Source organism: Thermomonas sp. (genome assembly GCF_041905325.1).
GTDB lineage: Bacteria > Pseudomonadota > Gammaproteobacteria > Xanthomonadales > Xanthomonadaceae > Thermomonas.
Window position 1 is genome coordinate 55953 of the sequence record NZ_JAYRLK010000004.1, and the last position, 112271, is coordinate 168223.

Annotated in this window: 110 protein-coding genes, 2 tRNA genes and 1 riboswitch (2 of these 113 cut by a window edge); of the genes, 28 read left to right on the top strand and 84 right to left on the bottom strand. The window is 66.6% G+C overall.

Features of this window, described 5'->3' with window-relative positions; translation table 11 throughout:
* The 4 genes from obgE to ACE3OK_RS05675 form a co-directional block, all read right to left on the bottom strand.
* Positions 1 to 32, bottom strand: partial view of a GTPase ObgE gene (gene obgE / locus ACE3OK_RS05660; protein ID WP_374248579.1) — the 5' portion only. 1015 nt of this gene lie to the left of the window's left edge; 32 of the gene's 1047 nt are visible here — the first part of the coding sequence; the start codon lies at positions 30 to 32; its stop codon lies beyond the left edge, outside the window.
* Between the two features lie 104 nt (positions 33 to 136).
* Positions 137 to 397: a 50S ribosomal protein L27 gene (gene rpmA, locus ACE3OK_RS05665; RefSeq protein WP_028839735.1), complete on the bottom strand. Its 261-nt coding sequence runs from the start codon at positions 395 to 397 to the stop codon at positions 137 to 139.
* A gap of 23 nt (positions 398 to 420) precedes the next feature.
* Entirely contained in the window at positions 421 to 729 is a 309-nt protein-coding gene (gene rplU, locus ACE3OK_RS05670; protein ID WP_190280600.1) for a 50S ribosomal protein L21, read from the bottom strand.
* A gap of 129 nt (positions 730 to 858) precedes the next feature.
* Complete coding sequence (locus ACE3OK_RS05675; RefSeq protein WP_374248580.1) at positions 859 to 1200, bottom strand: HesB/IscA family protein; 342 nt, start codon at positions 1198 to 1200, stop codon at positions 859 to 861.
* A 62-nt stretch (positions 1201 to 1262) separates the two neighbouring features.
* Here ACE3OK_RS05675 and asnS point away from each other — a divergent pair, with 62 nt between their 5' ends.
* The 3 genes from asnS to ACE3OK_RS05690 are packed head-to-tail and all read left to right on the top strand — an operon-like array spanning position 1263 to position 3289.
* Entirely contained in the window at positions 1263 to 2663 is a 1401-nt protein-coding gene (gene asnS, locus ACE3OK_RS05680) for an asparagine--tRNA ligase (protein ID WP_374248581.1), read from the top strand.
* Between the two features lie 15 nt (positions 2664 to 2678).
* Positions 2679 to 2984, top strand: a complete 306-nt coding sequence (locus ACE3OK_RS05685; protein ID WP_374248801.1) for a hypothetical protein — start codon at positions 2679 to 2681, stop codon at positions 2982 to 2984.
* Positions 2981 to 3289, top strand: a complete 309-nt coding sequence (locus ACE3OK_RS05690; protein WP_374248582.1) for a hypothetical protein — start codon at positions 2981 to 2983, stop codon at positions 3287 to 3289. The genes ACE3OK_RS05685 and ACE3OK_RS05690 overlap by 4 nt, the downstream gene beginning before the upstream one ends.
* A gap of 2 nt (positions 3290 to 3291) precedes the next feature.
* Here the strand turns inward: ACE3OK_RS05690 and ACE3OK_RS05695 are convergent, their stop codons facing one another.
* Both ACE3OK_RS05695 and ACE3OK_RS05700 read right to left on the bottom strand, forming a co-directional pair.
* Positions 3292 to 5046: a hypothetical protein gene (locus ACE3OK_RS05695; RefSeq protein WP_374248583.1), complete on the bottom strand. Its 1755-nt coding sequence runs from the start codon at positions 5044 to 5046 to the stop codon at positions 3292 to 3294.
* A gap of 15 nt (positions 5047 to 5061) precedes the next feature.
* Positions 5062 to 5655, bottom strand: coding sequence for an NfuA family Fe-S biogenesis protein (locus ACE3OK_RS05700; protein ID WP_374248584.1), 594 nt, complete (start codon positions 5653 to 5655; stop codon positions 5062 to 5064).
* A gap of 75 nt (positions 5656 to 5730) precedes the next feature.
* Here ACE3OK_RS05700 and ACE3OK_RS05705 point away from each other — a divergent pair, with 75 nt between their 5' ends.
* On the top strand, positions 5731 to 6069 hold the full coding sequence (locus ACE3OK_RS05705; RefSeq protein ID WP_374248585.1) for a 4a-hydroxytetrahydrobiopterin dehydratase: 339 nt from the start codon (positions 5731 to 5733) through the stop codon (positions 6067 to 6069).
* A 5-nt stretch (positions 6070 to 6074) separates the two neighbouring features.
* Here ACE3OK_RS05705 and ACE3OK_RS05710 read toward each other — a convergent pair whose 3' ends face one another.
* Positions 6075 to 6572 (bottom strand): SRPBCC family protein, encoded by a 498-nt coding sequence (locus ACE3OK_RS05710; protein WP_374248586.1) that lies wholly within the window; start codon positions 6570 to 6572, stop codon positions 6075 to 6077.
* A gap of 69 nt (positions 6573 to 6641) precedes the next feature.
* Positions 6642 to 7613: an RluA family pseudouridine synthase gene (locus tag ACE3OK_RS05715; protein WP_374248587.1), complete on the bottom strand. Its 972-nt coding sequence runs from the start codon at positions 7611 to 7613 to the stop codon at positions 6642 to 6644.
* A gap of 448 nt (positions 7614 to 8061) precedes the next feature.
* Between ACE3OK_RS05715 and ACE3OK_RS05720 the strand changes: the two genes are divergently transcribed.
* Positions 8062 to 10938 carry an Rne/Rng family ribonuclease gene (locus ACE3OK_RS05720; RefSeq protein WP_374248588.1) on the top strand — a complete coding sequence of 959 codons (2877 nt, stop codon included), beginning with the start codon at positions 8062 to 8064 and terminating at the stop codon, positions 10936 to 10938.
* A 54-nt stretch (positions 10939 to 10992) separates the two neighbouring features.
* Here ACE3OK_RS05720 and ACE3OK_RS05725 read toward each other — a convergent pair whose 3' ends face one another.
* The 3 genes from ACE3OK_RS05725 to ACE3OK_RS05735 form a co-directional block, all read right to left on the bottom strand.
* Positions 10993 to 11646 carry a response regulator gene (locus tag ACE3OK_RS05725; protein WP_374248589.1) on the bottom strand — a complete coding sequence of 218 codons (654 nt, stop codon included), beginning with the start codon at positions 11644 to 11646 and terminating at the stop codon, positions 10993 to 10995.
* 102 nt (positions 11647 to 11748) lie between these two features.
* Positions 11749 to 11838, bottom strand: a tRNA-Ser gene (locus tag ACE3OK_RS05730).
* Positions 11839 to 11957: 119 nt separating this feature from the next.
* Positions 11958 to 14645: a tryptophanase gene (locus tag ACE3OK_RS05735; RefSeq protein WP_374248590.1), complete on the bottom strand. Its 2688-nt coding sequence runs from the start codon at positions 14643 to 14645 to the stop codon at positions 11958 to 11960.
* Positions 14646 to 14784: 139 nt separating this feature from the next.
* Between ACE3OK_RS05735 and ACE3OK_RS05740 the strand changes: the two genes are divergently transcribed.
* The gene (locus ACE3OK_RS05740) at positions 14785 to 15291 is read left to right on the top strand and encodes an Lrp/AsnC family transcriptional regulator (RefSeq protein WP_374248591.1); all 507 of its coding nucleotides are present in this window, start codon (positions 14785 to 14787) and stop codon (positions 15289 to 15291) included.
* 6 nt (positions 15292 to 15297) lie between these two features.
* On the opposite strand, the gene ACE3OK_RS05745 is transcribed toward ACE3OK_RS05740, so the two are convergent.
* The gene (locus ACE3OK_RS05745; protein ID WP_374248592.1) at positions 15298 to 16275 is read right to left on the bottom strand and encodes a LysR family transcriptional regulator; all 978 of its coding nucleotides are present in this window, start codon (positions 16273 to 16275) and stop codon (positions 15298 to 15300) included.
* 67 nt (positions 16276 to 16342) lie between these two features.
* Positions 16343 to 17623: a serine--tRNA ligase gene (serS, locus tag ACE3OK_RS05750; RefSeq protein WP_374248593.1), complete on the bottom strand. Its 1281-nt coding sequence runs from the start codon at positions 17621 to 17623 to the stop codon at positions 16343 to 16345.
* A gap of 90 nt (positions 17624 to 17713) precedes the next feature.
* On the opposite strand from serS, the gene ACE3OK_RS05755 reads away from it, so the two are divergent.
* On the top strand, positions 17714 to 18337 hold the full coding sequence (locus ACE3OK_RS05755; RefSeq protein WP_374248594.1) for an energy transducer TonB: 624 nt from the start codon (positions 17714 to 17716) through the stop codon (positions 18335 to 18337).
* On the opposite strand, the gene ACE3OK_RS05760 is transcribed toward ACE3OK_RS05755, so the two are convergent.
* A complete protein-coding gene (locus ACE3OK_RS05760) occupies positions 18321 to 18569 on the bottom strand; it encodes a hypothetical protein (RefSeq protein ID WP_374248595.1) in 249 nt (82 codons plus the stop codon). The genes ACE3OK_RS05755 and ACE3OK_RS05760 overlap by 17 nt on opposite strands.
* Positions 18570 to 18701: 132 nt before the next feature.
* Between ACE3OK_RS05760 and ACE3OK_RS05765 the strand changes: the two genes are divergently transcribed.
* Entirely contained in the window at positions 18702 to 19559 is an 858-nt protein-coding gene (locus tag ACE3OK_RS05765; RefSeq protein WP_374248596.1) for a hypothetical protein, read from the top strand.
* A gap of 81 nt (positions 19560 to 19640) precedes the next feature.
* On the opposite strand, the gene nuoN is transcribed toward ACE3OK_RS05765, so the two are convergent.
* From nuoN to ACE3OK_RS05835, 14 genes are read right to left on the bottom strand one after another with little or no spacing between them, the layout of a single operon-like run.
* Positions 19641 to 21104: an NADH-quinone oxidoreductase subunit NuoN gene (gene nuoN, locus ACE3OK_RS05770; protein ID WP_374248597.1), complete on the bottom strand. Its 1464-nt coding sequence runs from the start codon at positions 21102 to 21104 to the stop codon at positions 19641 to 19643.
* A 4-nt stretch (positions 21105 to 21108) separates the two neighbouring features.
* On the bottom strand, positions 21109 to 22620 hold the full coding sequence (locus ACE3OK_RS05775; RefSeq protein ID WP_374248598.1) for an NADH-quinone oxidoreductase subunit M: 1512 nt from the start codon (positions 22618 to 22620) through the stop codon (positions 21109 to 21111).
* A gap of 33 nt (positions 22621 to 22653) precedes the next feature.
* On the bottom strand, positions 22654 to 24720 hold the full coding sequence (gene nuoL, locus ACE3OK_RS05780; RefSeq protein ID WP_374248599.1) for an NADH-quinone oxidoreductase subunit L: 2067 nt from the start codon (positions 24718 to 24720) through the stop codon (positions 22654 to 22656).
* A gap of 4 nt (positions 24721 to 24724) precedes the next feature.
* On the bottom strand, positions 24725 to 25048 hold the full coding sequence (gene nuoK / locus ACE3OK_RS05785) for an NADH-quinone oxidoreductase subunit NuoK (protein WP_374248600.1): 324 nt from the start codon (positions 25046 to 25048) through the stop codon (positions 24725 to 24727).
* Positions 25045 to 25686, bottom strand: a complete 642-nt coding sequence (locus tag ACE3OK_RS05790; protein WP_374248601.1) for an NADH-quinone oxidoreductase subunit J — start codon at positions 25684 to 25686, stop codon at positions 25045 to 25047. The genes nuoK and ACE3OK_RS05790 overlap by 4 nt, the downstream gene beginning before the upstream one ends.
* Before the next feature lie 13 nt (positions 25687 to 25699).
* Positions 25700 to 26191: an NADH-quinone oxidoreductase subunit NuoI gene (gene nuoI, locus ACE3OK_RS05795; protein WP_374248602.1), complete on the bottom strand. Its 492-nt coding sequence runs from the start codon at positions 26189 to 26191 to the stop codon at positions 25700 to 25702.
* Positions 26188 to 27321, bottom strand: coding sequence for an NADH-quinone oxidoreductase subunit NuoH (nuoH, locus tag ACE3OK_RS05800; protein ID WP_374248603.1), 1134 nt, complete (start codon positions 27319 to 27321; stop codon positions 26188 to 26190). Before nuoH ends, nuoI begins: the two co-directional genes overlap by 4 nt.
* Positions 27318 to 29552: an NADH-quinone oxidoreductase subunit NuoG gene (nuoG, locus tag ACE3OK_RS05805; RefSeq protein ID WP_374248604.1), complete on the bottom strand. Its 2235-nt coding sequence runs from the start codon at positions 29550 to 29552 to the stop codon at positions 27318 to 27320. The genes nuoH and nuoG overlap by 4 nt, the downstream gene beginning before the upstream one ends.
* Positions 29549 to 30916 carry an NADH-quinone oxidoreductase subunit NuoF gene (nuoF, locus tag ACE3OK_RS05810; protein WP_374248605.1) on the bottom strand — a complete coding sequence of 456 codons (1368 nt, stop codon included), beginning with the start codon at positions 30914 to 30916 and terminating at the stop codon, positions 29549 to 29551. The genes nuoG and nuoF overlap by 4 nt, the downstream gene beginning before the upstream one ends.
* The gene (gene nuoE, locus ACE3OK_RS05815; RefSeq protein WP_374248606.1) at positions 30916 to 31443 is read right to left on the bottom strand and encodes an NADH-quinone oxidoreductase subunit NuoE; all 528 of its coding nucleotides are present in this window, start codon (positions 31441 to 31443) and stop codon (positions 30916 to 30918) included. The genes nuoF and nuoE overlap by 1 nt, the downstream gene beginning before the upstream one ends.
* Positions 31440 to 32753: an NADH-quinone oxidoreductase subunit D gene (locus tag ACE3OK_RS05820; RefSeq protein WP_374248607.1), complete on the bottom strand. Its 1314-nt coding sequence runs from the start codon at positions 32751 to 32753 to the stop codon at positions 31440 to 31442. The genes nuoE and ACE3OK_RS05820 overlap by 4 nt, the downstream gene beginning before the upstream one ends.
* Positions 32750 to 33511, bottom strand: coding sequence for an NADH-quinone oxidoreductase subunit C (locus ACE3OK_RS05825; RefSeq protein ID WP_374248608.1), 762 nt, complete (start codon positions 33509 to 33511; stop codon positions 32750 to 32752). The genes ACE3OK_RS05820 and ACE3OK_RS05825 overlap by 4 nt, the downstream gene beginning before the upstream one ends.
* Complete coding sequence (locus ACE3OK_RS05830; protein WP_374248609.1) at positions 33508 to 34098, bottom strand: NADH-quinone oxidoreductase subunit B family protein; 591 nt, start codon at positions 34096 to 34098, stop codon at positions 33508 to 33510. Before ACE3OK_RS05830 ends, ACE3OK_RS05825 begins: the two co-directional genes overlap by 4 nt.
* Positions 34095 to 34451: an NADH-quinone oxidoreductase subunit A gene (locus ACE3OK_RS05835; protein WP_374248610.1), complete on the bottom strand. Its 357-nt coding sequence runs from the start codon at positions 34449 to 34451 to the stop codon at positions 34095 to 34097. The genes ACE3OK_RS05830 and ACE3OK_RS05835 overlap by 4 nt, the downstream gene beginning before the upstream one ends.
* A 302-nt stretch (positions 34452 to 34753) precedes the next feature.
* Between ACE3OK_RS05835 and ACE3OK_RS05840 the strand changes: the two genes are divergently transcribed.
* The 3 genes from ACE3OK_RS05840 to ACE3OK_RS05850 all read left to right on the top strand — a co-directional run bounded on the left by ACE3OK_RS05840 (position 34754) and on the right by ACE3OK_RS05850 (position 38644).
* On the top strand, positions 34754 to 36586 hold the full coding sequence (locus tag ACE3OK_RS05840) for a DEAD/DEAH box helicase (RefSeq protein ID WP_374248611.1): 1833 nt from the start codon (positions 34754 to 34756) through the stop codon (positions 36584 to 36586).
* A gap of 115 nt (positions 36587 to 36701) precedes the next feature.
* Complete coding sequence (locus ACE3OK_RS05845) at positions 36702 to 37457, top strand: type 1 glutamine amidotransferase (RefSeq protein ID WP_374248612.1); 756 nt, start codon at positions 36702 to 36704, stop codon at positions 37455 to 37457.
* Positions 37454 to 38644, top strand: a complete 1191-nt coding sequence (locus tag ACE3OK_RS05850; protein WP_374248613.1) for an NAD(P)/FAD-dependent oxidoreductase — start codon at positions 37454 to 37456, stop codon at positions 38642 to 38644. The genes ACE3OK_RS05845 and ACE3OK_RS05850 overlap by 4 nt, the downstream gene beginning before the upstream one ends.
* A 6-nt stretch (positions 38645 to 38650) precedes the next feature.
* Here the strand turns inward: ACE3OK_RS05850 and ACE3OK_RS05855 are convergent, their stop codons facing one another.
* Positions 38651 to 38803, bottom strand: coding sequence for a hypothetical protein (locus ACE3OK_RS05855; RefSeq protein WP_374248614.1), 153 nt, complete (start codon positions 38801 to 38803; stop codon positions 38651 to 38653).
* A 30-nt stretch (positions 38804 to 38833) separates the two neighbouring features.
* Positions 38834 to 39586, bottom strand: a complete 753-nt coding sequence (locus tag ACE3OK_RS05860; protein WP_374248615.1) for a sulfurtransferase — start codon at positions 39584 to 39586, stop codon at positions 38834 to 38836.
* Between the two features lie 46 nt (positions 39587 to 39632).
* Here ACE3OK_RS05860 and ACE3OK_RS05865 point away from each other — a divergent pair, with 46 nt between their 5' ends.
* The gene (locus ACE3OK_RS05865; protein ID WP_374248616.1) at positions 39633 to 40880 is read left to right on the top strand and encodes a TIGR03862 family flavoprotein; all 1248 of its coding nucleotides are present in this window, start codon (positions 39633 to 39635) and stop codon (positions 40878 to 40880) included.
* On the opposite strand, the gene ACE3OK_RS05870 is transcribed toward ACE3OK_RS05865, so the two are convergent.
* A complete protein-coding gene (locus tag ACE3OK_RS05870) occupies positions 40826 to 42538 on the bottom strand; it encodes a M1 family metallopeptidase (RefSeq protein ID WP_374248617.1) in 1713 nt (570 codons plus the stop codon). The two genes, ACE3OK_RS05865 and ACE3OK_RS05870, sit on opposite strands and share 55 nt — an antisense overlap.
* Before the next feature lie 193 nt (positions 42539 to 42731).
* On the opposite strand from ACE3OK_RS05870, the gene ACE3OK_RS05875 reads away from it, so the two are divergent.
* Entirely contained in the window at positions 42732 to 44042 is a 1311-nt protein-coding gene (locus ACE3OK_RS05875) for a hypothetical protein (protein ID WP_374248618.1), read from the top strand.
* A gap of 48 nt (positions 44043 to 44090) precedes the next feature.
* Here ACE3OK_RS05875 and ACE3OK_RS05880 read toward each other — a convergent pair whose 3' ends face one another.
* Positions 44091 to 44357 (bottom strand): DksA/TraR family C4-type zinc finger protein, encoded by a 267-nt coding sequence (locus ACE3OK_RS05880; RefSeq protein WP_374248619.1) that lies wholly within the window; start codon positions 44355 to 44357, stop codon positions 44091 to 44093.
* An 86-nt stretch (positions 44358 to 44443) separates the two neighbouring features.
* On the opposite strand from ACE3OK_RS05880, the gene ACE3OK_RS05885 reads away from it, so the two are divergent.
* Positions 44444 to 45010 (top strand): peroxiredoxin, encoded by a 567-nt coding sequence (locus ACE3OK_RS05885; protein ID WP_374248620.1) that lies wholly within the window; start codon positions 44444 to 44446, stop codon positions 45008 to 45010.
* A gap of 18 nt (positions 45011 to 45028) precedes the next feature.
* Here the strand turns inward: ACE3OK_RS05885 and ACE3OK_RS05890 are convergent, their stop codons facing one another.
* A complete protein-coding gene (locus ACE3OK_RS05890; protein WP_374248621.1) occupies positions 45029 to 47089 on the bottom strand; it encodes a M13 family metallopeptidase in 2061 nt (686 codons plus the stop codon).
* 145 nt (positions 47090 to 47234) lie between these two features.
* On the opposite strand from ACE3OK_RS05890, the gene ACE3OK_RS05895 reads away from it, so the two are divergent.
* Positions 47235 to 49043 (top strand): DUF885 domain-containing protein, encoded by a 1809-nt coding sequence (locus ACE3OK_RS05895; protein WP_374248622.1) that lies wholly within the window; start codon positions 47235 to 47237, stop codon positions 49041 to 49043.
* Between the two features lie 37 nt (positions 49044 to 49080).
* Here the strand turns inward: ACE3OK_RS05895 and ACE3OK_RS05900 are convergent, their stop codons facing one another.
* From ACE3OK_RS05900 to ACE3OK_RS05920, 5 genes are all read right to left on the bottom strand, one after another.
* Positions 49081 to 49425, bottom strand: a complete 345-nt coding sequence (locus ACE3OK_RS05900) for a RidA family protein (protein WP_374248623.1) — start codon at positions 49423 to 49425, stop codon at positions 49081 to 49083.
* 96 nt (positions 49426 to 49521) lie between these two features.
* Positions 49522 to 50448, bottom strand: a complete 927-nt coding sequence (locus ACE3OK_RS05905; RefSeq protein ID WP_374248624.1) for a M14 family metallocarboxypeptidase — start codon at positions 50446 to 50448, stop codon at positions 49522 to 49524.
* An 81-nt stretch (positions 50449 to 50529) separates the two neighbouring features.
* A complete protein-coding gene (locus ACE3OK_RS05910; protein ID WP_374248625.1) occupies positions 50530 to 50844 on the bottom strand; it encodes a hypothetical protein in 315 nt (104 codons plus the stop codon).
* A 16-nt stretch (positions 50845 to 50860) separates the two neighbouring features.
* Positions 50861 to 51400, bottom strand: a complete 540-nt coding sequence (locus tag ACE3OK_RS05915) for a cytochrome b (RefSeq protein ID WP_374248626.1) — start codon at positions 51398 to 51400, stop codon at positions 50861 to 50863.
* A 63-nt stretch (positions 51401 to 51463) separates the two neighbouring features.
* Positions 51464 to 52351 (bottom strand): acyltransferase, encoded by an 888-nt coding sequence (locus ACE3OK_RS05920; RefSeq protein ID WP_374248627.1) that lies wholly within the window; start codon positions 52349 to 52351, stop codon positions 51464 to 51466.
* A gap of 77 nt (positions 52352 to 52428) precedes the next feature.
* Between ACE3OK_RS05920 and ACE3OK_RS05925 the strand changes: the two genes are divergently transcribed.
* Positions 52429 to 53265, top strand: coding sequence for an SAM-dependent methyltransferase (locus tag ACE3OK_RS05925; RefSeq protein WP_374248628.1), 837 nt, complete (start codon positions 52429 to 52431; stop codon positions 53263 to 53265).
* Between the two features lie 2 nt (positions 53266 to 53267).
* Here the strand turns inward: ACE3OK_RS05925 and ACE3OK_RS05930 are convergent, their stop codons facing one another.
* The 6 genes from ACE3OK_RS05930 to deoC all read right to left on the bottom strand — a co-directional run bounded on the left by ACE3OK_RS05930 (position 53268) and on the right by deoC (position 57203).
* Positions 53268 to 53879, bottom strand: coding sequence for an FmdE family protein (locus ACE3OK_RS05930; protein WP_374248629.1), 612 nt, complete (start codon positions 53877 to 53879; stop codon positions 53268 to 53270).
* Positions 53880 to 53882: 3 nt separating this feature from the next.
* A complete protein-coding gene (locus ACE3OK_RS05935) occupies positions 53883 to 54149 on the bottom strand; it encodes a DUF2249 domain-containing protein (protein WP_374248630.1) in 267 nt (88 codons plus the stop codon).
* A gap of 105 nt (positions 54150 to 54254) precedes the next feature.
* The gene (locus ACE3OK_RS05940) at positions 54255 to 54482 is read right to left on the bottom strand and encodes a hexameric tyrosine-coordinated heme protein (RefSeq protein ID WP_374248631.1); all 228 of its coding nucleotides are present in this window, start codon (positions 54480 to 54482) and stop codon (positions 54255 to 54257) included.
* 67 nt (positions 54483 to 54549) lie between these two features.
* Entirely contained in the window at positions 54550 to 55257 is a 708-nt protein-coding gene (gene deoD, locus ACE3OK_RS05945; protein WP_374248632.1) for a purine-nucleoside phosphorylase, read from the bottom strand.
* Between the two features lie 3 nt (positions 55258 to 55260).
* On the bottom strand, positions 55261 to 56466 hold the full coding sequence (locus tag ACE3OK_RS05950; RefSeq protein ID WP_374248633.1) for a phosphopentomutase: 1206 nt from the start codon (positions 56464 to 56466) through the stop codon (positions 55261 to 55263).
* Between the two features lie 2 nt (positions 56467 to 56468).
* Complete coding sequence (gene deoC, locus ACE3OK_RS05955) at positions 56469 to 57203, bottom strand: deoxyribose-phosphate aldolase (RefSeq protein WP_374248634.1); 735 nt, start codon at positions 57201 to 57203, stop codon at positions 56469 to 56471.
* 167 nt (positions 57204 to 57370) lie between these two features.
* Between deoC and ACE3OK_RS05960 the strand changes: the two genes are divergently transcribed.
* The 5 genes from ACE3OK_RS05960 (at position 57371) to ACE3OK_RS05980 (ending at position 63844) form a co-directional block, all read left to right on the top strand.
* Positions 57371 to 58531: a phosphotransferase enzyme family protein gene (locus ACE3OK_RS05960; protein ID WP_374248635.1), complete on the top strand. Its 1161-nt coding sequence runs from the start codon at positions 57371 to 57373 to the stop codon at positions 58529 to 58531.
* Positions 58525 to 58620: riboswitch (TPP riboswitch) on the top strand. Its footprint overlaps the gene before it by 7 nt.
* A gap of 61 nt (positions 58621 to 58681) precedes the next feature.
* Complete coding sequence (locus ACE3OK_RS05965) at positions 58682 to 60838, top strand: TonB-dependent siderophore receptor (RefSeq protein WP_374248636.1); 2157 nt, start codon at positions 58682 to 58684, stop codon at positions 60836 to 60838.
* Positions 60835 to 61410 carry a nicotinamide riboside transporter PnuC gene (gene pnuC, locus ACE3OK_RS05970; protein WP_374248637.1) on the top strand — a complete coding sequence of 192 codons (576 nt, stop codon included), beginning with the start codon at positions 60835 to 60837 and terminating at the stop codon, positions 61408 to 61410. The genes ACE3OK_RS05965 and pnuC overlap by 4 nt, the downstream gene beginning before the upstream one ends.
* An 84-nt stretch (positions 61411 to 61494) precedes the next feature.
* A complete protein-coding gene (locus tag ACE3OK_RS05975; RefSeq protein ID WP_374248638.1) occupies positions 61495 to 62166 on the top strand; it encodes a putative metalloprotease CJM1_0395 family protein in 672 nt (223 codons plus the stop codon).
* Between the two features lie 76 nt (positions 62167 to 62242).
* A complete protein-coding gene (locus tag ACE3OK_RS05980; RefSeq protein ID WP_374248639.1) occupies positions 62243 to 63844 on the top strand; it encodes an EAL domain-containing protein in 1602 nt (533 codons plus the stop codon).
* A gap of 21 nt (positions 63845 to 63865) precedes the next feature.
* Here ACE3OK_RS05980 and ACE3OK_RS05985 read toward each other — a convergent pair whose 3' ends face one another.
* The 3 genes from ACE3OK_RS05985 to ACE3OK_RS05995 are packed head-to-tail and all read right to left on the bottom strand — an operon-like array spanning position 63866 to position 68608.
* Positions 63866 to 64999: an MraY family glycosyltransferase gene (locus tag ACE3OK_RS05985; protein ID WP_374248640.1), complete on the bottom strand. Its 1134-nt coding sequence runs from the start codon at positions 64997 to 64999 to the stop codon at positions 63866 to 63868.
* A gap of 26 nt (positions 65000 to 65025) precedes the next feature.
* A complete protein-coding gene (locus ACE3OK_RS05990) occupies positions 65026 to 66780 on the bottom strand; it encodes an ABC transporter ATP-binding protein (RefSeq protein ID WP_374248641.1) in 1755 nt (584 codons plus the stop codon).
* Positions 66752 to 68608: an asparagine synthetase B gene (locus tag ACE3OK_RS05995; RefSeq protein ID WP_374248642.1), complete on the bottom strand. Its 1857-nt coding sequence runs from the start codon at positions 68606 to 68608 to the stop codon at positions 66752 to 66754. The genes ACE3OK_RS05990 and ACE3OK_RS05995 overlap by 29 nt, the downstream gene beginning before the upstream one ends.
* Before the next feature lie 209 nt (positions 68609 to 68817).
* Here ACE3OK_RS05995 and ACE3OK_RS06000 point away from each other — a divergent pair, with 209 nt between their 5' ends.
* Genes ACE3OK_RS06000 through ACE3OK_RS06025 form a run of 6 tightly spaced genes read left to right on the top strand, consistent with a single transcriptional unit; the run spans position 68818 to position 71840 of the window.
* Positions 68818 to 69381 carry a hypothetical protein gene (locus tag ACE3OK_RS06000; RefSeq protein ID WP_374248643.1) on the top strand — a complete coding sequence of 188 codons (564 nt, stop codon included), beginning with the start codon at positions 68818 to 68820 and terminating at the stop codon, positions 69379 to 69381.
* A 32-nt stretch (positions 69382 to 69413) separates the two neighbouring features.
* Entirely contained in the window at positions 69414 to 70010 is a 597-nt protein-coding gene (locus ACE3OK_RS06005; RefSeq protein ID WP_374248644.1) for a hypothetical protein, read from the top strand.
* Between the two features lie 46 nt (positions 70011 to 70056).
* Positions 70057 to 70206, top strand: coding sequence for a lasso RiPP family leader peptide-containing protein (locus ACE3OK_RS06010; protein WP_374248645.1), 150 nt, complete (start codon positions 70057 to 70059; stop codon positions 70204 to 70206).
* Positions 70207 to 70232: 26 nt separating this feature from the next.
* The gene (locus ACE3OK_RS06015) at positions 70233 to 70499 is read left to right on the top strand and encodes a PqqD family protein (protein ID WP_374248646.1); all 267 of its coding nucleotides are present in this window, start codon (positions 70233 to 70235) and stop codon (positions 70497 to 70499) included.
* Positions 70496 to 70975, top strand: a complete 480-nt coding sequence (locus ACE3OK_RS06020; RefSeq protein ID WP_374248647.1) for a lasso peptide biosynthesis B2 protein — start codon at positions 70496 to 70498, stop codon at positions 70973 to 70975. The genes ACE3OK_RS06015 and ACE3OK_RS06020 overlap by 4 nt, the downstream gene beginning before the upstream one ends.
* A 52-nt stretch (positions 70976 to 71027) precedes the next feature.
* Positions 71028 to 71840, top strand: coding sequence for a hypothetical protein (locus ACE3OK_RS06025; RefSeq protein ID WP_374248648.1), 813 nt, complete (start codon positions 71028 to 71030; stop codon positions 71838 to 71840).
* 63 nt (positions 71841 to 71903) lie between these two features.
* Here ACE3OK_RS06025 and ACE3OK_RS06030 read toward each other — a convergent pair whose 3' ends face one another.
* The 34 genes from ACE3OK_RS06030 to ACE3OK_RS06195 form a co-directional block, all read right to left on the bottom strand.
* Positions 71904 to 73175, bottom strand: a complete 1272-nt coding sequence (locus ACE3OK_RS06030; RefSeq protein WP_374248649.1) for a type II toxin-antitoxin system HipA family toxin — start codon at positions 73173 to 73175, stop codon at positions 71904 to 71906.
* Positions 73165 to 73503 (bottom strand): helix-turn-helix transcriptional regulator, encoded by a 339-nt coding sequence (locus ACE3OK_RS06035; RefSeq protein WP_374248650.1) that lies wholly within the window; start codon positions 73501 to 73503, stop codon positions 73165 to 73167. The genes ACE3OK_RS06030 and ACE3OK_RS06035 overlap by 11 nt, the downstream gene beginning before the upstream one ends.
* A 244-nt stretch (positions 73504 to 73747) precedes the next feature.
* Positions 73748 to 74878, bottom strand: coding sequence for a nucleotidyltransferase family protein (locus ACE3OK_RS06040; RefSeq protein ID WP_374248651.1), 1131 nt, complete (start codon positions 74876 to 74878; stop codon positions 73748 to 73750).
* On the bottom strand, positions 74878 to 76104 hold the full coding sequence (locus ACE3OK_RS06045) for a glycosyltransferase family 4 protein (RefSeq protein ID WP_374248652.1): 1227 nt from the start codon (positions 76102 to 76104) through the stop codon (positions 74878 to 74880). Before ACE3OK_RS06045 ends, ACE3OK_RS06040 begins: the two co-directional genes overlap by 1 nt.
* On the bottom strand, positions 76104 to 77519 hold the full coding sequence (locus ACE3OK_RS06050) for a heparinase II/III family protein (protein WP_374248653.1): 1416 nt from the start codon (positions 77517 to 77519) through the stop codon (positions 76104 to 76106). The genes ACE3OK_RS06045 and ACE3OK_RS06050 overlap by 1 nt, the downstream gene beginning before the upstream one ends.
* Positions 77520 to 77689: 170 nt before the next feature.
* Positions 77690 to 78262, bottom strand: a complete 573-nt coding sequence (locus tag ACE3OK_RS06055) for a PIN domain-containing protein (protein ID WP_374248654.1) — start codon at positions 78260 to 78262, stop codon at positions 77690 to 77692.
* A gap of 2 nt (positions 78263 to 78264) precedes the next feature.
* Positions 78265 to 78663 (bottom strand): helix-turn-helix domain-containing protein, encoded by a 399-nt coding sequence (locus tag ACE3OK_RS06060; RefSeq protein WP_374248655.1) that lies wholly within the window; start codon positions 78661 to 78663, stop codon positions 78265 to 78267.
* Positions 78664 to 78831: 168 nt separating this feature from the next.
* A complete protein-coding gene (gene wecB, locus ACE3OK_RS06065; protein WP_374248656.1) occupies positions 78832 to 79929 on the bottom strand; it encodes a non-hydrolyzing UDP-N-acetylglucosamine 2-epimerase in 1098 nt (365 codons plus the stop codon).
* On the bottom strand, positions 79926 to 82064 hold the full coding sequence (locus ACE3OK_RS06070; RefSeq protein ID WP_374248657.1) for a bi-domain-containing oxidoreductase: 2139 nt from the start codon (positions 82062 to 82064) through the stop codon (positions 79926 to 79928). The genes wecB and ACE3OK_RS06070 overlap by 4 nt, the downstream gene beginning before the upstream one ends.
* 17 nt (positions 82065 to 82081) lie before the next feature.
* Positions 82082 to 82981, bottom strand: coding sequence for a glycosyltransferase family 2 protein (locus tag ACE3OK_RS06075; protein ID WP_374248658.1), 900 nt, complete (start codon positions 82979 to 82981; stop codon positions 82082 to 82084).
* Entirely contained in the window at positions 82978 to 84105 is a 1128-nt protein-coding gene (locus tag ACE3OK_RS06080) for a glycosyltransferase (protein ID WP_374248659.1), read from the bottom strand. The genes ACE3OK_RS06075 and ACE3OK_RS06080 overlap by 4 nt, the downstream gene beginning before the upstream one ends.
* Positions 84102 to 85886 (bottom strand): asparagine synthase (glutamine-hydrolyzing), encoded by a 1785-nt coding sequence (gene asnB, locus ACE3OK_RS06085; protein WP_374248660.1) that lies wholly within the window; start codon positions 85884 to 85886, stop codon positions 84102 to 84104. The genes ACE3OK_RS06080 and asnB overlap by 4 nt, the downstream gene beginning before the upstream one ends.
* Positions 85874 to 87031 carry a glycosyltransferase family 4 protein gene (locus ACE3OK_RS06090; protein ID WP_374248661.1) on the bottom strand — a complete coding sequence of 386 codons (1158 nt, stop codon included), beginning with the start codon at positions 87029 to 87031 and terminating at the stop codon, positions 85874 to 85876. Before ACE3OK_RS06090 ends, asnB begins: the two co-directional genes overlap by 13 nt.
* Positions 87024 to 88289, bottom strand: coding sequence for a hypothetical protein (locus ACE3OK_RS06095; protein ID WP_374248662.1), 1266 nt, complete (start codon positions 88287 to 88289; stop codon positions 87024 to 87026). The genes ACE3OK_RS06090 and ACE3OK_RS06095 overlap by 8 nt, the downstream gene beginning before the upstream one ends.
* Before the next feature lie 137 nt (positions 88290 to 88426).
* Positions 88427 to 88987: a hypothetical protein gene (locus ACE3OK_RS06100; RefSeq protein ID WP_374248663.1), complete on the bottom strand. Its 561-nt coding sequence runs from the start codon at positions 88985 to 88987 to the stop codon at positions 88427 to 88429.
* Positions 88984 to 89886 (bottom strand): glycosyltransferase family 2 protein, encoded by a 903-nt coding sequence (locus tag ACE3OK_RS06105; RefSeq protein WP_374248664.1) that lies wholly within the window; start codon positions 89884 to 89886, stop codon positions 88984 to 88986. The genes ACE3OK_RS06100 and ACE3OK_RS06105 overlap by 4 nt, the downstream gene beginning before the upstream one ends.
* Positions 89879 to 91387 carry an O-antigen translocase gene (locus tag ACE3OK_RS06110; RefSeq protein ID WP_374248665.1) on the bottom strand — a complete coding sequence of 503 codons (1509 nt, stop codon included), beginning with the start codon at positions 91385 to 91387 and terminating at the stop codon, positions 89879 to 89881. Before ACE3OK_RS06110 ends, ACE3OK_RS06105 begins: the two co-directional genes overlap by 8 nt.
* Entirely contained in the window at positions 91388 to 91981 is a 594-nt protein-coding gene (locus tag ACE3OK_RS06115) for an acyltransferase (protein ID WP_374248666.1), read from the bottom strand. It abuts the gene before it with no gap.
* Entirely contained in the window at positions 91978 to 93066 is a 1089-nt protein-coding gene (locus ACE3OK_RS06120; RefSeq protein ID WP_374248667.1) for a DegT/DnrJ/EryC1/StrS family aminotransferase, read from the bottom strand. The genes ACE3OK_RS06115 and ACE3OK_RS06120 overlap by 4 nt, the downstream gene beginning before the upstream one ends.
* Positions 93063 to 93476: an FdtA/QdtA family cupin domain-containing protein gene (locus tag ACE3OK_RS06125; protein WP_374248802.1), complete on the bottom strand. Its 414-nt coding sequence runs from the start codon at positions 93474 to 93476 to the stop codon at positions 93063 to 93065. The genes ACE3OK_RS06120 and ACE3OK_RS06125 overlap by 4 nt, the downstream gene beginning before the upstream one ends.
* Positions 93466 to 94242 carry a hypothetical protein gene (locus ACE3OK_RS06130; protein ID WP_374248668.1) on the bottom strand — a complete coding sequence of 259 codons (777 nt, stop codon included), beginning with the start codon at positions 94240 to 94242 and terminating at the stop codon, positions 93466 to 93468. Before ACE3OK_RS06130 ends, ACE3OK_RS06125 begins: the two co-directional genes overlap by 11 nt.
* A 55-nt stretch (positions 94243 to 94297) precedes the next feature.
* Positions 94298 to 95197 (bottom strand): glucose-1-phosphate thymidylyltransferase RfbA, encoded by a 900-nt coding sequence (gene rfbA, locus ACE3OK_RS06135; protein WP_374248669.1) that lies wholly within the window; start codon positions 95195 to 95197, stop codon positions 94298 to 94300.
* Entirely contained in the window at positions 95194 to 96243 is a 1050-nt protein-coding gene (rfbB, locus tag ACE3OK_RS06140) for a dTDP-glucose 4,6-dehydratase (RefSeq protein WP_374248670.1), read from the bottom strand. The genes rfbA and rfbB overlap by 4 nt, the downstream gene beginning before the upstream one ends.
* Before the next feature lie 4 nt (positions 96244 to 96247).
* Entirely contained in the window at positions 96248 to 97258 is a 1011-nt protein-coding gene (locus ACE3OK_RS06145) for an NAD-dependent epimerase (RefSeq protein ID WP_374248671.1), read from the bottom strand.
* The gene (locus ACE3OK_RS06150) at positions 97255 to 98094 is read right to left on the bottom strand and encodes a nucleotidyl transferase AbiEii/AbiGii toxin family protein (protein ID WP_374248672.1); all 840 of its coding nucleotides are present in this window, start codon (positions 98092 to 98094) and stop codon (positions 97255 to 97257) included. The genes ACE3OK_RS06145 and ACE3OK_RS06150 overlap by 4 nt, the downstream gene beginning before the upstream one ends.
* The gene (locus ACE3OK_RS06155; RefSeq protein WP_374248673.1) at positions 98073 to 98705 is read right to left on the bottom strand and encodes a hypothetical protein; all 633 of its coding nucleotides are present in this window, start codon (positions 98703 to 98705) and stop codon (positions 98073 to 98075) included. The genes ACE3OK_RS06150 and ACE3OK_RS06155 overlap by 22 nt, the downstream gene beginning before the upstream one ends.
* A gap of 52 nt (positions 98706 to 98757) precedes the next feature.
* Complete coding sequence (tviB, locus tag ACE3OK_RS06160; RefSeq protein WP_374248674.1) at positions 98758 to 100059, bottom strand: Vi polysaccharide biosynthesis UDP-N-acetylglucosamine C-6 dehydrogenase TviB; 1302 nt, start codon at positions 100057 to 100059, stop codon at positions 98758 to 98760.
* A 42-nt stretch (positions 100060 to 100101) separates the two neighbouring features.
* On the bottom strand, positions 100102 to 100425 hold the full coding sequence (locus tag ACE3OK_RS06165) for a MarR family EPS-associated transcriptional regulator (protein ID WP_374248675.1): 324 nt from the start codon (positions 100423 to 100425) through the stop codon (positions 100102 to 100104).
* Between the two features lie 112 nt (positions 100426 to 100537).
* Complete coding sequence (locus ACE3OK_RS06170; RefSeq protein WP_374248676.1) at positions 100538 to 101917, bottom strand: O-antigen ligase family protein; 1380 nt, start codon at positions 101915 to 101917, stop codon at positions 100538 to 100540.
* 93 nt (positions 101918 to 102010) lie between these two features.
* The gene (locus tag ACE3OK_RS06175) at positions 102011 to 102433 is read right to left on the bottom strand and encodes a hypothetical protein (protein ID WP_374248677.1); all 423 of its coding nucleotides are present in this window, start codon (positions 102431 to 102433) and stop codon (positions 102011 to 102013) included.
* Between the two features lie 95 nt (positions 102434 to 102528).
* Positions 102529 to 103749 carry a tetratricopeptide repeat protein gene (locus ACE3OK_RS06180; RefSeq protein ID WP_374248678.1) on the bottom strand — a complete coding sequence of 407 codons (1221 nt, stop codon included), beginning with the start codon at positions 103747 to 103749 and terminating at the stop codon, positions 102529 to 102531.
* Positions 103749 to 105089 (bottom strand): J domain-containing protein, encoded by a 1341-nt coding sequence (locus ACE3OK_RS06185; protein WP_374248679.1) that lies wholly within the window; start codon positions 105087 to 105089, stop codon positions 103749 to 103751. Before ACE3OK_RS06185 ends, ACE3OK_RS06180 begins: the two co-directional genes overlap by 1 nt.
* Before the next feature lie 3 nt (positions 105090 to 105092).
* The gene (locus tag ACE3OK_RS06190) at positions 105093 to 107384 is read right to left on the bottom strand and encodes a GumC family protein (protein WP_374248680.1); all 2292 of its coding nucleotides are present in this window, start codon (positions 107382 to 107384) and stop codon (positions 105093 to 105095) included.
* 22 nt (positions 107385 to 107406) lie between these two features.
* A complete protein-coding gene (locus ACE3OK_RS06195; protein WP_374248681.1) occupies positions 107407 to 108126 on the bottom strand; it encodes a polysaccharide biosynthesis/export family protein in 720 nt (239 codons plus the stop codon).
* A 151-nt stretch (positions 108127 to 108277) separates the two neighbouring features.
* Between ACE3OK_RS06195 and ACE3OK_RS06200 the strand changes: the two genes are divergently transcribed.
* Positions 108278 to 108352: transfer RNA gene (locus ACE3OK_RS06200), tRNA-Val, on the top strand.
* Between the two features lie 91 nt (positions 108353 to 108443).
* Here the strand turns inward: ACE3OK_RS06200 and cysN are convergent.
* The 3 genes in view from cysN to ACE3OK_RS06215 are tightly spaced (at most 36 nt apart) and all read right to left on the bottom strand, a layout consistent with a single transcriptional unit that may run on beyond the window.
* Positions 108444 to 110348 carry a sulfate adenylyltransferase subunit CysN gene (gene cysN / locus ACE3OK_RS06205; RefSeq protein ID WP_374248682.1) on the bottom strand — a complete coding sequence of 635 codons (1905 nt, stop codon included), beginning with the start codon at positions 110346 to 110348 and terminating at the stop codon, positions 108444 to 108446.
* On the bottom strand, positions 110348 to 111253 hold the full coding sequence (gene cysD / locus ACE3OK_RS06210) for a sulfate adenylyltransferase subunit CysD (RefSeq protein WP_374248683.1): 906 nt from the start codon (positions 111251 to 111253) through the stop codon (positions 110348 to 110350). The genes cysN and cysD overlap by 1 nt, the downstream gene beginning before the upstream one ends.
* Positions 111254 to 111289: 36 nt before the next feature.
* On the bottom strand, positions 111290 to 112271 hold the 3' portion of the coding sequence (locus ACE3OK_RS06215) for an FMN-binding glutamate synthase family protein (RefSeq protein WP_374248684.1). The gene runs 644 nt beyond the window's last position; 982 of the gene's 1626 nt are visible here — the last part of the coding sequence; the start codon falls outside the window, past its right edge — the gene reads right to left on this strand; its stop codon occupies positions 111290 to 111292.

The window sequence follows — 112271 nt, forward strand, 5'->3', positions numbered from 1 at the left end:
ACGGTGATTTCAGCTTCGTCGACGAGTTTCATGGGCGTGATTGTGCAGTGTTGTGTGAAGTTTCGGCGAAGGGCCCCGCCTGCAAACGAAAAGCCCCGCCGAGGCGGGGCCCTTCGCATCGCATCGTCGCGGGCGCTTACTGCGCGGCGACGATATTGACGGTGCGGCGCTGCTTCGGGCCCTTGGTGGTGAACTCCACCTTGCCATCGATCAGCGCGAACAGGGTGTGGTCGCGGCCGAGGCCGACGCCGGTGCCCGGATGGAACTGGGTGCCGCGCTGGCGGACGATGATGTTGCCCGCTTCGATGGCCTGGCCACCGTAGATCTTGACGCCCAGGTACTTCGGGTTGGAATCGCGGCCGTTACGGGTACTGCCGCCTGCCTTTTTGTGTGCCATTGCTTAGTTCTCCAGGCTGACGATCAGGCGTTGATGCCGGTGATCTGGATTTCGGTGTAGTGCTGACGGTGGCCCATCTGCTTGCGGTGGTGCTTGCGGCGACGGAACTTGACGATGCGCACCTTGTCGGCGCGGCCGTGGCCGACGACCTTCGCGGTGACGGAAGCGCCCTTCAGCGCGTCGCCCAGCTTGATGCCGTCGGCATCGCCCAGCATCAGGACGTTGTCCAGCTTGATCTCGCTGCCGGCTTCGGCTTCGAGCAGTTCGACGCGGAGCGTTTCGCCCTGCATCACGCGGTATTGCTTACCGCCGGTGACCAGTACTGCGTACATGTTGATGTCTCTCGGTTCTGTAGTTCTTCTGGGTACCCGCCGCAGGATCTGCGCAGGGTCTGCCGCCATCGAGGGCGGACAGGAGCGGAATTGTAGGGGATTCAGCGGCTTAGGGTCAAGCAACCGCCATCAAGACGTGGCGTCGGCCAGCGTGGTGAAGCTGGAGCCGCAGCCGCAGCCGCCGGTGACGTTGGGGTTGTCGAACACGAACTGCGCATTCAGGCCTTGCTGCACATAGTCGATCCGGGTGCCATCGACCTGCGGCAGGCTGCGGGCCTCCACGAAAATGCGCACGCCACCGTCGTCGAACACCACGTCGCCATCCAGTGCGTTGCGCGCCACTTCCACGGTGTAGCCCCAGCCAGAACAGCCGCTGCGGGACACGCCGAAACGCAGGCCCAGCGCAGTGGGGTCCAGCTCCAGAAAGCCCTGCACGCGGGTGCGGGCGGCATCGGTCAAGGAAATGCTCATGCGGGCATTGTAGCTCTAGTAGACTTGCGCACTATTTCGTGTTTGCAACGCAGGATTTCAAGATGACGACGATCTCCATCGCCCATGCGCTGGCCGGGAAAGTCCCGGAAGGCGGCCAGGTGTCCGTGCGCGGCTGGGTACGCACCCGCCGCGACTCCAAGGCCGGGCTGAGTTTCGTCAACGTCAGCGACGGTTCCTGCTTCGCGCCGATCCAGGTGGTAGCGCCGGACACCCTGCCCAACTACGAGTCCGAGGTGAAGCACCTGACCACCGGCTGCGCGGTGATCTGCACCGGCACGCTGGTGAAGTCGCAGGGCCAGGGCCAGAGTTTCGAGGTGCAGGCCTCCGGCATCGAGGTCGTCGGCTGGGTGGAAGACCCGCTGACCTACCCGATGCAGCCCAAGCAGCACTCGCTGGAATACCTGCGCGAGTTCGCCCACCTGCGCCCGCGCACCAACCTGTTCGGCGCCGTCACCCGCATCCGCCACTGCCTGGCGCAGGCGGTGCACCGCTTCTTCCACGAACGCGAGTTCTACTGGATCAGCACGCCCATCATCACCACCAGCGACGCCGAGGGCGCCGGCCAGATGTTCCGGGTCTCCACCCTCGACATGGCCAACCTGCCGCGCGACGGCAAGGGCAACGTCGACTTCAGCCGCGACTTCTTCGGCAAGGAAACCTTCCTCACCGTGTCCGGCCAGCTCAACGTCGAGGCCTACTGCCTCAGCCTGAGCAAGGTCTACACCTTCGGCCCGACTTTCCGCGCCGAGAACAGCAACACCACGCGCCACCTGGCCGAGTTCTGGATGATCGAGCCGGAGATCGCCTTCGCCGACCTCAACGACGATGCCAACCTGGCCGAGGATTTCCTCAAGTACCTGTTCAGGGCGGTGCTGGACGAGCGCGCCGACGACATGGCCTTCATCGCCGAGCGCGTGCAGAAGGACGCGATCACGCGGCTGGAGAAGTTCATCAACGCGCCGTTCGAGCGGATCGACTACACCGACGCGATCACCCTGCTGCAGAAGTCCGGCAGGAAGTTCGAGTTCCCGGTCGAATGGGGCCTGGACCTGCAGACCGAGCACGAGCGCTGGCTGACCGAGGAACACGTCGGCCGCCCGGTGGTGGTGATGAACTATCCCGAGCAGATCAAGGCGTTCTACATGCGCATCAACGACGACGGCAGGACCGTGGCGGCGATGGACGTGCTGGCGCCGGGGATCGGCGAGATCATCGGCGGCAGCCAGCGCGAAGAGCGGCTGGACGTGCTGGACGCGCGCATGGCGCAGTTCGGCCTCGATCCCGCGCACTACGGCTGGTACCGCGACTTCCGCCGCTACGGCACGGTGCCGCACGCCGGCTTCGGGCTGGGCTTCGAGCGGCTGGTGGTCTATGTCTGCGGCTTGGCCAACATCCGCGACGCGATTGCCTATCCGCGTGCGCCCGGCAGCGCGGAGTTCTGATGCGTGGACGCTGATCTGGTGTTGTTTTTTGCGTTGACCTGCTTCGCGACGTCGATTGCCGGGGCCACCGCGTTCGTGATCTTCTGGCCATTGACGCTGGTGCATATCCGTGACCGGCACCCGCACATCACCCGCTTCCTGGGTGAAGGCGCCTTCCTCAAGCCACTCGCCCTGTGGTGGCTGCTGCGCGCCGGTTACCGCGACACGCCCGACCGCAGCCTGTCGGGCCTGGCCACGCCGGCACGGATTTCACTGCTGGTGATCCTGGGCGGCATCGTGATGGGCGGCATCCTGTGGCTGATCGGCAAGGCACTGGCATGAATGCTTCCGCACACGATCGCTGGTGGCTGGCCACGCTGGGCCGCACCCTGGTCTGGGCACGGCTGCGCGAACTGGACGCCGGCACCGCCGAGGTGTTCGACAGTGACGGGGCCACCCTGCCCTACGACAGCGTGGACACCGCGCGCGCGGCGTTGATGGATGCCGAATTCGTGGAATACGACGGGCTGGACGAAGACGATGCGCTGGCGCGCGGCTTCTCGCTGCACGAGATCGCCCCGCCGCAAGCGACCGACGACACCCAGTTGCGAGGCTTGATGCTGCAAACGCTGGGCGCGCGGGCCTGAACTTACCCGGCCGGTGGCGCCGGCTCCGCGGATGACGCCGGTGCCGGGCGCACGCTGCCGTTGTCTTCCTGCAACTGCGGCTTGAACGGGATGTCCGGCGCCTTGCGACCGGTCGAATTCTGCTCGTTGGCGTCCGGGTTCACCGGCAGGCAGCCGCCGCCCAACTGCAGCAGCGACACCACGCACTTCAGCTTGAGCTTGCTGCCGGGGATCGGAATCGACAGCTCCTTGACCCCGCGCCGCACCCATTCCTGCAACAAATTGCCTTCCGGAATCCAGTATTGGTCGAAGCGCGTGCCACGGTATTCCAGCCCGGGGCGCTTGAGCCAGGTTCCGGAACGGTCCAGATCCACCGTGGCGTTTTTCGACCATTGATCGGGCAGGCGCGGGCTGCCGTCGTCGTTGAACAGCCCCGCCTTGCCATCGCCATTGCGGCCTTGCCCGTTGCCATTGCCATGGCCGGACCCGGTGCCGGCCACGTTGCGGCTGGACGCCCCCCAATCATCGCTTTTTGCCTGCCCCGGCCACCCGCCGGGTGCCGCTTTCTGGCCCGGGCCGGCCCCTGCCCCACTGCTGGCCACGCCGCGCCCACCGGCCTGCGCTGCACGCGCCCCGGCACCGGTACCTGCGGCGGCCTGGCCATTGCCGGTCGCTTGCGAACGCTGCCCACCGGCCCCTTGTGCGGCGGCGTCACCCGCTGCCGCACTGCCACGACCTTGCTCCGCAGCCTGCCCGCCACCGGCCGCGGAGGGCAGCGGCAATTCCCGCACCTGCCCTTGCAGGGCGGGTACCTGCACCTGCGCCTGCTGCCGTGCACGGGCGGGCAAAGTGCGCTCGCGGGTCAACGCAGTGGCATCCGGGGTGAAGGTTTCCAGTGCCTGCACCTGCTGCTTGAGCACCGGCTGCCGCAATGGCACGTCCCGTTCGATGGGGCGCAGCACCTGCACCGGCTTGGCATCCAGCACCACCAACTGCTCGACCTGCTGGTTGGGTTGGATGTCGCGCAACTGCACCTGCGGTGCCTGCACGTTGCGCTCACGCGGGGGCGGCAGCTGGAACGCCTCCGGCCGGGGTTGCGGCACTTCGCTCACCTGCAACACCTGTGCGGCTGCGGCGGGCGGTACCGGCTCAAGCCTGGGAACTTCGCGGCGTGCGTCCAGCCTCTGCGGCGTCGGAATGGCCTGCTGTTCCAGCGTCGGGCTTGCCTCCGCACTTGCCGCCGTGCTGGCGGCGGGCGGCACAGGCGTTCGGCGTCCGGCAGCCGCTGCCGCCGGTGCCGATTCGGCCCCGGCATTGGCCAACGCACCGCCCCCCTCGACCGCATTGCCGCGGCCGATGAATTCCACCTGCACCACATCCCCGGCGGCATCATCCGGTTGCTGCGCCATCGCCAGGAAGCGCAGGTACATCAGCCACAGCAGCAAGGCCGCCAGCACCAGGTGCAGCAGCAGGTCGGCCACACCCGCACCGATGCGCAGCTTGCGCTCTTCCCGCGGATCGAAGGGCCGCTGCAATCGCAGCAACTGGAAGAAGGGCGTCCCCAGGCCGCCCTTCGGCCCCACCGTTGGCTGCGGACGCTGCACCAGCGCATCCACCAGCGCCTGCGGCGGGGCATGGCGGATCTCCACCGGCGTTTGTCGCAAGCCATCGAACCACCGCCGCCAACCTTCGGGATAGTCCCCCGCCGGCTCCAGCTGACCTTGCCGCAGCAAACGCCGCTGGTTGAAAGCGGCGATCACGTCGGCGGCGGTCGTCATGCGCGCGGGTGCCCTTCAGTCCTGCGACCGGGCCATGTACGGCGCACTGCCGCTGGCATGGTCGGTGGCATCGCGCACACCGCGCACGCCGGTCACTTTTTCCAGCAGGGTTTTTTCGACGCCTTGCTTGAGGGTGATGTCGACCATGCTGCAGCCGTGGCAGCCGCCGCCGAAGTTGAGCACCACGATGCCGTCGGCGGTGACTTCGGTGAGGGTGACGTGCCCCTTGTGCATGGCCAATTGGGGGTTGATGTCGTTGTCGATCACCCACTGCACGCGCACCGGCAGCGGCGCATCCTCGCCCGGCACCACGCCCTTGATCTTCGGCGCGCGGATCTGCAGTTGGCCCCCGGTGGCCATCGCCTCGTAATCGATCTTCGCCCCGTCCAGGAACGGCAGGCTGGGGGCATCCAGCCACAGGTTGAAGCCTTCGCAATCGATCACCCACTCGTCACCGGACAATTCGCCCGGCTCGGCGAATTCCAGGCGCACGTCGGCGCGCTGGGTGCCCCCATGCAGGGCCGACAGGCGTACGCCAAGGCCGGCAATGGACTCGCGTTCGATCAACTTGCGGAAATGCGCCTTGGCGGCTTCGGAAATCTGGATCATCCGGCTATTCTAGCCACGCGGCGCGGCCAGCGCGCAGTGGCCGCGCACCGGTTCAGCCCCCGCACGGAGAGCCCCATGCCCGACCTCATTCCCTTGGCGCAGGCACACTGCATCGCCCGCCACGGCCACGAACACCGGCTGACCGCAGCCAGCATCCGCGAACTGTTGCCGCAATTGCCCGGCTGGGCGCTGGCGGAAGACGGGCACGCGCTGTGCAAGACGTTCCGCTTCCCCGACTACTACCGCACGATGTCGTTCGTGAACGCGCTGGCGCACATCGCCAACGCCGAGAACCACCATCCCGACCTGTCGGTGCACTACGACCGCTGCGTGGTGCGGTTCTCCACCCACGACGTGGGGGGATTGAGCGAAAACGACTTCATCTGCGCAGCCAAGGCCGAACTGCTGGCGTAAGCACGTCAGCCGAGCTGCTGGCCGTAGGCCGCGCGCGCCTGCAGGAACAGATCGAACGGAAACTTGATCGACACCCCTTCCAGCGCGGCCGCCAACATCTCCAGGTGTCCCTCGAATCCGGCGCAGGCCTTGGCCGGGTCTTCCCCGGCCGGCAGGCGCACCCCGAGCTGCAGGCGGGTTCCCGCGGCATCCGGCAGCACCTCCCAGCGCAACGGGCGCTGCGGCTGCGTGCCGCTGCTCCACGAATACTCCAGCAGCCGGCCGGGGATGAACGCGGTGACGCGGCTGTCGATGACGATGCCGCTGTCGGCGAAATCAATCCGCACCGCCCCTCCCTCGCACGGCTCGATGCGGCCCGGTGCCAGCCACTGCGCCATCTGCGCCGGCTCGGTCAACATCGCCCAGACGGCGGCAGCCGGATGCGCAAACACGCGGCCAAGCTGCGCTTCGAAGCCGTTCTCGGTACGGGTGATGCGGCCAAGGGGCAATGCGGCGTCGGACATGGGGCACTTCCTGCGGGTGGCGAGGCTGCGCATCTTGCCGCCCGCACCCGCCAGCGTCCTTGATCGCGATCAGTTCGACTGCAACCGGTCCAGCACGTCCAGCAATTCCGGCACCAGCGGCGCGCTGAGCGAATACGGCGTCTTGCCGCCATCCAGCGCGAACTCCAGCGTGGAGGCATGCAGGAACAGCCGCTTCAGGCCCACCTGCTCGCGCAGCCGCTTGTTCGCGGCGGCATCGCCGTACTTGTCGTCGCCGGCCACCGGATGACCAATGTGCTGGGCATGCACGCGGATCTGGTGGGTGCGGCCGGTTTCGATGCGAACCTCGCAGTAACTCTGGCCACCGCGCCGCTCCAGCACCCGGAAATGGCTCATCGAGGGCTTGCCGGCCGGATTGACCTGCACATGGCGCTCGCCGCCCTGGCGCAGGCCGACGTGCAGCGGCGCGTCCACGCTCATGACGCCGTCGGGCATGCGGCCGATCAGCAGCGCCAGATAACGCTTTTCGATGCCGGATCCATGATCTTCGCGCAGCAATCGCTGAAGTTCCGTCAAGGCGGAGCGCTTTTTGGCCAGCACCATCAGGCCCGACGTGTCCCGGTCCAGCCGGTGCACCAACTCCAGATTGTCGCGCGGCCGCAGCGCGCGCAGGGTTTCGATGACCCCGAACGAGATGCCGCTGCCGCCGTGGCTGGCGATGCCCGACGGCTTGTTGATCGCCAGCAGGCGGGCATCCTCGAACACGATGGCCGCATCCAGTGCCGCCAACAGACCTTTCGGCGGCGAACGGTCGCCATCTTGCGGCGATTCGATGCGAACAGGCGGAATCCTGACCTCATCACCCGCCTCCAGCTTGCGCTCGGCCTTGGCCCGGCCGCCGTTGATCCGCACCTGGCCGCTGCGCACCAGCTTGTAGACCAACGACCGGGGCGCACCCTTCAGCTGTCCCAGCAGGAAATTGTCCAGCCGCTGGCCGGCGCGGTCCTCGGGAACACGGACCGTGCGCGCGCCGCCACTGGGAGGGGAATCAGGCTGTGTCATCGGGGGCTGTTCTGTTACACTCGGGGGGCGATGCAAAGGTTTGATTTCGCAGGAAGTGTCGGGCGATTGACTGCCCATCCGGCCGAAAGCCGGCCTGCCTGACGAGGCCCGCCGCAGTGACGTTGGCCACCACCCTCGGGGTGGACATGTTAACGGCTGCGCGGCAAACCCGCCCAGCGCCGGCGCAGTGCCGTGACACCACCCGTTGAACAACGCCCCGTGCGACGCGCCCGTGCCTCTGGTACGGACGGCGGTCGCCGGCCCAGCAACATACCAAAACAAGGAACAAGCGCTCCCGCGGTTCGCCGTGGTGTGGCAGCGCTGGAAAACGAGGGAGCGGCACGGCTTGCGCCACGCGCAGCCGCGCGCTTGCGGTATCCAGAGGCGAAAGCCCCATGGCGTTCCGTGCCATGCCCCACCGGGCAGGGAAGCGCACGAGGAGCCCACAATGAAGCGAATGCTCATCAACGCCACGCAGGCGGAAGAACTGCGCGTGGCCATCGTCGATGGCCAGAACCTGTACGACATCGATATCGAACAGCCGTCCCACGACAACAAGAAATCCAACATCTACAAGGGCCGGATCACCCGGCTGGAGCCCTCGCTGGAAGCCGCGTTCGTGGAATACGGCGCCGAGCGTCACGGCTTCCTGCCGTTGAAGGAAATCTCCAAGGACTACTTCCAGGCCGGCGTGGACACCCACAAGGCCGGCATCAAGGAACTCCTGCGCGAAGGCCAGGAAGTCGTGGTGCAGGTGGACAAGGAAGAGCGCGGCAACAAGGGCGCCGCCCTGACCACGTTCATCTCGCTGGCCGGCCGCTACATGGTGCTGATGCCGAATTCGCCCACCGCCGGCGGCGTGTCGCGCCGGATCGAAGGCGACGACCGCGCCGAACTCAAGCGCGCGATGGACGCGCTGAACATCCCCGACGACATGGGCGTGATCATCCGCACCGCCGGCGTCGGCCGCGATGCGGAAGAATTGCAGTGGGATCTGGACTATCTGCTGTCGATCTGGCGCGCGATCGCCGAGGCCGCGCTGTCCAAGCCCGCCCCGTTCCTGATCTACCAGGAATCGCGCCTGATCGTGCGCGCCCTGCGCGACTACATGCGCTCCGACGTCGGTGAAATCCTGGTGGATACACCGGAGATGTACGCCGAGGCGCTCGAGTTCGTCGAGCAGGTGATGCCGCACAACAAGCGCAAGCTCAAGCACTACACCGACGACACCCCGCTGTTCAATCGCTTCCAGATCGAATCGCAGATCGAGAACGCCTACGAACGCACCATCCGCCTGCCTTCCGGCGGCGCGCTGGTGATCGACCAGACCGAGGCGCTGACCGCGATCGACGTCAACTCGGCGCGTGCCACCAAGGGCGGCGACATCGAGGAAACCGCGTTCAACACCAACCTGGAGGCAGCCGAGGAAGTGGCCCGCCAGCTGCGCCTGCGCGACCTCGGCGGCCTGGTGGTGATCGACTTCATCGACATGACCTCCAACAAGCACCAGCGCGATGTCGAGAACAAGCTGCAGAACGCGCTGAAATACGATCGTGCGCGCGTGCAGATCGGCCGCATCAGCCGCTTCGGCCTGCTGGAAATGAGCCGCCAACGCCTGCGCAACAGCTTGGGCGAGGCCAGCCAGATCGTGTGCCCGCGCTGCGAGGGCCATGGCCGCATGCGCAGCATCGAGTCGCTGAGCCTGTCGATCATCCGCGTCGCCGAGGAGCACGCGATGAAGGACAACACCGGCCAGGTGCTGGTGCAGGCGCCGGTGGAAATCGCCAATTTCCTGCTCAACGAAAAACGCGCCGCGCTGCGTGAAATCGAAGCGCGCCATGACGCGCCCATCGTGATCGTGGCCGATGAGCAATTGCATACCCCGCATTACGAAGTCACCCGCATCCGCGACAACGAAATGGGCGAGGAAACCACCAAGCCCAGCTACCAGCGCGGTACCCCGCGCAAGCTCAACACCATCGCCCTGACCAAGGCCCAGCTGAACATCCCGCCGCCGGCCGTCACCAAGGTCAAGCCGGCCCAGCCGGCACCGCTGCGCGAGCCCAGGCCGATGCCGCAGGAAGAGGCGGTGCAGGAGGAAGCACCCGCCTTCGTGCATCCGGTACCGGCACCGGCCGCCCACGGCGGCGTGCTTGGCTGGCTGCGGACCCTGTTCGGTGCCGCACCGGCAACGGCTCCCGCCGTACCGGCAATCGCCCCTGCCCGCGAGGGCGGCCAGCAGCGCCGCGACGAGCGCGGCAACCGCGGCCGCGACGGTCGCAACCGCAACGAACAGCGCCGCGACGACAACCGCCAGCGCGACCAGCAGCGTCCGCAGCAACAGCCGCAGAAGCAAAAGCAGCAGCAGGCGCAGAAGCCGCAGCCCGCCCAGCCGCAAAAGCAGGAGCGCCAGGACCGGCAGCCGCAGGCACCGCGCCAGGACAAGCAGCAGGCGCAAGCTGCGCAGCAACCCCCGCAGCAAGCGCCCAAGCCGCCACGTCCGCCGCGCCCGGAACGCCCCGCCGAGACCACGTCGCCGGCGGCCAATCCCGCACTGGCCGAACCCGTCATCCCGGCCGCAGCCGTTGTTCTGGCCGCGCCACCCGCAGCCGTGGCCCCGCTGATGGGTACGCCAACCGACGTCATCGCCGATCCCGCGCAAGACACCCTGACCACGCCTGCGGCCAATGCCGAGGAGGCACTGGGTGAAGGCGGCAGCAAGCGTCGCCGTGGACGCCGTGGTGGTCGTCGTCGTCGTCGCGGCAATGGCGAAGCCAGCGGCACCGCCGATGAGGCGATGGATCACGACGACGCGCTGGATGAGGTGGTCGGTCCCGACGCATCACAGCCGGAATTCGACTTCGACGATCTGCCGTCGCCGGCCCCGCGCGCTGCAACCGTCGCTCCGGTCGAAGCCGCTCCGGTTGAAACCGCCCCGGTCGAGGCCGTCCCGACGGCCAGTTCGTTGCCGCCGGCAGCGGCGGCCAGCATCGTCGAGACCCCTGCCGACGCAGCCGCGTCGGTACGGATCGAGGTGGATGCCACGTTGCCCGCCACGGCATCCCAGGCCGAGCTGCTGCCACCGGTGGATGCCGCCACGGCCACGGCCGCGGTGGAAGCCGAGAGCGTGCCCGCCCCGGAGATGCTGCCCACGCCTGCCGCCCACGGCGAAGACGCCGACACCGCCCAGCGTGCGGAGCAATTGCGTGGGCTGTTCGACAGCGCCCGCCTGGCCGAGACCGAAACCACGCCCGAAGTGACCGCCACGCAGCCGCCGCTGGATGCCGCCAGCGAGACCCGCGAGCCGGCCCACCCAGGCGCTTGACCCGTACGCCCCGGCCCGGCACTCGCCGGTGCCGGGGCCAGGCCCCGCGCCACGTCAGTGCATGGCGTGGGCGGGATCGATCAGGCCGTATTGGCTGACCAGTCGCGCCAAAGCGATGTTGTCGTGGATGCCGAGCTTGTCGAACAGCCGGGTCTTGTGCGTATTCACCGTCTTCGCGCTCAGGCTGAGGCGCTTGGCGATGGCCTCCTGCCGCAACCCCTGGTTCAGCAGCAACGCCACTTCCAGTTCGCGTGGCGTGAGGGTGTCGAACGGCGACGCCGATTCCCCCTGCAAGCCCGCCAAGGCCAGCCCCTGTGCGATCGCGCTGGCCAGGTAACGCTTGCCGCGCGCCACGTCGCGCACCGCGCGCAGCAATTCATCGGCATCGCAGGCCTTGCCCACGTAGCCGAATGCGCCCGCCTCCAGCAAGCGCCGCGGCATCGGGCCGTCCTCCAGCACCGACACCGCGATCACCCGCGTGCCGCTGTCGCCGCGCACCACCCGCTCGGTCAATTCCAGGCCACTCAAGCCCGGCAGGTGCAGGTCGCACAGCAGCACATCGGGCTTGAGCTTGCGAATCTGCGGCAAGGCGTCTTCGGCGCTTTCGGCCTCGCCCACCACCTCGATGTCCGCCTGCCCCCCGAGGATCAAGCGAAAGCCGGTGCGCACCAGCGCATGATCGTCGACGATGAATACCCTGATGGCCATCCCCACTCCCCCTGATTCGATAGGCGCAGCTTACTGCCGGGCAGGAGGGCATCCAAGCAGGCGATGCCGCGATCCTGGCTAGGAAAAGTCCGAATACGGGGATGGCGGAAGCGGTGAGATTCGAACTCACGGATGGTTTGACCCATCGCCGGTTTTCAAGACCGGTGCCTTAAACCGCTCGGCCACGCTTCCGTTGCTTTCCCGATGGCACCGCATCCCGATCCTGGTCGGCACATCCGGCACGGAAAGGATTTTCGCATGCGCGGCCACCGGCTGCACGCGTCTGGCGCGCAACCGGCGGCCTGCATGCATCAGGCCGTGGCCGGCACCGCTTCCAGTGGTTCGAAGCGGCCCTGGAAGAAGCGCAGGTCCTTGGGTTCGTAGACGAAGCGCAGGCCGTGGATGGCGTCACGACGTTGCCACAGGCGAATGATGCCGTTGGCCACTTCACGCAGGTGGTCGTCGGTATACACGCGCCGCGACAGGGTCAGCCGCACCAGCTCCAGCTTCGGGCGGTAGTTCTGCCCGGCATGGTTGCGGCCGCTGGACACGTTGCCGCGCTCCATCGGGCGCACCCCGGTTTCCACGTAGATTTCGCTGGACAGGCGTTGCGCCGGGTATTCGTCCTGGTCCACATGCGGCAGGAAGCGCCGTGCATCCACGAACACCGCATGGCTGCCGGTTGGCTCCACCACCGGCACGCCGGCCTCCTTCAGCCAGCCCGCCAGGCGTTGCGCCTGGCTGACGCGGGCGTGGATGTAGCGGTCGTCGACCATTTCACGCACGCCCTGCGCCATCGCCGCCAGGTCGGCCGCCGGCAAGCCGCCGTCACGCACGCCGCCTTCGTAGATGCGCAGCTTGGCCTCCGACTTGCGCGCCCATTCGGCGTTGTCCTTGTAGGTCAGCAGGCCGCCGATGTTGATCAGGTAGTCCTTCTTGCCGGAGACGGTGGCACCGTCGCCGTACAACATCATCTCGTGCAGGATGTCCTTGACGCTGGAACCGGCATAGCGCGGGTCGTGGCGCTGGATCATGCAGGCGTTCTCCACCGCGCGGGTGGCATCGAACATCACCGGGATGCCGTGCTTGCGGGTGTAGGCATAGACCTCGCGCAGGTTGTCCATCGACACCGGCTGGCCACCGGCCAGGTTCACCGACAGCTCGAACGAGATGTAGGCGATCTGCGCGGCACCATGCTTCTGCACCAGCGCATCGACCTTGGCGATGTCGATGTTGCCCTTCCAGCGGAACGGCGAGGCGGGGTCGTGCGCCTCGTCGACGATCACGTCGGCGAAGATGCCGCCCGCGTATTCCTGGTGCACCTTGGTGGTGGTGAAGTACATGTTGCCGGGCACGTACTGGCCGGGCTTGATCATCACTTCCGAGAGGATCTGCTCGGCCGCGCGGCCCTGGTGGGTGGGCAGCACGTATTCGTAGCCGTAGGTGTCGCGGATCGCGGCGGCGAAGTCGAGGTAGGCGCTGCTGGTGGCCGGCGTGGGCAGCGCGGCATCGTAGGCGGCCCACTGCACGGTGGACATCGCGGTGGTGCCGGAGTCGGTCAGCAGGTCGATGGCCACGTCCGCCGAACGCAGCAGGAAGGTGTTCCAGCCGGCCTCGCGGATCGCGCGCTCGCGTTGCTCGCGGGTGGTGACGGCGATCGGCTCCAGGGTGTGGATCAGCCACGGCTCGCAATCGAACTCCACCACCTCCAGGTCGGCGAAGGCCGGGCCGAAGCGCAATTCATCGTGCCACTGGCCATCGCGTTCCAGCTCCAGCGCCAGCACGCGATCGCGCTGGCGATGCAGGGCGATGACCGCGTCGGCCACCTGGTCCAGTTGCCGGTTGGTCATCGCCAGCCGCGGGATCTGCAACGGCAGCAGGTGGTCGCGCCCCACCAGCCCCTGTGCCAGCGCGCGCACGCCTGCGCTCTGGTACAGCGCGCAGGCCAGCGCATGTTGCGGATACTTGTCCACCTGCGGCAGGAACGCATCCGCGCGCAGATAGGCGCCATCGCAGCCGCGCTCGATCGGCACGCCGGCCTCGCGCAGGCGCGCGGTGAAGCGTTCCACCTGGTGCATCGCCCATTGCACGGTGGGCTCGTCGCACATTTCATCCAGCCCGCGTGCGATCACCTCCATGGTGCGCCCGGCCATGCCGCCGTAGGTGTGCAGCCCTTCGAACACCACGATTTCATTGATGAAGTGCTCGTGGTCGGCCGGGTTGTCGGTGGCGAGGAAGCCACCGGTATTGGCGCGTGCGTCCTGCGCGCCATCCATCATCACCACGTGCGCGGTCTTGGCCAGCAGCTTGACCAATTCGGCGATGGTGCGGTCGCCCATGCCGGTTTCGAAACGCTGGATGTACCAGGCGTTTTCCACCACCCGCGACAGGTCCAGCACCAGCCGCAAGCCGTGGCGATCGGCCAGCTCGCGCGCCGCGCGCAGGTTGGCCAGGCTGACCGGATGCTGGCCGTCGGCAAACGCCTGCGCGCCGATGAACGGCGGGCGCTGGGCCTTGACCTCTTCTTCCAGCCGGGCCAGATCGAAATTGCCGGTGAACACCGCCTCGCCGTGGTCGCGCACGTCGCGCAGCTCGATCCCGCGCGGGGCGTGCAGGTCCACCCGGCCGCGCGCATTGCTGGGCAGGCGCTGGCCGCTTTCCGCGAACACGTGCAGCAGGATCTTCACCGACCCCAGCGTGTTGTGGGTCGGGCAGACATAGGTGTGCCCCAGCACGCGATTGATGACGGCGGTCAGGTTCTCGAAATTGCGCGCGCCGGCATAGGCCTCGTCGCCCACCAATTGCCCCGCCAGTTGCTCCTGCGTCATCGCCCCGCAGCCATAGGACACCATGTCGAAGGTGACCTGCCGCGGGGTCAGGTTGAACACGTTGGAATGCGCGGCGGCAAGGTTGCGCTTGCGCTCGTCGAGGGTCGGGAACGCGATCGGGCGAACGGTCTTGACCTTGTGCGGCTCGTGGACGGGAACGGGTGTTGCCATGGGTTGCTCCTGGACGGATGAAAGTCGGACGCGCGCGTGGCGGCCACGCGCTACAGGAGGAATTTTAGGAATGTAAAACCCGCCAATGAATGCAATTTGTTAAGCTTCAAGCAACAAATATCATTCTTTCATCAACAAAATGGTCAAAAAACCTTACGAACAACCAAGAACCGTCGATGCCACCGATTGGCGCATCCTGGAGGTGCTGCAGGAAGACGGCCGCACCAGTTTCACCGAGCTGGGCAGGCGCGTGGGCATGTCCACGCCGGCCGTGACCGAACGCGTGCGTCAACTGGAGGCGGCAGGCGTGATCCGCGGCTACCGCGCGGAATTGGATCTGGCGAAAATCGGCCGGCCGATCCTTGCCATCGTGCGCATGAGCGTGGTCGGCGACGTGCTGGCCAAAGTCACCGACTGCGTGCGCAAGATGCCGGAAGTACTGGAATGCCATCGCGGCACCGGTGCCGATTCCTTCACCGCCTCGGTGGCGGTGGCCACGGTGGAGGACCTGGAGCGACTGATCGACCGGCTCACGCCGTATGGCACCACCTCGACATCCATCGTGCTGTCCACGCCGGTGCCGCGCCGCGCGATCGTCCCGCCCGCCGCCGGCAGGCCCGTGCAGGCACGCCGCGGCAAGCCTTGAGCCGGCTCAACGCGCGCGCGGCTTGTGCCCCGCGCGGGCCCGGCGCTTGAGGCATTCCGGGTCGCTGCACTCCAACCGTGCCGCCTCCAGCATGGGGGGCAGGCGCTCGGCGAGGAAGTCGATGAACACCCGCACCGCCGGCAGCATGCCGCGCCGCGAGGCGAACACCGCATGCGCAATGCCTTGCGGCAGTCGCCATTGCGGCAACACCACTTCCAGGTCGCCACGCCGTACGGCAGCGGCGCAGATGGTTTCCGGCAGCAACGTGATGCCCACGCCTCCTTCCGCCATCGCCTGCATCATCGGGAAATCGAAGCCGGTGACGCGCGGCTGCAATTCGACCCGCCGCACTTCACCTTCCGGCCCATGCAATTCCCAACGCTGCCGCGCCTCGTCTTCACTGACGCTCAGGGTAATGTGCTCGGCCAGTTGCTCCGGCATTTGCGGGCGACCGGCGCGGTCCAGGTAGGCCGGGCTGGCCACCAGCAGTTCCTGGATCTGGCCGAAGCTGCGCATCACCAGGCTGCCGTCCTCGTCCAGCTTGCTGCGCACGCGGATGGCCACGTCCACGCCTTCGTTGATGACATCGACGCGCCGGTTGCTGACGATCAATTGCACCCGCACCTTCGGGTGCAGGGCCATGAACTCCGGCAGCAGCCTGGGCATCTGTTGCTGCGCCATCGATACCGGCACGCTGACCCGCACGCTGCCACGCGGCTCCACGCTGAGCCGGTCCACCGCCTCGCGCGCGGCCTGCGCCTCGGCCAGCATCGACTGCGCATGGCGGTGCACGCTGGTGCCGACGTCGGTGACCGCGAAGCGGCGCGTGGAGCGCTGCAGCAACCGCACGCCAAGCTCCGCCTCCAGCGCGCTGATGCGCCGGCTCAGGCGCGACTTGGGAATGCCCAGCGCGCGTTCGGCAGCGGCAAAGCCGCCGTGGTCGACCACGGCGGCGAAGTAGTAGAGATCATTGAGGTCTTGCATCGGGAAATTCCAATATCGGAACAATCCCGACTATTCGACCACCCTTGTCAATGAAAATGCAACGCACTCAATCGATTTTCACAGCCCCGCCCATGTACGGGCGCAGCACGTCGGGCACGTCGATGCTGCCGTCGGCGTTCTGGTAATTCTCCATCACCGCGATCAGCGCGCGACCTACGGCCACGCCGGAACCGTTCAAGGTGTGCACCAGTTCCGGCTTGCCGGTGGCCGGGTTGCGCCAGCGCGCCTGCATGCGGCGGGCCTGGAAGTCGCCGCAGTTGGAGCAGGAGGAGATCTCGCGGTAGGTGTCCTGCGAAGGCAGCCAGACTTCAAGGTCGAACGTCTTGGTGGCACCGAAGCCCATGTCGCCGGTGCACAGCAGCACCTTGCGGTACGGCAGGCCCAGCTTTTCCAGCACGGTTTCGGCACAGCGGGTCATGCGCAGGTGCTCGGCGTCGGACTCCTCCGGTTTCGCGACGCTGACCAGTTCGACCTTCTCGAACTGGTGCTGGCGGATCATCCCGCGCACGTCGCGGCCACCGCTGCCGGCTTCGGAGCGGAAGCACATCGAATGCGCGGTCATCCGCAGCGGCAGGCGCTCGGCATCCACAATTTCATCGCGGACGATATTGGTCAGCGGCACTTCGCTGGTCGGGATCAGGTAACGCTTGTGTTCGCCCAGCTGGGTGGAGAACAGGTCTTCCTCGAACTTCGGCAGCTGGCCGGTGCCGCGCATCGATTCGGCGTTGACGATCACCGGGACGTTGGTTTCCTCGTAGCCGTGCTCGCCGGTGTGCAGGTCCAGCATGAACTGCGCCAGCGCGCGGTGCAGGCGGGCCAGCTGGCCACGCAGCACGGTGAAGCGCGAGCCGGACAGCTTGGCCGCGGTCTCGCCGTCCAGCCAGCCATGGCGCGCGCCCAACTCCACGTGGTCCTTGACCGCAAAATCGAAGCTGCGCGGCGTGCCCCAGCAGTGCTGCTCGACGTTGTCGGCCTCGCCGCCGCCCAGCGGCACGCTGGCATCGGGCAGGTTGGGGATGCCGGCGGCAATCGCCTCGATCTCGCCGCGGATCCGCTCCAGCTCGACCTCGGACGCCTTCAGCTCCTCGCCAAAGCCGGCCACCTCCGCCATCACCGCGGCCACGTCCTCGCCCTTGGCCTTGAGCATGCCGATCTGCTTGCTGCGGGTATTGCGCAGGTTCTGCAGTTCCTGCGTGCGGACCTGGATCTGCTTGCGGCTGGCTTCCAGCGCTTCGAGGCGGGCGACGTCGAGTTCGAAGCCGCGCGCGGCGCGCAGGCGTTCGGCAAGATCGGCGGGGTTGGAGCGCAGCAGGGCGGGATCGAGCATGGGCGTGGGAGATCGCGGGAATGAACCGCCATTATCGCCGAGCGCGGGCGGGATCGCAGTGCATCGCGATGGCTGTGCCAGAATGCGGCCATGGCCGATACCACCCCGCCGCCCACCAAATTGTTCTCGCCCCACCTGCTGAAGCTGCTGGCCATCGCCTTCGGCGTGGGCTTGCTGTTGTTCCTGCTGGTCTGGCTGAACGCCCGCCACGACTACGACTTCTACAAGGCGGATGGCACCGGCACCGATACCGAACCGTCAAGCGCCCTGCCGGCCCCCTTGCCCCCCGATGTCGCCGGCACCGGCAATGCCAGCGGGCTGGATGTCTCGAAAGTACCGACCGTGCCCCGCGACACGCCGCCCCCCGTCCCCGACACGGCGCAATCTCCCGCACGCGCTACCCCCGCGCCGGCACCGAAGCCGGCGTCGCAAGCGGGCGACAGCGACACCCCCGTGCCACTGTCCTCGCCGGCGCCGCGCTACCCGCAGGACGCCATGCGCGCGGGGGCCGGAGGCACCGTGCGGGTCAAGGTCAGCGTCGCCGCCGATGGCAGCGTGGAGCAACTGGAACTGGTGGAATCCAGCGGCAACCGGCAGCTTGACCGGGCGGCACTGGAAGCCCTGCACCGCTGGACGTTCCGCCCGGCCATGCACAACGGCCAGCCGGCCAGTGCCGACGTCGTGGTGCCGATCGTGTTCAGCCCCGGCGGCTGATCCGCGCCGTCACCCGGCCACGCACGCCATCCAGGCGCGCTTCGGAACGCCGCGCGGCATAACGTGCATCGGCCAGGGCATGGTCGATGCGGATGCCGGTGCAATGCGCCGCCCGCACTGCCAGCCGATACGCGGCCTCCAGCAGTCCCAACGATGCCAGCCACAGGTGGCGCGGGGTCAGGTCAAGGGCGGGTTTGACCCGGCGAGCGAGGGCTTTGCGTTGCACGGCCATGGCGGCCTCCGATACGGGGGATCACGGGCGCAGATTGAGGCCGCGCGACCGAGCTTTCACACTACCTCCCCCCTTGCCAGACGCCCTGCGCGGCATGATGCTGGGCCACCGACACCGCAGGGAACATGCCGCATGGCCAGCAAGAAACCCGCCGCATGGGCGGCTTTTCCGCACGACGCCCACGCCTTCGCCTACACCGGCGATGCACTGAAGAAAGCATGGCCGAAACTGCACGCCGGCGATTGCGAGCCGTTCCCGGATGCCAAGCGTGCCGCCGCATTGCTGAAAGCCGCCGGCAAGGCCGCGCCCAAGCTCGAGGCCGACGCGCTGGCGAACGCCTTGCAGGACGCATGGCGCGCCTTCCATCGTGGCGACTTCCAGGCGGCCTGCGCATCCGGTGAGGCGCTCGGGCCGGTGGGGACTTCGGTGGCGGTCAAGGCGCTGGGCATCCACGCCACCTATCTGGTCGATGACGACGACGAGAAACTCAAGCGCTTCGAACGCGCCGCCGCGCTCGCCGAAGCCGCCGCCAAGGCGCTGCCGGACGAAGCCAACAGCCACTACCGGCTGGCCTTCGCGCTGGGCCGTTACAGCCAGGGCCTGTCGATCGCCAAGGCGTTGAAAATGGGCATCGCCGGCAAGGTACGCACCGCCCTGGATGCCACCCTAAAGCTGGCGCCGAAACACGCCGAGGCACACACCGCGCTGGCGGTCTACCACGCCGAGATCATCAACAAGATCGGCGCGATGATCGGCGGCCTGACCTACGGTGCCAAGGCCGGCGAGGCCGACAAGCACATCCGCGAGGCGCTCAAGCTCACCCCGGCCTCGCCGATCGCGCACGTCGAGCATGGCAACGTCCTGCTGCTGCTCGACGAGAACCGCAACGAGGATGCCGCCGCCGAGGCCTACGAGAAGGCATCGAAGTGCAAGCCGCTGGACGCGATGGAAACGCTGGATGCCGCTTTCGCGGCCGACCAACTGGCCTGACCGCGCACGCCGCCGTCCCCTTCAACGCAACGGGGCACGCCGTGGCGTGCCCCGCAATTCATGGAACGGGCAATGGCCTGCTCAGGCGAACGCGCTCTGGCACCAGGCCATCAACGGGTTCCAGAACACGCCCAGCACCAGCAAGCCCAGCGCGTTGATTCCGAACACCAACTTCAGCATGGCATCGTCGCGCGGCAGTACCGGCTCGCCCACGGGCTCATCGAAGTACATCACCTTGATGACGCGCAGGTAGTAGAACGCGCCGATCACCGCGAACACCACGCCCACCAGCGCCAACCACAGCATGCCGCCGTTGATTGCTGCGCGCAGCACCGCCAGCTTGGCCCAGAAGCCGAGGAACGGCGGGATGCCGCACAGCGAGGCCATCACGCACAGCACCATGCCGGCGCTCCACGGATCGCGCGCATTCAGGCCCTTGAAGTCGTCGATGGCATCCGCCTCGAAACCGCGCCGCGACAACAGCACGATCACGCCGAACGCCGCAGTGGCCATCAGCGCATAGCTGATCGCGTAGAACATCGCCGCCGAATAGCCTTCCACGCCACCACCGGCCAGGCCCAGGAACAGGAAGCCGACGTGGGAGATGGTGGAATAGGCCAGCATGCGCTTGAGGTTGGTCTGCATCAGCGCGATGACATTGCCCAATATCAGCGACAACGCCGCCAGCACCGCCAGCATCGGCTGCCACTGCGCCGCCAGCGGCGAGGCACCGAAGCCCAGCAGGCGCACCACCATCGCGAACGCGGCCAGCTTGGGAGCCGAACCAATGAACAAGGTGATGGGTGTGGGCGCACCGTGGTAGACGTCGGGCAGCCACATGTGGAACGGCGCGGCACCGAACTTGAACGAGATGCCGGCGATCATGAACACCACGCCGGTCAGCAACAGCATCGGCTGCGCCACGCCGGGCGCGGCGTCGCGAATGGCCGCCAGGTCCAGGCTGCCGGTGGCACCGTACACCAGCGACATGCCGTACAGCAGCAGGCCGGAGGCCAGCGCACCCAGCACGAAGTACTTCATCGCCGCTTCCGAGGCCAGCTTGCTGTCGCGATCCACCGCCACCAGCGCATACGAGCTCAGCGCCAGCAGTTCCAGCCCCAGGTAGACCATGATCAGGCTGCCAGCGGAGATCAGCAGCATCATGCCCAGCACCGCAAACAGCACCAGCACCGACACCTCGCCCTTGTACAGGCCGCGCTCGCGCAGGTAAGGCCACACGAACAACAGCGCCAGGGCCGACACCACGCAGGCACCGACCTTCAGCACGTCGGCCATGGTGTCGCGCACGAACATGCCGTGGAGCACGTGGCTGTCGCCACCCGCACCCACGCCGGCCACCAGCAAGCCGGCAACCACCAGCAGGACGAGCACCGCCAGCACGTTGGTCACGGCGCGCCGGGCGTCGGACAGGAACAGATCCAGCATCAGCAGGGCGAACGCAGCACCCACCAGCACCAGTTCGGGAATCAGCGGCAGCAGTTCGGTGGCTGCCGGCATGGCGAGAGTGGCCTGCATCGTCGTCATGTCCTCAGAGCTTGGTGGCGGCGAGCTGGCTCGCCAGTTGCGAGATGGACGGATCCATCAAATCGGTCAGCGGCTTGGGGTTGATGCCCAGCGCCAGCGTGAAGGCGGCGAACACGCCCAGCACGATCCACTCGCGGGCGTTGATGTCCTGCAATCCGGCCACGTGCGCGTTGCCGACGTCGCCCCAGATGATCCGCTTGGTCAGCCACAGCGAATAGCCGGCACCGATGATCAGGGTCAGCGCCGCACCGAAGGCGATCAGCGGGCTTTGCTGGAAGCTGGCCAGGATGACCACGAACTCGCCGACGAAGCCGCTGGTGCCCGGCAGGCCGCAATTGGCCATCGCGAAGAACACCCAGAACAGCGCGAACCACGGCATCACCTTCGCCACGCCGCCGTAGTCGCGGATCATGCGGGTGTGCATGCGGTCGTACAGCACGCCCACGCAGGAGAACATCGCGCCGGAGATGAACCCGTGCGAGATCATCTGCACCATCGCGCCCTGCAAGCCCAGCTGGGCACCATCCGCCAGTTGCTGGTCGCGCACCAGCGCGAAGGCGATGAATGTGCCAAGGATCACGAAGCCCATGTGCGCGACCGACGAATAGGCGATCAGCTTCTTCATGTCTTCCTGCACCAGCGCCACCAGGCCCACGTACACGATCGCGACCAGGCTGAAGGCGATCATCAGCCAGGCATACTCGTGGCCGGCGTCGGGCACGATCGGCAGGGTGAAGCGCAGGAAACCGTAGCCACCGATCTTCAACATGATCGCCGCCAGCACCACCGAGCCGCCGGTGGGTGCCTCGACGTGCGCATCCGGCAACCAGGTATGCACCGGGAACATCGGCACCTTGATCGCGAAGGCCGCGAAGAACGCGAAGAACAGCCAGGTTTGCTCCTGCATCGTCAGCGGCAGCGCCGCCATGTCGGCGATCTGCCAGCTGCCGCCCTTCAGGTACAGGTAGATCAACCCGACCAGCATGAACACCGAGCCGATGAAGGTGTACAGGAAGAACTTCAGCGACGCATAGATGCGGCGCGGCCCGCCCCACACGCCGATCACGATGAACATCGGGATCAGCATCGCCTCGAAGAACACGTAGAACAGCATCGAGTCCAGCGCGCAGAACGCACCGATCATCACGCCTTCCAGGAACATCAGGCAGGCGAAGTACTGCGCCACGCGCTTTTGCACCGACCCCCATGCACCCACCAGCACCAGCACGCCCACCAACGCGGTCAGGCCCACCAGCGGCACCGACAAGCCATCCACGCCAAGGTGGTACTGGATGTCGTAGGCCGGAATCCACGGGCGCAGCTCGACGAACTGCATCGCTGCGCTGCCCATCTGGAAGCCGGTGAACAACGGGATGCTCAGGGCCAGCGTCAGCAACGCGAACGCAAGCGCGATCCAGCGCGCAAGCTCCGGCCGCTTGTTGCCGGCCAACAGTGAGAACACGCCACCAAGGATCGGCAGCCAGATCAACAAACTAAGCAGGGGCCAGTGGGTCACGCTTGCGGTTTCCATCCAGTCATCGGTACCGGCTCAGAGCCAGTAGTACTTGGCCATCGCCAGCAGCGCGACCAAACCCAGAATCATTGCGAAGGCATAGTGGTAGAGGTAGCCGGTCTGCACCTTGCGGGCCAGCGCCGCCACCACGCCCACCAATTTGACGCTGCCATTCACGGCACCATCGATCAGACCGCTGTCGATCGAGCTTGAGGCCTTGCCGATCTTCAGGCTGCCGCCGGCAAAGCCACCGATCCACAGGTCATCCATGTAGTACTTGCGTTCCAGCAAGCGGATCGGTGCAGCCAGCACACGGGTGATGCCCGTGCGCAGCTCCGGCTTGACCAGGTACAACAGCGTGGCCAGCGCGAAGCCGGCGAATGCCAACCAGAACGCCGGCGCCATGAAGCCGTGCAGCGCAAATGCAATGGGGCCGTGGAACTCCTCGGCCAGCTTGGCCACCACGTCATTGCCCTCCAGCACCTGGATCGCGCCCTCGAAGAACGGCACCTGCCTGGCATGGCCCAGCACATCGGTGCCGAACAGCATCGGGCCGACGGTGAAGAAGCCCACCAGCACCGACGGGATCGCCAGCAGCACCAGCGGCAACGTCACCACCCACGGCGACTCGTGCGGAGCATGCGTGCCATGGCCATGGTCGTCGTGATGTGCATCGTGGTGCGCGTCATGGCCGTGGCCGTGCGCATCCTTGAAGCGTTCCTTGCCGAAGAACGTCAGGTACAGCAGGCGGAAGCTGTAGAAGCTGGTCACGAAGGCGCCCAGCAGCACCGCCCAGTTGGCGTACTGCGCGACCCAGCCACCGGTCTCGTGCGCGTGGTGCGCGGCGGCCTCGATGATGGTGTCCTTCGAGTAGAAGCCGCTGAAGAACGGCGTGCCGACCAGCGCCAGCGTGCCCACCCACATGGTGAGATGGGTCACCGGCATGTACTTGCGCAGGCCACCCATCTTGCGCATGTCCTGTTCGTGGTGCATGCCGATGATGACCGAGCCGGCACCCAGGAACAGCAGCGCCTTGAAGAAGGCATGGGTCATCAGGTGGTAGACCGCCGCCGAGTAGGCGGACACGCCCAGCGCCACCGTCATGTAGCCCAGCTGCGACAGCGTGGAGTACGCCACCACGCGCTTGATGTCGTTCTGCACCATGCCGATCAGGCCGGTCCAGAAGGCGGTGGTCGCGCCAATGAACAGGATGAAGTTGAGCGCGGTCTGCGACAACTCGAACAGCGGCGACATGCGCGCCACCATGAAGATGCCCGCGGTCACCATGGTCGCGGCGTGGATCAATGCCGAAATCGGGGTCGGGCCTTCCATCGAATCGGGCAGCCACACGTGCAGCGGCACCTGCGCCGACTTGCCCATGGCACCGATGAACAGGCAGATGCAGATGACCGTCGGCACCGCCCAGGCATGACCCGGCAGGATCTGCACGCTGGCATCCTTGATCACGCCGGCATTGGCGAATGCGGTGGCGTAGTCCAACGTGCCGATCCAGTACAGCACGCCGGAAATGCCCAGCAGGAAGCCGAAGTCGCCGACGCGGTTGACCAGGAACGCCTTGAGGTTAGCGAACACCGCGGTGGGCTTCTTGTACCAGAAGCCGATCAGCAGGTACGACACCAGGCCCACCGCTTCCCAGCCGAAGAACAGCTGCATGAAGTTGTTGCTCATCACCAGCATCAGCATGCTGAAGGTGAACAGCGAGATGTAGCTGAAGAAGCGCTGGTAGCCGTCATCCTCGGCCATGTAGCCGATGGTGTAGATGTGCACCAGCAGCGACACGAAGGTGACCACCACCATCATCATCGCGGTCAGCTTGTCCACCAGGAAGCCGACGTTGACCGAAATGCCGCCGGTTTGCAGCCAGGTGTAGAGGTTCTCGTTGAACGGTGCCGCACCCTGCAACAGCTGCCACAGCACGTGCACCGACAGCGCACAGCTGGCGGCCACGCCGAGGATGGTGACGGTGTGCGCGCCGGCGCGGCCGATCCGGCGGCCGAACAGGCCGGCCAGGATGCTGCCGAGCAGCGGCAGCAGCACCACCAGCACGAGTTGGGTCTTGGAGATCAGGATTGCCGAAGCCATCAGGTCAGCCCTTCAACGTATCGATATCCGCAACATCAATACTGCGGCGGTTGCGGAACAAGGTCACCAGGATGGCCAGGCCGATGGCGGCCTCGGCAGCGGCGACGGTGAGGATGAAGAACACGAACACCTGGCCGGCGGCATCGCCCAGCGAGCGCGAGAAGGCGACGAAGTTGATGTTCACCGACAGCAGCATCAGCTCCAGCGAGACCAGCAACATGATCACGTTCTTGCGGTTCAGGAACAGTCCGGCCACGCTGATGCAGAACAGCACTGCGCCCAGCGTGAGGTAGTGGCCCAAGGTCAGGGCGGACAGGATGTCGTTCATTGCGCGCCCTCTTCCGGCTTGGCCTGCGCGGCCGGTACCGCCGCCTGCATCTTCACCATCCGCACGCGGTCGGCGGCCTTCACCCGAACCTGTTCGGCCGGGTTCTGGTGCTTGGCGCCCGGACGACGGCGCAGGGTCAGCATGACCGCCGCCACCACCGCCACGGTCAGGATCACCGCCGCCACTTCGAACGGCAGCATGAAGTCGGTGAACAGCGCGCGTGCCAGCCAGGTGATGTTGGGAATGTCGGTGGCCACTGCGGCGTTGTCGGCCAGCGGGGCCTGCGCGGCGCTGCGGACACCGATCAGGGCCAGCATCTGCACCAGCATCAGCACTGCCACCACCAAGCCCACCGGCAGATAGCGCACGTAGCCCTGACGCAGCGGCGCCTTGTCCATGTCCAGCATCATCACCACGAACAGGAACAGCACCATCACCGCGCCGACGTAGACCAGCACCAGCGCGATGCCGAGGAATTCCACGCCGCCGGTGATCCAGGTGCAGGCCACCGAGAAGAACGTCAGCACCAGGTACAGCACGGCATGCACCGCATTGCGCGCGGTGATCGCCGCCAGTGCCGCGGCCGCGGCGATTGCCGCGAAGCCGAGGAAGGCAAGGGATTGGAAATCGAAGTCCATGCTCAGGTCTGCCTCAACGGTACGGTGCGTCGGCGGCGCGACGTTCGGCGATTTCCGCTTCGAGGCGGTCGCCGATGGCCAGCAGCTTCGGCTTGGTCAACACGCTCTGTTCGCGCTTGTCGAAGTGGTATTCGTGGATGTGGGTTTCGACGATGGAGTCGGTGGGGCAGGACTCCTCGCAGAACCCGCAGAAAATGCACTTGAACAGGTCGATCTCGTAGCGGGTGGTGCGGCGGGTGCCGTCGTCCGCACGCGGGCCGGCCTCGATGGTGATCGCCAGCGCCGGGCACACCGCTTCGCACAGCTTGCAGGCAATGCAGCGCTCCTCGCCGTTGGCATAGCGGCGCAACGCATGCACGCCACGGAAGCGCGGCGACTGCGGGGTCTTTTCCATCGGGTACATCAGCGTGTACTTCGGGCGGAACAGGTATTTCAAGGTCAGCCACAGGCCGCCCAGCAGCTCCAGCAGCAGCAGGCTCTTGAAGTAGGACACCACCTTGCTCATGCCACCGCTCCCATCGCGTTGCCGCCGATCACGCCGAAGTACACCAGCAGCGCGGTCACGAAGATCCAGGCGATGGTGATCGGGATGAACACCTTCCAGCCCAACCGCATGATCTGGTCGTAGCGGTAGCGCGGGAACGCGGCGCGGAACCAGATGAAGCAGGTGGCGAAGAAGAACACCTTGGCCAGCAGCCATGGCCAGCCGCCTTGCCAGATCCAGTTGACCAGCCAGTGCACGTCACCGAAGTCCAGCCAGCCACCGATCGGGCTGAGCCAGCCGCCGAGGAAGAAGATCGAGGTCAGGAAGCTGACCAGGATCATGTTGGCGTATTCGGCGAGGAAGAACAGCGCGAACTGCGAACCGGAATATTCCACCATGTGGCCGGCGACGATTTCCGATTCGCCTTCCACCACGTCGAACGGCGCGCGGTTGGTCTCGGCCACGCCGGAGATGAAATACACCACGAACAGCGGTGCCAGCGGGATGAAGAACCACCCGAGGAAGCCCTTGCCGCCCTGCACCATCACGATCTCGGTCAGGTTCAGACTGCCGGCGGCGATCAGCACGCCCACCAGCGAGAACCCCATCGCGATTTCGTAGCTGATCATCTGTGCCGAGGCGCGCATGGCACCGAGGAACGCGTACTTCGAGTTCGAAGCCCAACCGGCGATGATCACGCCGTAGATGCCCAACGAGGTCATCGCCAGCAGGTACAGCAGACCCGCGTTGGCATTGGAAACCGCCATCTTCGCGCCGAACGGCACCACCGCCCATGCCGCGAAGGCCGGCACCAGCGCCAGCATCGGCGCCAGGCGATACAGCACCGGATGCGCCACGGTGGGCTGCACCACTTCCTTGAACAGCAGCTTGAACACGTCGGCAAAGGCTTGCAGGATGCCCCAGCCCACGTACATCGGGCCGTGACGCACGTGCATCCAGCCGATCAGCTTGCGCTCCCACACCACGTAGAAGGCCACCGCCACGATCACCGGCACGGCCACCACGAGGATTTTCAGCACGATCCAGGCCAGCAGGCCGAGCGTACCGAACGACAGCACCAACTCGCGCAGCGGGTCGATGGCGTATTGCATCAGCGGATTCCCCAGCAGGGTGTCGATGGCGAGGCTCATGCGCGCGCAACCTCCAGCTTGGCCGCCGCCAGCAACGGCGCGGTGGCGGCGTAACCGGACTCGATCCACACGCTGCCCGGGGCCACGCGGCCATCGATCAGCACTTGCAAGGTGGCGGCACCGGCGGCCGTGGCGAACTTCGCCATCGCGCCGTCAGCAACCCCGGCGGCGGCCGCATCCGTCGGATGCAGCGAGGCGTGCGGACCGGCATTGAGGGGATGGGCTTGCAAGGCATGGCAGCGGCGCACCACGGCATCCACGCGGTAGATCGCCTGCGAGACGGCCACTTCCAGGCCATTGCCGGCCACGGCGACTGCCGCGCCCTTGGCCACCTGCACCGCCTTGGGTGCAAGGCCGGCGCGCAGCCCGGCAAGATCGGTGAATTCGAAACCGGTCAGCTGCATGTCCCCGCCCAGTGCGCGCAACAGACGCCAACCCGCATGCGCCGACCCCGGCAGCTTGCTGGCGGCCTGTGCCTGCTGGGCGATGCCGTCGAGGTTGGTCAGGGTGGCGTCGACTTCCGGCAGCGCGCCGATCGGCAGGATCACATCGGCAACGGCACGGGTGGATTGGCAGGCGAACTGGCTGAACGCCACCACCTGCGCGCCGCCCAGTGCCTTGAGCGCAAGCGGCTGGTCGGCGAAATCAAGGCCCGGCTCGATGCCGTAGATCACGTAGGCCTTGCGCGGCTGACGCAGCATCGACTGCGCGTCACGCGCGGTCGGCAGCACGCCGTGGCGGGCCAACCCCAGCGCGTTGGCACCCTGCGGAATGCGGCACAGCTTGGCGTTCTTCGCGCTGGCGAAGTCGGCAGCCGCCTTGCGGATGGCAGCGGCATGCGGGCCGTTCTCCGCCACGCCACCGACGATCACGGCGACGTTGCCGGTGTCGCCGACATCGACGCTGGCCAGGGCAGCGGCCAGCTGCGAAGGTGGCACGATGGCCTTGGAAGCAAGGCTGAAGGTGAAATCGAAATCCACCGGATTGACCACGTGGATCTTCGCGCCACGCTTGAACGCCTTGCGGATGCGCTGGTGCAGCAGCGGCACCTCATGGCGCACATTGGAGCCAACGATGACGATGGCATCGGCCTGTTCGATCTCCGCCACCGGCATGCCGAACGCATCCGCAGCGGCACCGTCGGACAGGTCGAGCTGGCCGATGCGGTGGTCGAGGTTGCCGCAGCCGAGGCCGCTGGCAAGGCGCTGCAGCAATGCGCCCTCCTCGTTCGAGGTGGCCGGATGCACCAGCACGCCCAGGTCGTCCCCGGCGTTGTCCTTCAGGATCCGCGCGGCCGTGGCCAGCGCTTCTTCCCAGGAAACCTCACGGAAGCCTTCACCATCGCGCACCAGCGGCACGCCGGCGCGATCATCGGCCACCAGGCCCTCGTGGGCGTAGCGGTCGCGGTCGGACAGCCAGCATTCGTTCACCGCGTCGTTGTCGCGCGGCACGCTGCGCATCAACTCGCCACGGCGGACGTGGTGGAACAGGTTGCTGCCCAGCGCATCGTGGTAGCCCAGCGACGGCCTCGCGGTCAGTTCCCACGGGCGCGCCTTGAAGCGGAACACCTTGTTGGTCAGCGCGCCCACCGGGCAGACGTCGATGACGTTGCCGGACAATTCGGTGGTCAGCGGCTTGCCGTCGAAGGTGCCGATCTGCAGGTTCTCGCCGCGATACATGCCGCCCAGCTCGTAGGTGCCGGCGATTTCCGCGGTCACGCGCACGCAGCGGGTGCAGTGGATGCAGCGCGTCATCTCGCTGGCCACCAACGGGCCCATGTCCTCGTCGGCCACGGTGCGCTTGCGCTCGACGAAGCGGTTGACCGAACGGCCATAACCCAGCGCCAGATCCTGCAATTCGCACTCGCCACCCTGGTCACAGACGGGGCAGTCCAGCGGGTGGTTGATGAGCAGGAATTCCATCACGTTGCGCTGCGCCTTCAGCGCCTTGTCGTTGCGCGTGAAGATCTTCATGCCGTCCATCACCGGCGTGGCGCAGGCCGGCGACGGCTTCGGCGCCGCACGGCCGCCGACCTCGGTATCGACCATGCACATGCGGCAATTGGCGGCGATCGGCAGCTTCTCGTGATAGCAGAAGCGCGGGATCGGGATGCCGGCCTTGTCGGCAGCCTGGATGATCATCGAGCCCTTGGGCGCGGCCAGTTCGACGCCGTCGATGAAGACGGTGACGTGATCCGGCGGCAGGTTCGGATTGACGGGTTGTGCGCTCACGCAACCACCTTTTCAGCCTGGACCAGCGTGCCGGCGCGTTCGTCGTCGACGTAGAAGCGCTTGTTCACGATGGCGTATTCGAATTCATGCCAGAAATGGCGCAGGAAGCCCTGCACCGGCCACGCCGCGGCTTCGCCGAAGGCGCAGATGGTGTGGCCTTCGATCTGCCCGGCGGTGGCGCGCAGCATGTGCAGGTCGTCCATGCTGGCTTCCAGATCCGCGATGCGGGTCAGCATGCGGTGCATCCAGCCGGTGCCTTCGCGGCACGGGGTGCACTGGCCGCAGCTTTCGGCCTTGTAGAACTGGCTGATGCGCTGGCAGGCGCGCACCATGCAGGTGGTCTCGTCCATCACGATGACCGCGCCGGAGCCGAGGCCGGAACCGGCCTTCTGGATCGCGTCGTAGTCCATCGTCAGGCCCATCATCACCTCGCCCGGCAGCACCGGCATCGACGAACCACCGGGAATCACCGCCTTGATGTTGTGGCCCTTGCGGATCCCTCCGCACATGTCCAGCAGCTCGGCGAACGGGGTACCCAGGCGGATTTCGTGGTTGCCCGGATTGGCCACGTGGCCGGACACCGAGAAAATCTTGCAGCCGCCGTTGTTGGGTTTGCCCAGCGCCATGAACCACTCGGGGCCGTTGCGCACGATCGCCGGCACCGAGGCATAGGTCTCGGTGTTGTTGATCGTGGTCGGCTTGCCGTACAGGCCGAAGTTGGCCGGGAACGGCGGCTTGTAGCGCGGCTGGCCCTTCTTGCCTTCCAGCGACTCCATCAGCGCGGTTTCTTCGCCGCAGATGTAGGCGCCCGCGCCGAGCGCGTTGTGGATGTCGATGTCGATGCCGCTGCCGAGGATGTCCTTGCCCAGCCAGCCGTGCTTGTAGGCTTCCGCCAGCGCCTCTTCGATGTGCTCGAAGGGCTCGTGGTGGAACTCGCCGCGCATGTAGTTGTAGGCCACCCTGGTGTTGGTGGCGTAGCAGGCGATGGCCAGGCCCTCGATCACCGCGTGCGGGTTGTAGCGCAGGATGTCGCGGTCCTTGCAGGTGCCCGGCTCGGACTCATCCGAGTTGCACAGGATGTACTTCTCGCCGTCGTGCTTCGGCATGAAGCTCCACTTCAGGCCGGTCGGGAAGCCCGCGCCGCCGCGTCCGCGCAGGCCCGAGGCCTTGACCAGCTCGATGATGTCGGCCGGCGGGATCTTCTCGGTCAGCACCTTGCGCAGCGCCTGGTAGCCGCCGGTCTTCAGGTAGTTCTCGTACGACCACGGCTTGTCGAAATGCAGCGTGGTGTAGACGGCCTGATGTTCCTTCGGCGCGGGGCCGACGGGACCGTAACCTTCCGAATAGTGCGTGTGCCCGCCCATCACTTCAGCCCGTCCAGCAGCTCGTCCACCTTCGCGGGGGTGAGCTTTTCGTGGTAATGGCCGTTGATCACGACCACCGGCGCGCCGCAGCAGGCGGCCACGCATTCTTCTTCCTTCTTCAGGTACACGCGGCCGTCGGCGGAGGACTCGCCCAGCTTGCAACCCAGCTTCTGCTCGGCGTGCGCCACCAGTTCCTGTGCGCCGTTGAGCCAGCAGCTGATGTTGGTGCAGAACGCCACGTTGTTGCGGCCCACTTTCCTGGTCTCGAACATCGAGTAGAAGCTGGCCACCTCGTAGGCCCACACGGGGGGCAGGTCCAGGTACTTGGCCACCGCCGCGATCAGCTCGTCGGTCAGCCAGCCGCCGTTCTGTTCCTGCGCCGCGTACAGGCCCTGCAGCACGGCGGAACGCTTGCGCTCCGGCGGGAACTTGGTCAGCCAGTGGTCGATTTGCGCGCGCGTCGCATCCGACAGTGCCGCCATCGGATCGACGTTGCGGCAGGCTTCGAAATTGCCAGTTGCTTTCATCGGTCAACCTCGCCGAACACGATGTCGTAAGTGCCGATCATGGCCACGACGTCGGACAGCATGTGTCCCTTGGTGATTTCATCCATCGACGACAGATGCGCGAAGCCCGGTGCGCGCAGGTGCACGCGGAACGGCTTGTTGGCGCCGTCACTGACCAGGTAGCAGCCGAATTCGCCCTTCGGCGCTTCCACCGCCGCGTAGGTCTCGCCGGCCGGTACGCAATAGCCTTCGGAGAACAGCTTGAAGTGGTGGATCAGCGCTTCCATGCTGTGCTTCATTTCCCCGCGCGACGGCGGTGCCACCTTGTAATTGTTCAGCATCACCGGGCCGGGATTGTCACGCAGCCACTTCACGCACTGGGCGATGATGCGGTTGGACTGGCGCATTTCCGCCATGCGCACCAGGTAGCGGTCGTAGCAGTCGCCGTTGACGCCGACCGGGATGTCGAAATCCACTTCGGCGTACTTGGCGTACGGCTGCTTCTTGCGCAGGTCCCACTCGATGCCGGAACCGCGCAGCATCGCGCCGCTCATGCCCCAGGCCTTGGCCTGTTCCGGCGTGACCACGCCAATGCCGACGGTACGCTGCTTCCAGATGCGGTTGTCGGTCAGCAGGGTTTCGTATTCGTCCACGCGCCCCGGGAAGTCCTTGGTGAACTGTTCCAGGTAATCCAGCAGCGAGCCTTCGCGGGCGTCGTTGAAACGCTTGAGCTTGCCGCCCTTGCGCCACGGCGATTCCTTGTACTTCGGCATCACCGCCGGCAGGTCGCGGTAGACGCCACCGGGACGGTAGTAGGCCGCGTGCATGCGCGCGCCGGACACCGCTTCGTAGCAGTCCATCAGCTCTTCGCGCTCGCGGAAGGCGTACAGGAACACCGCCATCGCACCGAGGTCGAGCCCGTTGCTGCCCACCCACATCAGGTGATTGAGGATGCGGGTGATTTCGTCGAACAGCGTGCGGATCCACTGCGCGCGTTCCGGTGCCTGCACGCCCAGCAGGTTCTCGATGGCCAGCACGTAGGCGTGCTCGTTGCACATCATCGAGCAGTAGTCCAGCCGATCCATGTACGGAATCGACTGGTTGAACGGCTTGGATTCGGCAAGTTTCTCGGTGCCGCGATGCAGCAGGCCGACGTGCGGGTCGGCGCGGCGCACCACTTCGCCATCCATTTCCAGGATCAGACGCAGCACGCCGTGCGCGGCCGGGTGCTGCGGGCCGAAGTTCAGCGTGTAGTTGCGGATTTCCTGTTGCGCTTCCGCCGGGTTGCTGGCGAACGCGTCGCTGCCCGGATTGCCATGCAGGGCACTCATCGACGCACCTCGCGGCTGAGGATGCGATTGGCGCGCTCCGCCTCGGCGGTGGCCAGGCGGGCGTCGTCGCGGATCACGCGGGCCACGCCCACGCGCGGCTCGACGCTGGTGACGGGCTCATACACCACGCGCTTCTTCTCCTCGTCGTAGCGCACTTCCACATTGCCGATCAGCGGGAAGTCCTTGCGGAACGGATGCCCCACGAAACCGTAGTCGGTCAGGATCCGGCGCAGGTCCGGATGGCCTTCGAAAATGATGCCGTACAGGTCGAACGCCTCGCGCTCGAACCAGTTCGCGCCGGGCCACAGGCCGGTGACGGACGCCACCACCGGCAAGCCGTCGTCGGGGGCGTAGCAACGCACGCGCAGGCGCAGGTTGCGACCGATGGACAGCAGGTGCAGGGCCACCGCGAAACGACGGCTGGCGCGCACGTCCTGCTCCGGCAGGTTGGTGGCGGTCACTTCATGGCTGGGAGTCTCGCCCCAGGCGAAGCGGCCCATGCCCTGCCCTTCGACGCCGCGCGAGAACCCTTGCGACGACACGCCGACGGTATCCCACTCATCGCTGCCGTGGCCGAGGTAATCCACCCCGCACAGGTCGATGAAGGTATCGAAACCGAGGCTGTCGCGCAGCACCTTGCAGGCGGACAGCCATTCACCGGCGGCGACTTCCAGCGTGACTTCGCCACGCGGTTGCGCCACCTGCACGGCCGCCTCGCCGAAGCGGGCCACCAGTTGTTCGACCAGCTGCGTGCTCATGCGCGCGCGCCCTCCGGCTTCGGCGTCTTCGAGAACGGGTTCTGCTCAAGCCTGCGGATTTTCTTCTGCAGCTGCAGGATGCCGTACACCAGCGCCTCGGCGGTGGGCGGGCAACCCGGCACGTACACGTCCACCGGCACCACGCGGTCGCAGCCGCGCACCACCGAATACGAATAGTGGTAGTAGCCGCCGCCGTTGGCGCAGCTGCCCATCGAGATCACCCACTTCGGGTCGGGCATCTGGTCGTAGACCTTGCGCAGCGCCGGGGCCATCTTGTTGACCAGCGTGCCGGCCACGATCATCACGTCGGACTGGCGCGGCGACGGGCGGAACACCACGCCATAGCGGTCGAGGTCCAGGCGCGCCGCACCGGCGTGCATCATTTCCACCGCGCAGCAGGCCAGGCCGAAGGTCATCGGCCACATCGAGCCGGTGCGCGCCCAGTTCCACAACGCATCCATGCTGGTGGTGACGTAGCCGTTCTGCAGCAGCGGGTTGTCACCCTCGGGGCGCAGGATGTCGTCCAGCCGCCCTTCCGGCAGCGGGTTGCTGGCGGCTTCCAGTACTGATTGGACGATATTGCTCATTCCCACTCCAGCGCGCCGCGCTTCCACACGTACACGAAGCCGATCACCAGCAGCGTGAGGAACACGCCCATTTCGATCAGGCCGAACACCCTCAGCTCGCGGAACACCACGGCCCAGGGGAAGACGAAGGCGATTTCCAGGTCGAACACGATGAACAGGATCGCGACCAGGTAGTAGCGCACGTCGAACGGCATGCGCGCGTTCTCGAACGCACCGAAGCCGCATTCGTACGGCGAGAGCTTTTCAGCGGACGGCCGCTTGGGGCCGATCACGTTGCCAATGACGATCAGCGCGATGCCGATCCCGGTGGCGACGATCAGAAACAGCAGAGTGGGCAGGTATTCGGCCAGCACGCGTGCCTCGGTCTTCTGTGGGGGCGAGTACGCACAAGGCCGCTCGCTACAGCCGCGCATTCTAACCGGCGATGCATGGCAACGGCCAGACCTTGTGATGCACGAATGACGTGAAAATCACGGGGAATTCCACGATTCGGGCGTTGCCAAGAATCGTTCGCATCCGAAGTGGCCACTTTAACCCGCCCCCGACTGCCAAATACCCGGGCAAATCCTGGCATCTCCCGTGGTCGAGCGCCGACTCAGCGGCAGGCGCGTACACTATGTCTCCATTTCTTCCGGCGATCCCGCCCAGAGGCACCATGAGCGGCGATACCGCACCCCTTTCGTTTTCCGATCTCGGCCTGCCGCAGACACTGCTGACCGCCTTGCGCGAAGTGGGCTACGAGACCCCCAGCCCCATCCAGGCCGCCACCATCCCGCCGCTGCTGCAAGGCCGCGATCTGCTGGGCCAGGCCCAGACCGGCACCGGCAAGACCGCCGCCTTCGCCCTGCCCGCGCTGGCACGGCTGGACGCCAGCCCCGGCAAACCGCAGGTCCTGGTACTGGCCCCCACCCGCGAACTGGCCATCCAGGTGGCCGAGGCGTTCCAGAAATACGCCCACCACATCCCCGGCTTCCAGGTGCTGCCGATCTACGGTGGCCAGAGCTACATGCCGCAACTGTCCGCGCTCAAGCGCGGCGTGCACGTGGTGGTGGGCACCCCGGGCCGGGTGATCGACCATCTGGAACGCGGCTCGCTGGACCTCTCGCAGCTGCGCATGCTGGTGCTGGACGAAGCCGACGAAATGCTGCGGATGGGCTTCATCGACGATGTCGAGGCGGTGCTGAAGAAGACCCCCGAGACCCGCCAGGTGGCGCTGTTTTCGGCCACCATGCCGGTGCAGATCAAGCGCATCGCCCAGACTTACCTGAAAGATCCGGTGGAGATCGCGATCAAATCGCAGACCTCCACCGCCGAGAACATCCGCCAGCGGTTCTGGATGGTCAGCGGCATCAACAAGCTGGACGCGCTGACCCGGATCATGGAGGCCGAGCCGTTCGACGCCATGATCATCTTCGCCCGCACCAAGCTGGGCACCGACGAGCTGGCCGAAAAGCTGGCAGCGCGCGGCTTCAGCGCGGCGGCGATCAACGGCGACGTGGAGCAGAAGACCCGCGAGCGCACCATCCAGCGCCTGAAGGACGGCCAGATCGACGTGCTGGTGGCCACCGACGTGGCCGCCCGCGGGCTGGACGTGGATCGCATCAGCCACGTGCTGAACTACGACATCCCCTACGACACCGAAAGCTACGTGCACCGCATCGGCCGCACCGGCCGCGCCGGGCGCAAGGGCGAAGCCATCCTGTTCGTGGCTCCGCGCGAGCGCGGCATGCTGGGGGCGATCGAACGCGCCACCCGGCAGAAGATCGAGCAGATGAACCTGCCCAGCGTGGATGCGGTGAACGAGCGCCGGGTGGCCAAATTCCTCGACAAGATCGATGGCGCATTGGGCAGCGATGGCCTGTCGGTGTTCCGCGACCTGGTGGAACGTTTCGAGCAGGAACGCAACGTGCCGGCGGTGGAAATCGCGGCGGCACTGGCCAAGCTGGTGCAAGGCAAGACACCGCTGCTGCTGCCGAAGCCGGTGGTGCCGGAACGCGCGTTCGAGCCCGCCCAGGCACGCCCCGTGCGCGAGCGCAGCGAACGTCCGCAGCGCGAACCGCGCGAACGCACCCCGCGCGAACACGGCACACCGGAAGTGGGCATGCAGACCTACCGGATCGAAGTGGGCCACCAGCACGGCGCACAGCCGGGGCATATCGTCGGCGCGATCGCCAACGAGGCCGACCTGGAAAGCCGCTACATCGGCCGCATCGACATCCGCGACGACTACACCCTGGTGGACCTGCCCGACGGCATGCCGCCGGAATTGCTGGAACACCTGCAGCAGGTACGGGTGGCCAGCAAGCCGTTGCGGATGAAGGTGGCCAGCGCCGCCGACATCGACGCACCCAAGCGCAAGCGCAGCTTCGGCCCGCCGCGCGACGGCGAGCGCCCGGGTGGGCCGCGCAAACCGGGCGGGTTCAAGCCCGGCGGGTTCAAGCCGGGTGGCCACAAGCCCGGCGGATTCAAGCCGCGCGGCCCGCGCTGAGGCAGTGGGAATCCCCCCTCCCAACCCTCCCCTTGATGGGGAGGGCTTGCTATCGGCATGACCGGCAAAACAACCCGCATATCGCAACCGGCTGCACGTTTGGCATAGTTCCCCCATGTCTCGCCTCCTCGTCTTCCAGCACGTTGCCGCCGAGCCTTTGGGCACGCTTGATCCCTTGATTCGCCGGCGCGGCCACCGCATCCGTTTCAAAAATTTCGAACGCCACCCGGACGCGCAGCTCAACGTCGACCGCTACCGCGGCCTGATTGTGTTGGGCGGGCCGATGAACGTGGACGAAGCGCCGCAGCGCGCGCACTTGCGCAACGAAGCCCGCGCCATCGAGGCGATGCTGGCGCAGGGCAAGCCGGTGCTGGGCATCTGTCTGGGCGCACAGTTGCTGGCACACGTGCTGGGCGCGTCGGTACCGCGCAACAAGGTGCCGGAGATCGGCTGGTACCCGCTGCACAAGACCGAGGCCGGCCAGGCCGATCCGGTGCTGGCGCCGCTGGCCGCCACCACGCCGGTGTTCCAGTGGCACGGCTGCCGCTTCGACATCCCGCACGGCGCGATGCACCTGGCACGCAGCGCCGACTGCGAACAGCAGGCGTTCCGCTACGGCGACAACGCCTACGGTTTCCAGTTCCACCTGGAAATGGACGAGCGTCTGGTCGAACGCTGGCTGGCCACGCCCGCCTACCGCGAGGAGTTGGCCGATGCCGGCCTGCCGCACGACGCCGATGCCATCCGCAGGCAGACGCGGCAGCACATCGCCGCCATGCAGGCGCAGGCCGACGGCGTGTTCAACAATTTCCTGGATCTGGTCGGCCGCCCGCAGCGCCGCCACACCCTGCCCTCGCGCGAGTGGGTGTGAACACGTCCTTCGACGCCATCATCATCGGTGCCGGTGCCGCCGGGCTGATGTGCGCGCAGACCGCCGGTGCGCGCGGCCTGCGCGTGCTGGTGCTGGACCACGCCAATAAAGTGGGCAAAAAAATCTTGATGTCGGGCGGTGGCCGCTGCAATTTCACCAATACCGGCACCACGCCCGCCAACTACCTTTCAGCCAACCCGCATTTCTGCAAATCGGCGCTGGCACGCTACACGCCCTGGCATTTCATCGAGCTGGTGGAACGCCACGGCATCGCGTACCACGAGAAGGAACTCGGGCAGTTGTTCTGCGACGATTCCAGCAAGCAGATCGTGGCGATGCTGCTGGCCGAATGCGCGGCCGCCGGGGTCGAGATCCGCACCCATTGCAGCATCGAACAGGTCGAACACACCGATGCCGGCCAGTTCCGCCTGCGCACCGTGCAAGGCACGTTCAGCGCACCGGCATTGGTGGTAGCCAGCGGCGGGCTGTCGATCCCCAGCATGGGCGCATCGGGCTTCGGCTACCAATTGGCGCAGCAATTCGGCCATGCCGTGCTGCCCACCCGTGCCGGGCTGGTGCCGCTGACGCTGACCGGCAAGCACGCCGAGCGGCTGCACGACCTGGCCGGCGTGGCGCTGCCGGTGGAGGCGCGCTGCAACGAGATGGCCTTCCGCAACTTCCTGCTGGTGACCCACCGCGGCATCAGCGGCCCGGCGATCCTGCAGATCTCCAACTACTGGCAACCGGGCGACGACCTGCGGCTGGACCTGCTGCCCGGGCAGGACGCCGGTGCGCTGCTGCGCGACTGGCAGCACTCGCGGCGCGATGCCGAGTTGAAAACGCTGCTGGCGGAGGTGCTGCCCAAGCGCTTCGCCCAGCGGCTGTGCGAGCACTGGCTGACCAGCAAGCCACTGCGCCAGTACACCACGCCGGAATTGCAGGCGATCGCCGCGCTGCTGCGCGACTGGCCGCTGGTGGCCAGTGGCACCGAAGGCTATCGCACCGCGGAGGTGACGCTGGGCGGCGTGGACACCGATGGCCTGTCCTCCACCACGATGATGTCCAAGACCCTGCCGGGGCTGTATTTCGTGGGTGAAGTGGTGGATGTCAGCGGCTGGCTGGGGGGCTACAACTTCCAGTGGGCCTGGGCCAGCGGCCACGCGGCAGGTGCCGCGCTCGCCGCCTGACACACCTCAGAACAGAAACGGGATGCCGAGGCGCGGCCCGAAATACCACCACGCGAACAGCAGGATGCCCACCCACAGCGCGGCCTTGAACAACGCGCCCACGACCTTGATGGCGGCGTAGATCGCCACCGCCAGCACCAGAATTCCGACCCAACTCATGCAGGTTCGCCCACGGAAACAGCCGGCAGCTTAGGCGATGCCGCCACCATCGACCAGTGGACGCAGAGCCGGGCTCAGCGCCACCCGTTCGTCGAACACGAAGCAGCCGCCTTCATAGCCCGCGCCGCCGGCCTGCTCGAAATAGCCCAGGATGCCGTCGTCCAGTTGCAGCAGGTTGTCCCAGCCGTCCTGGCGCAACCACAGCGCGGCCTTTTCGCAACGCACCCCACCGGTGCAGAAGCTGACCACGGTGGCGTCACGCAGGGCCTCGCGGTGCTCCTCCAGCGCCGCCGGCAGTTCGGTGAACTTGTCGATCGGCAAGGTCAGCGCACCGGCGAACGTGCCGTAGGCCACTTCCTGCCGGTTGCGCGTATCCAGCAACACCAGCCGCTTGCCGGCATCGTCATGGCCCTGCCCGATCCAGCGTGCCAAGGTCTCCGGCGTCACCACCGGCGCGCGCGCGCCCACTTCCAGCGGCGAGGACCGGCTGCGCCGGAAGGTGATGATCTCGGCCTTGCGCTTCACCCGCAGGCGCTTGAACGGCACCGCCTCGCTCCAGCTTTCCTTGGCATGCAGGGTGGCGAACCGCGGGTCTTCGCGCAGCCAGTCCAGGAAGCCGCGCAGGGTTGCCTGTTCCGCGGCAAGAAACAGGTTCAGCCCTTCCGGCGTCACCAGCATGCTGCCGCGCAGGCCATCGGCAGCGGCACGCGCGCGCAGGCGCCCGGCCAGGGCATCGGCATCATCGATGGGAACGAACAGGTAGGCGGCGATGTTCAAAATCATCGCTGCATTCTAATCGTCGCACGCACGGGCATGGGATCATGCGCGGATGTCCGCACCCCACCGCCCCACGCTTGCCATCATCGGCGGCGGCCCTGCCGGCCTGATGGCCGCCGAAACCGCGCGCGCGGCCGGCATCGATGTTCACGTGTTCGAAGCGCAAAGCTCGATGGGGCGCAAGTTCCTGATCGCCGGCAAGGGCGGTTTGAACCTGACCCATGGCGAGGCCCGCCCGGGTTTCGATGCGCGCTACCGCGAACGTGCCGGCGAGGTCGGGCGCTGGCTGGACGCCTTCGACGCCGACGCGCTGCGCGACTGGGCGCGCGGGCTGGGCGTGGACACCTACGTCGGCAGCTCCGGACGGGTGTTCCCGCTCGACCGCAAGGCCGCGCCGCTGCTGCGCGCGTGGGTACGGCGACTGAAGGAATCCGGGGTGCAGTGCCATGTGCAGCATCGCTGGCTGGGTTGGGACGCCAGCGGTGCGCTGCGCTTCGCCACGCCGATGGGCGAGGCCACCGTGGCCGCCGATGCAGTGGTGCTGGCGCTGGGCGGCGGCAGTTGGCCGCAGCTCGGCACCGATGGGGCCTGGGTGCGGCTGCTGGCCACCCACGGCATCGACATCGCCCCGCTGCAACCGGCCAATTGCGGCTTCGACATCGGCTGGAGCACGCATCTGGCCACCAGGCATGCCGGCGCGCCACTCAAGCCGGTCATCGCCCATTGGCACACTGCCGCGGGCCATGAACAGGCGCTGCAAGGCGAGTGCGTGCTCACCGAAACCGGCATCGAAGGCAGCCTGATCTATGCCATCGCCGCCGACCTGCGCGAGGCCATCACCCGCGATGGCGCGGTGGTGCTGCACCTGGATCTGGTGCCCGGCCGCGACCTTGCGCGTCTGCAGGCCGACCTGTCGAAACCGCGCAAGGGCCGCAGCCTCGGCGAACACCTGCGCCGGCAAGCCGGCCTCGACGCGGCCAAGGCGGCGCTGCTGTTCGAGGTGTTGCCCAAGGATGCGCAGCAGGACCCGGCCCGCATCGCCACCGTGCTCAAGCGCCTGCCATTGCGCCTGCTGCGCCCGCGCCCGCTGGCCGAATGCATTTCCAGCGCCGGCGGCGTGCGCCTGCAAGCGCTGGACGACGGCTTGATGCTGCGCCAGCATCCCGGCGTGTTCTGCGCCGGCGAGATGCTGGACTGGGAAGCACCGACCGGCGGCTATCTGCTCACCGCCTGTTTTGCCAGCGGCTACCGCGCCGGCCGTGCCGCCGCCGCTTTCGCCCGCTCCGCGGCATCGCGCTGATAGTCCACCACCCACGGCAGCGCACGCAGCACCTTCGAATGCGGATCCAGGGTGAAACTCTCGCCCGCCGCCAGGGCCACCTGCCCACTTCCGCCCACCATCGGCACCTCCACCACGCGCTGCCCCACGCGCACCTGCACCGGCATCGGGAACGGTTTGTCGCCTTCGGTTTTCCAGCGCAGTTCCAGCGTGTCGCCGTTGCGATGGGCCAGCAGATCCGGCAATTGCACCGAACGCAGGTAGACATCGAAGAACCAGCCGTAGTCCTTGCCGGTTTCGCGGTTGATCAGTTCGATGAAGTCGTTGGTGGAGGCATAACGCGGCTTGAAGTTGCCCGGCCTGGGCGCGTCGGTGCCGTACACCAGTTCGCGGGTGGCCTTGAAGAACGCAGCATCACCGACCAGCCCGCGCAGGGTGTGCAGCATCAACGCGCCTTTGTAATACACGTCGTTGCCGGGGCCGCGGCTGGCGTCGGAAACGTCCTTTTCGGTCATGCCGTGGCCGGTCACGATGGGGTGCTTCAACATCAGCGTGGTGCGCATCTTCATCAGCGCCGCCATGTATTCCATGTCACCGCGCAGCCATTGCAGATACAGCGGCTGCATGTAGGTGCCGTAGCCTTCGTGCAGCCAGAAATCGTCCCAGTCGACGTTGGTCAGCTGGTTGCCGAACCACTCGTGGGCGAACTCGTGCTGCAGCAGCCAGTCGTAGCCGGTCTCCGCTTTCTTGTAGTCGTTGCCGTAGGCATTGATGGTCTGGTGCTCCATGCCCAGATGCGGGGTTTCGACCACGCCCATCTTCTCGTCGGCAAACGGGTACGGGCCGATCACTTCCTCGAAGAAGTCCAGCATCGGCGCGAACTCGGCGAACAGGCCCTCGGCCTTGGCCTTGTTGCCCTTCAGATACCAGAAGCGCAGCGGAATGGTGTTGCCGTAGCGGCTTTTGTACTCCGCCTTCAGCACTTCATACGGGCCGATGTTGAGCGCGATGGCATAGGTGTCCGGCAGCTTCGCCCGCCAGTTGTAGGTGCGCCATCCATCGTGCTCGCTCATGCCGGTTTCCACGCCATTGCTGGCGGCCACCAACGGCGCGGGCACGGTGATGTGCTGGATGACCTGCAACGGCTTGCCCATCGGGTGATCGATGCAGGGCCACAGCAGGTCGCAGCCCTCGCCCTGCACCGCGGTGGCCACCCACGGCTCGCCGGTGGGGGCTTTGGCCCAGACGATGCCTCCATTCCACGGTGCCTTCTCCGCCACGTGTGGATGGCCGGCATAGCGGATGCGCACCACCGCCTGCCGGCCTGCCGGCAGCGGGGTGTCCAGCGCGATGGTCATCCGCCCTTCCGGGTTCTGCCAACGCGCCGGCTTGCCGTCCACGCTGACCTGCCGCACCGCATAGTTGCGATCCAGGTCCAGCACCAGTTGCGAAACCGGCGCGGACAGGCGCAGGTGCAAAGTGGCATCGCCCTCCAGCGATTGCCGTGCGGGATCGACCTTGAAGGCAAGATCGGCCAGTTCCAGGGTGGTGGCCCGTTGCTCCGGCGTGCGCGGCAGGCCGGTGGCCTGGGTGGTGGCGGTGAGCTCGGGCTGTTGGGCGTGGGCCATGCTGGCCGCGCCAGCCAAGGCCAGCACCAGCAGGCTGCGGAAAGGACGCATGGCAATCTCCTCGATGGCTGGCCGCTACCATCGCACGGTCGCGCCCTGCGGGTGACTGTCGTTGGTCATGCCCGGGAACCTGAATGCATGCCAGCCGCCATGCCAGAAACGTGGAAATATCAGCATCGATTCATGCCGCAAGCCGCTAACTGCACGTGAGGGCGCGAATGGCTCGCGCCCGGGGAGACGAGAGATGAACCGCATGCCTGCCACCCCCCCGCTGTCCCGCACCCTGCTGGGTGCGTTGCTGGCCCTGGGCACCCTGCTGCCCACCCTTGCCATCGCCCAGGACGGCAACCCACGCCACGAACGCTGGCAACGCCAGCCTGCGGCCGAGCGCCGCCAGGACGAAGATGCCGGCAACCGTGGCAACCGTCCGCGCGAAGAGGCCGTGGTCGCGCCACGCCGCGAATCCCCGCCGCCGGCACGGGTGGAACCGCCTGAACGCTTCCAGCGCCCGCAACGCGGCAATGACGATGGCCGCCGCGAAAACTGGGGCGAACAGGCACGCCAACAAATGGAACAGCAGCGCATGGCCGACCAGCAACGCCAGCAGGACCAGCGCGAGCAGGCACGCCAGCAGATGGAGCGCCAACGCATGGCCGACCAGCAGCGCCAGCAGGACCAGCGCGAGCAGGCACGCCAGCAGATGGAACAGCAACGCATGGCCGACCAGCAGCGCCAGCAAGACCAGCGCGAGCAGGCACGCCAGCAGATGGAGCGCCAGCGCATGGCCGACCAGCAGCGCGACATGCCGCGCGGGCAAGACCGCCAGGACACTGGCCATCGCAGCCCCCAGCAGGTGGTGATGCAACAGGCGCTGGACCGCGATGCCGCGCGCAACCGTGGCAATGACGACCGCGACTGGCGCGGCAACCGTGACGACAACCGTGACCGCCACGACCGCATCCCGCGCGGCGAGCAGGACCACCGCATCGAGCAGCAACGCCGCCAGCAGGCCCAGTGGCAACGCGATGAATACCGCCGCCGTGGCGACTGGGACCGCCACAGCCGCGACCTGGAACACGACCGCCGCAATGCGCAGTACCGCTACCAACGCGACTACTGGCGCCGTTGGCAGGCCGAGCAGGCACGCTGGCGCACGCACCGCTTCGACTATGACAACGACCCGTTCTTCTACACGCCGTACAACTACCGTTACAGCTACGGCGGCCGCTGGTACAGCACCAACAGCTACGGCGCGCAGATCCTGCAACAGGCGATCCGCGACGGCTATCGCGAGGGCTGGTCCGCCGGCCAGGCCGACCGCTACGACCGCTGGCGCTTCGACTACCGCAACAACTACGGCTACATCGACGGCAGTTTCGGGTACCCGGGCTACTACGTGAGCTTCGACGACTACCGCTACTACTTCCGCCAAGGCTTCGAACGCGGCTATCGCGACGGCTACTACGGCCGCTATCAGTACGGATATTCACAAAGCGGCGGCGCGATGATCCTGCCGGCGATCCTCGGCATGATCCTCGCCTTCAGCATCCACTGACCCGGATGCCACGACGCCCGGCCGCACGCCGGGCGTTGTTTTTTGAATTCAGCGCAGCTGGCTGTCCTTGCTGCCGCGCCGGTTGTGGCCGCCCCCCCGGCCCGCCTGCGCATCCTGCATCTGCTGGCACGTCACGCACAGCCGCACCCCCGGCACCGCCTTGCGCCGTGCCGCCGGAATCACCGCATCGCATTCCTCGCACCGCTCCCGGCCCGGCCCCACGGGCAGCCGGCTGCGTGCACGCGCAATGGCATCGTTCACCGTTGCATCGATCTGGTCCTGCACCGCGCCGTCACCGGCCCACCCGGTTGCCATGGCTGGCTCCAAACTGCCCGTCTTCACGTATCGGCAACACGATACGGCATCCAATCCCCGCTTGCGCGACCCTTCCCCGGAGCCCCATGCGCCCTTCGTCCACCCTCGTTGCTTCCTGCCTGCTGGCGCTTGCCGGCAGCCTGCCGCACGTCGCCCACGCCGCCCTGAAACCCGGTGCCACGGCACCGGCCTTCACCGCGCCCGCCTTCCTTGCCGGCACCCCCTTCACCTTCGACCTCCAGGCCGCATTGGCGAAAGGTCCGGTGGTGCTGTACTTCTTCCCGGCCGCCTTCACGCCGGGCTGCAATGCCGAGGCCGCCGCGTTCTCGCAGGCCACCGACAAGTTCAAGGCACAGGGTGTCAGCGTGATCGGCGTGACCGCCGGCAATACCGACCGGCTGGCGGAGTTCTCGAAAGACACCGGGAAATGCGCCGGCAAATTCCCGGTGGCCGCCGATCCCGGGGCCAGGATCGCGCGCAGCTACGACGCCACCCTGGCCCTCAAGCCGGACTGGGCCAGCCGCACGTCCTACCTCATCGGCAAGGACGGGCGCATCGCCGCCGAGTTCGATGCCATGAACCCCAACCAGCACGTCAGGCACATGCTGGATGCGGTACAGGCCATGACGCACCCGGCAGCCCCGGCCAAGTGAGCGCCGGACGGTGCCGCGTCACCAGATGTGGACGCGCTGCGCCGGCGGCAGATACATGGCATCGCCCGGCTTCACGTCGAAGGCCCTGTACCACGCATCGATATTGCGCAGCGGGCCATTGGCGCGATACATCGCCGGCGAGTGCGGGTCGGTCTTCATCAACCGCAACAGCGACTCATCACGGTACTTGCCCTTCCATACCTGCGCCCACGACAAATAAAAACGCTGGTCGCCGCTGTAGCCGTCGATCACCGGGGCCGGCGTGCCTTTCAGGCTGAGCTGGTAAGCGGTGTAGGCCATCGACAGACCGCCCAGGTCGCCCAGGTTTTCGCCCATCGTCAGGTTGCCGTTCACGCACTGCCCGTCCAGCGGGCAATAGGCGTCGTACTGTGCGCCCAGCGCCTTGGTGCGGGCCTCGAAGCGGGCGCGATCCTCGCCCGTCCACCAGTTGCGCTGGATGCCATCGGCGTCGGACTTGCTGCCCTGGTCGTCGAAACCATGGCCCATTTCATGGCCGATCACCGCCCCGATGCCGCCGTAATTCACCGCCGCATCGGCATGCACGTCGAAGAACGGCGGTTGCAGGATGGCGGCGGGAAACACGATTTCATTGAAGGCGGAGTTGTAGTACGCATTCACGGTCTGCGGGGTCATGCCCCATTCTTCGCGGTCGGTTTTCTGGCCGACGCGGCGGTTCTGGTCGGCACGATTGAACAGGCGCATCGCCATCACGTTGCCCAGCAGGTCCGTGGGTGATATCGCCACGCTGGAGTAGTCCTTCCACTTCGCGGGATAGCCGATCTTCGGGCGGAAGGTGGACAGCTTGCGATAGGCCTCGGCCTTGGTGGCCTCGCCCATCCAGTCCAGCTGCGCGATGTTCTGCCGCAAGGCGGCGCGCAGGTTCTCCACCAGCCGGTCCATCGCGGCCTTGGCTTCGGGCTTGAAATAGCGCGCCACGTACAGCTCGCCCAAGGCTTCGCCCAGCCCCGCACGCCCGCCGACGAGCGCCAGCGCACGCTTCCAGTCCTCCCGTTGCGCCTTCTGCCCGGCCAGCACCTTGCCGTTGAACTCGAATGCCGCCTGGTCGATCTCGCTGCTCAGCAGATCGGCATTGCCGTCGATGGCGTGGAAGCTGAGGTAATCGCGCCACACCGACAGCGGCGTGGCATTGATGACGTCGATCACCGGCTGCAGCACGTCCGGCGTGGCAATGTTGAGCTGCGCGGGCTGCGCCAAGCCTTGCGCACGCAACTGGCCGGCCCAGTCATACCCCGGCCACTGCTTCTGCAGGTCGGTGAATTGCGTGACGTTCAGGGTCTTGTCGCGGTCGCGCAATCTGGCGCGATCCCATTGCGGCTTGGCCAGCCGGGTTTCAAGCAAGAGGATGTCCTGTGCACGCAGGGCGGCATCAGTACCCGTCACCCCGGCGAAGCCCAGCATGCGCTGGATGTGCGCCACGTAGGCCTCGCGGATCTTGACGAAACGCGGGTCCGGATTGAGGTAGTAATCGCGATCCGGCAAACCCAGCCCGCCCACACCCAGCCCCACCTGGTACTGGTTGGGGTCTTTGCGATCGATGCCCAGGAACAGGCCGAACGGCGCGCTACTGCCATCGATGCCGGCATTGCCGAACGCGGCGGTCAGCTTGTCCTTGCTGTCGATGCCGGCAATCCGCGCCAGCACCGGCTGCAGCGGCTTGATGCCGGCGGCATCACGGGTGGCACGATCCATGTAGCTGGCATAAAAATCGCGCAGCTTGCGGCCATTGCTGCCGGCGGCAAGGTCCTGGCGTGCCAGCAAGCCCTCCATCAATGCACGGGTTTGCTCCTCGGCGCGGTCGCGCAGGGCGTTGAACGAACCGTAATTGGTTTCGTAATCCTTCAGCTGATAGGTATCGATCCAATGCCCGCTGGCGTAGCGATTGAAGTCGTCGCCCGGTTTCACCGAGGTGTCGCGCGCACCCAGGTCCACGCCGAAGCTGCCAAGCTGCGGCTTGCCGGCCGGCCCGGCGGCTTGCGCCATTGCCGTGGCGAGGGTCAACACGGCCGTGATGCCGAGACTCAATCCGGATACGTTCATTGCAAGCGCCCGCAGCAGAGGAAAGCGCGAGCCTAGCCACCCGGAATGGCGCGCGCCTGTGCCGTTGGTTGCCCCGCCCGTCTTCCGGCACTGTTGCCTGCCGCCGCGCGCACGTATCTTGGGGGTTTCCACGCCGGATACCCGCATGCGCCAGTCCCTGCTTGTCCTCACCATCACCGCCCTGCTGGCAGCATGCAGCGGCCAGCAATCCACGCCGGCCGGCACGACGACGCCGGCCAAGCCGGCCGCATCGGACGCGGCGATGGACGCGAAATTCGCGGCGCTTTCCAAGCAAGCCGTCGATGCGTGGATGGCGTTGTCGCCGGTCAGCGCCACCCAGACCGGCGATCACCGCTTCGACAACCAGCTCGACGATCTCAGCGCCGCCGGGCGGCAAAAGCGCCTGGACACCAGCAAGCGGCTGCTGGCCGAACTCGACGCCATCGATACCGCCAAACTTGCGCGCGAGAACCAGGTGGACGCGGCAATCCTGCGCAACCAGTTGCAAGCGGACATCTGGGACATCGAGGTGATGCAAAGCTGGGCCTGGGACCCGCAGATCTATGGCGGACTGGCCGGCAGCGCCATCTACGGCTTGATGGCGCGCGAATTCGCCCCGCTGCCGCAGCGGATTGCCGCCGCCACCGAACGCATGGAAAAACTGCCGGCGCTGTTCGCACAGGCACGCGCCAACCTCGACCCGGCGCGGGTGCCGAAGATCCACGCCCAGACTGTTGCCAAGCAGAACGCCGGCATTCTTTCCATCGTCGATACCTTCATCACCCCGCACCTGGGCGAATTGCCGCAGGCCCAGGCCGAGCGCACCCGCGCCGCCATCGACGGCCTGAAGAAAGCGGTGGCCGAACAACAGGCCTGGCTGGATACCGCGCTGGTGCCGAACGCCAAGGGCGACTTCCGCATCGGTGCGGAAAAATACGACGCCAAATTGAAGTTCGCACTGTCTTCATCGCTGTCGCGCGCCGACATCAAGCAGCGTGCGGAAAGTGAAATGCAGCGCGTGCGCGGGGTGATGTACGGCATCGCGCAGCAGGTACTGAAAGGCAAGCCGAATGCGCCGGACATGCCCGACAAACCCAGCGACGCGCAACAGCAAGCCGCCATCGAAGCCGCACTGGCACTGGCCTACGCCGACCACCCGGCACGCGACAAGGTGGTGGACGATGCCAAGGCCTCGCTGAAATCCGCCACCGATTTCGTGCGTGAAAAAGACCTGGTCACCCTGCCGGATGCGCCGGTGGACGTGATCCTGATGCCGGAGTTCCAGCGCGGCGTGGCGGTGGCCTACTGCGACTCGCCGGGCCCGCTCGACAAGGGCCTGAAGACGTTCTACGCCATCTCGCCCATTCCCGACGACTGGACGCAGGCGCAAAGCGACTCGTTCCTGCGTGAATACAACGGCCGCATGATCCACCTGCTGTCGATCCACGAAGGCATCCCCGGCCACTACCTGGAAGGCGGCCACTCGGCGACGTACCCGTCGGTGCTGCGCGGCGTGCTGCGCTCCGGCCTGTTCGCCGAAGGCTGGGCGGTGTACACCGAGCGGATGATGCAGGAGCAGGGTTATTTGAATGGCGACCCGCTGTTCCATCTGGTGCAGCTCAAGTTCTACCTGCGCACGATTGCCAACGCGCTGCTGGACCAAGGCGTGCACGTCGACGGCTGGAGCCGCGAGCAGGCCATGCGCCTGATGACCCACGACGCCTTCCAGCAGGAGAGCGAGGCCGCCGGCAAGTGGGTGCGCGCCCAGCTCACGTCCGCGCAACTGCCCACCTACTTCGTCGGCGCGCAGGAACAGTTCGACCTGCGCGACGCGGTGAAGCAGCGGCAAGGTGCGAAGTTCAACCTCAAGGCCTACCACGACCAGGTGCTGTCCTACGGTGCCCCGCCGGTGCGCTACGTGCGCGAACTGATGCTGGACGAGCCGATCCGCTGAGGCACACCGGCAACGGGCGCTGGAACCGCGGCCGGCATCAGGCCGCCGCGGTCACCACGATCTCCACCTTCCAGCCCGGGTTCGCCAACCGGGCTTCCACGGTGGCGCGGGCCGGTGCCTGGCCGGGCACCACCCACGCGTCCCACGCCCGGTTCATGCCGGAAAAATCGGCGATGTCGGCGAGGAAAATCTGCGCGCGCAGGATCCGGGTCTTGTCGCTGCCGGCCTGCGCCAACAGCGTGTCGATGGCGGCCAGCACCTCCTCGGTCTGGGTCTGGATGTCGGCATCCAGCGTTTCCGGAACCTGCCCGGCCAGATGAACAAGACCGCCGTGGATGCAGGCCTCGGACATGCGCGGGCCGGCGTCGATGCGTTGGATCATGGAGGTGCTTCCGATGTGGGGAGCGCCCACGTTACGGCAAACGCAGCCGCAGGCCAGACACCCGACGGCATGCCGTGATGCCGCACACGTTTGCGCTCAGCCGGCGTGCGCCAGCGCGAACTCCAGTGCCGCACGCGCCGCGGTGGCCTGCGCCAGGTTGCATTGCGCGGGGGAGGCGCGCGGGCTGTCGGGATAGACCTCGGTGGTGGTGGTGTAGCGGGCACCGGTGATGCCCGCGCACAGGCCCAGTGCCACCAGCGGGTAGCGGATCACCCCTTCGGCCACCACCGGCGAGCCGATGATGGTGCCGTCCATGTCCGACATCGCGATGTGGGTGACCTTGGCTACCGCCAGGTTGATCGCATCCTGGAACGCCGGTTGCGGGTTTGCGCTGTCGTCCACCAGGTAGAACCCGTCGGGAATGGTGTCCGGCTCGAATGGTTGGCCATCGCGCGCGGCCAGCGCGGGGCGGAATTCGGCTTCATCCGAATCGGTGGTTTCGTGCAGGTCAATATGCACCGCCACCTTGCCGCGCAACGGTTGCAGGAAATCCCACAAGGCGCGGGATTCCGCGCAAGGGCTGCCGGCCACGAAGTTGCGATTGGGATCCAGCGCTTGCGGGTTCCAGCGCTGGATGTGCTCGTAGGCCCACGGCGAAACACACGGGACGATCAGCAGATTCAACTTGCCTTCAAACGCCGCTGCGTACTGCTGCGCGAACAGCAGTGCACCGTGCACGCCGCTGGTCTCGTAGCCGTGCACGCCACCGGTGACCAGCGCCGTCGGCAAGCCGTCGTCCCAGTATTTGCCGCGCAACGCAAGCAGCGGGTAACGGCCATCCTCGCCGCAGTCCAATTCGCCGTATTGCAGCACCCGGAAGGCCTCCAGCAGCGCGTGGATCTTCGCCACCACCTCATCGGCGTGGCTGCGCTGCTTGCGCTGACGCGCGCGCCACTGCGCTTTCTCGGCAGCGCCCCACGGCTGGCCGGGGGTTCCAAGGGGCTGGAAGGTCTGGGCGGGCATGCGGGAAGTCCTGATGGGGGGGGCACGATTGTAGGGCGGCAGCGACCGGGCAGCGTGGCCTTGCGACAGCACCAGCGGCCGTCAACCGCTGCAATCGCCGCAGCACACCGACGCCAGTTGTTGCACCTCGCCGGGCGGGTAGCCGGCCTGCGTCAACACCGCGACCAACTCCTCGACACCCACCCACACCGTGGCACGCAACGCGCCATCGGCGGGATCGCGATCGACGATGGCCGCCGGATCCACCGCGCGCAGCGCATCGTCGATCACGGCCATGTCCGGCGCAGCCGTCGCCAGTCGAATCCGGAACTCCATGGTGCCCCCGTCGTCGCGCGCCGAAACCGGCGCGGGATCATCCTGCGCCGGTCGCGTGCATCCGGCCCTGACCGGGGTCAAGCGGGCATCGGGTGGCTCAGAGCATCCGCCGCAGGGTGTCGTCGCGGCGGAACAGGTGGTGCCAGATCGCCGCCACCACGTGCAGGCCAATCACCCAGTAGAACGCCTCGCCGATGGTGCCGTGCAGGTCTTCCAGCTGGTGCGCCAGCGCCTCGTTTTCCGGCAGCAATGCCGGCAAGGCCATCCCGGTGAACGGGATCATGATGGCCTTGCCATCACACCAGGCGGTGGCCATGCCCAGCAACGGCATCACGATGAAGAAGGCATACAGGGCCAGGTGGAGGGCCTTGGCAGCCAGCGCGCTGTAGCGGTCCAGCGGCGGGGTGATCAAAGGTGCCCCGTGCTTGCGCCGCGCCAGCACGCGCCACCAGACCAGCACGAACACGGCGATGCCGACCCAGAAGTGGCCCTGCATCATCGCCAGCCGGCCACCACTGCCGCGCGGAAAGATGCCGCGCTGCTCGATCAGCAGGTAGGCCGCGAGGATCAGCAGCGCCATCAGCCAGTGCAGGCGACGCAGGACGGGGGCGTAACGCGGCGAGGCGGTGGCGCTCATGGCAGGGCTCCGGTGAAGGTCATCCCACCTTAACGCGGCGACGGCCCCCTGGGTTGACCGGAATCAAACCTCGCCGGGCGCGAGCAGCGCGGCCAGGTCGTCGTCCTTCTCGCGCCACAGGCCGTTCATCCACTGCTGGAAACGCACCCGGAACGCGCGGTCGTTCTGGTAGTCGCCGCCGGCCAGTTCGGCCGGGATCGGTCGCTGGCGGATGCGCACCCGCACTTCCGGGATGCGGTTGCCCAACAGGTCCACCAGCGTGGGCTGGCCGCCGGGATAGGCGATGGTCACGTCGAGGATGCCGTGCAGGCCCTCCCCCATCGCGTCCAGCACGAACGCCACACCGCCGGATTTCGGCTTGAGCAGGTGCCGGTACGGCGAGCCCTGCTTGGCGTGCTTGGACGCGGAGTAGCGCGTGCCCTCGACGAAATTCATCACCGCCACCGGGATGTCGCGGAACTTGGCGCAGGCGCGGCGGGTGGCCGCGATGTCGCGCCCGGCCAGCGCCGGATTGCGGGCGATCTGTTTGGGCGTGTAGCGGCCCATGAACGGGAAATCCAGCGCCCACCACGCCATGCCCAGCAGCGGCACCCAGAACAGCTGGCGCTTGAGGAAGAAACGCAGCAGCGGGATGCGCCGGTTGAACACCTTCTGCAACACCAGGATATCCACCCAGCTCTGGTGGTTGGCCAGCACCAGGTAATGGCCATCCATCTGCAGGTCGGTATCGCCCAGCAGGGTCAGCCGGGTGCGCGTGAACGCATTCCACAGCCCGTTGTTGAAACCGATCCAGCTTGCCGCAATGCCGGTCAGCAACGGATTGCAGGCGGCACGCAGGCGTGGCAGCGGCAACAGCACCTTCAACAGGGCCAGCACCAGCAAGGGCACCACGTGCACGCAGGTGCTCAGGGCGATCAGCGGGAACAACAGGGCAAGGCGCAAGGCGAGCATGGGGCCGGAACGTTGCGGAACACGCGTCATTGTCGCGGAAAACCCGGCATGAATCCGGGCACCGCTATCATGCGCGGATGCCCCGATACCACGGCCCCCTGCTCACCCGCCCATTGGGCGACGCCCTGCACGCGGCCCGCGCCGGCGGGCACGCCACGTGGCAAGGCTCGTTGGACCTGGGCCGCCAGCAGGACACCGTGGCGCTGTCGACCGACCACTGGACCTGGCGCGGCGCGGGCTACCCCTACCCCGGCAAGCTCAAGGACCGCACCCTGTACTGGTGGGACCTTGATGCGTTCGCACCGGTGTCGCGCTATGCCGGCACGCTGATCAAGCTGGTGCCGACGGAATGGAACGTGCCCACCTTCGAAATCGACGGCATCAAGATGCTGCCCACTTCGAAGGAATCGCCGCTGGACGATGCGCGCCGCAAGGTGGCGCTGGTGCAGCCGGCCGGCAAGACCGTGCTGGATACCTGCGGCGGGCTGGGCTATTTCGCTGCCTGCTGCCTCGATGCCGGGGTGGCGCGCGTGCAGTCGTTCGAGAAGAACGAAGACGTGCTGTGGCTGCGCGCCATCAACCCGTGGTCGCCCGATCCCGATGCAAGCGGCGGACGCCTGCAGCTGGCGCATGCGGATGTCTCGCAGGCCATCACCACGCTGCCCGATGCGGCGTTCGACGCCATCCTGCACGACCCGCCGCGCTTCGGCATCGCCGGCGAACTCTACTCGCTGGCGTTCTACCAGCAGCTGGCACGGGTGCTGCGCAAGGGCGGCCGCCTGTTCCACTACACCGGCAGCCCGAACAAGCTGACCTCCGGCCGCGACGTGCCGCGCGAAGTGGCGAAACGGCTGGAAACCGCCGGTTTCAAGGCCGAACCCGCGCTGGACGGGGTGCTGGCCAGCCGCCGCTGAACTCAGTGGCGCGCCACCCGGATCACCCGTGCATCGTCGGCGTGTTCCAGCAGCAACCGGCGCACGCGGTCCTGCCAGACCGAGGCGAACGCGGCGCGTTCCTCGGCACTGGCGTCGTCGGCCAACGCACGGCCCATCAACTGCCGCATCTGCGGTGCCGGCGGCACGCTGGACAGATCCATCGAGACCTGCACCGCATCGCCATTGTCGGTGCGGCGGACATCGGCGATGCATTGCAGGTCGCCGCCGCCGTAGCGCAGCAGTCCGTGGCGGACGAAATGGCCGCCGATGCCGTGGAAGCCGTTGTTGCCTGCCGCACCGGTAAGCAGGGTGAATACCTGGGCGACCACGCCGGTGGTGCCCTCCACTTCCGCCGCACTCATCGTCACCACCACGCCGCCGCGCACCGGCACCGCGCCCGGAAACAACGCGCGCAACGCCGCACGCGCCATCAGGTAGGCACCGGCCACGGTGGGGCAGGAATGCCCGGCCAGCCGCACCGCGTCGGCATAACCGTATTCCAGCAGCCCGCCTTCCGCCGCCCCCAGCAATTCGGCCAGCGGGTCACGCAGCAGGATGCGGGGGGCTTGGGCGAAGAAGGCGGGCAACGACATGGCTCATTCCTCCGGGAGGCCGGTGATGCCGAAATCGATCACCACGCCAGCTTGATCGCGTTGGCGATAGTCCACCGTGACGTGCTGCCCATATCGCTGCTGGATCTGGCCCAGCAGCGGGATCGGGTCGTGGTCGTTGATGAAGCGCATGGTTTCGCCATTGCGCAGCGCGCCCAGCGCACCGAAGATCGCGGAATGGCGGAAGCGCCGGGCGATGCCACGGGCATCGAAGACGTGGACGTTGGGTTCTGGATCGAGTTGCAACGACATCGAAATGACTCCTGTTTGCGACAAGTGGAGTCATGCTACGCCGCACCCCGCACGTCGCCTTGACATGGGTCATGGCGATGGCAGGTGCCGCAGCCGGGTTGCCAATCAGCCGCGCCAGTAGTTGTTGGCGGCAGCCACGGTCTGGAAATTGATGGCCACCACCTGCGAGGAAGCGATCAGCGCGCCGGCATCTTCGGCGTACTGCGGACGCAGGCGGTCGCGTGCTTCGGCGGATGGCTGGGTGTACTTCACGCCCATCCGCGACAGCTTCAACGCGAGCTCGAATCCTTCCTGCGCGGTGGCGGTCTGCAGGCTGCTCAACCAAGGCTCCATGTCGAATACTCCATTGCTTGCGGGAGCCTCGATGGTCGCGCAACTCCCGTGCACCGGCAAATCAGCTTCAGGCCAGCAGCGCCGCAGCCAGCGCCAGCCGCCCCATCGCCAGCAGACCCTGCTCGCGCTGCTCGGCGGGCATGTGGGTGTCGTGTTCCAGATGGTCGCTGACAGCCAGGATGGCCAGCGCCGCGAACCCTTCGCGCATCGCCAGGCCATACAACCCGGCGGTTTCCATTTCGATGCCGTGGATGCGGTGGCGACGCAGGTGGCCCAGCAATTGCGGGTCGCCGTCGTAGAAGCAATCGGTGCTGAATACCGATGCCACCCGCGCCGGCAGGCCCTGCGTGGCGGCGGCGTCCACCGCAGCGCGCAGCAGCGGGAAATCCGCGCAGGTGGACAGGTCATGGCCGCCGAACTGCATGCGGTTGAAGCGCGAATCGGTGCTGCCGGACTGCGCCAGCAACACGTCGCCGATGGCCACCTCGCCCACCCCGCCGCAGGTGCCGACGCGGATGATGCGGCGCACGCCGTAGGTGCGCGCCAACTCGGTGACGTAGATGGCGGTGGACGGAATCCCCATGCCGCCCCCCATCACGGTGACGGCCTGCCCTTGATAGTGGCCGGTAAACCCCAGCATGTTGCGGCGGGCGGTGACCTGCACCGGCGCGTCGAGCAGTGCGTGCGCGAGGAAGCGCGCCCGCAGCGGGTCGCCGGGCAACAGCACGGTGTCGGCGATCGCGCCGACGTCAGCTTCGATATGCGGCGTGCTCATGGGTCAGTCCGTCAGGAAGCAGCGGCCTTCCGCCAGCGGCGGCAGGCCCAGATGGGTGGCGATGCCCTGCCCGAGATCGGCGAAGCTTGCGCGCCGGCCCAGTGCACGCGGCGCAAGACCGGGGCCGCAAGCCAGCAGCGGCACGCATTCGCGGGTGTGGTCGCTGCCGGGCCAACTGGGGTCGCAGCCGTGGTCGGCGCTGAGCACCAGCAGGTCGCCGGGACGCAGCGCCGCCCGCAACTGCGCCAGCCGCGCATCGAAATGCTCCAGTGCCGCGCCGTAGCCCAGCGCATCGCGGCGGTGGCCGTACACGCTGTCGAAATCGACGAAATTGGTGGCGATCAAATCGCCGTCGCCAGCCGCCGCCAGTGCCTCGAAGGTGGCATCGAACAGTGCATCGTGGCCGCTGGCCAACCGCACATGGGTCACGCCGCGTGCGGCGAAGATGTCACTGATCTTGCCAACTGCATGCACCGCCCCGCCAGCCTGGCACACGGCCTCCAGCAAGGTCGGGCGCGGCGGTGGCAACGCGTAGTCGTGGCGGTTGCCGGTGCGGCGGAAGTCGGCCGGCGAGGTGCCCGTGAAGGGCCGCGCGATCACCCGCCCGATGTTGTACGGCGCCAGCAGCGTGCGCGCCAACTTGCACAGTGCATACAGCCGCTCCAGGCCGAAGTGCGTCTCGTGCGCGGCGATCTGGAAGACCGAATCGGCCGAGGTGTAGACGATCGGCTTGCCGCTGGCGATGTGTTCCTGCCCCAGCTTCGCGATGATCTCGGTGCCGGAGGCGTGGCAATTGCCCAGCACGCCGGGCAATCCGGCCTGTTCGATCAAGACCGCCAGCAGCGCATCCGGAAAACTGTTCTCCGCCGCCTCGAACAGCCCGAACGGTTCGTGCAGCGTCACCCCCGCGCTTTCCCAATGCCCGGAAGGCGTGTCCTTGCCGCTGGCGCGCTCGACCATGCAACCCCACAGGCCGTCGGGGTCGGGCAGGTGTTCGAACCCGCGCGCCCATCCGCCGGTTGCCAGCGCATGGGCATGTGCCAGGCCCAGCGCGGCAAGGTTGGGGAGCCGCAACGGGCCGCGCGCAGCTTCCGCGCAGGCCTGCGCGACATGGCCGAAGGTGTCCGCACCCACATCGCCATAGGCCGCCGCATCCGGCGCGCCGCCCACGCCCAGCGAATCCAGCACCAGCCACAGGGCACGCGCCACGGTCAGCCGCCCAGGTCCGCCAGGATGGCGTCGAACAAGCTGCTGGCACCGATGCGGAAATGCCCCGGCGTCACCCACCCCTTGCCCAGGATGTCTTCGGCCAATGCGATGTAGGTTTGCGCTTCGTCCGGCGTGCGGATGCCGCCCGCCGCCTTGAAGCCGCAGCGCCCGCCGCGCTCGGCGATCGCCGTCAGCATGATTTCGGCCGCTTCCAGGGTGGCGTTCACCGGCACCTTGCCGGTGGAGGTCTTGAGGAAATCCACCCCGGCATCCAGGCCGATGTCGCTGGCCGCGCGAATCAGTGCCGGCGTCGCCAGTTCACCGGTTTCCAGGATCAGCTTCAACGCGATGCCCGGGCCGCAGGCGGCGCGACACGCCTCCACGCCCGCCCGCGCGCCGGCGGCGTTGCCGGCCTGCAGGGCGCGCCATGCCAGCACCATGTCGATCTCGTCGGCACCGGCCGCGATCGCGCGGCGGGTTTCACGCTCCACCCGCGCCGGGTCGCCGCCGCCGTCGGGGAAATTGACCACCGTGGCCACCTTCACCCCGCTGCCGGCCAATGCCTGCCGCGCCGTGACGACATGCTCGGGATACACGCACACCGCCGCCGGATGGCCGTACGGGCCCAATGCGGCAACGCACAGGGCATGGATGCGCGCGGGCGTGTCCGCTTCTCCCAGGCTGGTGAGGTCAAGCAGGCCCAGCACGCGGCGGGCGGCGGAATGATCGACGGTCATGGCAGCGGGCGATGGTTGGATGCGCGCAGTCTAGGATGCCCGCACCGGGCACGCCTTGATTTGAGGCAAGTCGCAATTCCCGCCGGCAACCGCATCGCCGCGCGCCCCGGCCTGCACCTGGATGCCGGGAAAACCCCCGCCCGCAGCGGATGCCGGACAATGCCGGCATGACCACCGATACGCATCGCATGCTGGGCTGGAACGACGACACCTGCGCGGCGGATTGGTCGGCGCTGACCCACGACGAAGTGCAGGCGATGCTGGCAGGCTTCCCCACCCTGCACGGGCCGTTGCAAGTGCGCTGGCACAGCCCGCGACCGTTCGCGGCGGCGGCGCGGGTGGACACCCCCGGCGGCACGGTGTTCGTCAAGCGCCACCATTGCCTGCTGCGCACGCCGGCGACCCTGGGCGAGGAACATGCCTTCATCGCCCACCTGCGGGCCGCCGGCCTGCCGGTGCCACAGGTGCTGGCGGATGCCACCGGCCGTAGCGCGCTGGCGCGGGGCGACTGGGTATACGAAGTGCAAGCCCCGGTACCGGGGACGGACCTGTACCGGCAGACGCCCTCGTGGACGCCACTGCAACGGCTGGACCACGCCCGCCACGCCGGACGCATGCTGGCGCACCTGCACCAGGCAGCGCAGGGGTTTTCGCTGCGCGAACGCGGCACGCGCATGCTGGTGGCCAGCGACGACCTGCTGCGCGCGCCGGACCTGCTAGCCGCCATCGAAATGCAATGCACGCAGCGCCCCGCACTGGCCGGCGCACTGGCCACGCGCGACTGGCGCCGGGCGCTGGCTCCATTGCTGCCCCGGCACCGCCGGCTGCAACCACGCATCGCCGGGCTGCCGACGCTGTGGACGCACGGCGACTGGCATGCCTCCAACCTGCTGTGGAACGCGCAGGGCGAGGTGGCGGGCATCATCGACTTCGGCCTGTGCGCGCCCACCTTCGCGCTGTACGACCTTGCCACCGCGATCGAACGCAACGCCGTCGCCTGGCTGCACCTGGGCCGGGGCACGCGGGAGGCATGGCCGCACACCGCCTGCGCACTGCTGCGCGGGTATGCCGAGGTGCGCCCGCTGGCCGCCGCCGACACCGCGCTGCTGGCCGACCTGTTGCCGCTGGTGCATCTGGATTTCGCGCTGTCGGAGCTGGCCTATTTCGATGCCGTGCTGCACGCCCCCGCGCAGGCCGAGCTGGCATGGTCCGGTTTCCTGCTGGGGCATGCGGCCTGGTTCGACGGCGCGCCCGGGCAGGCGCTGCTGGCCGCGATCCGTGATTGCACTGGCCCGGCCGGCGCCAACCATGCTTCAATGCGCGCCTGAAGCGGGGGTGCCCGGCATGGCCGGGCTGAGAGAGTCCCTTGGAACCTGATCCGGTTTGCACCGGCGTAGGGAGCTTGATTGGAACGGCAGTGCGCCCGCGGGCGTCAGCCGTTCGCCATCGCTTCGTCCCCTCCCCAGACGATGCCGATGATGAAACTCTCCCGCACCCCCCTGCTGCTTGCCCTGCTGCCGCTGCTGGCCACCGCCGCACCTGCCGACGATGCCGCCGACACCTCGAAAGTCACCCGGTTGGCACCGGTGCGCGCCATCGCCGATGCCGTCCCGCGCGCGGCCGGCCTGGATGGCTGGGGCAATGCCGCACTGCGCGACACCCCCGCCAGCATCCGGGTGATCGGCCGCCAGCAGCTCGACGACCGCCAGATCCGCAGCCTCAGCGAACTGGCACGCGAAGACGCGGCACTGGGCGACAACTACGCGCCGGTGGGCTATTACCAGGACATCGCCATCCGTGGTTACGCGCTGGACCTCGGCACCGGCTACCGCGGCAACAACCTCACCCTCACCGGCGAGCAGGCCATCGCCCTGGAAGACAAGCAACAGGTGGAAGTGCTCAAGGGGCTGGCCGGGGTCTCCGCCGGGGTGATGGAGCCGGGCGGGCTGGTGAATTTCGTCAGCAAGCGCCCTGCAGACGTGCGCACCCTCACGCTGGGCACCGACTCGCAGGGTTCGGCCTATACCGCGCTGGACGTGGGCACCTGGCTGTCACCCGGTTTCGGCCTGCGCGCCAACCTGGCCTGGGAAAACCTGCATTCCTACGTGCGCCATGCCAACGGCCAGCGCAATTTCCAGTCACTGGCGATCGATTGGAAGCCGGCCCCGGGCACCACGCTGGAACTGGACGGCAACCGCCAGGACAGCGCCCAACGCTCGGTGTCCGGCTACCAGTTGCTGGGTGGCACCACCCTGCCGGCGCACCCGGACCCCACCCGCATGCTGGGCTACCAGCCGTGGCAACGACCGGTGGGCATGGTGTCCACCAACGCCAGCGCACGCCTGCACCACGCCTTCAACGACGACTGGCAACTGCACCTGGCCATCGGCAGCAGCCGCAGCGTGATCGACGACAACGTGGCGTTCGCCTACGGCTGCTATGCGGCCACCGCCTGCGCCAGCGGCGCACCCGGCAACTACTTCGCCGCCAATGGCGATTACGACGTCTACGACTACCGCAATCCCGGCGATACCCGCGTCACCGACAACGCCAGCGCCCACCTGCAGGGGCATTTCGACACCGGCGCGGTGACGCACGCGCTGGACATCGGCCTGACCACCTTCCACCGCAGCATCACCCGCCCGCACAGCGTCAACGAATGGGTGGGCACCGCCAACATCGATGACCTCGACCCGCCGGTGTTCGCGCCGTCGCCCAAGCAACCGGGCCTGCGGGTGCAGCGCCTGAACAGCCGGCAGCACACCGCCGCGCTGCTGGACCGCATGTCCTTCGGCGCGCATTGGCAACTGCTGGCGGGCGTGCAGTCGGCGCGCCTGCATGACATCGCACGCGACAAGCACGGCGTGGTGGAGCGTGACGCCGTCCTGCACAGGACGCTGCCGCAAGCGGCACTGCTGTGGCAGCCGGACACCGCCATGACCGCGTGGGCCAGCTACGGCGAAGGCCTGTCGCTGGGCAAGGAAGCGCCATCGTGGACCAGCAACGACGGCGAATTCCTCGCACCGCGGCTGTCGCGGCAAGTGGAGGCCGGCATCAAGTACCGCTGGAACGACCGCCTCGACATCGACGCCAGCGTGTTCCGCATCCGCCAGCCCTACCAGTACGCACAGCCGGATGCCTCCAGCTACGGCTTCACTTTCGTCCAGCACGGCGAAGAGGTGCATGCCGGGCTGGACGTGGCGGCCACCGGCCGCCTCACCGATGCACTGGGGCTCACTGCCAGCGTGATGCTGGTGCGGGCCACGGCGCAGGACACCGGCACCCCCGCCTTCGACGGCCACCAGGTGGTGAACGTGCCGCGCCTGCGCAGCAGCGTGCACCTGGATTACCGCCTGCCGGTGCCGGCGCAACTGTGGCTGCTGGCCGGCTGGCGTCACGCCGCCGCCAATCCCGCCACGCCGGACGGCCGGGTGCGCGCGCCGGCCTACGACGTGTTCGACGCCGGCCTGCGTCGTGCCGGCCGCGTGGGCAGCCACGACGTCCAGCTCACCATCGGCGTGGACAACCTGTTCAACCGCCGTTACTGGCGCGATACCGGCAGTTCGCTGGGTGACAACTACCTGTTCCCCGGCGCGCCGCGGCTGGCCCGGCTGTCGTTGCGCGTGGCGCTGTGATCCCCCTGCACGAACTCGCCGCAGCCATCCTCAGCGCCAGCGCCGTGTGGCTGACCACGCGGCGCAGCCCGTGGTGCTTTCCGGTGGGGCTGGTCTCGGTGTCGGTGTACATCTGGGTGTACTTCGACGCCCGGCTGTATTCGGAAGTGCTGCTGCAATTGCTGTGGGTGGCGATGCTGCTGACCGGCTGGTGGCGCTGGCTGCGCCACCTCGACACCACCGGCCACGTGCGGGTGGCCCCGCTGGCCGGCCGGTTGGCGGGCCTGCACCTGCTGGGCGGCATCGCCACCGGCCTGCTGCTGGGCTACGCCATGCAGCGCTGGACCCATGCCGCCCTGCCCTGGCTGGATGCGATGCTCACCGCACTCAGCCTGGTCGGCCAGCTGTGGCAAAACCGCCGCCACATCGCCGCATGGTGGATGTGGATCGCGGTGGATCTGGTCTACATCGGCATGTTCATCAACAAGCACCTGTTCGTCACCGCGCTGCTGTACGCCGGCTTCGTGGGACTGGCCGCCAAGGGGCTGCGCGACTGGACGCGCGCGGCACGGCGTGCCGAACGCGGCGCCTGAGCGCCGGCATCGGAACGGGGGTATGCTGGGCCGGCACATCACTGGCGCGCACCGGGCCATCCGGGCAGGCAGGCAGTCGTGGTCGTGACATCGCTTTCCCCGCTCCCCTTGCACTGGGCATCGCCCGCGCAGCCACCGCCGCTGCCCGCACCCGACCCGGCGACGGTGGCCACGCGCCTGACCGCCGACAACGCCCCCAGCCCCGCCTCCAACCCCGGAGCGCACGCCGACCAGTCCGCCGATCACCCGCCCAACCCGCAGCGCGGGCCATCCACGACGCAGCAACACGCCCCCGCACCGGGGGGGCTGTCGGACGCGGAACTGGCCACGCTGCGGCAACTGAAAGCGCGCGATACCGAAGTCCACCAGCACGAAGCCGCCCACCAATCCGCCGGCGGCAGTTACGTGGGCGCGGCCAGCTTCACCTTCACCCGCGGTCCCGACGGCCAGCGTTACGCCGTTGGCGGGGAAGTGCCGGTGGACACGGCCCCCCTCCGTGGCAAGCCGGAGGAAACCCTGGAAAAAATGCGCGCCATCCTCGCCGCGGCCCTGGCCCCGGCCGACCCGTCCGCACAGGACCGCCGAGTGGCCGCCAAGGCCATGCAGGCGATCGCCCAGGCACAACTGGACCTGCACCAGCAAACCCCACCGGACGGCGCGCAGCCTGCGCAACAAGCCGCTGCCAGCCGCGCCTATGGCGAAACCTCCGGCACGGCATCCGCGCTTCCCGGCGCACGGCTTTCGGCACATGTCTGACATGGCCCGGCCTGTGCAACGCTGACCACCCCGCAGCGGGCAGAATCCACGGGACAACACCACGGCACCGGCACCCATGGCTCCTCTGCAAATCAACCACCGCATTCCGCGTTCGCTGCTGGCCACGGCCGCCGTGATGCTGTTGCTGCCTACCGCAGTTGCCCTGTACCTGGCGCGCCAGTCCATGCTGCGCAACCAGCTGGAGGGCATCACCCTCATGACCACCCAGGTCTACGAGCGCGTCACCCGCATCAGCACCCAGATGGAGCAGGCCCTGGCCACGCTGAAAGCCGCCCAACTGCCCGACCCATGTGCGCCGCAGGGGACCGCCCTGATGCGCAAGATGCTGCTCCAGAACGACCTGCTGGCCGACGTCGGCTACGTGCAGGCCAACCAGCTGCGCTGCTCTGCCTTCGGCCAGCAGGCGCTGCCGCTGGGCGCGCCGACTTACACCAGCCTCACCGGCTACTGGCTGCGCAACGCGGTCCACCTGCCCGGCGCGGAAAATGTCCCGCTGGTCACCGCCACCGACCCGGCCAGCGGCTACACCCTGTTCACCCACCCCACCACCGCACTCAACATCGTGCCCACCAACCAGCCCTGGCAAGTCGTGGTGGTGGGGCGCGGCCAGCAGGATGTCGTGCTGGCGCAACATGGCTCCTACAACCCGCAATGGCCGGCACATGTCGGCAAGGCCCTCCATGGCCGCTTCATCGACGCGGGCCACCTGGTGGTATGGCGGCAATCACCACGCAGCGCCTACCTGGTGTTTGTCGCCCTGCCACGCGCCAGCGTGGACATGGCGTGGCGGAAAACCGCCCCCCTCTGGGGTGGCCTGGGGTTTGGCACCGGCCTGGTATTGATGCTGCTGACCTTGCGGGTGGCCAGGGCCAATACCTCGATTCGCTCGCTGCTGCGCCGCGCCATCCGCAACAATGAACTGTCGCTGGAATACCAGCCGGTGGTGGAACTGGCCAGCGGCCGCTGGGTTGGCGCGGAAGCCCTGATGCGCTGGCGGCGTCCCACCGGCGAAACGATCAGCCCGGTCATCTTCATCCCCATCGCCGAAAAAGCCGGCCTGATGCCCGTGCTGCGCGAATGGCTGATCCGCCGTTTCGAACAGGACGCCGCGCTGCTGTTTTCCCTGCATCCCGACTTCCACGTGGCATTGAATTTCTGCGTCGAGGATTTCTGTTCTGCCAGCAACCTCGTGCCCCTGCTGCGCAAAGCGCTTGAACGCATGGGAGCAACGGCGGCCAACGTGCAGGTGGAGCTGACCGAAAGCGTCTTCATGCGCAAGGAAGACACCTGCGCGACGTTGACGGCGCTTCGCGAGGCCGGCATCGCGCTGGCGATCGACGATTTCGGCACCGGCTATTCCAGTCTGTCCAACCTGAGCCAGGTCCGGTTCGACTACCTGAAGATCGACAAGTCCTTCGTCGAGACCATCGGCACCGGCGCGGTCACCCGCCACATCGTCGCCCACATCATCGAAATGGCGAAGTCACTGCAAACGCCGATGATCGCCGAAGGCGTGGAAACCGAAGCACAGGCGCATTACCTGCGCCAGCATGGGGTGCAGTACGCGCAGGGGTGGCTGTATGCCAAGTCGATGGCCATCGGCAGCCTGCTCAATCACTTGTCCGAACAAACCGAACCCGCACGCAGGACCGGCTGACCAGGCCCCGTCACCGCAGGCTCACGCCTGCTCGGTCTCCGGCGTCCCCAGCACCGGCTGCGCATCGGCGTCAGGAGCCTTGGCACGGCGCAGGCGCCGGAAGAAGGCCACCGCACGGTCGCGGTTGCGGGTCAGCAGGTACCAGCCCACGCACAGGCCGATGTAGGCCACAAGAAAGGCAGGCTTGGGCAGCAACTTCATTTGCATCGACAGCGCCACCAACAGCCCGCACAACAGGCTGAACCAGGTCAGGTGCAACGCCGCGCGGGTGGGGCCGAAGCCGGCATCGCGCATGATGTGGTGGATGTGGTCGGGACTGGGCGCGAACGGCGAGCGCCCCGCCTGCAGGCGGCGCACGATCAGGGTCAGGCAGTCCACCACCGGCACCGGCAGCAGCCACAGCGCCAGGACCGGGCTGACCGGGTGCTTCGGGTTCTGGGTCAGGCGGAAGCTCACCCAGGCAATCACCAGCCCCACCAGCGCGCTGCCGGCATTGCCCAGGAACACCTTGGCGCGCGGCCGCCACGGCAGGCGCATGTTCCATGCCAGAAACCCCGCCATCGCCCCGCACAGGATCGACAGGCGTCCGGCGATCACGTCATTGCCGGAATACATCGCCGCCGCCGCCAGCATCAACAGCGCGGCAAGGCACAGCAAGCCGCACAGTCCGTCGGCGCCATCGATCATGTTCACCGCGTTGATGATGCCGATGGTGGCAAACACCGTGAAGGGCACCGACAACCAGCCCAGCGACAGCGCTCCCCGGCCGAACACCGGGCCGATCTGCTCCACCCGCACCCCGCCCCAGTAGATGATCAGCAGCGCCGCCGCCGCCTGGCACAGCACCCGCCAGTACCAGCGCATGTCGCGCAGGTCGTCGTAGGTGCCCATCGCCACCAGCAGCAAGGCCGCCGCCATGAACGAATGCGCGGCAGGGCTGGTGGAACGGCTCCACAGGAACAACCCCGCGCAGGCCACGAAGATCGCCAGCCCCCCCGTCACCGGGGTGGGGGCCGCGTGGTCCTTGCGCCCCACCGGATGGTCCAGCAGCCCGAACCGTTGCGCCACCGGTTGCAGGACCCACAACAGACCCGCCGTCAGCGCGAACGCCAACAGCGCCATGGTGAAGTCGAAACCCAGGAAAGTCTGAAACATGCGTGAGTGCGCCAGGGGGATTTACATCAATTGCGACATTCTATCGATTCGGAGCCGCCTTCCCCGCAAGGCGCTGCCGCGACAGCTTCCAGCATCCCATCCTGCAAACGCAAGACCCGGTCCGCCAGGGCCAGGCTGGCCGGGCGATGGGTAATCAGCAGCACGGTGCGTGCCCGCAGCGCTTCGTGGCACTCGGTGATGAATTCCGATTCCCCGACCGGGTCGAACATCGCGGTGGCCTCGTCAAGCACCAGGATCGCAGGATCCTTCAACAAGGCGCGCGCCAGCGCGATGCGCTGCTTCTGCCCACCCGACAGCTTCACCCCCTGGTCGCCGATGCGGGTGGCATACCCCTGCGGCAGCGCCTGGATGAAATCATGCGCACGCGCCGCGCGCGCCGCGCGCTCCACCTCGGCCATGCCGGCATCGGCACGCCCGTAGGCGATGTTGTCCAGCACGCTGGCGTTGAACAGCATCACCTGCTGCGCCACCAATCCCACCTGCCCGCGCAATGCCGCCAGCCGGAACTTGCGCAGATCCACGCCCCCCACGCGGATGCTGCCCTGCTGCGGCTCCAGCAGGCGCAGCAGCAAGTGCGCCAGCGTGCTCTTGCCCGCGCCATTGGCCCCCGTGATGGCCACCGTCTCGCCGGCACGGATGTGCAACTGCAAGTCCTTGAACAGCGGCGGCCGCCCGGGGTAGGCGAAGTCCACGCCGTCGAACAGCAGGTCGCCGTCGCGCGGCAAGGCGTGCAGCGTTCCCGCATCCTGCTCCACCGGCGCGGCCAGCGCGTCCAGCACGCGCCGCGCCGCGCCGCGTGCACCCTGGGTCTGCCCATAGACATTGGCCAACTGCCCCACCGGCCCCACCAGCACCAGCCCATACAGGAACAGGCTGACCAGCGCCCCGACCTGCAATTGCCCACCCACGATGCTGCGGCCAGCCACGCCCAGCAGCAGCAACACCAGGCCCGCACCCAGCACCTGCACCAACGGCTGCAACGCCCCCTGCCAGCGCACCTGGCGCAACTCCGCCAGATGCAGGCGCTGCGCACCCTCGCGATAGCGCTTCGCCTCCAGCGCATCGGTGGCGAACGCTTTCACCACCGGCAACAGCTCCAGGTTCTGCGCCGCCAACGCCGACTGGTCGGCCCAGGCCTGCATGGTGGCCTGCCCCAACGGCCGCAAACGCCGCCCGCTGAGCTTGAGCAACAACACCAGCAGCGGCACCAGCGCGGCCACTGCCAGGGCCAGCAGCGGAGCCAACTGCAACATCAACGCCAACGCCCCGATGAAGGTGAATGCCAGTGGCAGCAAGGGCACCAACGTGCCCGACAGGTAGCCCCCCAAACGGTGGATGTCGCCGGTCAGCAACGCCAGCACGTCGCCGCGCTGGCGCTCGTGGTGCCAGCCCAGCGGCAATGCCTGCAAATGCGCGTATACCCGGCTGCCCGCCTCGGCCACCAGCCGCCCGGTGACCTTCTGCAACTGCACCGTGGTGGCGTATCCCAGGCCCGCCTGCGCCGCCACCAGCGCGAACAGCCCCCACAGCAACATCCCGGTGGCCTGCGCATGCACCAGCCGCTCGGCCAGCACCCCGCCCAGCCACGGTTGCGCCAGCGTGGCCATGCTTTGCACCAGCAGCAACGCCAGCGCCAGCAGCAATGCCGGCACCTGCGGGCGCAACCACGGCAGCCAGACCCGCAGGCCGGCGGCACTGCCCGATTTCATCGCGGCCTGCCCCGCATCGACATCACCGTCCAAAGGCCACCTTGTCGGCATTGTGCTGCAGCCAATGTTCCAGCAACAGCAGCATCTTCAATTCCCACACCGCCTCGATCTGCCCCGCCTGCCAGCGCTGCGCGGCCGCAAGGAAGCGCCCGCGATCGATCCAGCGGCCAATCGCCGGCCCGCTGCCGTGGAAATCACGCACGACCTGCTCCAACACCGGCTGCAGCATGACCCGGTCGAAATGCGAACCCGGATGGAACTTGTCGCCGCGCCACGCCACCGCATGCGGCAGGTGCGGGGTCATGGCCTTGCGCAGGATCCATTTCAAGTGGCCATTGCGCAGCCGCAACTCCAGCGGAATCCAGGCGGCGAAGTCGATCAGCGCACGGTCCAGGAAAGGGCACCGCATCTCCACTCCGAAATGGCGGGATCGGGCATGGAAGCGGCCGATGCCATCCAGATTGACGGCACCGTGCAGGGTTTGCGTGGGAAGCCCGCCCGCTGGCGGCGGCGGGCGGCGCAACAATGCCAGGTGACGACGCGCGCGCGCGCGCAGCCCCAGGGCTTCGCACGCATCGGTTCGCAGCAGGGCGGCATGCAGGCGCGGCCACTCCGAAGCGCGGCCACGCCATCTGCGGACGCCATTGCGCACCACCGGAGGCAGGTGCGCGGTATAGCGCAGACGCCGCACCAGGGGGACCATCCATGCCTCTCCCGCCATGCGGTCCTGCTTGCGTGCGCAGCGCAGCGCGACGGCATATCCACCGGCCCGAATTTGCCGCTCCAGCAAGTCTTCGTAGAAAAACAGCGCATCGGCATCGATGCCGTTCATCATCACGTCCACGCCGGAGGCCGCCGCCATCCGGTCGAACAGCGGCAAGAAACCGTTGCGACCGGACACGAAACGCGGCGATGCCGCCAATGCATCCAGCGCTCCCGCGGCCTGCTCTTGCATGTCGGCCACGTCGATGCAGGTCGCGGGTACGCCGGTGGCCGCCAGCACGCGGTCGATCGCGCGGGTTTCGGGACACGCCGGGTTGCCGCGATCGAGCACCGAATACGCCTGCAACCGCCCTGCCGGCACGTATCCACATCCCAGCGCCAGCACGGCGGAAGAATCCAGCCCGCCACTGAACATCACCCCGGCCCGCACGCCATCGGCCAGCCGCTTGCGCACGGCCTCGCCCAAATGCCAGCGCAGCGCCTCCACCCAGCCATCCACATCGGTGGAGGCCAGTGCCGGCCGCGTCTGGCCCGGCGTCCAATACCGCTGGACCTGCACATCGCGGGCATCGGCGCGCAACCACTGCGCGGCCAGCAGGCGCTGGATCCCGGTGATCTCCGGCTCGAAGTGGGCCAGTTGCTCGGCATTGAACAACGGCTCCAGCAGGCGACTCTCCGGAATGCGCGCGTCCAGCCCGGTGCAGGCCGCCAAGGCTTCCGGCGCGGTGGCAAACGCAAACCCACCCCCGGGCAACAGGCGATGGAACAGCGGCCGCATGCCCATCGGGTCGCTGGCCGCGAACACGCAACGCTTGCGCAGATCGCACACCACGAAGGCGAAGTCACCGTCCAGCCGTTGCGGCAACCCTTCCCCCCAACGCTGGTAGCCGCGCAGCAAGAGGGTGGGCGCATCCAACACCGGCCCTGCCAACCCCAATGCGGATTGCAGGCCGTCCCGGTCATACAGGCTGGCATCGGCCACCAGTACCAGCCCCGCCTCGGCATCCACGCACCAGCCCGTGTACGTGCCGCGATGCTCCGCGCCCCACGCCGCCAGCCACAGCCCACCGTCCGGTGACCGCCACTGCCGCAGGGCGTCCGCTGCCGGGGCCGGTGCAAACCCGCCCGCCACCGGCCCGCCGTCCCATCGGAACACCCCCGCCAATCCCCGCATCCGCACCCTCCCTGGCCTGTGCAACCCGACGCTGCGGCGAATTCCGCTTGACTCCCGGGCGCGACGATTCTATACAGTTGTCCCAAAGCGGGCTGCGACCGACCGGTCGCGTGCGTGCGCGCTTGCCATCGCGCGGCGATGCCGTGCATTCATGCTCACTTTTTAGGCGTATCCAACCGGAGGGAACATCCATGAGCAGTTCGAACGGCTTGACAAGATTCGTGGTTATCGGCGCATTGACTTTTGCTTGCGGCACGCTGTACAGCACGCCGGCCGCCGCCGCCAACTATCGGTCGTTCTACCAGAATGCCGGGGCCAGCTGCCATGGTGTCGACGCACTCAGTGATGCCAAACTGACCCGCACCGAAGGACGCCTGATCAACAAAACCAATTCGTCCATCGATGTCATCTGCAATCTGATGACCGATGTTTACGCCCCGCAATCGACCAACAAAGGCGTGGTGACTTTCGTCGCACTCTGGGCACGTCGCTACGCAGGCACAGGCAGGACCATGTCGTGCACCCTGACCGATGGCTTCTACGGCCAAACGGGTAGCACCACCTATCAGCCGGACGTTGCCAACCCTCTTTCCCTGCCCAACTCCGGTGCTCAGGCCATTTTCACCTGGACTCCCGGCAATCTGGCCACCAGCCGCTTCCTGGCACCGGTCAATGTCCGCTGCACGCTTGCCGGCTACACCGAGCTCAACGACATGTTCGTTGAATACGAAGGTGACATCGGTACCGCGTACTGATCCCCGCCGCAAGATCGATCGCATCCTTGCGCATGTCGATATCGCGAACCCAACTGTTGGTGGCGTTTGCCTGCCTGCTGTCGGCAGGCAACGTCATTCTGTACCAGCAGATGTCCTCGCGGTTTGCCGCCGTGGATGCCGCCATCTCCACGCTTGCCAGTCATCCGGCAAGCGCGGCAGCAAGCCCGGCTGACACGGCAGCGCTTGCGCAAAGCCGTCCTGCCGGTCCTGCTGCAAGCCCCGGTGGCACCTATCGCCCGGGCATGCTGGCGGAACAGCTCCAGCAGCAAAAAGCACAATTCAATCCGGCAGCCCAAGCCACCGAGTTGGACAGGGTGATGGCCCGGGAACCTGCCCTTCCCGGCATCGAACAGACCCAAACCCGCCTGCTGCAACAAGCCATCGCCGCCATGCCCGCTGATGCGCCGCATGCGACGGGGCTGCAGACGCGTTGCCAAGGCAGGCGGTGCCTGATCAGTGCGGGCTTCACCGACGACTCCCAAGCCAACGACTGGGCCAGCCGCCTGCTGTTGACAGGTGGCAAGAATTTGCCCAGAAGCGCCCGTGTGATTGCCGTTCCGCTTGAAGGCGGCAACGGTGCCACCAGCCTCCAGCTTTACCTGTTCTAGATTTTCATCCGATCATACGCACCTCGCATCCACAGGGAGCCTCCTCATGTGCCAGACCATTGATACTCCACAAACCAGCCGCCTGCCCTATGAAACCCCGTGCCTGACCAGCTTCGGTACTCTGGCAGAGTTGACCCAAGGCGGGGGAGCCAGTCAGTCGGAAGGTGGCAAGCCGATTCCGGGCAAGAAGCCCTGATTGGTCGATAGCCAAAACCAGCCCGCATGTCTCGAAGCGTTCACCGCTCCAACCACGTCCTCTCGCAGGACGGCGACAACCAGGCCGTCCTGCTGGATCTTGCCGGCGAGCGCTACTTCGGGCTGAACCAGGTCGGTACCCGCATCTGGCAGTTGCTGGGGGAAACCCCGTCGCTGCCGGATGTGCACGCGCGCCTGTGCGCGGAGTTCGATGCCCCGCCCGAACGCATCCAGCAGGACCTGCTGGCACTGGTGGAGCAGTTGCAGGCCGCCGGCCTGATCACGGTGGAATGAACCCGGCGCGACGCCTGCGGCAATGGCGGCGATTGCCAAGCGATTCACGCCGCCTGTTGTGGCTGATCTTCCTTGCCTTGCCACTGGTCGCACTTGCCCTGCGGTTGCTGGGCTATCGGCGCACACTGGCGCTGGTGGAGCACCAGAGTCGGCCGAAAGCCACTCGCCGCCCTACATCTGACGACATTGCCGCTGGACAGCATCTGGCCCGGCTTGCCGCCATTGCGGGGCGGCATGGGCTTGTCACTGCCACCTGCCTGCGCCAGGCGCTGTTGGTGCATGGCCTGCTGCGCAGGCGCGGGCTGACCCCCGTCCTCAAGCTGGGGGTGCGCCGGCAAGGCGCGTTGCCGGACATGCACGCCTGGGTGGAGCTGGGTGGCGTGGCATTGGGGCAGCCGGTGCTGGCGCACACGCCCTTCCAATCGATTGCCGGACAGCCCACTTCACAGCGCACGAGCGCCCCTTCCGATGACTGACCAGGCCCCACATCTCCACCTGCATGCGGCAATCCCGCAGCTGGCGGAACCCATGCCCCCCTTGCACCAATGGACGCTGCCGGACGGCAGCCCGTGGTGCGTGGTGCACAAACTGGCAGGCCACTACCGGATGCGCTTTCCGGGGCTGGCGGATTACCACGTCCACGTCGATGGCCGGGTGGACTGCCACCCTGTTCCCGGTGTCGATGCGCCCACCCTGCAACACCTGTTCGCCAACCAGGTCGCTCCCGCCGCCCTCAGCCTGCAACAGCGCGCCGTCTTCCACGCCAGCGCATTGGCCATCCAGGGCGGGGCCGTCGCCTTTCTTGGCGAAAGCGGGCGCGGCAAATCCACGCTGGCCACCTTTCTGGCCCGCTGCGGCCACCCGCTGTTGACCGATGACGGGCTGGAATTGCAGCAGGCCGGCGATACCCTGCTGGCGCTGCCCAACCAACCCTCGATCCGCCTGTGGGAAGACAGCCGCACGGCCCTGCTGCCCGCCACCGCCGCGCCGTTGCCGGCCGTGAGTTACACCACCAAGGCGCGTTTCCATGCCGACCGCCTGCTGCCTTTCGCGAATGCGCCGGCCCCGCTGCGCGCAGCGTTCTTCCTTGGGGAAGGGCATGCCGACACCGTCCGCCTGGAACCCCTTTCGGCCCAGCAGGCGCACCTGGCCTGGGTCAAGCACGCTTTCCTGCTGGACGTGCACGACCAGGACACCTTGCGCCGCCATTTCCACCAGGTGGCCGCCCTTGCGCAACGCGGCATCAGCTACCGGCTGGACTACCCACGCCGATATGACGTGCTGCCGCAGGTGGAGGCCGCATTGCTGCAATGCCTTTCCCGGCATCATGCGTCGCAATGATCCCGATGCCCGCGCAGAAGCCCGCCACGCCCGCTTGCGCCGGCAGCAGCACGCACCCCACCCTCAGGCGTCCTCATAACCCAGCAGCGCAAATGGATTGAGGAACTGACGCCCCTGCAGCGCATTGCGTTCGGCTTCACCCAGCCCTGCTGCGTCGCACGCAGCACCCCAATGCGTCCGTATTGCCTGCAGCTGTCCATCGATGATTCCGCGCGCGTCCTCCACCGACAACTGAAAGCGGGCAGCAGCATCCAGGCAGACTGTCAGCCGGCTGAAGCGGTTGTTGCCCAGTATCTTCATGGCCTGCGTGGCTTCCTGCCCAGCGCGCGGCTGCGGGCAGATGTCATAGGCTGGCGTGAGCAATAGATGTTCGCCATCCCAGAATGCCGCATGGTTGCGCGCATGGTCATCGGTATTGCCGCACAAGATGTTGAATGTCAGTCGCGCGAACAATTCGCGCAGCGTGGCCCGCGGTTTCGTGAAGCGATGACGGATGATGTCCGCAAGCTCCTCGTAGCTTGCATAGGACGCCATCATTTCATCCAGGCCCAACAAGGTCAGCGCCGATACCAGCGCGCGCCGACGCCAGCGACCATCGCCGCCAGCGACGCGGTCGAAACGCTCCACCAGCAGCACATCCTTGCCTGCCGCCTGCACCCGTTCCACTGCAGCAACATCCAATCCCGCCAGCGCGGCCAGGCGCATGGCCAGAAACTCGGCCTTCACCACCGGCGTCACATCGGTGCTGCTGGAGAACTTGGCGATCCATTTGCGCCCGCCTCCCTCCAGCGTAGCCTTCGGACGCGCCCCGCCAATTTCGGTTCCATGCTGGATGGCGTGTGCCAACGCGGGAGACAGCGGCAGGCCCTGCTCTATCCGTGCAGCACTCTCCAGAAGTGCGTCAAGCGAGGCCCCGCCTCCCTCTCGCGCAATGTAGTGGCTTGCAGACTGCTGGAAATCCAGCGCACCAACACGATCCGAGCCGGATTGCAGCAGATAGCTCAATTCGTCGAGTACCGTGGTATCGGCATCCCGCCCCGCCTGGCCCAGAAGTTGGTTGATGATCACGCGCCGTCCCCACGCATCGGGGGCCGCATCGCGCAGACAGCCAGGCATCGACAGGCCCGTCAGCAACGGCAGCATGCCTGCCTGCAACGGCAGTTCCGGCAGGTATAACGGCACCTTGTCGGTCCGCGCCAGATAGCTGCGGCCATAGTTGAACTGCAACCCCTCGGGCGTGGGCGCCAAGCGTCCGGCCACGACCGGCTTGATTCGGCCGGGCAGCCAAATCCAGACATAGGCTTCGCGTGGCGGCGTACGTGGATCAGAAGTCATCTTTCACATCGCTGCCGGATGCGTGCACCGCCTTGGGCAGAAGCGCCAGCCGGGCCTCGACTTCACGACTGCGCTGCTGCAACGCACCCAGCTCGGGCTCGAACAGCGGCACACCGAGGATCGCAGCCAGCTCGAACACCACCCCGATCTCGCAGCGCGGATCCCCCCTCTCGATCCGATACAGCATGTCGCGCGATATCCCGGCACGCTCAGCCAAACTCTGGGTGCCGATCTTCCTTGCAATGCGGGCCGCGCGCAGCAAGCCACCCAGCAGACCCAATGCCTGCAGGCTGTAACGGGAATAGGTGCGGGCGGTGCGCTTGACCACCTGCACAGTATTGTCTTGTAAAAACGACAAATCAATGCTTACGTATTACATGAAAGACAATCAAATCCTGCAGTAGCCGCGATACCAGCCCCCCTCACCCCAACCCTCTCCCCCATTCGCATGGGGGAGAGGGAGCAATAGGCTCATTGAGCGCAGAGCGGATGATCTCTCATCCATTCACATGGGGGAGAGGGGGCTTTGCCGCTGAACCTTGAGGCCAATCAGCTCGCGAGATGGAGCCCGGCTATCGGCGTTCCCCGGCCCGTTGAAACAACAGTCCGAGGCCGCGTCGGAAGCGGCGCAGCAGCAGTGGCAAACGTCGACCTTTGCCATAGCGTCCCTGCACCCGGCTGGGGGTGGGAAACAGGCGCTCGTACAGCCAATGCAGGCGTTCGCCCCAGCGTGGCATGGCCAGGAAACTGCGCCACTGCATGTAGCGCCAATCCTGCAAGCGCTGCCAATCCAGGGGCTCGTCCAGGCTGCATGCCTGCAACTGGGCAAGCAGCGGCGCGGGGAAGCGGGTACCGAATGCCTGCACGGTTTCGTTGAACATGCGTGCGCAGGCACCGCAGACGCGGCGCTCGCGCGCCAGTGCCGCAAACCGCAGCCACGCGTCCGCATCCAGCCGTGCCGCCAGCAGGTGCACGTCGTAATGCAGCTTCAATGGATCCGGTTCGCCCACCGCCAAATCAAGGGCACGGTTCAGGCAGGCATGCGCCAGTGCGTGCACGGGCGACAGGCCTTGCACGCCGTGCGGCAAGCCCGGCAGCGGCATGGCGTCCCGCCACAGCTCGTCGAAGCCGAGCACATCGCCGAACAGGGGCGAGTTCAGCAGCTTGCAATGCAGGTCCAGTTCGCCGCGGCTGACCCCGTTCACCAGCAACTTGCACTTGCGTTCGAAGAAGAACTTCCCGGGATCCGGCTCCGGCTGGTAGCCATGCCGCGCAAGCAATGCAACGGCACGCTCGACGTCTTCACGGGAAGCGAACAGCAGGTCGATGTCGCGGGTCACGCGCAACTGCGGCCGGGCATACAGCCACAGGCCCAGTGCATTGCCCTTGAGCACCAACACCCGAAGGTTTGCATCGGCAAGCACGCCCCCCACGCGTCGCAGTTCGTGGCTGCGGTACATGTCCAGCATCAATGCCTCGCGTGCGGCCACGGTGAGAGCCTCGCGGAACCCGGCTGGCAAGGCATCGCCTGCCACTGCATGCCGCAGCCGGTCCTCCAACAACGGCACCACACCTTCGCGTCTCGCACAGTCCAGCCAATCCGCCATCGGCACGCCATGCAGATCCGCCGGCACGCTGCCCGCCAACAGGGCGCTCGCCAGCCACTGGCGCAAATCGCTCTTGTCGCGGGCGTGCGCCTGCATCACCGCAACAATCCTTCGAGGATGCCGGTCATGCTGCGCGCCAGATGCTCACGCGAGAACTGCGGTGCAGCTTCATGTGCTTGCCTGCGCAGCTGCTCCATTTCGGTTTCCGCATCAGCCAGCCGTGCAATCTCCATGGCCATGGCTTCCGCATTTTCCGGCGGCACACATACGCCACTGCGGGTATTTCGAACGATTGCGGTTGCCTCGCCCTCCGGCAAGCTCATCAGGATCGGCACACCCATCCCCATTGCCTCGAAAATCTTCGAAGGAATCACGGTGGCAAATACCGGGGTATCACGCAACGGCACGATCGCCAGGTCGCAAAGGCTCCACAATGCCGGCATGCGTTCCTTGGGCTGCCGTGGAATCAGCCGGACATTGTGCAGTCCGCGCTCCACCACCAGCCGTTCCACCGTGGCACGCTCGGCGCCGGCGCCGGCGAAAAAGAAGGCGATGTCATCACGCTCCCGCAGGAATTCCGCCGCTTCCAGCACTTTCGGAAGCGCATGTGCCATGCCATGCGTCCCCATGTAGCCCGCCACGAACTTGCCCTCCAGCCCGAACTCGCAGGCCAGTGAGGCATCGCGTGATCGTGGCTCGTAACGCTCCAGATCCACGCCGTTGATGACCACGTGGATCTTGTCGCGATGGATGCCGCGCGCCACCAGGTCCTCACGAAAGGACCGGGTGACGGACACGATGGCATCGGCGCGGCGGTACAGGAACAGTTCCACCTTCTCCAGCAGGCGGATGGTCAGGCTTTTGCGCATCGCCCCCACCGCCACGATCGATGCCGGCCACAAGTCCCGCAACTCGAAGACGAAAGGCCGCCGCTTGGCCACGCTTAAAGCCCAGCCGCCGATGGCACAGAAAAACTGCGGGGAGGTCGCCACCACGACATCGGGCCGACGCTCGAACAAGCCCATCACGAACCCCATCAGCATGAAGCTCATGTAGTCCAGCGTGCGCTTGAGAAACCCCTCATTGGCGGTGATGTAGGTTTTCACCCGCACCACGCGGATACCGTCCAGCATCTCGACATGGCGCCAGGCATTGCGGTATCCGGCAAACAACCTGCCCTCCGGGAAATTGGGGGCGCAGGTAATGACCGTGACCTTGTGCCCCTCCCGCACCCACCTCCTGGCGTGTTCATGCAGGCGCGTGGCCGGTGCATTGCCCTCGGGGGGGAAATTGTCGGATAGAAAAAGAATGCGCACTACCATCAATCCCAGTTGAATTCGACTCGGCAGACCGCCGCCGTGAATCGCACGACCAGCACCTGCGTCGGCACGGCTTCACCGAAGCGCGGATGCCAGTGTGCGAGCTGCAAGCAAGCCTCGCCACCTTGCACGTGCCAGCGCAAGCCTGTCGCACTCGGTGCCAGCAAATAGCGGGCTTCCGCCTGCTGGAAAAGGCCCTCAAGCGCATCCTCCACGATCAGCGCATGGCGGCCCAATTGCCAACTGCGTCGGTGTACCACCCGCCCCGGCAGGCGACGATACCCGTCATGCCAGCCGGACACATGCAAGGTGCCGGTATCCTGCCAGACGGCAACATCGTGCACGCGGGCGCGTCGCGCCACCCGGAATGCGGACCAAACTTCGGATGAGTCCTGCCCATCCACCCAAACCGTGTTGTGCGCGGCAGTCCCACGTTGGCGCAGGCGCTCGGCATCATTGCCATACGTGGACGTACCGCTGTTCACCAGCATGCGCCGGTCATGCAATGACAGCTCGAAGCTGAGTGTATCGGCATGCGCATGGCCGGGCAGGTAATCCGGGCCGATGGGGGCCAGATCGGCCAGCAGCACGGCCGGCCCCATTTGCAGGCGCATGTAGCCGGAACTTGGCAGTACCTCCATTGCCTGCATCGGGGAACCCTCCACAGGCACCCCCAGTGCAAGTGCATACGCCTCAAGCGGGGCAATCTCAGGGGCAATACCGAAAGCGGCATCGTTGAAGAAAGCAAACCCGCCATCTGGATGCGACATCACCCGCAGCCAGCGCAGCATGCGCCCCGCCGTGGCCTGCCAGGCTTGCACCTCGGCATCCGGCACCACACCGGGAAAATGCGCCGCAAGCTGGCACAGATCCAGCAGATCCTCGACGAGAATGGCGTGGTACATCGGGCTGCGCTCGAAATGCCCGCCATCGGCCAGGATCTGCTCGCGCAATTCGCGCCGCAGCAGCCGCAGCCCGGCGGCACGCCATGCCCGCGCTTCTTCGCCCTCGAAGAACAAACCGGCAAACACCAGCGCCTTGGCATTGGCCCACAGGTGATTACCCAGCAAATGGTGCTCCAGCCGCTTGCGCAACCAGCGCACCTGCACCGCCAGGCTGTCCAGCATGCCCGGCACCGGCGCATTGCCAGCCATCAACCACTTGAGCCAATTGACGATGCGCAGCGATGCCGGATACGGCTCCCAACCGTTACCCTGCGCCGGCGGATTCTCCGTGATCCAGCGTGCTATCAACGCGCGGTGCCAGTCCACACGCACCGCCGCATCGTCCGCGACGAGGTCATCGAAATAATGGGCGTTGTACAGCCACAATTTCGGCCAGTCGTGATGATTCCAGTCCAAGGCCGATGCGATGCGGCGCTCCACCGACAGAAACCGAAAACTGTCGGAACCGGTCATGGAGACTGCGCGCGCACAAGCTGTCCAGCCATCGCCCGCCGAGCACCTTGGCACCGGTGCCGGCCGCAGATCGACGCGCGGCCGATACAGGCGGAACCACAGCCGCGCATGGAACTGCACTGGTCGGAGCCAGCGCAGGGTGTGCCAATAGCGCAGCAGGCGGGCGCGCATCAGAGCGTATCGACATGCGGCCGCAGCGCCGCCACCGTCGTAGCCAGACCACGGGCCTGATAGATATCCAGCAACGCCTCGGCCTCCATCGGTGGGTGTCTGAGGGCCGCGCGCGCGCCCCGAACCGCCATGCAGACACTTACCATGTCAAGGTCGCACGCATGAACCAGGAATTCGTCCGGATGCTGGGCCGTCAAGCCATACGGGGCTAGCACCGCCTCCGGGAAATCCTTGAGGTTGTAGGTCACGATGGTGCCCGCGCCGCATTTGATGGCGGCGGCCAGCACATGCCTGTCATCCGGATCAGGCAGCACCAATCCAGCCTCGATGCCCGCAAAGTCCGTCACCAGACAATCCGGCACCGCCCTGTCCATCAGCGCTCGCGTGTGCTCCAGTTGGGCTCGATCCAGGTCCGGACGCTTGTGCAGCAGGGCCGCCATCCATTCTTCGTGGATGCGATTGGTCCAGCGCGCGCGAAACAATCCGGCAAGGGACAGCCGCAACAGCAGGTCGCGCAGCGGTGCCGGGTACAGGACACAGGCATCGAACACCGCCACGAAGCTCGATGCCACGCTCAGTACCCCATGCCGATTTTCTGCGCCTGCTCCGCCAATGCATCCAGCGCCGTGGCGCTCTGCGCCAGGCTCGCCTTGCGGTACTCCAACAGATCACGGAAATAGATGCGCCGGTGGGTTCCCACCTTGTGGTGAGGGATCTCGTTCCTGTCCACCAAACCCACCAGATGGGGGCGCGACACCCCCAGGAAATCGGCGGCCTGCTGGGTGGTCAACTCGGCATGGATCGGCACCACGCTGATGGCATTGCCCTGCGCCATGTTGGCCAGGATATCCACCAGCAAGCGCAGGGCCGCCACCGGCACTTCGATCTCGTCCTGGCCGTCGATCACCCGCAACCGCGCGGTATCGCCATGGCCGATGCAGGCCGCCAGCAACCGGCTGCTTGTTCGGGCCAACTCTGCCTCCTGCCGGGTGGGGAGCACGGGAGACGACAAGGAATGCGGGGCGCTCATGGGGGATGTACCGGTGACGATGCGGATGGGCAGGACTATAGCACTAGTCGAAATATTCGAAACAAACGAATTTATCGAAAACTCAACCCCTGACAGCTGGGCTACCAGGAATCACGCCAACAGCCGCTCCAGTATCGCCACGATGCGCTCGCCCGTCCGGCCATCCCATAGCGGCGGTACCTGCCCCTGCTTCCACTGGCCGTCGAACAACCGTGCCAGCGCCGGCCCCAGTTTGGCCGGATCGGTGCCAATCAGTTCATTCGTGCCCAATTCCACGGTTTCCGGGCGCTCGGTATTGTCACGCAGGGTCAGGCAGGGCACGCCCATCACCGTGGTCTCCTCGGTGATGCCGCCGGAGTCGGTGATCACGCCCTTGGCGTGCTTCACCAGCCAATTGAATTCCAGGTAAGGCTGCGGGTCGATCAGCAGCAGGTTGGCCGGGAAATCGGGCAGCTCGCGCAGGGTCTTGGCCGTGCGCGGATGCACCGGGAACACCACTGGCAAGCCGCGGCAGCCGTCGCCAATCGCACGCAACAGGCGGCCGAAGCCGTCGGCACTGTCCACGTTGGCCGGGCGGTGCAGCGTGGTGACGACATAGCCACCGGGCTGCAAGCCGTGCTGCTGCACGAAGTCGGGTGCGCGCAGGCGGCCCATGTTCGCCAGCAACGTATCGATCATGGTGTTGCCGACGAAGAAGATGCGTTCCTCGCCAACGCCGGAACGCTGCAGGTTCGTGTTGGCGTGGTCACTCGTGGTGAAGAACCAGTTGGTCACCGCATCGGTGGCCAGCCGGTTGATTTCCTCGGGCATGGTCCAGTCACCGGAACGGATGCCGGCTTCCACGTGCGCCACCGGCACGTGCAATTTCTGCGCGGTGATGGCACAGGCCATGGTGGACGTGACATCACCCACCACCAGGCAGCAGGCGCTGCGCTGCGCCAGCAGCAATTTCTCGTAACCAATCATGACCCCAGCGGTCTGCTCGGCCTGCGTGCCGGACCCCACCTCCAGGTTCACGTCCGGCGCGGGGATGCCCAGCTGCGCGAAGAACTCCCCCGACATGCGCGGGTCGTAATGCTGGCCGGTATGCACCAGTCGCCAGCGCAGCGGCCCACCGGCCTCGCGCCGCGCCTGCATGGCATGCAGGATCGGCGCGATCTTCATGAAATTGGGGCGCGCGCCCGCGATGACGTCAACCAGCACACTCATGCCCTGCCCTCCAGCGTCTGCTGCGCCTCGATGCTGGCGCGACTCACTTCCAGTACCTCATCCAGCGGAATGGGGGCTGGCGCACCGCTGCGCACCGCATCCGTGAATGCCTTGGCGCACATCGTCTGACCCTTGTCCTGACGCCACAGGTTCATCCTCGAAAACCCCTTCCAACCCCAGCCGCGCAATTTGCGGAAGTTGTCCAACTGCAGGACACGGCCGGCACAGAACACCTCCAGGCGCTCCTTGGGGAAGCCTTTGTCGCCATTGGCCAGATAGTGGAGGGTGCCTGTCGAACCATCGGCAAAGCGCAGCATCAGCGTGGCCTTGTCGTCGCGCACCGCCACCGCGGGATGCGCACCCACGGCCATCGCCTGCATGTCGCAAATGGGTGCGCCGGCCAGGTGCCGCAGCAGGTCGATGAAGTGGCAGCCCTCGCCGACGATGCGCCCGCCGCCCACGGCCTTGTCCTGCGTCCAGTGCTCGGCCGGAATGGCGCCGGCATTCACGGTCATGATGAAGTTCCTGGGTTCGGCCACCGTGGCCAGCAATTGCCTGATCTTCACCACCTGCGGCGCAAAGCGGCGGTTGAAGCCCAGCATCAGCAATTGCCGCGGGCGGGCCCGCGCTTCCTGCTCGATCTCGGCCAACTCCTCCAGCGTCAGGCACAGCGGCTTTTCGCAGAACACGTGCTTGCCGGCCCGCAGCGCCGCCAATACCTGCCGTGCATGGGCGTCGTGGCGGGTGGCAATCACCACGGTATCCACCACCGGGTCGGCCACGCAGGCAGCCCAATCCGTGGAAGCCTGGCGGAACCCGTACTTGCGCCCCGCATGCACCGCGCTGACACCGCCGCCACTGGCAACGGCATGCAACTGCGCACCCGCCGCCTTGAACGCCGGGATCAACACGCGCTCGGCATAATTGCCCGCGCCGATGAATGCCATCACGCCGCGCGCGCCCGTTGCAACGGCCGCAGGTTCGGCCAACACGACGCTGCGTTCGACAAGCCGCGCCGGGTCGTTGCGCGGATACTCCAGCACGATGCCCAGCGACGGCTCGCTGGAGGACAGCAGGGCGTAGGCCGCCTCGGCCTGCTCCAGCGGGAAGCGATGCGACACCAGCGGCGCGACATCCAGCGTGCCGCTGGCCAGCATGTCCAGCACCGCTTCGAAATTGCGCTGCTCGGTCCAGCGCACGAACCCCACCGGGTAATCCTGCCCGGCCTCCTCATACGCCGGGTCGTAACGGCCCGGGCCGTAGCTGCAGCTGACCTGGAAGCTCAGCTCCTTTTCGTAGAAATCCGCGCGCGACAGCTCCAGCCCGGTCACCCCCACCAGCACGATGCGGCCGCGCTTGCGGCACATCTGCGCCGCCTCGTGCACCGGCTGGCTGCTCCTGGTGGATGCCGTGATCAGCACCGCATCCACGCCGCGCCCGCGCGAGAACGCATGCGCCACGGCCAGCACGTCTTCGCCGTCCCCCGGGTTCACCACAACTTCCGCACCGAAGCGGTGCGCCAGCGCGCAGCGCGCCGGGTCGTAGTCGATGCCCATCACCCGGCAACCCTGCGCACGCAGCATCTGCACGGTGAGCAGGCCGATCAGGCCCAACCCGGTGACCACCACGCACTCGCCCAACGTGGGTTGCACCAGCCGGATGCCCTGCAACCCGATCGCCGCCAGCACCGTGAAGGCGGCCGCCTCATCGCTCACGCTGGCCGGCACTTTCGCGCACAACGTCTGCGGCACGCACACCACTTCGGCATGCTTGCCGTTGCTCACCACGCGGTCGCCCACGGCGAACCCGCTAACGCCACGCCCCAACTCCGCCACCGTGCCGACATGGCAATACCCCAGCGCCAACGGCTGGTCCAGCTTGCTGCGCACCGCCTCCAAGGTGACCGCCAGGCCGTCGGTACGCACCTTGTCCAGCACCATCCGCACCTTGTCCGGCTGGCTGCGGGCCTTGGCAATCCAGCCCGCCTTGCCGAATTCCACCAGCATGCGTTCGGTGCCGGCGGACACCAGCGTGGCATGGGTGTGGATGGCCAGCTGCCCGGACGCAGGCCGCGGGGCGGGTACGTCCAGCAACGAGGTCTGGCCGGTTTTCAGGCTTTGGAGGATTTGTTTCATTTATGAAGCAACCATGATCAGTCAAATTGAGGGACACGTGCATCCGGTCGGCCACACCCTGAAACAGTTGCCCCGGGGCGCCTGCCGGTCAGACGCATCTCTGTCACTTTGTATTCTCGATAGCGGTAAACATCAGAACGCAGGCGCGCCCAGATACACCCGACTTTGCCGGCACGCCAAACGCCTTTCAGAAAAAGGTAGTAGCAGAAGACACCGACATAACGAAACGGGATGCGGAAAAAGTGCCGCTTCACCCACATTCTTTTTTCGAAGGCATTCCCCAAGAGTTTCGGAATTGCAGCCAAGCCAGTACCAGCAACAAAAGCGATGGCTTCAGCGCTGGAATATTTGTTCTGCTTGTGCAACCAGTGCTCAAGGTCGGGGCTGTCGTGGTGTTCGATGTCCCCCGCCACGTGCGCGATGGCGCCATCCACCAGCGGATGCTCGTTGACCAGCACGTCGGAGAACCGGCAACGGCCGGTTTTCCACGCCCGCAGGATGTCGTGGCGCACTGGCAGCGGTCGGCCCATGAACCACAGCCGGCGCTGCATGGTGAAGCCCTCCGCCGCGCTGCGCTGCATGGCATCGGTCAGGTTGCGCTTCAGTGCATTGGACAAACGCTCGTCCGGGTCCAGCTTCATCGTCCACGGCGCGGTGATGGGCAACTCACGCAAGGCGAAATTCCACTGGTCGCCAAACCCGTGGAAGCGGCGTTGGACCACGTGCACGCCATGCCGTAGCGCGATGTCCACCGTCTCGTCCGCGCTGTGGCTGTCCACCAGGAAGACCTCCTGCGCCCAGCCCTTCAGGTTGGACAGCACGGCCTCCATGTTGTGGGCCTCGTTCAACGAGATCATCACCACCGCGACGGGAGCGACGCCCGGCATCCAGTGTTTGGCGTTGTCTTGCACGCTCATATGGTCTTCACCCAATCCGGGCACTCGCCGCCCTGCTTGATCCAGCGATAGCCGGCCGACATCCTGGCCGCAATCGAGGCCCAACCGAAATCCCGCTCCATCCACGCATGGCCGCGTACGCCCATGGCGCGACGCTCCGACTCGGGCAGGCGCATGGCGTGCGACAGCGCGGCCTGGAGGGTTGGCACATCATGATCGACCCACCAGCCACAACCTTCACGTTCCAGCCCACTCCACGGCGCGCCCCTGGACACGATGGCCGGGCAGCCGTGGGCCAGCGCCTCCGCCACCACCATGCCGAAATTCTCCGAATGGGTGGGCAGCACGAACAGGTCCGCCGCGCGGTATGCCGCGGCCTTGTCGTCCCCGTACAACGGCCCGGGAAACCGGATGCGTTGCAGGCCCAGCCTGTCCGCCTGTGCCTTGATCGCCGCTTCGTGCGCGGGCTCGCCCTTGCCCGCGATTACCAGTTGCCAATCCGGAAACGCGCCCTCGAGGGCCGCCCACGCGTCCAGCAACCGATCAAGCCCCTTCACGGGATGCAAGCGCCCCAGGAACAGCAGGGTGCGCATGCCTTCCTGCGGCCCGCGAGGCACCAAAGGCGGTACGTCGATCCCGTTGGGAATGACAGCAACCGGTGCCCGGAAACCTCGCGCCCGGATGTCGTGGTACTCCGCCTCGCTGGTGGCATGCAGCAGATCCGCACGCGCCAGCACGCGGCGCTGCAACGGCCACAGCAGGCGCTTGCGCCAGCGGCTGTGCCCCAGCGCCCAAGACGACAGTGTGCCGCGTGGGGATACCACCAGCTTGGTGCGCTTGCCCGGCACCACCCAACCGGCAGCGACATTCACCATCGACCACAGGCTGTGATTGTGGATGATGTCCACCTCGTCCGCCGCGTGCGCCAGGGCCCGCGCATGCGCCGGGGAAATGGCGAAACGTTGCGCCACGGGCCACTGCGGATGCACGTCCACCTGCACGCCCGGCACCGGGCGCGCGGCACCCAGGCAGCTCAACCGGACGTCATGGCCTTCCCCGGCCAGCGCCTGGCATAGCCGGGGCACGGAATAGGACGGGCCGGACGCTTCCGCACTGATGTGGGGAACAACGTGGAGCAGCTTCATGCGGCCCCCCCGTCCATCGCGCTCCAGGTGGCGGCGATGTGCCTGGCCCAGCTGCGGCTGCCATCGTCCACCGCGATGCCCGCCTCCGCCAACCAGCGCGAAACGGGAATGGCGAAGCCGGTTTTCCGGCGCTGGATGATGCTGTCCGGCAGCCGATTGGCCGGTGCGCACGCCAGCAACCGCTTGCCGGGAAAGCGCTTGAAACCGTGCAGCAGGGGCTGCAGGCACGACAACAGGTAGGCGTCGACCAGCGGCGTCCGCAGCTCCACGCCGTGGGCCATGCTGGCCCAATCGGAATCGCGCAGCAGTTGGTTGCGCAGATAGGTCATCGATTCGATCTGTCCCAACGCCAGACGCGGATCACCCGGCAAGGCACCGGTCATGGCCCATACCTGCCGCCGCGGATCAAACCCCTGCGTGGCCGCTTGCGCCAGTGCATCGCCCGGCATGGCATCCGGCGCGAACAAACCACGCCGCAGCCACCATGCCCCTTCCAGTGAACGCAACCAATCGGCGGCGTGGCGCCAGCGGGCATTGCCACTGCGACGTGCCCGCCAGCTCCCCGCCATCCGTGCCAGCGGCAGCACACCCGGCAACAACGCCAGCGCCCGCCAGCGCGCCGTCAGCGGCGGCAACTGGCGAAAAATGCCGTAGCCCTGGAACAACTCGTCCCCGCCCACGCCCGACACCACCACTTTCAGGCCCAATTCGGCCACCGCCTTGCTGGCGTACCAGGTGTTGATGCCATCGATGCTGGGTTGGTCCATCGACGCGAGAATCCGTGGCAGATCGGACAGGAACTCCTCGCGCCCCACCCGCCGCACATGGTGGGTGATGCCATAGTGCCGGGCGATCAGGGCCGCCGCCGGCGCTTCGTCCTGCTCGCTGCCGGCGAATTCATCATAGGCGATGGTGATGCCATGCAGGTCGCGCGCGCCGGCCTCCACCATCAACCCCGCCAATGCGCCCGAATCGATGCCGCCGGACAGGAACACCCCCACCGGCACATCGGCCACCAAGTGCCGGTCCACCGATTCGCGCAGCGCCGCGCGCACGCGCTCTTGCAGGATGTCGTCGGGCATGACCTGCGGTGGGGCCTCGCGCCAGGCGCTGCCGATGTCGTGCCAGCACGCCGTGTGCGTCACCGCGCCATTGTCGATCCACGCACAATGGCCGGCCGGCAGTGCCCGGATGGTGCGATACCAGGTGTGCGGCTCGGGCACACTGCCCAGCATCCAGAAGCCGGCCTGGCCCTCCGCGTCGGGCTCCGGCGCTACCAGCCCGGTAGCCAGCAATGCCTTCACCTGCGAAGCCAGTACAACCCCTTGCCGGGTGCGGGCAAGATACAGCGGCTTGATGCCATACGGGTCGCGGGCGGCGAAACCACGCTGCCGCTGGCGGTCCCAGACCACGAACGCGAACATGCCATGCAGCTTCGGCAGCATGTGTTCGCCATGCCGCGCAAACAATGCCAGCAGGACTTCGGTATCGCTTTCGGTACGGAAGACATGGCCATCGGCCACCAGGTCGCGGCGCAGTTCGCGGAAGTTGTATATCTCGCCATTGAAGACGATCACGTAGCGGCCATCGGCCGCATGCATCGGCTGCGCCGCGCGGGCATCGAGGTCCAGGATCGCCAAACGGCGATGCCCCAACACTGCCGCACCGTCCTGCCACAGCCCCTCGCCATCCGGGCCGCGGGCCTGCATGGCGGCCAGCCCGGCCCGCAGGTCGATCGGAGCCGCCCCGGCGCTGCCGAATGCCGCCATCAGTCCGCACATGGCACGGCCTCCCCGGGCGTACCCGCTTCCGGTTGCCAAGGCGGCAACGGCCTTGTCGCGCGCCCCTCCGCGTGCGCCAGAATGCGCTCCAGATACGCAGCCCCGGCATCAGCCCCCAGGCACTGCGCCCAATCGGCAAGCGCGCGCCGCGCCGGCACCGGCACCGGCCCCGCATGAATCACCCGGGCAAGCAATGCTGCCAATGCCTCCCGGTCATCCACCGGAAACACACCTCCGGTGCCGCTGGCCTGTACAACCCCGGCACTGCCGCAAGCGGCAGACACGATGGCCGGCGTACCGGCCATCAATGCCTCGGATACCACCGCCCCCCAGCCGTCGTATCGGCTTGGCAACACCAGGACATCAGCCATTGCCATGCGCCGCCTCACTTCGTGCATCGGCATTGCGCCCATCCACTCTGCCCGTGTACCCAGCAACCGCTGGCTGGTGGCTCGCAACGCATCGTCCAGTGGGCCAGAACCGATCACCTGCACGCAGAACTCCGGCACATCGCTTTTCGAGACTGCAGCCAATACGTCCAGCAGCAAACCCAATCGCTTCAGCTCGATGAGTTGACCGACGAACAACACCCGGAATGGCCGGCCACCAGGAAGCAGATCCTGCACGGCAGGCAATCGCGTCTCGGGCAAGAAATACGCAAACGGAAACACTTTCCCCGGCGACACCCCGCGCGCTTGCACCCATGAAGGCGTGCGCCAGCCCGTCGCCAGAACACCCTGCAGACCCGAACGCCAACGCAGGAAAATGGCAGAGTAAAGCAACCGCTTGATCACACCGCGCCAGCCGGAATCCTCCACGGTTTCCATGACCACCCACTGCCTTGCATGACGCTGCCGCAGGGTGCGCTGCGCCACGCCGACCAAGCCATTGCCTCGCAGCCCCTGGCAGATGTGGACAGCCTGCGGCGGCGCATCTTCAGCCGCCTGCCGCATGGCAGTTGCAGTGCCCACAAGCCGCAGCACCACGCCCGGCATCTTGGGCACGGCCCATCCCTGCCGCAGGCGATCCTCTGTCATTCCGACTTGGGCAACATAGGTCACGCGATGACCGCGTGCAGCGCAAGCACTGGCCAATGCAGCCATGTGCGGACTGATCACCGTCTGCCAGAACCAGAACTCAAACATGCCCGCCCCTTGTCGTGGCGCGCTGCGCCGTGGCCGCCCAAGCCAGCAGCACCAGCGAGAGCATGCCCATGCCGCTGGGCGAGAACAGCGTGGCCTCGCCAAAATTCATGAACAGCACGGTCAGGCATACCGCCAGCGAAGTCATGCCGCCGCGTGCCGCGTGCCGCACCAGCATCCACAACCAACCCAGCACGGCCAGCAACCCCAGCAGCCCCAATTCTTCCCAAGCCGCGAGGAAGGCCACACCCTTTTCAACCGACGCACCGGTGGGCAGGCCCAGCAACGGATCACGCGCCACATCCATGTCGAACGGATCGGAGGCCACGCCAAAACCAATGCCGCGCAACGGGTGTTCCACGATGTTGCCCCACATCTCGTCCACCTTGCTGCCACGCGAGCGGTCGTAGGCCTCCATCACGTTGCTGCTGCCGCCACGCTTGGCCACATATGCGCCCAATTGGGCGCCAAGAAACGGGCCTGCGGCCACCATGGCCAACAGCCCCAGCCCGATGGCCAACTGCACGCGCCGATTGCCCAGGCCCGGCAAGAATTTCCGCAAAGGTCTTTTCGCCAGAACCCTTCCCGTGGCGGCCGCCACCAGCAGCCCAAGCAATAGCCCCAAACCGGCCGTTCTGGCCTCCGACATGACAATCAGCACCAGACACAGCAGAAACAAACCCAACTGCCGCCATTGCGGATTGGGCCGCCCCACGATGCCGCTGCCCAGCCACGCCGCCAGCAGCGCCATGGTCGGCCCGAATGCCTGCGGGTGTGCCAGCACGCCCTGGAAACCGGTGCCGTTGACCATGTAGCCAAGCCCGCTGGCCAACAGCGGCACGCTGGCCAACAGCAAGAGGGTCAGCCCCCCGAACAACTGCCGTTCCAGGCGCTGCCGTGCCTCGGGGTTCAGCCCCGACCACGCCGACAGCAGGGTGGCCGTGGCCACCGTCCAGGACACGGCCTTGAGTACCGACACATCACGTACTGCGCTGAACAGCAGCGCATGCACCAGCATCCCCGTGCCCAGCAAGACCGTCAGCAGCACCAGCCGCTTGACCGACGCCCCGCCGGTGGATACCCCATTCCCGGCACGCAGCAACACGGACACCGCCGCCGCCGCAAAAACCGCATAACGGCCGATGGCCGCCATGGGTACTTCCGGTGCAATACCGTGGCTGAGCAAACTGAACAGCCAGGACAGCGCCAATGCCTGAATGGCCTGTGTGCGGCCGGTGAGGGCATAGAGGGGCAGCAGCATGAATGCCACGCTGGCCGTGGCCGGCGCCCCCAGGCGCAACCCCAACAGAATCGGCACCACCAGCAACGGCCAGCGCAGGCGAGACCGGGATGGTGAAACCCGGGAAACATCCCGATGCAACGTGGGAAATGACATGTTCAACTCAAGGCAGATGTCGAAAGTGCATCGACGGATTTGATGACTCTGGCCGGCACCCCGCCAATCACGGAGCGTGGCGGGAATTCCCCTTTCACCACGGCCCCGGCCGCGACGATGGAATGCGCACCGATGGTGGTGCCACCCAGCAGCGTTGCCCCCGTGCAAATCCAGCAGCCATCGCCGATGGTAATCGGCAGCGAATACCCCTCGCCCGCCACCCGTGGCCCCGTCGGGTCGATGCGATGCGTGCCGGTGGCAAGCGTCACCCGTGGTGCGATGTCGCAATTCGCACCGATGTGGACAGGTGCATTGCCTCCCACTATCAAAACATCATGCCCGATCCAGGTGTCCGCCCCGATGCGCAATGCCCCGGCCAGCTGAAATCTTGCGCTGGATGCACAACGGACATCTTCAGCCACTTGTGCCCCGGCCATGCGCAGAAACCAGCGTTTGAATCCGAAACACCGCGTGGCCGGCAGCCACATGCAGATACATGAAAAAGCGTAAAGAATCCATGAGTTCACGACCACCCCAATTCCGTTTCCACCGATGTCGATCAATATCCGGCACGCAACCGCTGCACTGCCCAGCGGGGAACGAACAGCAGAACACACCCACGAAGCAACGCTTTCGAATCAATATGTTTCGCATTATGAAAGAGAAATCTGGCAGCTTCTGGTTTTTCTTCGATCGCCAATTGCACGAACAGGCCAGACAGGGCCCGGCGCATCAGCTCCGCATACCACGCCTGCTGCTCGTAGCGGCGAATGAATCGGGCAAAGTCTCTCCACAACCGCACCTTGCTGCGACGCCCAAGGCTGGCAGTTACGATTCGGTAATCCACCACGGTCACTTGATCATCATGCAGGCACTCCCAACCCATCTCGGTCACGCGCCAGAACAGCTGCACGTCCTCGAATGCCAGCGTCTCGTCCAGCGGCAGCACCGCCCTGATTGCATCCGTCCGGTACATGCACGAAACCGCAGGCACCGACGCTTTGCCCTGCCGGAAATCCTCGAACCGGTAGCAACGACGCCCGCCCCCCGGGGAATCGGCAAGCCATTTCCCGTTTTCATCGATTTTGCGAATCCCGCCAACCACGAACCCTGCGCCTGGAAATTGCTGGATCTGCCTGACCTGGAGGCGCGTCCTGTCCGGATGACTGATGTCATCCGACGCATGCGGGACCACATAAGTCCCCGATGCCAGTGCGACGCCGGTATTGATCGCCGAAACAACACCGCCATTTTCCTTTTCCACCAAACGAAAGCCTTTTTCCCTGCTCAACGTCCGCAACAAACCACGGCTTCCATCCGTGGAGCCATCATCCACCACGATCAGTTCAATTGCCGGATAATTCTGGCTCAAGATGCTTTCAATCGCACTGCGCACGTACTTTGCGTGGTTGTAACTGGCCACTACGTAAGACACCAGTGGCCATTCCTTCGCATCACTCATGCCACACCCCGGCCTTCATCATCATTTTTCTGCTCAACCCGGCCAGCCGGCCCACCGCACCGCCCAGCCCCGCCATGTGCCCCAGGCGCGCCAGGCCATCCACGCCGAACCCCAGTGCCGCCAACAGCCCCACGACCACGGCAGCATCTTCCCGCCATGATCCCAATCCCGCCACTGCGGCGGATGCGATGAACAGAAGCAGCAAGCGGCGCCAGACCGCTGGTGCCCAGCGGAAGCCGGTACGGCGGCGCACGATCACATACACGGCCGGTGCCAGCACGGCATACATCGCAAAGAAAGAAATCCCGGCGCTCAATATCCCTGCCATCGGCAGCAGGCATGCCAGCAGCCCCACAAAGACACCGATTGCGACACCCTCGGTCAACATGAACGTGCGTCCATCCCCCGCCGCCAGAATGACGAACCCCAGTGGCCAGGACGCCACTTTCAGCACGTCACCCAGCACCTGCCAGCGCAGGATGCCGGTGGCATCGGAAAAGGCCCGCGAATACAGCAAATCGATGACCCAGGGCGCCAGTGCCAGCATTCCCAGAAACACGGGGCCGGCCAGCAGCAGGGCAACTTCGGTCTGCTCGTTGACCAGCCGATTGACCTGCTCCGGCTCGCCGATCGCCGCCGCAAGGCGCGGGTAGTAATCCGTACCCATTGCCCCCAGCACGAAGCCAAGGTAGGTCATGCTGATCAGCCAGGCAGCCTGGAAATGGCCCAGCGCCTCCGGCCCCAGGTCATGCTGGATCAGCGTCCGCGCGGCCAACTGGCCCAGGTTGGTGACCAGGCCGCTGACCATGAAGGCAGCCCCCAGGCCCAGCATGACCCGCCACTGCGCGGCCATGGCCGCCAGCGAAACAGAGCCCCCCCGCAGTTTGCCCAATCGGGCCACATACACATGCCCCAGCAGGAAGCTGGCCACCGGCGCGGCCAGCACGAAGGCCAGAATGCCGCGCTGCCCCCACCACACTACGGCCGCGATGGCGATGGCGGTGGAGACAACGCCGGAGAACACGCTGATGCGCGCCAGATCGCCAATGCGGCGCATGCCGTTCAGCAGCGCACTCTGCGACGCCGAAGCCACGGTCAGCGCCAGCCCCGCGGCCAACCACGCCACCTCCGTGCCGCGACTGCGATCCCCCAGCACGCGCCAGGCCAGCTCGTCGCGCAGCAGCCAGAACAGCAGCGCCCCGGCCATCGCCAGAATCAAGGTCAGCCAGAACAGCGCCCGGCGCGTCACGGCCACGGCATCCTCCCCCCCTGCAGCCGTGGCCTGAGCGATCTGCCGCGTGCCCACGTTGCCCACCCCCAGGCCGGCGATGCCGGCCCCGGTGGACATCATGTTCTGCAGCAGCCCGATCAAGCCCACACCGGCCGGCCCCAGCAGCAGCGCGGCGATCTTGGTGCGCAGCAAGCCGACGGCGATGTTGATCACCGAGGCCCCCCCGATGATGGAGGATGAGCGCAGGATCTGGCGGTAGGAATTCGTCATCTATTCCAGCGCCCGAAGTATTTTCGCCGGCACTCCACCTGCAACCGTCATCGGAGGAACATCGCTCGTCACCAATGACGAATTTGCAATGACTGCCCCCATTCCAATCCTGACGCCTTTCAATATCCGCACGTTGGACCCGACGAAGACGCGATCCTCGATCACCACGGGAGAAGCCCACTCGGGCTTCGACATGGATCGCTCGTCAAGCCGCAACCCATGAAAATCGCTGTCGAGAACCTCGACATTGGCGCCTATCAGGCAATCGGCCCCGATAGAAATCGAGGAATGCTCGGCAATGCAACAAAAACCGTTATTGATCCACGTGTTCTCGCCGATTCTCACGACTGCCGATGGCCTTCTAGCTTCGATGTAGGCGTAGGCACCAAGAAATCCCGGTGACGGAAACACGCCGATGCGGACATTCCGGGCGAACTCGATGCTGCCCGCCCCCGCCACTTGCAGAGGCTGGTGACAGACGGGATTGCCGCGATAACCATTGGTCGACAGCCCCCTGTACCACAGGACCCGCAACCACTGCACACCTCGGATCGCCAGTAATGCGAGGCGCCGCCGCACCCTGGAAAGAATCATTGCAGTAGTACCTCAATCACCCGTTCCGCCTGCTGCACGGACAAGTGCGGCCCCATCGGCAGGCTCAGCACAGCATCGGCCATGCGGTTGGCCAGCGGGAAGGCGTCTGCGGCAAATCCCGCTTCGGCATACGCGGCCTGGCGGTGCGGCGGAATCGGGTAGTGGATCAGCGAACCGACGCCCGCCTCGGTCAGCCTGGCCTGCAAGGCATCGCGCTGCGGGTGGCGCACCACGAACAGATGCCACGCCGGGTTGGCCCACTCGGGCACTTGCGGCAGCACCAGACCACCGCCTGCCAAACCTTCCAGATACTGGCGGGCGATGGCCGCACGGCGCGCGTTCCAGTCGTCCAGATGCTTCAGCTTCACCCGCAGCACCGCGGCCTGGATCGGGTCCAGCCGGCTGTTCCAGCCCTGCACTTCGTTGACGTACTTCACCCGCGAGCCGTAGTTGCGAAGCACGCGCAGGCGGTCGGCAATCTGCGGATCGCTGGTGGTTACCGCGCCGCCGTCGCCCAGCGCCCCCAGGTTCTTGCCGGGGTAGAAGCTCCACGCCACCGCATCACCATGCGCGCCGATGCGTTTGCCCTTGTACCGTGCGCCATGCGCCTGCGCCGCGTCTTCCAGCACGCGCAGGCCATGCTTGCGGGCGATGGCCAGAATGGCATCCATGTCCGCCGGCTGCCCGTACAGGTGCACGGGCAGGATGACCTTGGTGCGCGGGGTGATGGCAGCCTCGATGCGCGCAGGATCGATGTTGCATGTCGCTTCCACCGGTTCCACCGGCACCGGCACCGCACCGCACTGGCTCACCGCCAGCCAAGTGGCGATGTAGGTGTTGGACGGCACGATGACTTCATCGCCGGGGCCGACATCCATCGCCCGCAGCGCCAGATGCAGGGCATCCAGGCCGTTGGCCAGGCCGATGCAATGCACGGCTTCGCAGTACGTGGCGTATTCGGCTTCGAAGGCATCGACTTCGGGGCCGAGGATGTACCAGCCCGAATCGACCACGCGATTGATTGCCTCGGCGATCTCCTCACGTAACTCCACATGCGGGGCTTTCAGGTCGAGGAACGGGATCATGGCTTGGCACCCGCCAGTTGCAGGAATTCGTCGTAGTCGCGGATGTAGTCGCTGGCGTCGTAGTGGTGCGAGGCGAAGACCAGCAGCACGGCGTCTGGGGAATATTTGTACTGCGTGCCCCAGGTCATGGGGGGCATGTAGAAGCCGATGTCGGGGCGGTCGAGGACAAACTCTTCGCGCCGCCGCCCGTCATCGCCGATGACCGAAATCCGGCCACGGATACATATCAAAAATTGATGGCACTCTTTATGCGCGTGCTCGCCACGGATTTCCACCAACGGCACCTGGTAAACAACAAAATACCGCTTTGCCAAAAAAGGGATGTCACGCTCAAATTCACCAGCGCTCAGATTTCCACGAACATCCGTGATGTTGGGAAGCTTCACCAACCCGAAGCCGTCACTGCGCATCACGCCAGGCCTCATAGCCAATACCTTCCCACGGCATTCCCCGGTCAAAGTTCAGGCGCCACGGATAAACATTCGTCCCGTCAACCTTCGACTTGATGTCGTGTATCGACGCAACCCGTCTGGCGGGGTTGCCGACCACCACATCTTCCGCCGCGACGTTCCGATTGACGATGGAGCCTGCGCCCACCAACGCATCCGTGCCGATGACCACGCCCGGAAGAATGACGCTCATCGTTGCTATGACCGCAAACGATTCGACCGTAACACCGACCAGATGATTCGAGGGCGGATGCGGGTCATTCGTAAGGACGACGTACGGAAAGATCCAGACGCAGTCTTTGATGACACTTCCTTGACCCACATGCACGTTGCTGTGAAACCTGACGTAGTTTCCGATCTCGCAATTCCCCTGAATATCGGAAAGCGTACCTACGCGAAAGTTTTCGCCGGCCCTGGTTCCTTCCCGAATGGTTACTCGATGGCCTGTTTCAAGCCGCGCGCCAAACGCAGAGCCCGCGTACAAAATCGAACCGGAGCGAATGATCGATGCCTTGCCGATTCGCAACACCGGATTCGAATAGTTGTCGCCATCGTTATAAATGGCGGAGTTCGGCTCGCCAAGGATCACGTCCGCGCCGATCCGGCAATCGTCGCCGATTTCAACATTGTCATAAATGATGGAACGCGGCCCGATCGTCACATTCCGGCCAAGTTTGACGCCATCGCCGATCAATACCGACGAATGGATGCCTGAAAAATTCTTCATCGCATGATCTCCGCATGATGCCCGTCGCTGCAGCCACCGCCCAGTTGCAAGTGCCTCAACCCACCCACCCCTGCCCGGTCAATCCCAGCAAATATTCCCCATACCCGCTCTTCGACAACGGCCCCGCCAGCGCCTGCAGGGCGGCGGCGTCGATCCAGCCGTTGCGCCAGGCGATTTCCTCCGGGCAGCACACGCGCAAGCCCTGGCGCTTTTCAATCGTTTCCATGTAGGCGGCAGCCTCCACCAGCGCCTCGTGGGTGCCGGTATCCAGCCAGGCAAACCCGCGCCCCAGTTGTTCCAGGTGCAGGCTGCCGTCGTCGAGGTAGCACTTGTTGAGGTCGGTGATTTCCAGCTCGCCGCGCGACGAGGGCTGCAGTTGCCTGGCAAAGCCGCTGGCACGGCCATCGTAGAAGTACAGCCCGGTCACGGCATGGCTGGATTTCGGCTGCGTCGGCTTTTCCTCCAGCCCGATGACTTTGCCGTGGGTGTCGAATTCGGCCACGCCGTAACGCTGCGGGTCGCGGACCTGGTAGCCGAACACGGTGGCACCGTGCTCGCGCGCATCAGCACGATTGAGAAGCTCGGTCAGGCCCTGCCCGTGGAACAGGTTGTCGCCCAGCACCAGGCAGCTGGGGCCGCCGGCAAGGAAGTCTTCGCCGATCAGCAGCGCCTGCGCCAACCCGTCCGGACTGGGCTGCACTGCGTAGTCGATCCGCATGCCCCATTGCGCGCCATCGCCCAGCAGGCGCTGGAACAGCGCCTGCTCGTGCGGGGTGGTGATGATGAGCACTTCGCGGATGCCCGCCAGCATCAGCACGCTGAGCGGGTAGTAGATCATCGGCTTGTCGTACACCGGCAGCAGCTGCTTGCTGATCGCCTGCGTCAGCGGATACAGCCGGGTGCCGCTGCCGCCGGCGAGGAGGATTCCCTTTCGGAGCGGGCCCTTGCGTTTCATGCCGTTCCCATCCTTTCCAGCCGATAGCTGCCGTCCAGCACGCGCTGCACCCACGGCTGGTTGTCGAGATACCAGTCCACCGTCGCGGCGATGCCCTGTTCGAAGCTGTACTGCGGCTGCCAGCCGAGTTCGTCGCGCAGTTTGCTGGCGTCGATGGCATAGCGGCGGTCGTGGCCGGGGCGGTCGGCCACATGGGTGATCTGCACGGCGCGCGGCTGGCCATCCGCACGCGGGCGGCGCGCATCCAGCAGCGCACAAATGGCCTTGACCACTTCGATATTTTCCATTTCCGCATTGCCGCCGACGTTGTAGGTCTCGCCCACCCGGCCCCTGGCCAGCACGGTGCGGAGCGCTTCGCAATGATCCGTGACGAACAGCCAGTCGCGCACCTGCTTGCCGTCGCCGTACACCGGCAGCGGCGCGCCGGCCAGCGCCTTGGCGATCACCAGCGGGATGAGCTTTTCCGGGAAGTGGTAGGGGCCGTAGTTGTTGCTGCAGTGGGTGGTCAGCACCGGCAGCCCGTAGGTGTGGTGGAACGCGCGCACCAGGTGGTCGGAGGCGGCCTTCGATGCCGAATACGGCGAGTTCGGCGCGTACGCCGTGGTTTCGGTGAACTTGCCGGTTGCGCCCAGCGTGCCGTACACCTCGTCGGTGGAGACGTGCAGGAAGCGGAAATTTTCCCGCGCCGCGCCTTCCAGCGTTTTCCAGTAATCGCGCACCGCCTCCAGCAGCGCCAGCGTGCCCACCACATTGGTCTGGATGAACGCGGCCGGGCCGTCGATGGAGCGATCGACGTGACTCTCGGCGGCGAAATTCAGCACCGCGTCGGGGCGGTGTTCGGCCAGCAATGCGGCCACCAGCGCGCGGTCGCCGATGTCGCCGTGCACGAACACGTGGTTCGGGTCGTTTTCGATCGCCGCCAGCGTGTCGCGGTTGCCGGCGTAGGTCAGCGCGTCGAGGTTGATGATTTCATCGCCGGATGCGATTGCATCCAACACGAAATTGCCCCCAATAAAGCCGGCGCCGCCGGTAACAAGAAGTTTCATTGCATCAGGTTCCGTAGTATTCGCGATACCACGCCACGAACTTCGCCACGCCCTCTTCCACCGAGACCCGAGGGCGATAGCCGGTCACGTTGATCAGTTCGGAAACATCGGCTTCGGTGTCGGGCACGTCGCCGGCCTGCAGTGGCAGCAGTTCCATCACCGCTTTCTTGCCCAGGCACTGCTCCAGCACTTCGATGTAACGCAGCAGTTCCACCGGTTGTTCGTTGCCGATGTTGAACAGGCGGTACGGCGCGACGCCGCTGGTGGCGGGGTCGGGCTGGTGGCTGTTCCAGGCCGGGTTCTTGCCGGGGGGGTTGTCCAGCGCGCGGATCACGCCTTCGGCGATGTCGTCCACGTAGGTGAAGCTGCGCTTGTGGTGGCCGTGGTTGAAGACCTTGATTGGCTCGCCGGCAAGAATCGCCTTGGTGAACAGGAACAGCGCCATATCCGGCCTGCCCCACGGGCCGTACACGGTGAAGAAGCGCAGGCCGGTGCAGGGCGTGCCGTAGAGGTGGGCGTAGCTGTGCGCCATCGCTTCGTTGGCTTTCTTGCTGGCCGCGTACAGGGTCAGCGGGTGGTCGGTGCCCTGATGTTCGGAAAACGGCATGGCGGTGTTGGCGCCGTAGATGGAGCTGGTGGAAGCGAACACCAGGTGTTCCACGCCGTGGTGGCGGCAGCCTTCCAGGATGTGCAGGAAGCCGGTGACATTGCTGCTGATGTACACGTGCGGGTTCTGCGCGGCGTAGCGCACGCCGGCCTGCGCGGCCAGGTTGATGACGCGCTGCGGTTGGTGGGTGGCAAACGCCTGCTCAATGGCGGCGCGGTCGGCCAGGTCGGCGTGGATATGGGTGTAACGCGGATGGGTGGCCACCCGCGCCAGCCGCGCCTGCTTCAGGCTGACGTCGTAATAGTCGTTGATGTTATCAATACCGATGACCTCATCACCGCGCTCCAGCAATTCGAGGGCGACGTGCGAACCGATGAAGCCGGCGGTGCCGGTGACGAGGATTTTCATGCGCATGCCACCTTTGCGGCCAAGTCGTGGAAATAGCGGGCAGACCAGATGTCCAGCGCGCGGGCATCGCGCAGGAAGGGACGCACGTCGGCACGCGCCTGGTCGATGCCGAGTGTTTCGATGCGGTGTTGCAACAGGTGCCGGAAACCGGCTTCGTCCAGCACACCGCCATCCCAGTCGCCACTCTGGCGCGCGCGCTGCTCCAGGTGCGCCAGGTGCAACGGCACCGCGTTGCGTACGTACCATTCGAAATCGAACCAGTCGCGACCCTTGACCCGGTTTTTCCACTTGCGAAATAGAAGCGCGTGCATTTTGCCTGCGAACAGATCGGGCAGCGCGTAGCACTTGGCGTAGAACGAATACGGTTGCACCAGCAGGCGTTCTTCGGTAGCGAAACCCGGCGGCGGGTCGGTGTCCACTTCGAACTTGATCTTGAGGATGCGCTGGCCGCGCACCAGCACGTCGTGGATCGATGTGCCCTGCTTGATGAAGGCGGAGACGACAGCGGACTCCACCGATTTTTCGTGCGCGGCGATCTCGACCTCGAAGCCGAAGGCGGCGAATTCGCCGCGCATGGCATCGAAATACGGCTCCAGGCTGAACTCGGGGTCCGGGGCAAGCAGGGAAAAATCCAGGTCTTCGGAAAAGCGCGGCAGGCCGTGGAAGATGCGCAGGCAGGTGCCGCCATAGAACGCGGCCTTGGCGAAGAAGCCACCGCGCTGCAGGCCGGCCAGAGCGATTTCCTGCATGACCTCGCGCACGGCATGGGCGCGATCCTCCGCCGGGTAGCGCGCCAGCATTTGCTCGACGACGTTCAATGCACGGTTTCCAGGCATTCCAGCAGCGCGTGCAGTTGCGCGGTCTTGCTGCCGCCGGCGGCATAGGCGCGAACCGTGTCCAGGTCCAGGCCGCGCAAGGCGCCGGGATCGATCCGCAGATCCTCGAACAGGAAGCGCCGCATGGCAGTGCGGGTGGTGGCACGCAGGCGCGGGGTCAGCAGGACCTTGTCGCACAGGGCCTTGGCGGGGGATGCAATCAGGAAGGTTTCCTGCGCCGAGACGCTGACCTGGGTGATGCCGAGCGGATACAGGTTTGCGGGCAGGCGCGTGTAGGAAAAACGCCCCAGCGCGTTGTCGATCACGCGGCTGCGGCCAGTGCACACCGATGTGATTTCGTGCACGCGCTCCGGGATCAGGCCATGCCAGGCCAGCGCATGGTCCAGCGAGACACAGGAAGGGCCATGCAGATGGTTGGCCACCAGCGGCAGGCACGGCGCGCGCCCGCTTTCGCCGCGCACGTACAGACCGCGCTTGACCGGCACCAGCACGCCCAGGCGCAGCCATTCGGCAATCTTGTCGTTCGGGCGCCGGTAGTCCTTCAACACGGGCAGCAGTGCGCCGTGGTGGAACGGGACGCTTCCGAAGTGTTGGAGGCTGGGTTCAGTCATACGACAATTCTGTCAAGAAAATCGGATTATTCCCGATTATCAATTCAAATTCTTACAACCTTCCATCCACCGCATCCCGCGGCAGCACGTGCTTGACGTCGTACACCACGGCCTGCGGTTTGCCGAAGGCGCGCACGCCCTGCCCGCCCCACTGGCGGAACTGGTCGTGGCCCACCGCCAGGATGATGGCGTCGTAGCTGCCGGGCGGCGGGTTTGCGAGCGGGGTCAGGCCGTATTCGTGGCGGGCTTCGGCGGCGTCCACCCATGGGTCGTGCACGTCCACTTCGCAATGGAAGCCGCGCAGGGCGGCCACGATGTCCACCACGCGGGTGTTGCGCAGGTCCGGGCAGTTTTCCTTGAAGGCAAGGCCCAGCACCAGCACCCGCGCGCCAACCGGGTTGATGCGTTTGTGCAGCATCAGTTTCAGGGTCTGGTCGGCCACGAAGCTGCCCATGCCGTCGTTGGTGCGACGGCCGGCCAGGATGACCTGCGGGTGGTGGCCCACTTCGGCCGCCTTGTGGGTGAGGTAGTACGGGTCCACGCTGATGCAGTGGCCGCCCACCAGGCCGGGGCGGAACGGCAGGAAGTTCCATTTGGTGCCGGCGGCTTCCAGCACGTCCAGGGTGTCGATGCCCAGCTTGTTGAACAGGATGGCCAGGTCGTTGACCAGCGCGATGTTGAGATCGCGCTGGGTGTTTTCGATGACCTTGGCGGCCTCGGCCACCTTGATGGTGGGGGCCTTGTGGGTGCCGGCGGTGATGATGCTGGCGTACAGGGCGTCCACGAAGTCCGCAGTGGCGGGCGTGGAGCCGGAGGTGACTTTCTTGATGGTGGTGACGCGGTGGGCCTTGTCGCCGGGGTTGATGCGCTCCGGGGAATAACCGATGGCGAAGGTGTCTGCGCCCCCATCGGCCGTTGCTTCGTAACGCAGCCCGGACACGCGCTCGAGGATGGGGACGCAGATTTCCTCGGTGCAACCGGGGTAGACGGTGGATTCGTAAATCACGGTGTCGCCGGGCTTGAGCACCTTGCCGATGGCTTCGGATGCCTTGACCAGCGGGGTCAGGTCCGGGCGCTTGGCCGCATCAATGGGCGTGGGCACGGTGACGATATAGACGTTGCAACCGGCGATTTCATCGAGCTGGTCGGTGAACCGCAAGCACGTGGCCTGGGCCAGCAGCTCCGGCTCCACCTCCAGGGTGCTGTCCTTGCCCTGCTTCAGTTCGGCAATGCGGGCGGCGTTGATGTCGAAGCCGGTGGTGGCGTACTGCTTGCCGAATTCCACCGCCAGCGGCAGGCCGACGTAGCCAAGGCCGATGATGGCGATGCGGGTGTTGTGCAGGGTCTGGGGCATGGGTGCTTGGGTCAGTGGAAGACAGGGGCGCGCCGCGCGGGGTCAGTCGTGGCCGATTTCACCCTTCAGGGTTTCGATTTCGGCGCGCAAGTGGTCGTACTCCCGCATTTTGCGGGCAAGGAACTGGCGGGTGAGTTGCAGCCTGGCGTCGATGCCGGCCGGTGTGAGCAGATAGGCATACCCCAATTTGTTGGGGCTGCGACTGAAGTTGCCGACCTTCACCCAGCCTTTGTCGATCAACGCGCGCAGGGCAAAGTTGAGCTTGCCCAACGACACGCCGGTGTCGCGTGCGAGTTCGCGCTGGCTGGCCTGCGGGGTATCCACCAGCCGGCGCAGGATGGCAACGCTGAGTTCGTCGGTGGTCATGCGACACCCTTGCGTTCACTGGTTGAACGCAGGCCACCTTACACGATCGGACGTCTCCGGGGAATCCGTGCGCCATTGCGTGGTCGATGCAGGCTCTGCCACCCGGAACGGGTCACAGGGGCTGGGCTTCTTCCGGGGTGTCGTTGGCGGTCTCGGCGGCTTGCCGGGCTTGCGACATGTCCCCCAGCGCCGCCAGCAACACGCCGGCCAGCGCGCCGCAGGTGGCCATCAGCGTGAGCGTGCGCAGGGGGTAGTCGGCCCAGGAATGCGCCAGCACGGCGCACAGGGCCGCCAGGCTGGCGCCCGCCAGCACCGCATTGCGGCCATGCGCGCGGGCGATTTGCCAGCCTGCTGCCACCAGCAACAGCAACGCCGCGGCCAGCGCCAGCATGCCCAGCCAGCCGGCCGTCATCCACCACTGCGCGTATTCGTTGTGGGCATGGTTGACGTAATTGGCCATCTGCAAGGATGCGGGTGCCGCCTGCTCGAAGGCCGGCACGAAGCTGCCCATGCCGCTGCCCAGGGGGGCTTCGGCCTTGCCCATGGCAACGGCGGCGGCAGCCAGCGTATGGCGGATTTCTTCGGCTTGATCCACCGCCAGCCAGCCGATGGCGGCCCGCGCGCCCACCACCGACAACACCACCAGGCCCAGCGCCAGCGCTGTTGCCCGGCGGCTGCGGCCGATCTGTCGCAGCTTGAGAACCCTTGTCAGCCACAAGGCCAACGCCAGCACCGGCAGCACGATGGACATGCCCGCACGCGAAGTGGAGAGCGGCACCATCAGCAGGAAGCCGGTTGCCAGCCCCCAGTACCACCAATGCCGATGCGGGTGCGCCTGCCCGCGTACGGCACGCAGGCGCGACTCCGCCGCCAAGCCCACCGCCAGGGCCATGCCGATGATGCAGGCGGTGGCCTGGTGGTTGGTGTTGGCCAGCAGACCGCCGAAACCGGCGTCGAAGTCCTGATAGAGGCGCAAATCGCTTTCCTGCGGCAACCCGGCCTGGAAGAAGGCAAACACCACGTTGAAGGCGACCAGCCCCACCAATGCCTGCAACAGCCGGCGACGTTGCACCGCCGTCAATGCGCAGGCGGCCAGGAACGCCGCCATCGCCGGCAGCAAGGCCCACAACGCGCGCTCGCTGGCAGCGGGAGTGAGGCTCCAATGCGGTGCCACCGTCACCCCCGCCACGGCGATGTCCGCTGCCAGCGCCTGTCGCGCCGGTGGCAAATGCCACAGCGCGGCCGGAATGGGCAGCAGTTGTACCGCCGGCACCATGGCAATGGCCGCCGCCACCCACAACCCACGGCGCACCCACGGGGACGGGGTTTCGTCCAGCAGGGTGGCAGCTGCCAGCAACAGGACCGGCAGCGCCAGCAATTGCAGGCCTTCGTCGATGCCGGTGTCGTCGCTGGTCACCCCGCCCCCCAGCCAGCAGGCAACCAGCAGCAGGATCAGGGCGGGCAGCAACAGGCGGCGGGCAACATCGGTCATCGGCAGTCACCTTTCATGATGCACAAAACAAAACAGGGCAGATCTTGCGATCTGCCCTGCCTGGATGGCAAGCACCAGCGCTGGTTGCACCGATCAGAAGTGACGGATACCGGCGCTCAAGGGGCCATTCGGGGTGTTGTTCTGGCTACCGATCACGGCACCGATGGCAACGGCGGTACCCGCGATGATGAGGGCGTTGCTGCCGCTGGCATGGCTGCCATTGGTCCAGCCCGCAGCGCGGCATTCGGCCGGCACGGTGTAGACGCCCGGTTGGCGGAACTCGACGCGGCAGCCGTTCTTGAAGATGGCCACGGCCGAAGAACCGGCGTTGACCATGACCTTTTCGCCGACCACCAGCATCTGACCGCTGTTGGCGGAGGCGTAATCACCACCGGTGCTGGTCATCACCGACCCGGTATCCACCTGCAAGGTGATGTTGTTGTCCTGGCTCTGCGCAACGGCGGAACCGGCAAACAGGGAGGCGGCGGCAAGCAGTGCAACAGCGAGCTTGGTCATGGCAATCATCCTTGGCATGGCAAGAGGGGGAAACGCGCGACGGCAACACTAGCACCGGAACCGGCCCGACGCAAGCGCATCGCACCGATGCTGACTCAGGTCGATGGCGACAGTTCCATGTCCGCCAGCCACAGCTCCCCCGCCACGCCTTGCGCGGCACCGGCGGGCACCGGGTTGACCAGCCGCAGCCATTGCCCGGGGCAGCCTTCCTGCGGGATGGTGAAATCCAGCTGCACGCCCCGCCAGGGGAAATCGCCCTGCACCGGCTCGCTGCGAGCCACGATCCCGGCCGGCCCGACGCACGCCACCTGCCATTGCAGGCCCAGTTCGCTGCGCAAGGCCCGCGCGCGCATGCGCATGCGCAGCCGATAACCACCCGGTGACAGCAACAGGGGCTGCTCCAGTCCGGCACCAGGAATGCGCCGGTCGAGGAATTGCAGGTAGGCTGCCTGCCCGCCGGTGCCGGCTTCGGGCAGGAAATCCAGCAGCACGCCCGGCACCCGCCGAATGCGCCAGTCAAAGCCGGTGCTGCTGGGCTCCTGCGCGAAATCCCCGTTGTACAGCAACGGCAACCGCCCCCCCGGCTTCACCACCGATCCCGCCCAGCGTGCGTAAGCCTCGCCCCAGCGTCCTTGCGCCATCAGGCTATCCAGCCAGCGCCCGTAGTCTTCCGACGACAGGCCGCCGTGATCCTGCAGGTATTGCATCACCCGGCCGGCGGCATCGGCATTGCCGGCCCCAGGCTTCTGCAACGCCGTCAGCAGGCCGTCGCGCCACGGCGGATTGCGCAGCAACGTCCGCGACAGCGCATCGGCGAATGCAGGCACTTGCGCCATGCGCGCCAACACCGGGTTGATGCCGGCGGCACGCTGCGGCGCCATGCGCAGCAGGCTGTCGATATGGTGCAAAGCATCGTCGAACTTGCCCGCCTCCAGGTAGCGCTGCGCCAGCCACACCCGGCTGGGGACGTCACGCGGCGCGCGCCGGGCGGCGATCAGGTACAGGCGGAAGGCCCGCTCGCGGTCCCCCAGCTGGTCGCTGGCCGCCGCCAGCACACGGAAGGCCTGGCCCTTCAGCGGTGTCTGCCTCAACAACCGGCGGGCGGTGGCCTGGGCCTGGCGGGGCTGGCCTTGGGCCAATTGCCGTTCCGCCAGCACCAGCAGCGCGGAAGCGGAGCCGGGACGCCACTGCAATGCCTGCACCGGATCGGTGGCCGCCAGACGCTCGGCCTGGCGCTGGCCATACACGCGCCAACCGGCGAACAAGGCGGCAACCACCAGGACTGCAAACAAGGCACGACGGGCGTGTGGCGTCATCAATCGCGCTCCAGATTCAAATCGGTCACCAGCCAGACGCCATCGCGCCAGCGCAGGCGGGCACTGAGCTGGCCAGCCCCGGCGATACCGCTGGTAAGTTCCGCGGTTTCACGGCCGATCTCCCAACGGGGCGACACCCACCGCACGCGCCCGTTGCCGCGCAGGGTTTGCCGCACCTGCTCGGCATCGGCCTGGATGCCGGGGTTGTTCCAGATCGGCGGCGGAGGCCGGTCGGTGGCTTGCAGGAAGCGCAGCAGTTGCTCGCCGGTTTGCCTGGCCTGCTGCATGCGGTTGAAATCGGGTGCGGGCGCATCCACTGCCGCAACCGGAGGCGGCTCCGGCGCGGGCGCACTGACGGGCAGGGCGGCAGGCTGGGCAGCGGCCTGGGCGACGGCGACACCCCGGGCCGGAAGATCGCCGCGCCGCGCCGGTGGCGGCAGCGTGACCGCGGCAATCGCCGTGGCAGTCGGCATGGCCGCCAACGCCGGTTCCTCCGCCAGTCGCGGCGCTGCCGATGGCGATATCGCGGCTGCGGCAGGTGGCATGGCCACCGGGCGCGGGGCCGGTTTGGCAACAGCCAAGGCGACCGCTGCGTCTTCGTGCGCGCTGTGCACGGGTTTGCGGGTTGCACGCTGCGGCGATGCCGCAGGTGACAGCAATGCCGGCGGCACCGCCAGCTCACCTGCGGCCTCCACCGGCACGACACCGGCTTGCGACTCCAGCGCCGGCTCCTCACGCAGGATCACCACCAGCAACAGCACGGCACACAACCCCAGCAGCACCAGCACCGGCACACGGCGACGCCAGCGCGCTTCCGGCGGTTCCATCTCGACCGCCGGCACCCACGTCGACACCCTGCGCAGCGTGCCGCTGCTGTCGAACAGTTCCGGCGGGCGCTGCTGGCGCAGCGCTTCGTCATACAGCCGCCGGTGATCGGGAGTGCGCAGGCGGTTCCAGGCCGTGTTCACCCGCGCGGCGAAAACGGCATCTTCCTCACTGTGCGGGCGATCCGGATGCAGCCACAGTTGCAGCAGGCGATGGTGGGCCTTGATCTGCTCGCCACCGGCTCCGGCCGACACGCCCAACACGCGGTAGGCATCGGCCTGCGGGAAGAACAACACCTCGCGGGCATAGAACTGCGCCGCTTCGCGCAAGCGCTCCGCGGGCTCGCCGAACGTTGCGGTGGCGGCCGCCAGGGCCTCGGGCATCGCCCCGGCGGCGATGCCCAGCAACACGTCCATGCCGGCCGGCAACGGCTTTTGCCGCAGCGCGTGCCGCTCGCCTGGCGCATGCAACAGCGCCAGTGCCCATTCCAGCGCGCTCCCCTTCGCGCCGTCCATGGCTCAGCCCTTGGTCAATCGCGGCTTGTTGCCATAGGCGTAATACGACTCGTAACGGTAGCCGTAACCATAGCCGTAGCCGGCGGTGCGGGCGTCGTACTTGGTCAGCAGGCACCCGACGATGCGCGCGCGCGCCACCAGCAAGCGCTTGAGTGCGATCTGCGCGGCGCTGATCTTGGTCTTGGCGCTGTTGACCACCAGCAGGGTGCCATCGATCGCATTGGCGAGGATGGGCGCATCGGCCAACCCCAGCACCGGCGGGCCGTCGATGATGACGTGGTCGTAACGCTCGCTGCCGACGGTGAGCAACGACACCAGCTTGGAGCCGGACAACAGCTCGGCAGGATTCGGCGGCAACGGCCCGGCCAGGATCACTTCCAGGCGCTCGTCGTCGGTGGCCTGCACCGCCGCATTGAACGCGCAAGCGCCGGCCAGCAGGTTGCTCAGGCCGGTTTCGGCGCGCATCCCCAAGGTCTTGTGCAACGAGGGGTTGCGCAAGTCGGCATCGACCAGCAACACGCGCTTGCCCAACTGGGTGAGGTTGCGCGCCAGTGCCAGCGCCGTGGTGGACTTGCCTTCGCCCGGGCCGCTGCTGGTCACCAGCAAGGTGCGCGGCACGCCGTGGTCGGTGGCGAACTGCAACGCCGTGCGCACCGAACGATAGGCTTCCGAGAACGACGACTGGCTGTTGGCCGCGGCGGCGACCACGCTCTCCTTGGGCCCCAGCTTGGGGATGATGCCCAGCACCGGCAGCTTGAGCTTCTGCTCGATGTCTTCCGGGGTCTTCAGGGTGTCGTCGAGGAACTCCAGCAGGAACGCCAGCAGCACCCCCAGCATGCCGCCCAGCAACAGGCCGATGGCGAGGTTCAGGGTGAGGTTGGGCTTGAAACGCCCGCGCGGCACTTCGGCGCGATCGATGATGGAGATGTTGTTGCTGCGCACGTCGCCGGCGGCGCCGATTTCCTTGTACCGCTGCAACAGGCCATCGTAGAGCTGGCGGTTGGTATCCACCTCGCGCTTGAGGATGTTGTACTGGATGCTGCGGTTGTCGACATCCAGCGCCTCGCCGCGCAATGCCGCGATCTGCCCCTTCAGCATGTTTTCCTGGGTCATCGCCGCGTCGTACTCGGCCCGTACCGATGCCCGCACGCCCGCCACTTCCTTGGCGATCTGCCGGTCCAGCTCGTCCACCTGGCTCTTGAGCTGCTGCATCTCCGGGTAGTCCGGCTTGAAGGTCTGCAGCTTGAGCTGGTACTGCGCCTGCAACTGGCCCTTCTGTTGCTGCAACAGGCGGATGTTGGAATTGCCGATCATGTCGGCCGGCATCGCCCCGCTGGATGCCTGGTGCCAACGCGCTTGCGCGCGGATGCGCTGGTCCTGGGCGGTGGCGAGCGCGGCGTTGAGCTGGGTCAGGTTCTGCACCGCCAGCGATTGCCCCTGGTCGCCGGTGTTGATCAGGTTTTCCTGCTGCGCGAACTGCACCAGCTTGCGCTCGGACTCCTCCAGCTTGATCTTGGTCAGCCGCAACTGGTCTTCCAGATAGCTCTTGGCGTAGGACGACGCCCCGAACCTGCGCTCCAGCCCGGATGCAATGTAGCCATCGGCGACGGCATTGGCGGCGCGTGCGGCGAATTGCGGCGAGGGGCTGTCGAAATTGAGCTTCACCAACCGCGAATTGCGCACCGGCTCCACGCTCAGGCCACTGCTGATGAGGCTGGCGGCGGCGCGCAACTGCTGCCGCTCCGTGGCCTTGGCGTCCGCCTGCCTGGCCTGCTGCTTGCTCTGCGGATGCAGCAAGCCCAGCATGCGGCCCAACCAGCCGGCATCGACCAGGCGATCCATCGCCGCCTGATCGATGTTCATTTCATTGGCCACGCGTTCGGCCAGCGACTGGCTGCGGATCAGCTCGTATTGCGTCTGCAGGAACTCCGGGTCCCAGCCGCCATCGCCCCCGGGCTGGATGCCGTTCACCTGCACCACCTGGATGCCTTCCTTCTCCAGTTGCAGCACGGTGGTGGCGCGATAGATGGGGGTCGCCGTGAGGGTGAACAGCAGCGCCAGTGCCACCACCGCCGCCAACACGGCGATGATCAACCGGCGGCGTTTGACCAGGATGTGCCAGTAGGCCAGCAGGTCGATTTCATCGTCGTTGCGGCGCTGCTCTTCCTGCAGCTCCAGTGCCAGCGCGGTACCCGCGCGATGCTGCGCCAGTGCGTGCACGGGCTGCGCCTCATGTCGCAACGGCAGGCGGTTGTCGTCGCCGGACGGGCCGGCAGGCAGGTGGTCTTCGGTCATTGGCTATCGTCCTTGATCTGCTTCAGAAGAACCAGCGGAAGATGCCGATCGCCGGTGCGGTTTCGATGAACCGGCGGAACGCGGACTTGCTGCCGGATTGCTCGACCACGATGATGTCGTCACCGTAGATCTGCGGGTCCTCGGCCTGGCCCTTGCGCACCAGCCGCAGGTCGAATACCGCGGCCATGCGCTTGCCATCCACCTGCCGCATCACCACGATGCCGCCGAGATCGGCGGTCTTGTCGTCCACCCCCCCCGCCAGCGCGATGGTCTGCAGCAAGCTGGTCTTGCCGGTGATGGGGTAGATGCCGGGCTTGTTCACCGCACCTTCCAGGGTGACCCGCTGGCTGGCGTATTCCTTCACGAACACGCTGACCTGCGGGTTTTGCAGGAAGCCGTTGCTGTACTTCCTGCCCAAGTCCGCTTCCAGTTCGGGGATGGTCTTGCCGCCGGCCATCACCGCGCCGATCAGCGGCAACGAAATCTGCCCGTTGGAGTTGACCCGCACCTCCTTGTTCAGGTCCTGCACGCCGAACACGCTGATGTCCAGCAGGTCCTGGGCACCGATGCGGTAGTCGGTCGCGCCTTCGTAGGCCCCCGACGTGGCGGTGGTGTCCGGCGGCGGCAGCTGGTTGCCGGCTACCGCGTTGGCGGGTGCGTTGCGTTGGGCGCCATCACTGGCGCAGGCCACCAGCAGCAGTGCCAGCATCGGAATCAACAGGAGTCGCAGCCAGTGGCGCATGCGTACGTGAACCTCGTCGGGGGAACGCGCATTATGCGTCCCGCGGCAACGCGTGCAAGCCGAAGCACCCGCCACTCGCCCCTGTTCGGCCGCCAAAGCGAAAAAAACGATTGCTCCCGCGACGCATTCATGTAAAATGCGCGGCTGATCCGGGCGGTTAGCTCAGCGGTAGAGCATTGCCTTCACACGGCAAGGGTCGCAGGTTCGAACCCTGCACCGCCCACCAACAAGATCCTTCAAGACTTGCGCCACCCTCGCGGTGGCGTTTTTCGTTTCCGGGGGGCAAGCAGCCCCCGCCATCGCCGGGGCTGCGATGGTCAGTGCAGCCCCAGTGCGGCCAGCACCTCGTCGGCCAGTGCCGCGGCATCGGCCTGCGCGGTGCGCAGGTGCAGCTCGGGGCGTTCCGGGGCTTCATAGGGCGAGTCGATGCCGGTGAAATTGCGCAGCTCACCGCGCCGCGCCTTCGCGTACAGGCCCTTCACGTCGCGACGCTCGGCATCGGCCAGGCTGGTGTCGACGAAGATTTCCATGAATTCGCCGGCATCGAACAGCGCGCGCGCCATGTCGCGTTCGGCGCGGAACGGGCTGATGAAGCTGACCAGCACGATCAGGCCGGCATCGGTCATCAGTCTGGCCACTTCGGCCACGCGGCGGATGTTCTCCACCCGGTCCTCGTCGGTGAAGCCCAGGTCCTTGTTAAGACCATGGCGGACGTTGTCGCCATCCAGCAGGTAGGTGTGCCTGCCCAGTGCCTGCAATTTCTTTTCCAGCACGTTGGCAATGGTGGATTTGCCGGCGCCGGACAAGCCGGTGAACCACAGGCAGCGGGCCTGCTGGTGCTTGATGGCGGCACGCGCGGCCTTGTCCACGTCGAGATGCTGCCAGTGGATGTTGGCGGCGCGGCGCAGGGCGAAATCCAGCGTGCCGGCGGCGACGGTGGCATTGCTCTGGCGGTCGATCAGGATGAAGCCACCCAGTGCGCGGCTTTCGGCATAGCTGGAAAACGGCACCGGCTGGTCGAGGTGGAGGTTGCACACGCCCACTTCGTTCAAGCCCAGGTACTTGGCGGCCAATGCCTCCTGCGTGTTGACGTCGACCTTGTGCTTGATCTCGGTCACCGACGCCCCCACGGTGCGCGTGCCGATCTTGAGCAGGTACGGCCGCCCCGGCAACAGGTGGTCATCGCCCAGCCACAGCAGGTGCGCGGCGAACTGGTCCGCCACTTCCGGCGGGTTGGCCGCGCTGGCGATCACGTCGCCGCGGCTGGCGTCGACTTCATCGGCCAGGGTGAGGGTGATGGCCTGCCCTTCGCTGGCCACCGACAGGTCGCCGTCGGCGGTGACCAACCGTGCCACGGTGGAGCGCCGCCCCGCAGGCAGCACCACGACCGCATCGCCCGGCGCCACCTGCCCGGCCACCACGGTGCCGGCAAAGCCGCGGAAATCCTGGTTCGGACGGCACACCCATTGCACCGGCAGGCGAAAGGCGGTTTCAGTGTCGCGCTGCTCCACCGGCACGGTTTCCAGATGCTCCAGCAGCGACGGCCCGGTGTACCACGGGATCTGCGGCGAACGCGCGATCATGTTGTCGCCACGCAGCGCCGACAGCGGAATGCACTGCACATGCGCGATGCCCAGATGCGCGGCCAGCTCGCGGTATTGCCCGGCGATGCCGTCGAACACGGCCTGGTCGAAGTCGACCAGATCCATCTTGTTCACCGCCAGCACCACGCGGTTGATGCCCAGCAGCTTGACGATGTAGCTGTGGCGGCGCGTCTGCGTCAGCAGTCCCTTGCGCGCGTCCACCAGCACCACCGCGACGTCGGCGGTGGAGGCGCCGGTGGCCATGTTGCGGGTGTACTGCTCGTGGCCCGGGCAGTCGGCGACGATGAACTTGCGGCGCTCGGTGCCGAAGAAGCGGTAGGCAACGTCGATCGTGATGCCCTGCTCGCGCTCGGCGGCCAGGCCATCCACCAGCAACGCGAAATCGATCTCGCCATTCTGGGTGCCGTGCTTGCGGCTGTCGGCTTCCAGCGCACTGACCTGGTCGTCCAGCAACAATTTGGTGTCGTGCAGCAGGCGGCCGATCAGGGTGCTCTTGCCGTCATCCACGCTGCCGCAGGTGATGAAGCGCAGCAGGCCCTTGGTTTCGTGTTGCTGCAGATAGGCGGCGACCTGCGCGCTGGCGCTGGCACTCGCGGTGGCGGTGGCGGTGGCGTGCATCAGAAATAGCCCTCCTGCTTCTTCTTTTCCATCGAGGCGGTGGGATCGTGGTCGATCACCCGGCCCTGCCGCTCCGAGGTGGTGGCCACCAGCATTTCGGCGATGATTTTTTCAAGCGTGTCGGCGTCCGATTCGATCGCGCCGGTCAGCGGGTAGCAGCCCAGGGTGCGGAAGCGCACCCGCTTCATTGCCGGCACTTCGCCCTCGCGCAGCGGCAGGCGCCCGTCGTCGACCATGATCAGCGCGCCGTCGCGTTCCACCACCGGGCGCTCGGCGGCCAGGTACAGCGACGGCACCGGAATCTTCTCGCGGTAGATGTACAGCCAGATGTCCAGCTCGGTCCAGTTGGACAGCGGGAACGCGCGCACCGACTCGCCCTTGTGGATGCGGGCGTTGTAGAGGTTCCATAATTCCGGGCGCTGGCTCTTCGGGTCCCAGCGGTGCTGGGCGTTGCGGAAGCTGAAGATGCGCTCCTTGGCGCGCGACTTCTCCTCGTCGCGGCGCGCACCACCGATGGCGGCGTCGAAGCCGAACGTGTCCAGCGCCTGCTTCAGCGCCTGCGTCTTCATCACGTCGGTATGCACGGTGGCGCCGTGGCTGACCGGGCCGATGCCGCGCGCCACGCCATCGGGGTTGGTGTGCACGCGCAACTCGACACCGGTCTCGGCGGCACGCCGGTCGCGGAAGGCGATCATCTCGCGGAATTTCCAGCCGGTATCCACGTGCAGCAACGGGATCGGCGGGCGCGCGGGATAAAACGCCTTCAGCAGCAGGTGCAGCAGCACCGAGCTGTCCTTGCCCACCGAATACAGCAGCACCGGGTTCTGGAACTCGGCGGCGACTTCGCGAAGGATGTGCAGGCTTTCGGCTTCGAGCCGATCGAGGTGTGAGAGTGCGGTATTCAAGGCAGCAACGGCATTGGAGCGAGGCCGCACAGCGTATCAGTTGGACTTGCTGGCCCGCAGCCGCAAAACATGCGCTGGCGGCATGAAGGCATCACCGCGCGCCTCGTCCCAGAACTCGCGGAACACCGCGTGCCGCAGCTGCCGGTCGTCCAGCAACTCGCCGGGAGCCATGTAGCGGTACAGCGCCGCCAACGAGCGCACCTCGGTGGGCGACACCCGCCGCAGGATGTGCTCGGGGCCAAGTTGATCGGGATGCGTCAGGCCCGCCGCGCACAGCAGGTCGCGCAGCGCGCGCAGGGTGTTGTCGTGGAACTCGAACACGCGGGTGGCCTTGTCCGGCACGTCCAGGTGCTTCCAGCGCGCCGGGTCCTGGGTGGCGATGCCGGTGGGGCAGCGGTTGGTGTGGCAGCTCAAGGACTGGATGCAGCCCAGCGCGAACATGTAGCCACGCGCGGCATTGCACCAGTCGGCCCCCAGCGCCAGGGTCCGCGCGATGTCGAAGCCGCTGACGACCTTGCCCGCCGCGCCCAGCTTGATGCGCTCGCGCAGGTTCAACCCCACCAGCGTGTTGTGCACCAGCATCAGCCCTTCGCGCATCGGCACGCCGACGTGGTCCACGAATTCCGCCGGCGCGGCGCCGGTGCCGCCTTCGGCACCGTCCACCACGATGAAATCGGGCAGGATGCCGGTTTCCAGCATCGCCTTGGCGATGCCGAACCACTCCCACGGATGGCCGATGGCGAGCTTGAACCCGGTGGGCTTGTCGCCCGACAGTTCACGCAGGCGCGCCACGAATTGCAGCAACTCCACCGGCGTGGCGAATGCCGAATGCCTGGCCGGCGAGACGCAATCCCGCCCCATCGGCACGCCGCGCGTCGCGGCGATTTCCGGGCTGAGCTTGGCCGCCGGCAGCACCCCGCCATGGCCGGGCTTGGCACCTTGCGAGAGCTTCACCTCGATCATTTTCACCTGCGGGTCGCAGGCCTGCGCGGCGAAACGCCCGGGATCGAAGGTGCCG

Bases quoted from the DNA above. Each gene is read 5' to 3' on its own strand.
- ACE3OK_RS05935 (WP_374248630.1), bottom strand. From the start codon at position 54,149: ATGTCGTTGCAACTCGATCCAGAACCCAACGTCCACGTCTTCGATGCC.
- ACE3OK_RS05875 (WP_374248618.1), top strand. From the start codon at position 42,732: ATGAACCGCATGCCTGCCACCCCCCCGCTGTCCCGCACCCTGCTGGGT.
- ACE3OK_RS06125 (WP_374248802.1), bottom strand. From the start codon at position 93,476: ATGCGCAGTGACGGCTTCGGGTTGGTGAAGCTTCCCAACATCACGGAT.
- ACE3OK_RS05705 (WP_374248585.1), top strand. From the start codon at position 5,731: ATGCCCGACCTCATTCCCTTGGCGCAGGCACACTGCATCGCCCGCCAC.
- ACE3OK_RS06170 (WP_374248676.1), bottom strand. From the start codon at position 101,917: ATGACCGATGTTGCCCGCCGCCTGTTGCTGCCCGCCCTGATCCTGCTG.
- ACE3OK_RS06185 (WP_374248679.1), bottom strand. From the start codon at position 105,089: ATGGACGGCGCGAAGGGGAGCGCGCTGGAATGGGCACTGGCGCTGTTG.
- ACE3OK_RS05760 (WP_374248595.1), bottom strand. From the start codon at position 18,569: ATGGCCGTGCAACGCAAAGCCCTCGCTCGCCGGGTCAAACCCGCCCTT.
- ACE3OK_RS05980 (WP_374248639.1), top strand. From the start codon at position 62,243: ATGGCTCCTCTGCAAATCAACCACCGCATTCCGCGTTCGCTGCTGGCC.
- ACE3OK_RS05720 (WP_374248588.1), top strand. From the start codon at position 8,062: ATGAAGCGAATGCTCATCAACGCCACGCAGGCGGAAGAACTGCGCGTG.
- ACE3OK_RS06020 (WP_374248647.1), top strand. From the start codon at position 70,496: ATGAACCCGGCGCGACGCCTGCGGCAATGGCGGCGATTGCCAAGCGAT.
- rpmA (WP_028839735.1), bottom strand. From the start codon at position 397: ATGGCACACAAAAAGGCAGGCGGCAGTACCCGTAACGGCCGCGATTCC.
- ACE3OK_RS06080 (WP_374248659.1), bottom strand. From the start codon at position 84,105: ATGAAGCTGCTCCACGTTGTTCCCCACATCAGTGCGGAAGCGTCCGGC.
- wecB (WP_374248656.1), bottom strand. From the start codon at position 79,929: ATGAGTGTGCTGGTTGACGTCATCGCGGGCGCGCGCCCCAATTTCATG.
- ACE3OK_RS05905 (WP_374248624.1), bottom strand. From the start codon at position 50,448: ATGCCCGCCCAGACCTTCCAGCCCCTTGGAACCCCCGGCCAGCCGTGG.
- rfbB (WP_374248670.1), bottom strand. From the start codon at position 96,243: ATGAAACTTCTTGTTACCGGCGGCGCCGGCTTTATTGGGGGCAATTTC.
- ACE3OK_RS05695 (WP_374248583.1), bottom strand. From the start codon at position 5,046: ATGACGACCGCCGCCGACGTGATCGCCGCTTTCAACCAGCGGCGTTTG.
- ACE3OK_RS06015 (WP_374248646.1), top strand. From the start codon at position 70,233: ATGTCTCGAAGCGTTCACCGCTCCAACCACGTCCTCTCGCAGGACGGC.
- ACE3OK_RS06195 (WP_374248681.1), bottom strand. From the start codon at position 108,126: ATGCGCCACTGGCTGCGACTCCTGTTGATTCCGATGCTGGCACTGCTG.
- ACE3OK_RS06155 (WP_374248673.1), bottom strand. From the start codon at position 98,705: ATGACTGAACCCAGCCTCCAACACTTCGGAAGCGTCCCGTTCCACCAC.
- ACE3OK_RS05925 (WP_374248628.1), top strand. From the start codon at position 52,429: ATGCCCCGATACCACGGCCCCCTGCTCACCCGCCCATTGGGCGACGCC.
- ACE3OK_RS05860 (WP_374248615.1), bottom strand. From the start codon at position 39,586: ATGATTTTGAACATCGCCGCCTACCTGTTCGTTCCCATCGATGATGCC.
- ACE3OK_RS05960 (WP_374248635.1), top strand. From the start codon at position 57,371: ATGACCACCGATACGCATCGCATGCTGGGCTGGAACGACGACACCTGC.
- ACE3OK_RS06070 (WP_374248657.1), bottom strand. From the start codon at position 82,064: ATGAAACAAATCCTCCAAAGCCTGAAAACCGGCCAGACCTCGTTGCTG.
- ACE3OK_RS05880 (WP_374248619.1), bottom strand. From the start codon at position 44,357: ATGGCAACCGGGTGGGCCGGTGACGGCGCGGTGCAGGACCAGATCGAT.
- deoD (WP_374248632.1), bottom strand. From the start codon at position 55,257: ATGAGCACGCCGCATATCGAAGCTGACGTCGGCGCGATCGCCGACACC.
- ACE3OK_RS05830 (WP_374248609.1), bottom strand. From the start codon at position 34,098: ATGAGCAATATCGTCCAATCAGTACTGGAAGCCGCCAGCAACCCGCTG.
- ACE3OK_RS05865 (WP_374248616.1), top strand. From the start codon at position 39,633: ATGTCCGCACCCCACCGCCCCACGCTTGCCATCATCGGCGGCGGCCCT.
- ACE3OK_RS05700 (WP_374248584.1), bottom strand. From the start codon at position 5,655: ATGATCCAGATTTCCGAAGCCGCCAAGGCGCATTTCCGCAAGTTGATC.
- ACE3OK_RS06110 (WP_374248665.1), bottom strand. From the start codon at position 91,387: ATGACGAATTCCTACCGCCAGATCCTGCGCTCATCCTCCATCATCGGG.
- ACE3OK_RS05885 (WP_374248620.1), top strand. From the start codon at position 44,444: ATGCGCCCTTCGTCCACCCTCGTTGCTTCCTGCCTGCTGGCGCTTGCC.
- ACE3OK_RS06120 (WP_374248667.1), bottom strand. From the start codon at position 93,066: ATGATCCCGTTCCTCGACCTGAAAGCCCCGCATGTGGAGTTACGTGAG.
- ACE3OK_RS06145 (WP_374248671.1), bottom strand. From the start codon at position 97,258: ATGAAAATCCTCGTCACCGGCACCGCCGGCTTCATCGGTTCGCACGTC.
- ACE3OK_RS06130 (WP_374248668.1), bottom strand. From the start codon at position 94,242: ATGAAGAATTTTTCAGGCATCCATTCGTCGGTATTGATCGGCGATGGC.
- ACE3OK_RS05870 (WP_374248617.1), bottom strand. From the start codon at position 42,538: ATGCGTCCTTTCCGCAGCCTGCTGGTGCTGGCCTTGGCTGGCGCGGCC.
- ACE3OK_RS06075 (WP_374248658.1), bottom strand. From the start codon at position 82,981: ATGAGCGTGCAAGACAACGCCAAACACTGGATGCCGGGCGTCGCTCCC.
- cysN (WP_374248682.1), bottom strand. From the start codon at position 110,348: ATGCACGCCACCGCCACCGCCACCGCGAGTGCCAGCGCCAGCGCGCAG.
- ACE3OK_RS05710 (WP_374248586.1), bottom strand. From the start codon at position 6,572: ATGTCCGACGCCGCATTGCCCCTTGGCCGCATCACCCGTACCGAGAAC.
- ACE3OK_RS05745 (WP_374248592.1), bottom strand. From the start codon at position 16,275: ATGCAAGACCTCAATGATCTCTACTACTTCGCCGCCGTGGTCGACCAC.
- nuoL (WP_374248599.1), bottom strand. From the start codon at position 24,720: ATGGCTTCGGCAATCCTGATCTCCAAGACCCAACTCGTGCTGGTGGTG.
- ACE3OK_RS06175 (WP_374248677.1), bottom strand. From the start codon at position 102,433: ATGACCAAGCTCGCTGTTGCACTGCTTGCCGCCGCCTCCCTGTTTGCC.
- ACE3OK_RS06025 (WP_374248648.1), top strand. From the start codon at position 71,028: ATGCCCCCCTTGCACCAATGGACGCTGCCGGACGGCAGCCCGTGGTGC.
- ACE3OK_RS05965 (WP_374248636.1), top strand. From the start codon at position 58,682: ATGAAACTCTCCCGCACCCCCCTGCTGCTTGCCCTGCTGCCGCTGCTG.
- ACE3OK_RS06010 (WP_374248645.1), top strand. From the start codon at position 70,057: ATGTGCCAGACCATTGATACTCCACAAACCAGCCGCCTGCCCTATGAA.
- ACE3OK_RS06165 (WP_374248675.1), bottom strand. From the start codon at position 100,425: ATGACCACCGACGAACTCAGCGTTGCCATCCTGCGCCGGCTGGTGGAT.
- ACE3OK_RS05725 (WP_374248589.1), bottom strand. From the start codon at position 11,646: ATGGCCATCAGGGTATTCATCGTCGACGATCATGCGCTGGTGCGCACC.
- ACE3OK_RS05895 (WP_374248622.1), top strand. From the start codon at position 47,235: ATGCGCCAGTCCCTGCTTGTCCTCACCATCACCGCCCTGCTGGCAGCA.
- ACE3OK_RS05900 (WP_374248623.1), bottom strand. From the start codon at position 49,425: ATGATCCAACGCATCGACGCCGGCCCGCGCATGTCCGAGGCCTGCATC.
- ACE3OK_RS05940 (WP_374248631.1), bottom strand. From the start codon at position 54,482: ATGGAGCCTTGGTTGAGCAGCCTGCAGACCGCCACCGCGCAGGAAGGA.
- ACE3OK_RS06150 (WP_374248672.1), bottom strand. From the start codon at position 98,094: ATGCCTGGAAACCGTGCATTGAACGTCGTCGAGCAAATGCTGGCGCGC.
- ACE3OK_RS05740 (WP_374248591.1), top strand. From the start codon at position 14,785: ATGGTCAAAAAACCTTACGAACAACCAAGAACCGTCGATGCCACCGAT.
- ACE3OK_RS05715 (WP_374248587.1), bottom strand. From the start codon at position 7,613: ATGACACAGCCTGATTCCCCTCCCAGTGGCGGCGCGCGCACGGTCCGT.
- ACE3OK_RS05920 (WP_374248627.1), bottom strand. From the start codon at position 52,351: ATGCTCGCCTTGCGCCTTGCCCTGTTGTTCCCGCTGATCGCCCTGAGC.
- ACE3OK_RS05890 (WP_374248621.1), bottom strand. From the start codon at position 47,089: ATGAACGTATCCGGATTGAGTCTCGGCATCACGGCCGTGTTGACCCTC.
- asnB (WP_374248660.1), bottom strand. From the start codon at position 85,886: ATGTGCGGACTGATGGCGGCATTCGGCAGCGCCGGGGCGGCTCCGATC.
- ACE3OK_RS05825 (WP_374248608.1), bottom strand. From the start codon at position 33,511: ATGAGCACGCAGCTGGTCGAACAACTGGTGGCCCGCTTCGGCGAGGCG.
- ACE3OK_RS05985 (WP_374248640.1), bottom strand. From the start codon at position 64,999: ATGTTTCAGACTTTCCTGGGTTTCGACTTCACCATGGCGCTGTTGGCG.
- ACE3OK_RS05790 (WP_374248601.1), bottom strand. From the start codon at position 25,686: ATGGACTTCGATTTCCAATCCCTTGCCTTCCTCGGCTTCGCGGCAATC.
- ACE3OK_RS06000 (WP_374248643.1), top strand. From the start codon at position 68,818: ATGAGCAGTTCGAACGGCTTGACAAGATTCGTGGTTATCGGCGCATTG.
- deoC (WP_374248634.1), bottom strand. From the start codon at position 57,203: ATGACCGTCGATCATTCCGCCGCCCGCCGCGTGCTGGGCCTGCTTGAC.
- ACE3OK_RS06105 (WP_374248664.1), bottom strand. From the start codon at position 89,886: ATGAGTGATGCGAAGGAATGGCCACTGGTGTCTTACGTAGTGGCCAGT.
- nuoE (WP_374248606.1), bottom strand. From the start codon at position 31,443: ATGAAAGCAACTGGCAATTTCGAAGCCTGCCGCAACGTCGATCCGATG.
- rfbA (WP_374248669.1), bottom strand. From the start codon at position 95,197: ATGAAACGCAAGGGCCCGCTCCGAAAGGGAATCCTCCTCGCCGGCGGC.
- ACE3OK_RS06095 (WP_374248662.1), bottom strand. From the start codon at position 88,289: ATGCTGCTGCCCCTCTATGCCCTCACCGGCCGCACACAGGCCATTCAG.
- ACE3OK_RS06180 (WP_374248678.1), bottom strand. From the start codon at position 103,749: ATGACGCCACACGCCCGTCGTGCCTTGTTTGCAGTCCTGGTGGTTGCC.
- ACE3OK_RS05675 (WP_374248580.1), bottom strand. From the start codon at position 1,200: ATGAGCATTTCCTTGACCGATGCCGCCCGCACCCGCGTGCAGGGCTTT.
- ACE3OK_RS05840 (WP_374248611.1), top strand. From the start codon at position 34,754: ATGAGCGGCGATACCGCACCCCTTTCGTTTTCCGATCTCGGCCTGCCG.
- ACE3OK_RS06005 (WP_374248644.1), top strand. From the start codon at position 69,414: ATGTCGATATCGCGAACCCAACTGTTGGTGGCGTTTGCCTGCCTGCTG.
- ACE3OK_RS06190 (WP_374248680.1), bottom strand. From the start codon at position 107,384: ATGACCGAAGACCACCTGCCTGCCGGCCCGTCCGGCGACGACAACCGC.
- ACE3OK_RS06030 (WP_374248649.1), bottom strand. From the start codon at position 73,175: ATGACTTCTGATCCACGTACGCCGCCACGCGAAGCCTATGTCTGGATT.
- ACE3OK_RS05690 (WP_374248582.1), top strand. From the start codon at position 2,981: ATGAATGCTTCCGCACACGATCGCTGGTGGCTGGCCACGCTGGGCCGC.
- ACE3OK_RS05990 (WP_374248641.1), bottom strand. From the start codon at position 66,780: ATGCCGACAAGGTGGCCTTTGGACGGTGATGTCGATGCGGGGCAGGCC.
- ACE3OK_RS05755 (WP_374248594.1), top strand. From the start codon at position 17,714: ATGGCCGATACCACCCCGCCGCCCACCAAATTGTTCTCGCCCCACCTG.
- nuoK (WP_374248600.1), bottom strand. From the start codon at position 25,048: ATGAACGACATCCTGTCCGCCCTGACCTTGGGCCACTACCTCACGCTG.
- ACE3OK_RS05735 (WP_374248590.1), bottom strand. From the start codon at position 14,645: ATGGCAACACCCGTTCCCGTCCACGAGCCGCACAAGGTCAAGACCGTT.
- nuoF (WP_374248605.1), bottom strand. From the start codon at position 30,916: ATGGGCGGGCACACGCACTATTCGGAAGGTTACGGTCCCGTCGGCCCC.
- ACE3OK_RS06115 (WP_374248666.1), bottom strand. From the start codon at position 91,981: ATGATTCTTTCCAGGGTGCGGCGGCGCCTCGCATTACTGGCGATCCGA.
- ACE3OK_RS05820 (WP_374248607.1), bottom strand. From the start codon at position 32,753: ATGAGTGCCCTGCATGGCAATCCGGGCAGCGACGCGTTCGCCAGCAAC.
- ACE3OK_RS05915 (WP_374248626.1), bottom strand. From the start codon at position 51,400: ATGAGCGCCACCGCCTCGCCGCGTTACGCCCCCGTCCTGCGTCGCCTG.
- ACE3OK_RS06045 (WP_374248652.1), bottom strand. From the start codon at position 76,104: ATGGTAGTGCGCATTCTTTTTCTATCCGACAATTTCCCCCCCGAGGGC.
- ACE3OK_RS05845 (WP_374248612.1), top strand. From the start codon at position 36,702: ATGTCTCGCCTCCTCGTCTTCCAGCACGTTGCCGCCGAGCCTTTGGGC.
- ACE3OK_RS05855 (WP_374248614.1), bottom strand. From the start codon at position 38,803: ATGAGTTGGGTCGGAATTCTGGTGCTGGCGGTGGCGATCTACGCCGCC.
- serS (WP_374248593.1), bottom strand. From the start codon at position 17,623: ATGCTCGATCCCGCCCTGCTGCGCTCCAACCCCGCCGATCTTGCCGAA.
- ACE3OK_RS05930 (WP_374248629.1), bottom strand. From the start codon at position 53,879: ATGTCGTTGCCCGCCTTCTTCGCCCAAGCCCCCCGCATCCTGCTGCGT.
- ACE3OK_RS06090 (WP_374248661.1), bottom strand. From the start codon at position 87,031: ATGTTTGAGTTCTGGTTCTGGCAGACGGTGATCAGTCCGCACATGGCT.
- tviB (WP_374248674.1), bottom strand. From the start codon at position 100,059: ATGCCCCAGACCCTGCACAACACCCGCATCGCCATCATCGGCCTTGGC.
- ACE3OK_RS06050 (WP_374248653.1), bottom strand. From the start codon at position 77,519: ATGACCGGTTCCGACAGTTTTCGGTTTCTGTCGGTGGAGCGCCGCATC.
- ACE3OK_RS06040 (WP_374248651.1), bottom strand. From the start codon at position 74,878: ATGCAGGCGCACGCCCGCGACAAGAGCGATTTGCGCCAGTGGCTGGCG.
- rplU (WP_190280600.1), bottom strand. From the start codon at position 729: ATGTACGCAGTACTGGTCACCGGCGGTAAGCAATACCGCGTGATGCAG.
- nuoN (WP_374248597.1), bottom strand. From the start codon at position 21,104: ATGACGACGATGCAGGCCACTCTCGCCATGCCGGCAGCCACCGAACTG.
- ACE3OK_RS05765 (WP_374248596.1), top strand. From the start codon at position 18,702: ATGGCCAGCAAGAAACCCGCCGCATGGGCGGCTTTTCCGCACGACGCC.
- asnS (WP_374248581.1), top strand. From the start codon at position 1,263: ATGACGACGATCTCCATCGCCCATGCGCTGGCCGGGAAAGTCCCGGAA.
- nuoI (WP_374248602.1), bottom strand. From the start codon at position 26,191: ATGAGCAAGGTGGTGTCCTACTTCAAGAGCCTGCTGCTGCTGGAGCTG.
- nuoH (WP_374248603.1), bottom strand. From the start codon at position 27,321: ATGAGCCTCGCCATCGACACCCTGCTGGGGAATCCGCTGATGCAATAC.